Genomic DNA, 115,343 nt, shown 5'->3' with positions numbered 1-115,343 from the left:
TTCTATAAAATTGTGTGGTAAAATTTTGGTAGACAGACCTACAGCAATACCTTCACCGCCTTGCGCTAATAGTAAGGGGAACATTACCGGTAAATTAACCGGTTCCTTTCTCCTTCCATCGTAACTCGCTTGCCACTCGGTAATTTTAGGATTAAAAACAACATCTAAGCCAAACTTAGATATACGGGCCTCAATATAACGTGAAGCCGCCGCACGATCGCCTGTTAAAATATTACCCCAGTTTCCTTGAGTATCAATCAACAAATCTTTTTGACCAATTTGAACCATAGCATCGGCTATACTAGCATCTCCGTGAGGGTGATACTGCATGGTATGCCCAACAATGTTCGCTACTTTATTGTATCGACCATCATCTAAATCTTTCATGGAATGCATGATTCTGCGCTGTACGGGTTTAAAACCGTCTTCAATTGCAGGTACAGCACGCTCCAGAATTACATAAGATGCGTAATCTAAAAACCAATCTTTATACATACCCGTAACTCGGGTAATGGTTTCTTGGGGTTCTTCTTCTTGGTTGTTAATTAAATCGTCGTTTTCGTCTTCTGCCATTAAAAATTATTACTCTTTTGGTTTACCGCTAAGGGAAACTCTCCCTTTTTGTCTACGCTTATTTAACTTTTCACTTACAAGTGCTGCATGTAAATAATCGTAAGAACGCTTTTTTGTTGTTTTTCTTTCTTTTGTATATAACATCATGATAAAGGTTTTTTATTCTTGCTTTCAGATTTCAATCTAAATATGCTGAAAACAAGATAATTATGTTTTAATTTCAATTTTTCGCTACAAAATTACGAAATATTTAAATTTAAATACATAAAATTCTTTATTTGATAATACAAATTTGTTATTCGTCGATTAAATCTAACTCTACCTTTAAGTTATCAATAATAAATTCTTGCCGTGTTGGTGTGTTTTTCCCCATATAAAAGGATAATAAATCTTCAATAGACATGTTATCATCTAGCATAATTGGGTCTAAACGAATATCTTCACCTATAAAATATTTAAACTCATCTGGAGAAATCTCACCTAAACCTTTAAATCGGGTAATTTCTGGTTTTGGTTTTAACTTATCTATTGCGTTACGACGTTCATCTTCAGAGTAGCAATAGATTGTTTCTTTCTTATTTCGCACACGAAACAATGGTGTTTGTAATATATAAAGGTGTCCTTCTTTTATAACTTCCGGAAAAAATTGAAGAAAGAATGTAATTAGCAATAATCGAATGTGCATACCATCGACATCGGCATCTGTTGCTATAACTACATTGTTATAACGTAAATCTTCTAAGCTTTCTTCTATATTTAATGCGGCTTGCAGTAAATTAAACTCTTCGTTTTCGTAAACTATTTTTTTTGTTAAACCATAGCAATTTAAAGGCTTTCCTTTTAAACTGAAAACGGCTTGGGTATTTACATCTCGTGATTTAGTTATACTACCCGATGCAGAATCTCCCTCGGTAATAAACAGTGTACTTTCTAAATTTCTTACATTTTTAGTGTCGCCAAAATGCACACGACAGTCACGTAGTTTTTTATTATGAAGGCTGGCTTTTTTAGCACGATCTTTAGCCAGTTTACGAATACCCGATAACTCTTTACGTTCACGTTCTGCTTGCAGAATTTTACGTTGAATTTTATCGGCTGTATCTGTGTTTTTGTGTAAATAGTTATCTAAATATTTTTTTAGAAAATCATTAATATAAGTTCGAACGGTTGGCAACTCGCCTCCCATATCTGTTGAACCTAGTTTAGTTTTGGTCTGACTTTCGAAAACAGGCTCCATGACCTTGATGGCAATTGCTGAGACTACAGATTTTCTAATATCTGAAGCATCATAATTCTTGCCATAAAACTCACGAATAGTTTTTACTAAAGCTTCACGAAATGCTGTTAAATGCGTTCCACCTTGTGTGGTATTCTGGCCATTTACAAAACTATTATACTCCTCACTGTATTGCGTTTTACTGTGCGTAAGCGCTACCTCAATATCATCACCACGAAGATGAATAATAGGATACAATAAATCTGATTCGTTTATTTTTTCAGCTAATAAATCTTTCAATCCGTTTTCACTGAAATATTTTTCGCCATTAAAAACAATGGTTAAACCTGGGTTTAAGTACACATAGTTTTTAAGCATTTTAACGATATATTCGTTACGATACTTATATTTTTTAAAGATAATTTCATCGGGAACAAAGGATACTTTAGTTCCTTTACGGCGAGACGTTTCATCTAAAAACTCCTCGTTTGTCAGGTTTCCCTGAGAAAATTCCGCGGAAGCACTTTTATTATCACGTGTAGATTCTACTCTAAAAAAGGATGACAATGCATTTACCGCCTTGGTACCTACACCATTTAAACCTACCGATTTTTTAAAGGCTTTAGAATCATATTTACCACCGGTATTCATTTTAGAAACCACATCAACTACTTTCCCTAAAGGAATTCCACGACCATAATCGCGAACCGTAATTTTCACTCCTTGTATAGAAATTTCTATCGTTTTACCTGCGCCCATTACAAACTCATCGATAGAGTTGTCTAAAACTTCTTTTAAAAGAATGTAAACACCATCGTCTGGCGAACTACCATCACCGAGTTTTCCAATATACATACCCGGACGCATTCTAATATGTTCCTTCCAGTCGAGTGAGCGTATATTATCTTCGGTATAGTTAGATTCTTCTGCCATTAAGATTTCGTGATTTAGGTATATAAAAAGCTAAGATAGCACAAGTAAATAAAAAATAAAATAGCAAGCAAACAAAGTAATGAACAATAAGTTGTTTTTATTATCTAAAACCCCAATTTAAGCCTTTTTCTTGCTTTTTACCGACATAAATACAATACCTCCAATAACAATTAGGGCGCCAAAAAACTGGAGAAAAGTGAGCGATTCATTTAAAAAAATGGATGCTAATATTATGGTTGAAATGGGACCAATACCAGCCACAATTGCAAAATTAGACGAACTTATCATTTTAATAGACAGAGATACTAAAAACGAAGGGATTACCGTTGCAAAAACGGCAATTAAAAAGCCCAAAGTATAGACTTGCCATGCAAACCCAAATAAATCCATTTTTCCGATAAACCCATAATGAATAAAAACACAAAAACAAGACACCAACATAGCATAAGCCGTAAACTTAATAACACCAAATTTAGGGATTAACCACCCACTGCCCACCAAATATGATGCATAAGTTATAGCACTTAGTAAGATGAAAAAACCTCCTAAATACGCATCGGTTCCCGAAACACTAACTTCATCTGAAAAAGCAATAATAATACCGACATAAGTTAAGCCAATAGCTATGGCTTGAATTTTGGAGATTGCCTGCCTTAAAAAGACACGATTTAAAATAATTACGATGGTTGGATATAAAAATAGAATAATACGTTCTAAGCTTGCTTTTATATACGTTAAACCAACAAAATCGAAATAACTCGCTAAATAATAACCTACAAAACCAAAGAAAACAACCCAAACATAATCTTTATTTTTTATCGCAATTGCCTCTGCTTTATTTCTGTAAATAAAAGCAATAACAACATAAAACGGGAAAGAGAATAACATGCGTAACAATAAAACACTTATAGCATCAACTTTATAATTATAAGCTAATTTTACCATAACGGCTTTAGAGGAAAATAGAACAATCCCTAAGACTCCAATAGCGATTCCCGACCAAAACTTTTTTGTTGTTTGCATAGCACGAATTTAGAATTCTTTTATTGTTAATAATTCAAAAAAAGATATAATTACGACGTTCAGATTTAATTTTTCGCAAGATATTTAGCATCCTGAATTAAAAATAAAATTGTTTTAGTATGTTTTAATTCGAAATTCATAACACTATATTGTTGAAAATACAACGTTTTAAACTCCGACTAAAGCCGTGAAAATTTCGCAAAAAAAAACGTCATTCCTGTATTTAGGAATGACGTTTTAAGATGTACTTTAATATGTTCTATACGTTGAATAAGAAATGCATAACATCGCCATCTTTAACAATGTAATTCTTACCTTCAACACGCATTTTACCTGCTTCTTTTACTTTTGCTTCACTACCGTAACTTGCAAAATCCTCATAACCTATAACTTCAGCACGAATAAATCCTTTTTCAAAATCGGTATGAATAACACCTGCTGCTTGTGGAGCCGTAGCACCTATATCAACCGTCCAAGCACGAACTTCCTTTACACCTGCTGTAAAATATGTTTGTTGGTTTAGTAACTTATAAGCCGAACGTATTAATTTAGCCGCTCCAGCTTCTTCTAAACCAATATCCGCTAAAAACATTTGGCGCTCTTCGTAATCATCTAACTCATTAATATCAGCCTCTGTACCAACAGCTAAAACCAAAACTTCTGCATTTTCATCTTTTACTGCCTCACGTACCAACTCTACATAAGCATTTCCAGAAACTGCCGCTCCTTCATCTACATTACAAACATACATTACAGGCTTATCTGTAATAAATTGAGATGGTTTTACAAAATCGGCATTATCTTCATCTGAAAACTCTAAAGCACGAACAGAAACTCCTGCTTCTAAAGCGGCCTTAATTTTCAATAAAACAGCTTCTTCTTTTTGAGCGTCTTTATTCCCTGTTTTAGCAGCACGCTTTACTTTATCAAGTTTTTTATCAACCGTCTCTAAATCTTTAAGTTGAAGCTCCATATCGATAGTTTCCTTATCGCGAATAGGATTTACATTACCATCAACATGTATAATATTATCGTTATCAAAACAACGCAAAACATGAAGAATAGCATCTGTTTCGCGGATATTAGCCAAAAACTGATTTCCTAAACCTTCTCCTTTACTAGCCCCTTTTACTAAACCTGCAATATCCACAATTTCTACAGTTGCCGGTTGTACACGCTCAGGGTTTACCAATTCTTCTAACTTCTCTAAACGCGGATCTGGTACATTTACCACACCAATATTAGGTTCGATTGTACAAAACGGAAAGTTTGCACTTTGCGCTTTTGCATTAGATAAACAATTAAATAAAGTCGATTTCCCTACGTTTGGTAATCCTACGATGCCTGCTTTCATTGAACTATGTATTTTATTATTCCCATAAAGCTGGGAACCTATATTTTTCGAGTGCAAATATAGGGTATATTGATAGTATTTCTATATTTATTTTTCATGACATCGGATTACACATAATTTAACAAAAACAGTATTTAACAGACTATTCGCTATATTTTTAAGCTCAAATGAAATGTTTTTAATATATTTTTAACATATCTTAGCTTTAAATAACTCAAAAACAAAATTAATTAAATTATGAAAAAACTTTACACGTTAATCCTATGCTTAGGGAGCTTTATGTTTTCGTATGCACAACAAGTCGTCAAAGGTAATATTTCCGATGCATCGGGAATTCCAATTGCTGGAGTAAACGTTGTGGAAAAAGGCACGACAAATGGAGCTATTTCCGATTTTGATGGTAATTTCAGTATTGCAGCAAATGGCAACGCAACATTGGTTTTTAGCTATGTTGGTTACGATTCTAAAGAAATTGAAATAAACAATCGCACAAATATTAAGGTAACACTAGACGATGGTGTAAGCCTAGACGAAGTGATGCTCGTAGGCTCTCGTAGTCCAAAACGAACAGCCATAGATACAGCTGTGCCGGTAGATGTTATTAATGTTGCAGATATTGCTTCTAACACCGGAAAAGTTGAAGTAAACGAAATTTTACAATATGCAGCGCCTTCTTTCAATGCTAGTAAACAATCGGGTTCTGATGGTGCCGACCACATTGTTCCTGCATCTTTACGTGGTTTAGGTCCAGATCAAACTTTAGTTTTAATTAACGGAAAACGAAGACACCAATCGAGTTTAGTCAATATTTTTGGAACACGTGGACGTGGAAATTCTGGAACGGATTTAAATGCCATTCCTGCAAATGCCATTAAACGTATTGAAGTTTTAAGAGATGGAGCTTCGGCACAATACGGATCGGATGCGATTGCTGGTGTGATAAATATTGTATTAAAAGATAATACCGATGGTTTTACCGGCGGAATCACTTACGGTGCATACAGCACAGCAATTGGTGAAGGTTGGGAAGACGCAACGGGCGAAACCTTAAGTAATGTTGAAGGTAAAAATCGTTTAGATGGTAAAAGTAAAAGTTGGGATGGTGAAACTGTTAAAATTGATGCTAATTATGGTGTGTCTTTAAATGATGCCGGTGGTTATATGAATTTTACAACAGAATTTTTATCTAGACAAAATACGCTAAGACCAGGATTTTCTTGGAGACAAGGTTACGGAAGCGCTGGTGTTGATGGTTTTAATTTCATGATAAACTCGGCTTTACCAATTAACGATAACACCGAAATTTATGCTTTTGGTGGTAGAAATTATAGAGATACCGATGCTTATGCCTTTTCTAGAGATAGTTTTGAAAATGGAGATAACAGATCGGTACCTAGCTTATACCCTAACGGATTTACGCCTAGAATTACTTCTAATATAACAGATGTTTCTGTTTCGGTTGGTGTAAGACATGAAATGGAAAATGGTTGGAATGTAGATTTTAATAACACCTTCGGAAGAAACTTTTTTCACTATTATATAAAGGACAGTAACAATGCTTCTATGCAAGATTTATCGCCTACCGATTTTGATGCCGGTGGACATTACTTATCTCAAAACACCACAGGTTTAGATTTCAATAAATATTTAGATGATGTAGCTTCTGGCCTAAGTTTAGCTTTTGGTTTTGAATATAGAACTGAAAATTTTGGGATTTTTGCAGGTGAAGAAGCATCTTATGGGCTTTATGATGAAAATGGTGTAATCATTACAAACCCAGCTTTACAAACCGTTGCAACAGATTCTAACGACGATGTTTTATCGGGAAGTTCGCAAGGTTTCCCTGGTTATAGCCCTGATAATGAAGTAGACCGAAGTAGAACTAATTATGGTATTTATTTTGATACAGAACTTAATGTATCTGAACAACTAATGTTTGCTGGTGCTTTACGTTTTGAACAGTACAGTGACTTCGGAAGTACATTTAACGGAAAATTAGCGAGTAGATTAAAAGTAACTGATAATTTTACTTTAAGAGGTTCTATTTCTACAGGTTTTAGAGCACCATCTTTAGCGCAATTGTATTACAACCTAAAGTTTACCAATATTGTTGCAGGAACTTCAGTACCATCTTTACTTTCAGCTAATAATAGTACAGTAACCAAAGCTTTTGGCATTGGGCAATTAAATGAAGAAAAAGCTTTTAACGCAAGTATTGGGTTTACTTATAAGAAAGGTGGTTTTACAGCAACTATTGATGCATACTCTATTTCGGTTGACGATCGTATTATTTTAACAGATAATTTTACAGACCAAACCGTTTTAGGACCTTTAAATGTAGATGCTGCACAATTTTTCGCTAATGGTGTAGATACCAGAACTAATGGTTTAGACATTGTTTTAGGTTACGGAACTAGTATAGGTGACGAGGGTAAAATTCAAGTAGATTTAATTGGTAACTTAAATGATTTAAAGATAAAAGAAATTCACAACGGTGATTTAAATGAATTTACGTTTTTCGGGCCATTTTCTCAGGCTTATTTAAAAGCGGCTGCTCCAGATTATAAATTTGGTTTAAATCTTGGATATACCAACAAAAAATTCAATGCTACCGTAGCTTTAACACAGTTTAGTGAAGTAACCCTTCAAGATTTTCAATGGGTAGATTCTCCTCCAACAACGCAAGCTGAAGCAGATGCTCTTTTCCCTGTAGCCACCGATGTTTATGAGGCTGCTTTAATTGTAGATTTAAGCTTAGGTTACCAAATTTCTGAAAAACTAAAATTAAGCATTGGTGCAAACAATTTATTTAACACCTACCCGACTCCGCAGTTTGATGGTTGGACGGATCAAGGTGGTTTAGCTGATTCTGTTCAAATGGGATCGGATGGAACTTATGCTTTTGCTAGATTAAACTTTAAGCTATAAAACGTTCTAAATATATTAAAGTAAAAAGCCGAGCAAAATTGCTCGGCTTTTTTTATACCTAGATTATTATCTGTTTATTAATGTGCTTTTGATAAGTTTATTAGAGCATCTACAGCTGTTTTAGCATCTTTTTTGTCAACAAAAATGTGGTCATGGTAATAGCCCGCAATAACATTACAACTGATATTGTATTTTGCTAATTCTGAAGAAAATACTGCCGTAAGCCCAACAGCTTCTAATGATGAATGTACTTGCAGCGTAATCCAACTTGCTTCATAATTATACTTTAAATTCAAGCGGTCTGCTTTATCTTTTTCAATAATGATCGTTAATCCCTCTGCTTCTTTAAACTCGGCGATAGTATCTGTTCTATCTACCAAATTATAATCTTGAAGGGTAACAAAAACGTAAACACCATCATTAAGCTTTGGTGTCATGTTTTTAATTAATTCCGATAAATTCTTCTGTGCATCCATTTATTTAATATTCAATTTAAAAATATTAATCGTTTATAAACAAAAATAAACTTCCTGTTTCAAAAGTAACAGAAATAGTATTTTTCACAGCCTTATTTCGTGTTCCTATTCTTTCACCAAAAGCCAAAGTTTCATTATCTAAAGCATATTGCAAGCCTACAGTAGTAATACCTGTTGCTTCGGGTAACGGAATTAATGATACCGTTTTATCCATACAATTTTCAATTTTTATCATTTTATCAGCTAAAAAATAATAGCCATGATTATCGAAAAATGTTAAATCGAGCTTTGTTTTCCATTGTAGTGCAGTATGTAGATTTCCCAAAAAATGGTCTTGCTCCTTCCCGCTTGCTCCATAAACATGAACCGTTTTAAAGCCTTTATCATAAAGAATCTGTAAAACTTTATCAAAATCTGTAAAATCTTGATTTGGTGTATGAATCACTTCAATACTTTCCGGAATATTTTCAATAGAATCAAAATCGCCACTAATAAAATGCGGAACAATTTGTTTTGTTTTTAAAAATTGGTACGCACCATCTGTAGCGCAGACTATTTTATAGCGTTTTAAGTCGGGAATAGACTTTGGTTGTTCGCCATTTAAAAACAAACATACTTTTTCTGTATTCATATAAACAAAAATAGGAAAGTTATAGAAATAAATTTCTATTTAATAATTCTGTACCTAAGCCATTGGATTCCTAAGAAAATCTTTATATAAACAGCATTATTATAGTTAAAACCACTCCAAAAGCGGTAAAATACATACCTTTTTTAAAGATTTTAGTTTTAGGCATAAACATCCAAAACGATGAAATTGCAAAAAAGAAAAGCGATACACCAGAAAACACGTTTAACCAAAATAATGGTTCTGCAGATGTGGCTTTATGTAAATGTGTCATTCTATCGAGTACATAAGGCAACTCCTTATTAGTATATTTAGCTAAACCGGTAGTTTTGTTGTATTCACCATTTTTAAACAAAACTAAATCGCCTTCTGTTTTTTCTGCTCTAAACCTTTTTATTTTTAAAGCACGCCCTAGCGCTTCTCCTTTTAAGTTTGGTTTTATTGTTTTTTCTACAATGGTTTCACTTTTTAAAAAGTCGGTATTTCTAAAAATTAAAACAATACCGCTCAATGAGTACACAATCATTACTCCAATTAAAAAAAATCCTAAATAACGATGTATTATACGCATCCATTTCTTGGTCATAACTATATTTTTTTTGGGGTTTGACTAAACTATTGTGTAAAGGTTTAATCGAAATAAAAAAGCGCCTAAATAAATTTTAGACGTTATAACTAAATATCACATAAAAAAAACCTAAGCGCAAACTTAGGAATTTAATTATTTTTAATACGCTTTCTTTTATTGAAAAGAAATACCTTTTTGATTACCACTGTAAGCAAAAGGTTGAAAAGAATTATCCACGACTTGACAATCTACAGTTACCGAAGTCCCTACCGCATTTCCGAAAATACTAGCAACCGCAGAATCTGCTGCATCTCTACCATTTGCTATTTTTACGAGTCCGTTTAAGGCTGCTAATTTTGTAGAATCGAATATAATCCAATCTCCATCGATATAAGCTTCAAAACAAGCGTGAAAATCGGGTGGATTTAATTGGTACGCATAACCCGTATAATATCTTGCAGGAATTGATAATGCTCTGCACAGTGCAATACCTAAATGAGCAAAATCTCGACAAACACCAACACGTTCAGTAATGGTATCTATAGCAGAGGTCTGAGAATCTGTACTACCACTAGTGTACTCAATATTACTGTAAATCCAGTCCGTTATAGCCAAAACCTTATCATATACTGACGCATAATGCCCAAATTTATTATAAGAAAATTTCATTAATTTATCAGATTGGCAATACCGACTTGGGTATAAAAAAGAGGCTATATAACTATCGATTTCTACAACAGATACTAATTTTTTTGAGTTACTTTCATCTATAATTTTATAGTTCATATCTACAAGTGCAGAGTATGACACGGAAAAATTACAAGGTTTATATATTTTTAGCCTCATAAACTTAGAGTTTCCATCGTGAGATGTAAAGACCTCATGATCTATATGGGGATCAATAATTAAATTCTCTTCTAAAACCGTTTGACTGGGAGTGTTTAGAGCATGAATATTAAAAATAAACGTTGTTGGACTATTTACAATATAAGATAATGAACTGTTTACGTTAAATTTCATTTGAAATGGTTTTATTAATTACATTATTAAAAGGCTCTTTAATCCAACTATCGGGCAGTGCTTCCAGTACCGATTTTAAATTTGTATCCCATTGTTCCGATATGTCTTTCATATCTTTTTGAGTATATCTATTTTCATTCATTTTAAACGAATTCTTTTCATAAAGCACAACGTCTATCGGAAATCCAACATCATTAGCACTTAACCGTGTGGCATCAAAAGAAAGAAATCCCGCTTTTAAGGCATACTCCATTGATGAATCACTCTTCAAAACCCTATTTAATAGCGTTTTACCATGTCCTGAATTTCCAATAATAACAAAAGGAGAGTCATCATTTAATTCTACCCAATTACCCTCAGAATAAATAAGGAATAATTTATGTTCATCGTCATCAATAAGTTGCCCACCAATAATAGTATTTAGGTTAAATTTTAAACCAGCTTTTCTAAGTGCTTCTTGATCTTCTTTTGCGACGCGTTTAACTTGTTCTCCAAAAGCATTTACAGCTTTATACATTTTATTATGCTCGGTTATACCTTCATTAAAAAGTTCTTGAAAGTATATTACGGCTTTATCTCTAACAGAACGTAATCCGCTGGTCATTATAAACAAAGAATGTTTATTTCTCTGTTCTACATATACTTTCTTTTTCGTCGATTTATTGGTGCCAGAAGTTATTCTAGTATCGGCAATAGCGACCAAGCCTTGCTTTGTTTTAATACCTAAACAATACGTCATTATTTTCTAAAATTTAAATTATTTAAAGTGATTTTTATAATACATAATTCACCTTAACTCGATATTAAAACCTTCTAGTTTCTAAAAAATTGAATTGCTACTCTATATTTTTTAGTTTAGAATAATGTTTTAAGATAAGCTTAAATCAAAAGTATATACAACAGAAACTTAATTTTAACTTAAATGCATTAATTTTTATAACAATTCAGTTTGTTTTTAACCCAATCACGTCGTTTTTTAATTTACCAATACGTTAAACTCATTGAAAGGCACTGTTTACGCATTTAAACATATACTATACTCATTATTCATTTTCGAACTCAAAATAACAAACTACTTTTAAGCTAAAATATAGATATTATGCATAAATTATTTTTCTTCCTAGTCTCATTCATCTCAATATTAAACTGCAAGAATATTAATAAAAAAGAATTGATCGAAAACGAAAAACCAATATTAGTCGCCGCAATTAATAAGGCTACTACTACTAATACTACTAGAAATGCTGAAATTGTATTCTGTCTTGACGCTACGGGAAGTATGAGTGGACTTATAGGTACTGCAAAGGAAAAAATTTGGGATATTGTTTCAGAGCTAGCACAAAGTAATGATATTGATACTTTAAAAATGGGAATGGTATTTTACAGAGATAGGGGCGATAATTTTATAACAAAACAAATTGCAATAACAGCAGACCTAGACGAAGCATATTCCGATTTATTAAAAATTACAGCTAGCGGTGGCGGTGACACACCAGAAAGTGTTAATCAAGCACTAAATGAATCCATAACCAGTATGTTGTGGTCTACAAACCCAAGAACTTATAAAACTATTTTCATCGTTGGAGATTGTCCGCCGCACATGGATTATAAAGACGATATTTTATATTCTGAAAGCTGTAAAAAAGCTGCTGAAAAAGGAATTATAATAACACTATTAAATTAGGTAACGGCTGTGAAGAAACCATTTACCACTTTAAAAAAATGGCAGAATGTACTAATGGAGAATTTCTTAAACTAGACCAGAATGCAAAAGATTATTCTATAGCCACGCCTTACGATTCTGAAATTAATAACATATCAAAAGATATTGATGCTTCTAGAATTTATTACGGAACCAATGAAGAGCGTGAAAAAAATTATAAAAAGAAAGCCAAATCTATGGAAGTTTATGAGAAAGGTTCTGTAACCGCAAACAGTTCTCGCGCAGAATACAAAAACAGTAAAGTTGGTAAAAAATCTGCTTTTGGATCACAAGAAATTATAAAAGATTATAAAGTAGGAAAATTAAAACTAGACACAGTTGAAGATGAAAGACTACCCGAAGAACTAAAGGGAAAAAGCACCACTGAAAAAGAAAACTTCATTAAGGATTTAATTATTAAAAGAGACAGCAACGATAAAAAACTTAAAGAATTAATTAAAAAGAAGAATGCTTACATAAAATCTCAGAAAAACAATCAAAAAGACACCACATCATTTAGTAAGGAAGTTTTTAAAATCATGGAGAAACAAGCTAAAACTTAAAAATAACTTATTTATCATTTAAACAAAAAAAATCCCAAGCTAAACACTTGGGATTCATTTTATAATTAAAAACCTATTAAAGTTTATCCTTCTGGATGCATAAATTTTTGCTTAGCCAAAAGCTCTTCTTCTGTTTCTACAACATCTTCATCTGGCACACAACAATCTACAGGGCAAACTGCAGCACACTGTGGCTCATCGTGAAAACCTTTACATTCTGTACATTTATCTGGTACAATATAGTAAAGCTCGTCGCTAATTGGTTCTTGCGCCTCATCAGCGTCTACTTCATGTCCGTTTGTTAAAACAACAGTACCATCTAAACTTGTACCATCTTTATAGCGCCAATCATCGGCACCTTCATATATTGCTGTATTTGGGCACTCAGGTTCACAAGCCCCACAATTTATACACTCGTCTGTTATTATAATTGCCATAGTAATTTTTATTTTTAAAATTTAAGAACTCTATTACAGTTTCCTTAAATTTGCAGTTGCAAAAATAAAGCCAAAACTATTCATAACCAAATTAAGAATGAATTTACAAGAAAGAATTAACGCTTTTGTAAAATTAGGAGAATTTTTAAGTCAATTTTCTAACGAAGTGATACAAAAGAAAGATAATATTGAACATAATGATGTGTTCTTCGATGGCTTTAAGCATCAACTAAAACTAGCCGAAGAGCACAACGGTTGGTTTACTAAAGAAAACATAGCTTTCGCGTTGCAAGGTTGGACAGAAAGTTTAACCATAGAGAAACTAAACACATGGATTAAAGCCTATAAATTTAATAGCGTAAACCCTAAAAATGTAGCTATTATTATGGCTGGAAATATTCCTTTAGTAGGTTTTCACGATTTTCTTTCGGTATTAATTTCTGGCCACAACGTTGTTGTAAAACAATCGAGTAATGACAAGCACCTACTACCCTATTTGTCAAAATATTTAGAATTTGTAGAGCCGCAGTTTAAAGGAACAATCACTTTTACAGAAGAAAAACTTACTAATTTTGATGCTGTTATTGCCACGGGAAGTGACAATACTGCTCGTTATTTTGAATATTATTTTAAAGGAAAACCTTCCATAATTAGAAATAACAGAAACTCTGTTGCTATTTTAACAGGACAAGAAACTGAAGCAGATTTTAAAAACTTATCGGAAGATATTTTTAGATATTACGGTCTTGGATGTAGAAATGTATCCAAACTATATGTACCAAAAGGTTATAAATTTGATGGCTTTTTTCAAGGTATTTACCATTGGCACGATATTGTTAACAAAGCGAAATACGCAAACAATTACGATTATAACAAAGCTGTATACTTAATGAGCGAATTCGATATGCTGGAAAATGGTTTCTTCATGATTAAAGAAGACGAAAGCTACGCATCTCCTATTGCAACCCTTTTTTATGAGTATTACGATTCTACAGATGCTTTAAAAGAGAAAATAGAGGCCGATTCGAGCAAAATACAATGCATAGTAGCAAAAGGTTTTGCAAAAAACGAAATCGCATTTGGTGCCACACAAAAACCAGAACTTTGGGATTATGCGGATAGTGTCGATTCTGTTGAATTTTTGTTAGCGATTTGACGAAAAAATTATCGAATTTTTAACACCAATTCAGCAATTAATTAGCAACTTTGTATCTTACATTTTTTGAAAATTTAAATGGAACATCCACATTTTTAAAGTATAACAAAATGTATAATTTGGATGATATTTAAAATCATAAAAAAACCATATAACTTTACAAATGAAAAAACATAACTTTAGTGCAGGACCAAGTATTTTACCTCAAAGTGTATTGTTAAAAGCTGCCGAGGCTATAGTTGATTACAACAATACGGGTTTATCTTTAATCGAAATATCACATAGAAGTAAGGAGTTTGTTGATATTATGGAAAATGCTAGAGCTTTAGCTTTAGAATTATTAGGTTTAGAAGGTAAAGGTTATAAAGCATTATTTTTACAAGGAGGCGCAAGTACTCAGTTTTTAATGGTAGCCATGAATCTTTTAGAAAAAAGAGCTGGTTATTTAAATACTGGGGCATGGAGTGCAAAGGCAATTAAAGAGGCCAAAAAATTAGACGATATTTACGAAGTAGCGTCTTCTGCCGATGCCAACTACAACTACATTCCAAAAGGATTTGATATTCCTTCGGATTACGACTATTTTCATTGCACATCAAACAACACTATTTTTGGAACGCAAATAAAACAGTTTCCAAAAACATCTGTTCCTATGGTTTGCGATATGAGTAGTGATATTTTTTCTCGAAATATAGATTATTCTCAATTCGATCTTTTATATGCTGGAGCACAAAAAAATATGGGTCCCGCAGGAACAACTTTAGTTGTTATTAAAGAAGATATTCTTGGAAAAGTATCTCGCGATATCCCTTCTATCATGGATTATAAATTACATATAAAAGCCGGTAGTATGTTTAATACACCTCCTGTTTTTGCTGTTTATACTTCTATGTTAACTCTAGAATGGTTAAAAGGATTAGGCGGAATTGCTGGTATTGAAAAAGAGAACGAAAAGAAATCGCGTTTAATGTATTCTGAAATTGATTTGAATCCATTATTTAAAGGTTTCGCAGCTAAGGAAGATCGTTCTATGATGAATGCAACCTTTAACCTAACAAACGATAACTTAAAAGAAACGTTTGAAACAATGTTGAAAGAAGCAGGAATTAGTGCAGTAAACGGACACCGTAGTGTTGGTGGTTACCGTGCTTCTATGTACAACGCTTTACCATTAGATAGTGTAAAAGCTCTTGTAGAAGTTATGAGCGAATTGGAAGCTAAAGCTTAAACCGCTTAGCAAAGGTTAAAGTAAATTAAGTTTACTCAACTAAAATAAATATAAATTAATAAAAATTTAAACTACTCAACTTTTAAATTTTTAAAACAAAAACATTCTCTCTTTGATGAGAATGACAAAAACAACTAGTAAATGAAAGTATTAGCAAACGATGGCGTTTCTCAAAGTGGAATTGATGCCTTAGAAAAAGCAGGTTACGAGGTTATTACAACAACTGTAGCTCAAGAACAATTAATAAACTATATCAACGAAAAAGATATCGCTGTTTTATTAGTGCGTAGTGCAACTACCGTACGTAAAGACTTAATCGATGCTTGCCCTGGACTAAAAATTATTGGTCGTGGTGGTGTTGGTATGGATAACATTGATGTAGAATATGCTCGCGAAAAAGGACTTTCTGTAATTAATACACCAGCAGCTTCTTCTCACTCAGTAGCAGAATTAGTATTTGGTCACTTCTACGGTTTAGCTCGTTTTTTACATAACTCAAACCGTGATATGCCTTTAGAAGGTGATAGCAACTTTAAAGGTTTAAAGAAAGCATATGCCAAAGGAACAGAACTTAAAGGAAAAACTTTAGGTGTTTTAGGTTTTGGACGTATTGGTCAAGCTACTGCTAAAGTGGCTTTGGGAGCTGGTATGAAAGTAGTTGCTTTCGATCCATTTTTAGAAAATGCTAACTTAGAATTAGATTTCTTTGATGGTCAAAAAGTAAACTTTGATATTAAAACAATTTCTAAGGACGACGTTTTAAAACAATCTGACTTTATTACCCTTCACGTACCTGCTCAAGATGATTACGTTATCGATGAGGCAGAATTTAAAATCATGAAAGATGGTGTTATTATTGCTAACGCAGCACGTGGTGGTGTAGTTAACGAAGTAGCACTTGTTAAAGCTATTGAAAGTGGAAAAGTAGCGGGAGCTGCATTAGATGTTTTTGAGAAAGAACCTAAACCAGAAATGCAGTTACTAATGAATTCTGCGTTATCGCTTACACCACATATTGGTGCAGCAACTAACCAAGCGCAAGATAGAATTGGTACAGAATTAGCAACTCAAATTATTTCTATTCTTGGATAAGAATTAGTAATAATTTCAAATTATAAAAAACCCTCATTGCTTTATGCTTTGAGGGTTTCTTTTTTTTAAATGTGACCCATCTATAAATTATGTGTCCTAATATTAGAAGTAAGGACTTTTTTTGTACCTTGAAATCCAATTTATAAACCCTAAATACCTTTTTCTTCTAAATAGGTATTATTAAAAAACAAAACAAATGTCAGGAATTTTAGACTTATTAAGCAGTGACTTAGGAAAATCAATCATTAGCGGTGTAGCTGGTTCTACCGGAAACGACGCAGACAAAACAGGTAGCGTATTAACAATGGCTTTACCCGTTTTAATGAAAGCTATGCAACGTAATGCAGCAACTCCAGAGGGTGCAGCAGGACTTATGGGAGCTATTCAAAGCAAACAAGACGGAAATATTTTAGATAATCTTGGTGGATTATTTAGTGGTGGTGTTGATGATTCTGTTAAAAACGATGGTGAAAAAATATTAGGTCACGTTTTAGGTGCTAAACAAAGTGGTGTAGAACAAGTTATTGGTCAGAAATCTGGTTTAGATGCTGGTTCTGTTGCTAATATATTAAAAGTTGCTGCTCCTATTTTAATGGGAGTTTTAGGTAACCAAGCAAAGCAACAAAACGTTAGTGATTCTAATGGAATTGGTAACTTATTAGGTGGTTTACTTGGTGGTAGCTCTGCAGATAAAGAACAAAGTTTCTTAGAGTCTATTTTAGATGCAGATGGTGACGGCAGCGTTGTGGATGATGTAGCTGGAATGGTACTTGGTGCTTCTGGTAAATCGTCTGGTGGTATTGGAGGTCTTCTAGGAGGTCTTTTTGGTAAATAAATTTCTGAATTATATACATATATAAAAAAGAGTCAAGTTTTAAAACTTGACTCTTTTTTTTGTTAAATCTATTTAGTTTATCTGTATTAAGGAATGGTTTTTGTAAATTTAAAATGAACTTAAAGCCGTTCGCTCAGTCAAAAACACGGTTTACTCATTCATCTTTTTTAAACAGAATAATGAAGCCTAAATTTGACTAAACAATATTTATTATGAAAAACTTTATATACCTTTTATTAGTTTGTGCTTTTTTTGCTAGTTGTAATACCGGAAGAACAGCTGTTCCAAACGAAGCAAAAAACGAACAAGTAGCCAACCAGAAACTAAGTGATACGGTCACTATTTCAAATAACGATTTGGAATACGAAATTATCATCATAGAACCTGGTTTTAATTATTGGTTAGTAAGCCAAGCCCGACCAGAAGGCTTTTATTCGCAACAATATTTAGAAACAAGAAATTATCAATACGTTATTGAGTGGAACCAACGCGTCAATCAGCCATCTCGATTTAACTCCAATTTATACGAGTTACAGATTGATTATCAAAGCCATATAGATTACGGGTACGAGGTAAACTATAAGCTGTACAATTATTTTATTTACTTCCAGAGAACATATAAACAAAGATTAGGTCCTTACAACCCTCGTATTTAAATCGCTTTACTTATTTTTGTATTTCTAAACTTATCATGTGCAAAAATTTAAAGATAACTGGCAAATAACTAAAAACTGGCAACTCATCTTTCCCTTAATAGGCTTAGTAGCCTTAGGTTATTCAGCTTTTAAACTAGCAGGTTTATTCGTGAATAAAGAACGTCTTGCTATTTTAATAGGTTTAGTAGCCGTAATATTCTTTGTTCTTCTAAAATTTATTCTTAAAATTTTCGAGAAATTAGAAAAAAAATGGGAAGTCAATTACCGATGGGAATTAATAAGTATTTTCTTAGTTTTTGCTTCTACGGGGTCTTCCTCGGTATTTGTAAGCCGTCCTTTAATTAAGCTTATGGGTATAAACAGAGATAATTTACCTGTATTTGCTTACTGGGTATTATACATTGTTATTGGCTTTATTTTTTACCAAGTCCTTCTTGTTTTAATTGGATGGATTTTTGGGCAATATGCGTTTTTCTGGAATTTCGAAAAGAAAATGCTTCGCAGAATTGGTTTAAAACGTTTTGTAGATTAATTGAACGCTATAAAAAAACATATCATTTTTAAATCACTAACAGCTTTGTTAGCACTTATGCTATTTCTTCCAGCGGGAGTTAAAATAGTCCACGTTTTTGTGCATCACCATCACAAAGTATGTGTTAGTGAAGGTAGCGTGCATATTCATCAAATCGATTTAGATTGTGACTTTCATAAGTTTCAAATCAATAACAACTTCTCTTTTTCAGATTATACTTTTACATTCTTTATTGAAAAAGAAACACCAATAGAACTTGTTTCTCAATACAGTTTTATTAGTGAATTTCAATGCTTACAGGCCTCTTTACGCGGCCCACCAGTATTAATTTAATTATATCTTACACCGATTTTCTTCGGTAACATTATTCATTAAATTAATACGTTTTCTTTTAATTCATTTTAACAAGAAAGCACAAACTCTCTCATTATGCGAATATTTTTAAGCGCGTTGCTATTTTTAGCAATCTCGAGTATATATGCTCAAAATACAATAAACGGTGTCATCTTAGACGCTTCAAACAATGATAAATTAGCCTTCGTAAATATCTATTTTCCAGATTTAGAAAAAGGTTCGACTACAGATAACGACGGGCATTTCTCCATAGACAATTTACCTTCGGGAAGCTACAATATTCTATTTTCTATGATTGGTTATGAAACACAGTCTCTAAAATTGACTATACCATCCACGAGCGATATTGAAATAAAATTAGCCCCATCTGCCATAGAAATGCAGAGTATCATTATATCAACGCCTTTCCATAAATTACAACGGGATAATGTGATGAAGGTTGAACAACAATCTATCAAAGATTTAAAAACAAAAGGCGCCATAACGCTTGCAGATGGTATTACCAATATTGCAGGAGTAGAAAGTGTAACAACAGGTGTAAGTATTGGTAAACCAGTAATTAGAGGCTTGAGCTCCAATCGTGTTTTGGTGTATGCACAAGGTGTCCGATTAGAAAACCAGCAATTTGGAGATGAACATGGTCTTGGCGTAAACGATGCCGGAATTGAAAGCGTAGAAGTTATAAAAGGTCCCGCTTCACTACTCTATGGTAGTGATGCGCTTGGTGGTGTTTTATACTTAAATCCAGAACGTTTTGCCCAAGAGGGTACCTCGTTTGGTGATTTTGGAGCTAACTATTTTAGTAACACGCAAGGTTTTAATACCAATTTAGGCTTTAAAACATCTGAGAATAATTGGAAATTTTTATTTAGAGGAAGCTTAGCCGAACATGCAGATTATAATACAGAAGATTACCGCGTTACAAACACAAGATTTAGAGAACAAGATTTTAAAGCTGGAATTGGTTATCAAATTTCCAAATTTAAAACTGAATTTAGATATAATGTAAATCATTCTAAATTAGGCATTCCTGAAGAAATAGGGGCACAAACTACTAATAAAACCCCACTACTACCCTATCAAGATATTACAAACCATATATTAAGCTCGAAATCTACTGTGTTTTTTAATGATTCAAGATTAGATATTAACTTAGGATATATCTATAACGATAGAAAAGAATTTGAAGAAGAACACGATCATGAAGATGAAGAACACGACGATGAGGCGCATGAAGAACATGAAGACGACGATCACGATGAGGACCATGATGACGAAATTCTAGAAGCTGCATTACACATGAAACTTAAAACAGCAAACTATGATGTAAAATACAGCCTACCACAGATTGGAAAATTTGAGACTATCGTTGGTGTTCAAGGTATGCACCAAACTAATTCCAATTATGGTGAAGAACAACTAATTCCAGATGCAACAACTAACGATTTTGGTATATTAGGTACTTCTCATATCCATTTCGATAAAGCAGATGTACAAATTGGCGCACGCTTTGACACGAGAAATATAGATGTTTTAAATGGTTTAAATAAAAATTTCGAGAGCTTTAATGGTGCCCTTGGTGTTAAAACAGATATTGCTAATAACTTAACAACACGTGTAAACTTTGCTACAGGATTTAGAGCTCCTAACCTGTCAGAATTAACCTCGGAAGGAAGCCACGAAGGCACCAATCGATACGAAATAGGAAATGAGAGTTTAAAAAGTGAACAAAATTTTCAAGTTGATTTATCTTTAGAATTTCAAAATGAACATTTAGAGCTTTTTGCTAATGGTTTTTATAACAATATAAACAACTACATTTTCTTATCTCCCGATGGAAATTTTGTGAATGATGATCCTGTTTTTCTTTATCTACAAGACGATGCTTACTTATATGGTGGCGAATTTGGCTTCCACCTACATCCACACCCTATAGATTGGTTGCACTTTGAATCTAGTTTTGAAATGGTAACGGGTAAATTAGATGACGATACTTATTTACCATTAATACCAGCAAATACATTAACCAATATGGTTAGAATAGAATTTGAGAAAAACTGGTTTCAAGATGGTTATGCCTTTATAAAACTATTAACAGCCTTTGACCAAAACAATAATGGAGAATTTGAAACACAAACTGATGGATATAGTTTATTAAGTGCTGGTTTTGGAGGTAGTTTTAAAGTTTTAAACAAGGAATTACAGGTTATTGTTTCTGGCAACAACTTAACAAACAAAGCTTATATAAATCATTTATCGAGATTAAAGCCTGATAACATATATAATATAGGTCGAAACATTAATTTAGGTTTTACTTATAAAATTTAAGTAAAACCTAATTATTTAAAAGCCTGCAAGATTAACAATAATCTTGCAGGCTTTTTTTATGCCTGCTTTTTTAATTTTATACATCTAAAAAACAAGTAGTTATACCTGATTTTAAATTCAAGTAAAAATCCCCTTACACAGTTAAGTTTACAATTTGTAATTTGTAAAATATTAACTAACCATTAAATTTTAAAACTTATGGAACAATTCTTAGGACAAATTATGATGTTTGCCGGAAATTTTGCACCACGTGGATGGGCCTTATGTAACGGACAATTATTAGACATTAATCAGTACACAGCGCTATACTCAATTTTAGGCACTACCTACGGTGGAGATGGTAGAAAAACATTTGCCTTACCCGATTTACAGGGGCGGGTGCCTGTACATTTTGGAAGAGGAGATGGTTTACAGAACATAACTCAAGGAGAAAAAGGAGGAGAAGCACAAGTTACGTTAAACGTATCACAAATGCCAACACACAAGCACAGTGCTATCATTCAAGCGGTTAATCCTTTACCTAGAGGTGTGGTTGCATCTCCAGAACCAAATAATGCATATAATTCACATGGCGGAGCTTACTCTACTGGTAAAAACATTGAAATGGCACCAGATGGTATTGCGGTTGGTGATGCTGGAGAAGGCCATTCACACAACAATATGCAACCTTTTCTAGGAATGAATTTTATAATTGCTATGAATGGTATGTATCCCGCAAGAGATTAATAAATAATTATAACCTAACATTAAAAACTATGAAACAAAATTACAAATTAAAAGCAACCCAAGCGCCATATACTATTTTAACCTGTGCTCTTATACTATTAAGTTACATAAGCACGGCACAAAATATAGTTTTCACCATCGATAATGCCGTAGATGCCGATGTTCTAGGAAATAGCAATCCACCACTTACTGAAACTATCATTGCTGGAGGTGACACTTATGTTTTATCTATTTTCCATATTAATGAATTAGAGCGAACCGACCCTGTGGCTTCCGGTAGTAGCGACTTAGTCTTCTATTTGGGTACATCAAATTCTAATGTAACACCATTTTTGTTGAGTATTACAAAAAACGGAGAGCCAAGCACTTTTAAACTTAATGGCATTGATTATGATGCTATAAACCCTGCAAGTGCTGGGCTAGCAAATCAAGACGACGACATAATATCTCCAATTAGTCTTTATTCGGGCTCTGGAGCATTAAACATTACCAACCCAACCAACGCCATGGGTATAACGCAAATTAAGATATTGGCATCAAATAATAACGATTTTACAAATATGGGATTTCATAACATTGATATCGATATTCTTGAAACACTTAGCATAGGAAATGATGTCGATTTAGATAAAGAACTGAGTTTATACCCAAATCCATCGCAAGGCATCATTAATATCGCAAATGGCACAAATGAAATAGAATCGGTTATAATTTCGGATATTAGTGGGAGATTAATTGAAACATTTCTTTTAAACGAAGCAACAACTTATACTTCTTTAGATTTAAGATCTAAGTTAACATCAGGAATTTACTTAGTATCTGTTATGTCGAAAAAAGCAACTGTTACTAAAAAGCTAATAATTAACTAATCACACATTTTATAGATAAAAAGCGTTTCTTTTTAAACAAAGAGGCGCTTTTTTTATGCTTCATATTATTCTTTAAGTTGAAAATTTTAAAATATTAGTCACCGATATAGATATTGAACCTAAAATTAGATTTGAATAACTAAAAACCTGCTTTACGCATTCAAAATCAGAACTAAGCGACTACTAATTAATTATAAATTTCATGTATTTATAATGCATAACAACATCTCGGACACATTGTTTGTCGAATCAAGAACCATATTATACAAAAAAAGCTGCCAGAGCAATTCCGACAGCTTTTTTTATAAATTATAAATTATTACTTATTTCTTTTTATTCTGGGCTTGCTTTTGTTGTTCCGCTTGCTCCATCATTTCAGCCATTTTTTTCTGAAATTTGTTTTGTTTCTTAGGCTGTTTTTTCTTCTCCTGAATTTGAGCATGAATTTTATCTTCGTCTAAAATAAAGTTCTTGATCACCAATATAATTCCAATACTAATTAAGTTCGAGATAAAGTAATATAAACTTAATCCAGACGCATAATTATTAAAGAAAAACAACATCATTATTGGGGAGAAATACATCATGTATTTCATCATTTTTGCCATATCTGGCATACCTTCTTGTTGTGGTTGCGATGCCGCTTGTTGACCTGTTGTTAACTGCATGTAAAAGAAAATAGCAATAGATGCTAACAAAGGAAATAAACTCACGTGATTTCCGTAAAACGGAATGTTAAATGGTAAATCGGCAATAACATCATAAGATGATAAATCGTCTGCCCAAAGGAAAGATTTTTGTCTTAAATCGAACGCAGAAGGAAAAAACTGAAATAAAGCATAAAACACAGGAAGCTGCACTAAAGCAGGCAAACAACCCGCCATTGGGCTTGCACCCGCTTTGGTTTGCAACGCCATAGTTTCTTGTTGCGCTTTCATTTTATTGTCTTTATGTTTTTCGCGAATAGCATCTAATTCTGGTTTCAGAATTTTCATTTTCGCTTGAGATAAAAACTGCTTGTATTGCACAAAAGATAATAATAATTTAATTAAAACCGTCATAGCTATAATAGCAATACCATATGGTAAAAAGCCTATTAAAAACCCAAATAACGGAGTAAAAATATAACGGTTAATCCAACCGAACAGCCCCCAGCCAAATGGTACTAATTCATCTAAATTACGATCATAAGCATTAACAACATCAAAATCGTTAGGACCAAAATATAAATCCATAGATTGATTAAGTTCGCCCGCTTGCAGTGCTAAAGGCATTTTAGAATCAAAATATTTGGTATAAACGGTATCTACAACTTCATCATCAACTAAGTTTTCCGATTTAATTTGTGCCGTTTTAAAAGCTGTATCTGTTAATAATACAGAAGAGAAGAAATGTTGCTTATACCCTATCCAGGTTACATCTTCCAACTCTTCATCAGCATCACGAGCGCCTGTATAATTGGCTTTACCATCTTCATACTCGTAATGAATATCTGTATATCTGTTTTCATAAGAAATACTTTTGGCATGTCTGTATCCTTTTAAATCCCAATCTAAATTAAGAACTTGCGAGCTATTAATAACATCGTTTAAACCTTGAGAACGCACGGTAAAATCGATCATGTAATCGTTAGGTTTTAACTCGTAACGGTATTCTAAAAATTTAGATTCTGATACTTTAAGTTTCATTGAAACTACTGTATTCTCTCCACTTTTAGTTACAGTTGGTGTAAAGTATAGATCTTTCGTATTTAATGTTCTGCTATCTGTAGTTCCAAAATTAATATTGAAATCTGAATTACGATCCTTTATTAAGTATATTGGAAGTGAATCGTAATTAACAAACTTTTTAAGTTGCACCTCTGAAAGGTAACCACCCTTATTGCTAAATTTTAAAGCAAAGACATCACTTTCAACAAGAGTTTCTTTATCCGATGCTATTGATGCAGCGTAAGCAAAAGCACCAAATTTACTTTTAAGACCAATTAATTGTAATGAATCTGAAACACCAGCAACTTTAAAATCGTTTGCCGTAATCACTTTAGTATCATCTTGCTTGGCACTATTTTCGGCAGCAATTTGTTCTTGCTTTGCTTTTTCTTGTGCTTCAAGCTCTTCTGGCGTTGGTTTATTCTGCCAAAGCATGTACGCTAATATCCCGAAAATAAGTACAAAACCAATAATCGAATTAACGTCTAATTTCTTTTCTTCCATGTATTCAAATTTTAGACCTGACAAATTAAAACATCTATCAGGCCTTATATCTATTATTTTTCTTAAATCAAAAAACTATCCACTATTCGTTTTGTGCCATCTTGGCACTTTTACGCTTTTTACTAAAGTTTAATCCTGCTTTTACAAAAGCTACAAATAAAGGATGTGGATTGGCAACTGTACTTTTATATTCTGGATGGTACTGAACACCAATAAACCAAGGATGCGAAGGAATTTCAACTATTTCAACTAAACCTGTATTTGGGTTTAATCCTGTTGCTTTCATTCCAGCTGCTTCAATTTGTTCTTTATAATCACTATTAAACTCATAACGATGTCTATGACGCTCGCTTATGCTTTCAGATTTATAAATATCACGAATGGTAGAACCTATTTTTAAATCGCAATCCCAAGCTCCTAAACGCATAGTACCTCCCATATCGGTAATATTTTTTTGTTCTTCCATTAAACTGATAACCGGATTTTTACAGTCAGGACTCATTTCTGTAGAATCAGCATCTTCTAATTTAAGCACGTTTCTAGCATACTCAATAACTGCCATTTGCATCCCTAAACAAATTCCGAAAAACGGCACATTGTTTTCACGTACATATTTTACAGCATCAATTTTACCTTCAATACCACGCTCACCAAATCCAGGAGCAACTAAAACACCATCTAAATGACCTAGTTTTAGTTTAGCATTATCTTCATTTATATATTCTGAGTGTACAGATTCAATATTAACCTTTACTTCATTTTCCGCTCCAGCGTGAATAAAAGCTTCTAATATAGACTTATAAGAATCTTGTAACTCTACATATTTACCAATTAAACCAATAGTAATTTCATACTTAGGGTTTTTATGACGATGTACAAATTTATTCCAATTAGAAATATCTGGAACGATACTTTCTAAGTTTAACTTTTTAAGAACAACCTTATCTAGCCCTTCTTCTAACATTAAATTAGGTACATCGTAAATAGTAGATGCATCTATAGATTGAATAACAGCTTCTTGCTTTACATTACAAAATAAAGCCAGTTTACGACGTAATTCTGTTGGCAATTGGTGCTCTGTTCTACAAACTAAAATATCGGCTTGTACACCACTTTCCATTAGTGTTTTTACACTGTGTTGGGTTGGTTTCGTTTTCAGCTCACCTGCTGCAGATAAAAATGGCACTAACGTTAAATGAATAACAATACCATTATCTTCACCTAAATCCCAGCGTAATTGACGCACAGCTTCTATGTACGGTAAAGATTCAATATCTCCAACAGTACCGCCTATTTCTGTAATTACAATATCATAATCGCCAGATTTACCAAGTATTTGTATACGTTCTTTAATTTCGTCGGTAATATGCGGAACTACCTGAACTGTTTTTCCTAGAAATTCACCACGACGTTCTTTTTCAATAACACTTTGGTAAATACGGCCAGTAGTTACATTATTAGCCTGACTTGTTGGCACGTTTAAAAAACGTTCGTAATGTCCTAAATCTAAATCGGTTTCGGCTCCATCCTCGGTAACATAGCATTCACCATGTTCATAAGGGTTTAAAGTTCCTGGATCGACATTGATATAAGGATCTAGTTTTTGAATTGTTACTCTATAGCCTTGTGCTTGTAGAAGTTTTGCGAGCGATGCCGCAATAATCCCTTTTCCTAGGGATGATGTAACCCCACCGGTTACGAAAATGTATTTTGCTGTAGTTGTCATGTTGCGCTTATAAACGCAGGCAAATTTACAAAATTTAAATAGTTATTTAGGAATTGTTTTAGGCTAATTTGAAAGTGATTGATTAATAATGAATTTGAAAAAATTGTAACCTTACATTTATTACCAAAAGAACTAACAAAAAAAAGAAATTCTTGTTAAGAAACAAACAACTTACAGTACTTCGAAATAATTTTAAATCTGTAATTTAAGCTAATAAAGCTTCTTTTAAAATAGTAATAGGATGCTTGGCAACACGATTTGTACCATCTTTAATTTGATGACGACAACTTGTGCCATTGGCAGAAATAACAGTACCTACAGCTGCTTTATTAATTGCAGGAAATAATGTTTGCTCACCTATTTGCATGCTTACATTATAATGCTCTTTCTCGTAACCAAAACTACCAGCCATACCACAACAACCACTCGGAATAATAGTTACTTTGTAATTTTCAGGTAAATTGAGAACAGCAAAACAAGATAACTGATTACTCTGTGATTTTTGATGGCAATGCCCATGAAATTTAATGGTTTTAGCTTCCGAAGTAAATTGCTCTTGTTTGATGTTCCCTAATAATACTTCCTTTTGAATGAATTCTTCAATTAAAAAGGTGTTTTTTGCAATGGACGCTGCTGAAATTTTATCATCTGCTAACTTTAAATATTCATCTTTAAAGGTTAAAATAGCCGACGGCTCAATACCTATTAGCGGTGTATCTTCGGTAATTATATTTTTAAATACTTCTATATTTTTATTTGCCGATTTTTTTGCTTGTTCGAGTAGACCTTTCGATAAAAATGTTCGTCCAGACTCCTCATTACTAACCATTTCAACCTTATAATTCAAAGCTTCTAAGAGCTCTAGAGCGTCTATTCCTATTTCTGTGTCTAAATAATTTGTAAACTCATCATTAAATAAATAAACCGTTTTGATATAGCTTTTAGAAGCTCTAATTTTAGAATGAATTTTATATTCTTGTTCTAAATTTCGTTTTGAAATTAATGGCAATGAGCGTTCGGGTGCAACACCAAATACATTTTTTAATATTGAAGATGTAAACTTATTTGAAAATATAAAATTGGTTACACTGGGCGTTATACTTCCTAATTTATTCAATTGATTATTGTAAGCAAAAAGTTTTGTTCTTAACGGTACACCATGTTCTTTTTGATATTGATATTGAAACTCTGCTTTTAAACTTGCTACATCAACACTACTCGGGCATTCCGAAGCGCAAGCTTTACAACTCAAACATAAATCGAAAACAGATTTCAACTCTTCATGATCAAATTTATTTTCTTTATCAGAATTTGTTAAAAACTCTCTTAACGCATTAGCACGGGCTCTAGTTGTGTCTTTTTCATTTCGTGTTGCACGATAACTCGGGCACATGGTTCCTCCAAATTCCGGTAATTTTCGACAATCTCCAGATCCATTACATTTTTCAGTTTCTCTTAAAATGCCCTGAGACTTGGAAAAATCGAGCATTGTTTTTATCTCAGGTTCTTTACGATCTACCTCGTAACGCAACGCTTTATCCATAGGAAAAGCATCTATAATTTTACCTTTGTTAAAAACATTATTTGGATCGAAAACCAATTTTATACGTTTTATTAATTGATAATTTTTGTCACCAATCATTAATGGAATAAATTCTGCACGTACTATACCATCTCCATGCTCGCCACTCATGGAACCTTTGTATTTTTTAACTAAATGAGCCACATCTGTTGTTATTTTTCTAAATAAAACAACATCTTCCGCTTTCTTTAAATTTAAAATTGGACGCAAATGCAATTCACCAGCTCCGGCATGCGCATAATATATAGCATCTTGGTTATAGCCCTTCATTAAAGCTGTAAACTCAGCTATATAACTTGCTAAATCTGGTAATGCAACGGCCGTATCTTCAATACACGCGGCCGATTTTTTGTCGCCAATCATGTTTCCCAACAAGCCTAACCCTGCACTACGTAAATTATTTGCTTTTTGAATATCATCTCCAAACATCACGGGATAAGCATAACTAAGTCCTGATGTTTTTATGGCTTCAACTAAAGCTAAACCTAGAGCTTCTACTTCGGCAACAGAATTACCTCTTACCTCGCACATTAGAATAGCTTTGGGATCGCCTTCTATAAATGCTCTGTTTTCTTCTTGGGTTTTATTTTGTTTTGTACAATCTAAAATGGTTTTATCCATCATTTCGCAATTGAACAAATTATGTTTCATAGTTAATTCTACAGCACTTAAACAGTTTTCTATACTATCAAAATGTGCCGCAACCATAATGGCTTCGCTCGGCGGAAGTTTATCTAATTTTAAAGTAATTTCAGTTGAAAAAGCCAATGTACCTTCACTACCAGAAAGCAGTTTACACATATTGAATTTCTCAGGAGTTTCCGAAAAAACATCCGATTTTATTAACTCATCAATAGCATAACCTGTGTTTCGTCTATGAATTTCTGGTTTAGGGAAGTTTTCAATAATTCGATTTTTTACTGTATCCTGCTTTAATTCTTCGTAAATCGATTTATAAATCTTTCCCTCTAAAGAGTTTTTTGTTGTTTTCTGAATAAAAATATCTTTGGTTAATTCGCCGAAAACAGCTTCACTGCCATCGCTTAAAATAGTTTCTAATTGTAACACTTTATCTCTAGTAACACCATATTGAATTGATGTTGTTCCAGATGAATTGTTACCAACCATACCACCAATCATACATCGGTTTGAAGTTGATGTATTAGGTCCAAAAAACAAACCATGAGGTTCTAAGAAATTATTAAGCGCATCGCGCACAACACCCGGTTGCACTTTTACAGTTTGCGCTTTTGCATCGAAATCTAAAATTTTGGTGAAATGTTTTGAAACATCAACTACAATACCAGTACCTACACATTGACCGGCAAGCGATGTTCCCGCCGTGCGCGGAATTAATGTAGTATTATTAAATTTAGCGAATCTAATAAGCTTTTTAATATCATCCTTATTTTTAGGATATGCCACCGCCATAGGCAACATTCTATATACAGAAGCATCGGTAGCGTAAATAGATTTTGACAAATTATCGAATAATAATTCTCCAGATAACTCCAGTTTTAAACTTGCTAAAGACATTTATTTTATAAAAAAAGATTAAATAACGACAGCGTGGCTTATAGAAAAAAAGCGCAAACTCATTAGAATAATTTATTGTTCTAATAATATCAAAGTTATAAGTTTTAATTAAAAACCGGCTTGCTAGTTGTGTTAATTTACATAAAATTCAAAAATGAAAATTTAAATTAATGGACATTATTTAAATAAGTATAAATTGTAACGTAATTATTTAGGATATTTACGTTGTATATTTCTAATTAAATCTTCCAAACCATTTAATTTAAGCTCATAAACTTGTTTTAGCATATCGCCTAGCTTTCCTTTGGGAAACCCCTTATTATGATACCAAACCACATAGTATTCTGGTAAATCGATTAAATATCGATCTTTATATTTACCAAAAGGCATTTTGGTATGAGCTAATGTTATCAGGAAGTGTTTATCTGGAACCACAGGTTTATTCTATAAGTTTATACTTGGAGAGCTTATTAAGTTCTACCTTAACATAAGACTGCCATTTTAGCTGCATGTCTCGATTTTTGGAATGGTCTGTTTCTTCATCGTAACGCCTTTGCATTATTCCTAATTCAGTGACATGCTGTTTATAAAGCGCTTTTAACTCCGCTTTAATTTGATTCGAAACTTTTAGCTCAGTAATTTCTTTTCTAAATTTTCTCGCAAACAACTCGGTTAAATCAAAATGTAATTGCTCGTGTTCTAAAATATAATCACTTGCCTTTTCTTTATGAAACCAAGATTTTTCGGTGCTAAAATAGGCATGAACTTCTGTTGTAAAACTTACAATATTAGAATTTAATTCTTTAAATGAAAAACCAAAGCGAATTCCAGATGCCGTTTCTGCAACTGCAACTGAATTCTGCTTTGGTTCTCCTTTAAAATCTAACCAAGACAACTTATAATCGTCTTGCCAAGAAATAACAGGTTCTATAGTTTGAAAACTTATAAAACAAAATAAAAAGGCTACTATTCTAATCATAATAAAAAAACAAACTTATTCAATATGATATAAAACCATTAGCTTATATCCTTAATTATTTCACTTCTATAATACGTAAATTTTGATGTTTTACTAAATAAATACTATCATTATAATATCCACCAGAGATATGCTTTTTGTAAGCGAATTTACTTTCAATATACTCTGTTAATGGCGACTCGTTAACAGATTCGTACAAACTGTTTGAAGATACTAAACGTAAAACCACATCCATCGTTAAATCGAAACCGCGAACAGCTCTTTTATTTGGTGTACTGTTATACAAACGTTCGTATTTTTTAACAAAACTATTTTCATTTTCATCAAACCATTTTGAAGTTGCTGCAAAATGAAAATTTAACTTAGATAAATGTTCGTTAGAAACCTGATCGTCTTCAAAAGCATCATTCATATTAGTTGTTACCAAAGTGATTTTCTTCTTATCTGTATTTTGTTGTCCAATTTCTACAGAATTATTAACCGAAGCCAATAAACTAGTAACGTTAGAAACAAAGCCTGGATTGGTAGTTTCTAAAAAAACGTAATTATTACCACTTTTTAACGAACCAACTATATCGTTAACAAGTACATAATTTTCATCTTGTCCTTTTTTATTTTTTCTCGAATAAACAATAGAAGCTTGATTAAAAGTACGTTTTAACTCATTTGCAACAGAGACTTGTTTGGAGTCTGCTACAATAATGACGTTATTACTTAAGCTATCTTTTTTTACAAAGTCTACTATTTTACTTTTTAGTAATCCCGTATTAGGTCTAGATTGAAAAACATTAGAGCGTAATTGTAAATCTGAACCAATTGGAGATACTACTGGTACATTATAAACTTGTAATGCCGAAGCAACTTTAGCAAATGTATTAGGCGTTAACGGGCCTATTACAGCATCTACATCACTAAAATCATTAGAACTTAAAATTCGAGACACTTCACTTACCTCGTATTTAGTATCATAAACATCTACTTTAAGTGAAATACCCAAAGCCTTTAAAGAATCTATAGCCATTAATACTCCTGATTGAAAATCCAAAGAAGCGTTTAAATACGGATCATTCTTTATACTTTTTTTGGTATCTGCAACCGTATCGAACTCAACACGATTTAATCTAAAAGGTAACATAACAGCAATATGTTTAGTGTTATAATCTTTTATTTTTACTTTCAAATCTGAAGCAACACCTTGATCAGTTGTGTTAACAGCGCCCGCTAAATTAGTATTTCCTTGTGGTGTTTTTAAAATCATTCCCACTTTTAATCCCGTTTCTTTCAATTCTGGATTTAAAGCTTCTAGCTCTTCTTGAGTTAAACCTAATTTTAATTTTAAGCGGTAAAAACCTTCTTTTGGTAAAACCTTATAATATCCATAAGTTTCGTCAACTTTCTTAATATCTTCTTTCTCTAAATTTGGAACATTAATTTGTTGTCCTTCTTGAAGTACATCTCCCATTTTAGGATTAAGCGCTTCTAACTCTTCTAAAGTAATCCCGAATTTATAAGCAATACGCCACTTACCTTCTTTAGCTTGCACCAAGTATGGCTTTGTATTCTTTACTTCTTCTACGACTTTAGTTTCTGTTAAAATAGGAATTTGAAGTTTATCTCCTTTACGAAGTGTATTAGCATACAGAAATTTATTGTACTTTTTAATATCATCTTCCGATACATCGTACTTTTTAGCTAAACTATATAGGGTCTCTTTACGTTTGGTTTTATGCGTTCTAAAACCTTTTAATTCCTTTACCGTGGTAACTGTTGGCTTATTGGCTTTAGAAATAGGAATAATTAAAATAGTATTTGCCTTTAATTCCTTTTTAGCGTCTGGATTTAAGGTGTAAATATCACTAGCTGTTACAAAATAACGCTGCGCAATACTCTCTACTGTTTCTCCTGCTTTTACTTGGTGTGTACTAAAATTTTGCGCATTTAATGTGCCGAAACTGCACACTAATGCTATTAAAATAATGGAAAAGAATTTACTCATTTATATTTTTTTAAAATGACCTAATTGATGCTTGTTTTTAAATCTATAGCACATAACATGCCAAAAAACGAACATCAATTAAGTATTAGTATTATTTGGATATACGTTCGGTTATAACAAAACAGCCAACTAATTCTCGAAAATTAAATCGATAAATTTTCTGCATGCTTCAACCAGACCCCAAAAAGATTAAATTTTATTTAACCTCCTATTCCCATTCAATGGTAGCCGGCGGTTTAGAACTAATATCGTAAACCACTCGGTTTACACCTTTTACTTTATTAATAATATCATTTGATGTTTTTTGTAAAAACTCGTAAGGTAGGTTTACCCAATCGGCCGTCATACCATCGGTGCTTTCTACAGCTCTAAGAGCAACACATTTCTCATATGTACGCTCATCGCCCATTACACCAACACTATTTACAGGTAATAACATAGCTCCCGCTTGCCAAACTTTATCGTACAGCCCCCACTCTTTTAAGCCATTTATAAAAATAGCATCTACTTCCTGAAGCATTTGTACTTTTTCGGCAGTAATATCACCTAAAATACGAATTCCTAAACCAGGTCCAGGGAAAGGGTGACGACCTAATAATTCTGGATCGATACCTAAAGTAGCGCCAACACGGCGAACTTCATCTTTAAAAATAGCACGAAGTGGCTCTACAATTTTGAGTTTCATGAAATCTGGTAATCCGCCAACGTTATGATGACTTTTTATAGTTGCCGATGGTCCGCCTGTGGCAGAAACACTCTCGATAACATCAGGATAGATAGTACCTTGAGCCAACCATTTTACATCGGTTAATTTGTGAGCTTCATCGTCAAAAACTTCTATAAAAGAATTACCAATCGCTTTACGTTTTTTCTCAGGATCTTCAAGACCTTTTAAAGCTTCTAAAAAACGCTCCGAAGCATCCACTCCTTTAACGTTAAGCCCCATACCTTCATACTGTTTTAACACCGAAGTAAATTCATTTTTACGTAACAATCCGTTATTTACAAAAATGCAATATAAGTTTTCACCAATCGCTTTATTAAGTAAAACAGCTGCTACGGTAGAATCTACACCTCCAGAAAGTCCTAAAACTACTTTATCGTTTCCTACTTTTTCACGAATGGCATCTACAGTTTCTTCAACAAAAGAATCTGGAGTCCAATCTTGTTTTAAACCAGCAATACCAACTAAAAAGTTTTCTAAAAGTTGTTTTCCGTCTGTAGAATGATAAACTTCTGGATGAAACTGAATAGCATAAGTTGTTTCTCCTTCTATTTTGTAAGCCGCATTTTCTACATCGTTTGTACTAGCGACTAAAACACCGTTTGTTGGTAATTTCTTAATAGTATCGGAGTGGCTCATCCAAACTTGACTACCTTCACTAATGTTTTTCACAAAAGGCTCATCGCTTTTTATAAAAGATAAATTGGCTCTACCATATTCTCTAGTATTGGATGGTGCCACTTCCCCACCCGAAAAATGGGCTAAATATTGCGCGCCATAGCATACGGCTAGCATAGGCTTTTTCCCTCTAATTTCTGATAAATCAGGATGCAGCGCATCTTCACCTCTTACAGAATTTGGACTTCCCGAAAGAATAACCGCCTTAAAAGAGTCTAAATTGTTTGGAATTTTGTTAAATGGATGTATTTCGGAGTAAATGTTGAGTTCCCTAACTCGACGAGCAATAAGTTGTGTGTATTGCGATCCGAAGTCTAAAATAAGTACCTTGTCATGTTGCATGCGCAAAAATAAGGATTGATTTTAAAATGACGAATTAGCACCGCAACTTTTTTAACTAAATTGTTAACAGTAAAAAATCGCCTTTTAAAGGTTGTAAATTTTCTATTAATATTGGTACCAATTGCTCGCCATATTCTAAGTAAAACTCAGAGAAATTAGTATTGCGCTCTTGTAAACTACCACCAGGAAAAAGTTCTGTTTGTAAATCTGTCATTCTCGAGACGGCATCTTTCAATTTCCGTTTTTGAGCTTTAAGCAAACGGTTTTCTAGATGCTCCAAGCCTTGTAACTGCTTTATTTCCTGAGCTTTTACTGCCCCTAAAAACGATTTATCAGTTTCTTCGGCAAGCTTATACATACCTTCAAACTGTTTTACTAAATGCTTTTTTTGTTCAGAAAAATCAATATCAATATTAGAAATTTCTCTAACTTTTTTATTAATGAAGGCACTGCGTTTTAAAAACACATCTTCTTTAGAAATATTTAATTTTCTAAGCTTTTTACTTTGACTTTCTGTTTGTATTAAAACGGAATTTCTTAATAACAAAACAGGAAAAGGCACATTTACGGTATTAAAATATTTTTTTAACTGAAACCAATACGCCAATTCTCCACCTCCGCCAATGTAACAAAGGTTTGGTAAAATCACTTCTTGGTATAAGGGGCGCATAATTACGTTTGGCGAAAAACGCTCGGGATAATTTTTTACTTCATCTAAAATCTCCTCTTTACTCCAGTTTATTTCTGTATTTAGAACTTTATATATATTGTTTTCAAAAACAATGCGTTCTCTTAAATTTTCATTTAAATAGAATAAGTTTATCTCTCTAGGGTTTACTTGCGCTTTATAACCTTCGGAATAGTTGTTTAAATCTTCTATAGTTTCCGTAACCGACTTAAACGATGTTTGGTTTAACAATTCGGTCTCTATAAAAGGGATAAACTCTTTTTTTAATTCTTTATGGTTAGCTTCAACTATTACTAAACCGTATTCTTGAAACACAGCGTTTGCCAAATATCTAGTCGCATCAGCTAGATTATCATGTTCTAAATAGGCTTTTTCAAAAAGGCCTTTTAAATACTCAGCATTTTTAGTATGTCCTATTTCATTAGAAAATACTTCAAAAACTTCCGCTAAACCATCTGTCGATAATTCTCCAACAGCTCCACTAGCATCCTTATTCCATTGTACTTTTTTTCCTCTGAAATTAAAATAGTTTATCTCTTCAAAATCATGATCTTCTGTTGCCATCCAATACATGGGCACAAAGTTCTCATTTGGATATTTTTCTTTTAATGCTTTAGAAAGATTAATAGCCGATACAATTTTATATAAAAAATAAAGAGGTCCAGTAAATAAGTTTAATTGGTGTCCCGTAGTAACTGTAAAGGTGTTTTCTAATTTTAATAAATCTATATTTTGAAGCGTTAACGCAGATGTTTCAACTTTTTTATACTGCTCTGTTAAAACATTATGCAATATATATCGAGATTCTGGAGTAAAACTGCCACCCTTTTCTTCTATTTGATTTTTGAAATTATCAAGATTTGGAAAACGGTTATAAAAAGGTTTTAACCCCTGATTTTCATCAAGGTAATCACAAATTAAACTAGAAAAATATCCTGTGTTTTTAAACGAAATACAGTCTGCTGGCATATTAAAATAAATAGAGTTTACAAATATAAGCTTATTCAATTTTGCAATTCTAAAAATTTCGTTAAGAATTAAAAAGGAAATTGAACTAGATAATATGTCGTATTAAATTTAAGAAACATTCAATTTATATTAAGTTAACATTTCTATACATTATTGTAAATACTATTAATCTTTAAATAACTTTTTTAACACTAAGGTTACTTAAAATTAAAACAAGCACAGCAGTTAGTTAACATGGTTCTTTAGTGGAAATTATAATTTTGAATCGAATTAATTAACCAATTTTATATATTAAATGATGAACAAGTACATTAAATTATTTTTATTCCTTTTTGTTGTAACATCAACAAGTACGGTATTAGTTAGCTGTGATGCCGAAGATGGAAAAGACGGTATTAACGGTGTAGACGGAAAAGATGGCGAAGATGGAAAAGACGGTGAGGATGGTGAAGATTTTACACCACCTGAAGATATGTTTTCAAACAAATCGTCTTTAGCGCCTTTAGTAAAAATGCATTCAGATTTTAGCACTGTTGAAGCCTTTTCTTTAATTAGTTCTACCGATGTTCTTTCTAACGGTTTTCGTTTAGTTGGAGCTCAAGATGGTGCAGGATTTTTAAAAGATGGTGAAGAATACATCTATATAGTAAATGCTGAAGATGACTACGCTGTTTCTAGAATCCGTTTTGATAAAAACCTTAATCCTATTCAAGGAGAGTGGTTATTAAATAGTGGTGTTGCCGATTACGCAAGACAATGTTCTGGTACTATGTGGGAAGCTGCTGTACATGGTGGTGATAAAGATATCTTTTTATCTGCTTCAGAAAGTTACGCTTACGATGTTAAAGGAATCGATCCTTGGATTGAGACGCCTACTCCTACTGCCGATTTCGGCTTAGATGCTTTAGGTGAATTTTCTTGGGAAAACGCTGTGCCTTTACCAAAAAGTACTTATGCTGGTAAAACCGTAATAATTGGTGGTGATGATGATTCTAGCGGATCTGAAGGTCAAGTAACAATGTACTTATCTGAAAATGGTGATGCAGATTTAGAAAACGGAAAAATTTATGTTTTGAGATTTAAGCAAGTTTCTGACGGAGCTGGTGGATTTATGGATGTTGCTCCAGATCAGGTTTATAATGAAGGTAGTTTAGATTTTCAAAAAACTTACGATATCGAATTTGTTGAAATAGTAGATGGTGCTGCTTTAACAAAAAACGAAATGGAAACAGCTTGTACAAATGTATTTGCTTCTCAATTTATGCGTGTTGAAGATGTTGATTATAGAAAAGGTAGCGATGCTAATGCAAGAGACGTATTTTTTGCTGTAACAGGAAGAGGTCCTGGAAGAGGAACTTACAACGATTGGGGAACTGTGTACAAAATTGAACTTAATGAAACTAACCCATTAGAAGGTAAATTAACTCAAATTATTAGTGGAAATACCGATACTAATAACCAAGACGGTAACGTATCTGAATTACAAAGTCCAGATAACATTTGTGTAACAGAAAACTACGTGTACACACAAGAAGATCCAAACTCTTTTTCTAGAAATCATGCTGCTCAAATTTACCAATCAGATTTAGACGGTAACAGTACAAAAGTGGTTTTAGAATTAAAAGTTGAAAATAACTTAGACCCAACAGGTTCTTCAGGATTTTCTGGTGAGTTTGGTGCTTTAACAGATATCTCTGATAAAGTGGGTGTGCCAGATACATTCATTTTAAACTTACAACCACATTACTGGGAAAGCGATGCTTTTGTTTCTAGCAGTTTACCACATAACCAAGGTGGACAAATTGTATTACTAAAAGGCTTAGCTAGATAGTAAACACTATATTTTTTTAATATTAAGAATCTTCATTTTCGCAATGAAGATTCTTTCATTTTTATAACTTTCACACATGTTTCGATATTTAAAATCGCTATTTTTCTTAATAACCTGCATTTTCGCAACATCATGCCAGCAAAACAAAAAAGAGACTATTTCTGTAATAAATTGGTCGGCCGCACAAAATTATTACTCACAAAACATAGATATAGCTCTAAATTATTTGGATAGCTTAGAAGCTGAAGGTATGCACGGTAAAAAAGCCAAAACGTATTTCGCATTATCGCGAGTTGCTTTCAAAAAAGCAGAGCCTTACGCTTCGTATTTAAATCCGGAGGTTGGGCACAGAGCAAACGGTCCTGCCCTACCTATTTATAAAGAAGACACTGGTAAGATTATAAAACCTGTTGGTTATCAAAAAATAGAAGAGAGCATTTACGATCATGAAACTACCGAAGCCGATTTTACTCAAGAGCTATACGTGCAAAAAGGCATGCTTTCTAACCTGAAAAAAGCAATTGAAAAGCGAGAGCTTAATCCGCAACGCTTCTTCATTGCTACACACCAACAACTACTGCGTATTGTAAGTTTGGCTATATCTGGTTTTGATACGCCTGTAAGCCATTTGGGGATTAACGAAACCATTGTTTCATTAGAAAGTTTACAAACGGTCTATAAGTCTACAATACAAAATAGTATTAAACTAAAGAATGAAAAATTAGATACCGATTTTAATACAAATATTGAGAAAGCCATTGCTTTTATTAACAAAAATCAAGATTTCGATACTTTTGATCGTTTTACTTTTACACGAGATTACGTAAACCCTATTACTAGGAATTGGGTTGATATTAGAAAATCTAGCGCACTTTGGGAACCAATAAACACAACACCTTTTAATTTTGATGCACCTACTTTTTTTGAAAGTGATAGTTTTAATTTAAACTATTTTACAGCTGCTATCAACCAAAACCCAACTGAGAAACAGATTACTTTAGGAAAAAAACTATTTTCAGATCCTAGACTATCTGAAAATGGAAAAATGGCTTGCATTACCTGTCATTTACCTAATAAAGGCTATGCCGATAATATCGCGCTAAATTTAGATAATCAAGGTAAACCATTGCTACGAAATACACCAACGCTTATAAATACAGCATTTCAGCAAAGTTTCTTTTTAGATGGACGCTCAAACACCTTGTTAGATCAAATTTCATCAGTGTTTACCAACGATAAAGAATTCAATTCTGATGTGCATAAATTCTCTAATGCTATTTTAAAAGATTCTACATACACCAAACTTTTTAAAGATGCCTTTGGTAAAATCTCATCAAATAACACCGATGTTATTAAGGCTATTTCGTCTTACATTTCAACATTGAATGGTTTCAATTCTAAATTTGATAAAAACATTAGAGGAGAAGAAAATAACTTTACGGATGAAGAAAAACTTGGGTATAATTTATTTATGGGAAAAGCCTTATGCGCTACTTGCCATTTTGTACCACTTACAAACGGGACCGTTCCACCATTTTTTACAGAAACAGAAAAAGAAGTTATTGGTGTTCCTGAAACAGCCGAAAACAAAGAATTAGATGACGATTTAGGTTTTTACTGGAGTTATAAAGAAGAACTACACAAAGGTATGTTTAAGACCCCTAGCATTCGTAACGTTGCCCTTACAGCGCCTTATATGCACAATGGTGTTTATGATAATCTAGAACAAGTGGTTGAATTTTACAACCTTGGTGGCGGTGGTGGATTAGGTTTCGATTTAGAACACCAAACCTTACCATTCGATGAACTTAATTTAACTTCTGAAGAACAAAATGCCTTAGTCGCTTTCATGAAAACCTTAACAGAAACCATAACGGATAACTACAACTAATATAAACAACTATATACTAGACAACTATATTCTCAAAAAGTTAAAAGGTTTTGAAATCATTCTACTTTTTTGTATCTTAAAACGGACTAAATCTTTTTAAATACAGAACGTTATGAAATTTCAAAACCTTTTAAAATTAATTGCGTTAAGTGTTTTAATTGTGCTAACCAATACGCTCACTGCACAAAGTAAAACGTTTATAAAGGAGATTAAAGGTCTTGTTGTAGATTATAAAACTAATAGTCCGTTAGTATATACAAATTTAGTCATCAGCGGTACAAATGTTAGTACGGTGTCAAATTCCGACGGCGAATTTATTCTAAAAGTTCCAAAACATTTAAACGATAGTACCATTACTATTTCACGATTGGGTTATGAAACGAAAGAATTAAAAATTTCTGACTTTAATAAAAAAATCAAATTAATACCTGCCATAACTACGTTAAATGAAATTAGCATAAAAATACATGCCGATGCCGAAGCTCTAGTAAAAGCCACATTAAGTAAAAAAAGCACGCTTTACAATAATAGTAATACTTTAATGACGGCTTTTTATAGAGAAACCATAAAGAAGCGAAGAAAAAACGCCTCGTTGTCTGAAGCCGTTGTACATATACATAAACAACCGTATAATACTTTAAGAAGAGACGCTATAGAACTTGTAAAAGCAAGAAAAAGTACCGATTACACAAAATTAGATACTCTTGCTTTAAAATTACAAGGTGGTCCTTTTTCTAATTTATATACAGATATTATTAAGTATCCTGAATATATTTTTACCGATGAAGATATGCCGCTTTATAATTTTAGTTTTGATAGTTCTACGCAAATAGATAATAAGCAAGTTTATGTAATAAACTTTAAACAAAAAACAAATATTATAACGCCACTTTATTACGGGAAGCTCTACATAGATTCCGAAACTTTAGCACTTACCAGCGCGGTTTACAACTTAAATGTTGAGAACAAAGAGCTATCGAGTAAAATGTATATACGTAAAAAACCTCGTAGGGTTGATGTCTATCCAACCCAAGCTACATATCGTGTTAATTATAGAACTCAAAATGGTAAATGGCATTATGCTTACAGCAATATTGCGCTAACTTTTAAAGTAAATTGGAAAGGCAAACTATTTAACAGCACTTATACATTAAATAGTGAAATGGCCGTTACAAACTGGAAAGAAAGCAACACAAAAACAATAAAATCTAGAGAAAAAGCCATTAGACCTACTACTATTTTAGCCGATGAAGCCTCTGGTTTTTCCGATCCTAAGTTTTGGGGTGAATACAATATTATTGAACCCGAAAAATCAATAGAATCGGCTATTAGAAAAATTCAAAAACAACTTAAACGCACTTAATATTTAGCATTTATTTAAATACTTACAATAGTTACACAGCGTAATTACAACAGTATATAAATAGACTTTAACACTTGGAAGCTTTAATTATAGCACTAAACATTTCGCTAAAGTTTTCTCGTAAATTTTTTCATATTGAGGTACAATTTCATGTAAATCAAACTTCAAAGCTTCTTTTCTTGCATTTTCTTTAAAGGTTTTTAAACGATTATCATCGCTCAAAATGTGTATGGCATTTTTGCTCATATCTTCAATATCACCTACTTCACTTAAATACCCAGAAACACCATGAACGTTTACTTCTGGAATTCCGCCTGTATTACTAGAAATTACAGGAACACCAGATGCCATAGCTTCTAAAGCTGCTAAACCAAAGCTTTCTGTTTGAGAAGGCAATAGAAATAAATCACTGAAGCATAGAATTTTATCTATTTCATTGCTTCTCCCGAAGAAAATTACTTTATCTGTAATCCCCAACTCAGCACATTGTATTTCCATTTTTTCCTTTTCTGGTCCTTCACCAATGAACATGAGTTTAGCTGGCATTGCTTTTTGAATATTATAAAACACACTAATAACATCTTCTATCCGTTTTACCGGACGTAAATTACTAATATGTGTTATTATTTTTTCGTTGTCTTTAGCCATCATACCACGCTGACAATCAGTAATGCCATGATGTTTATATTTTTCTAAATCTATAAAATTAGGAACAACCTCAATGTCGTTTTTTATATCAAATAAACGCAAAGTATCTTCTTTTAAACTAGCTGAAACTGCAGTTACAGCATCAGATTTATTGATGCTAAAGGTTACGGCTGGTTTATAAAACGGATGGCTACCAACCAGAGTAATATCTGTACCGTGCAGAGTTGTTACTATCGGTACGTAAATATCTTCTTCAATTAACATTTTCTTTGCCATATAAGCCGCGTATGCATGTGGAATAGCATAATGTACATGAAGTATTTCTATTTTGTGCAACTTCACCATATCCACCAACTTACTAGATAAAGCTAACTCGTATGGTTGATAATGAAATAAAGGGTATTCTGGAACATTTACTTCATGATAGTGAACGTTATTACCTAATAATTCCAATCGCACTGGTTGGTTATATGTAATAAAATGAATTTCGTGACCTCGCTTAGAAAGCTCTAAACCTAACTCTGTTGCTACAACACCACTACCTCCAAATGTTGGATAACATACTATACCTATTTTCATTCTCTTCAATTTAAAATTTTAATCTTCAATCGCTTCGTAAATTAAACGCTGAATTTCTGTTCTAATATTTTCTTTTAACAACAAGTTAGAACCCGCATTTGGATAGGTTCTATTAGCTAGAAATACGTAAACAATCTCTTCATCTGGATCTGCCCAAGCATAGGTTCCTGTAAAACCGGAATGCCCAAAACTTTTCATAGATAAACAACCACATGTTGGCCCTGCTTCTCCTAACTGAGGTTTATCAAAACCAATACCTCTCCTATTATTTTTATCTTCAAAATAACGTGTATTAAACTTATCTACGGTTTCTTCTTTTAAATAACGCTTACCACCGTAAAACCCTTTTTGCAAATACATTTGCATAATTTTAGCAACGTCATTGGCATTACTAAAAATACCGGCATGGCCACCTATACCATCTTGCATGGCGGCGCCCATATCGTGAACATACCCATGAACTTTTTGAAAACGATAATAATTATCCTCTTCTGTTGGTACTATTTTTTTACTGCTTATTTTATGATAAGGATTGTACATTGTATAATTTGCACCTAAAGACTCATAAAAATGTGCTTGAGTTAATTGTTCCAACGTTCTGTCGTAATACTCTTCAATAAATTTCTTTAAAATATAATAAGGAAAGTCACTATAGCGATACCTTAATCTATCTAACAACTCCGAGTCTTTAATAATCTTCGGTAAAGAATCTTGATAATCAGTTCTTAAGAATAAGTTTTTAGCCACTTCAACATTAAACTCTGGACTTCTAATTTTTCTATAATATTTTGTACTTGGGCGTTTGGTTACCGTATCTAGTGTATGATAATAAAAAGGTTCCCACGGACGTAATTGCGCATAATGCGACAACATTTTCTTAAAAGTAACATTCTCCTTATTCGAGCCTTTATATTCCGGTAAAACTTCTTCTAATTTAGTATCGAGCGTAATAACATTCTGCTCTTCTAATTCCATTACTAACGGCAGCGTTGCTAATATTTTAGTTAAAGATGCTACATCGTAAATATCATCAAAACCCACTTTTTCTTTTCCGTTATAGGTATGTTTTCCAAAGTTTTTGTTATAAATCACTTTTCCTTTTCTGGCAACTAAAAGTTGTATTCCAGGTGTCATTTTATTATTTACAGCATAATTCGCTATGGAATCTATTCTATTTAATTTTTTAGAACTCATTCCTACACGTTCTGGAACAGTATATCCCAAACGCTTTATCGCATCAATATCTATACCCTCGCCAGCATTATAAAATTGACCAATAGAAACTGGAAGCGTACCTTTTGAAGCAATAGCCCCAAATATAAGTTGAGCAGATTTTTGTTGTGCAATGGCGCTATTTTGATAACTAACAATAACACTCTCTATATTTGCCATAGTTCTTAAATCGGCAAGCGCATATGGCTTAACAAATACATCTAAGATTACATTGTGAGACCTAGAAATTTCGTGTAACCAACCAATCTCTTCTTGAGTAAATTTATAGCTTTTCCAAGGGTTAGCATTAGACCTATGCAAACCAATAATAACAGTATTATAAGGCTCTAACCTACCCATTAACTCCTCTAAGTTATTCCCTTTTACGGCATGTACTTTACCATACTTTTTAAGTTCATTAAAAAACACATCGCCAGAATCGTCACCTAAATTAACATAAGCTATCGATTTAATTTCTAACTTTTTTAAAGGAACTAAGCTATTCTCATTTTTAACTACAGTAATGGCATTTTCCAGGAGTTCTTCATATAAAATATCATCTTCTGGTCTATTTAAATCTCTTCTAAGGTTATTTAAACTAATGGGTTTATAATTTTGTAAACCAACTTTGTACTTAGCCATTAAAATCTTTTTAACCGAAAGTTCTAATCGCGCTTCTGTAATTTCACCTCTGTTATACGCTTCTTTTATTTTAGAAACGCCAATACCAACATTTTCCGACATGAGCATCACATCGTTTCCAGCCTTAAAAGCAGCTAAATCAATATCGCCCGTTTCATCAAAATCGGCAGCGCCTTTCATGGTTAATGCATCGGTAAAAATCAAACCTTTGAAACCTAATTTTTCTTTTAAAATATCGGTAACAATATGTTTTGATAAAGATGAAGGCACTCCAGAATTATCTAAACCTGGTACATTTAAATGTGCAACCATAACGCTAGAAAGCCCTTCCGTTATTAACTTTCTATATGGGTATAACTCTATTGAGTCTATTCGTTTTTCATTAAAACTAATGGTTGGCAAGGTTAAATGCGAATCTTGATCCGTATCTCCATGACCAGGAAAATGCTTTGCATTAGCCAAAACACCTGCACCTTGCATCCCTTTCATAAAAGCAGATGCTTTTCGCGTTACATTATCCCGATCTTCACCAAAAGAACGATTGCCAATTATTGGATTTTTAGGGTTGGTATTAATATCTACAACTGGTGCAAAATTAAAATGTACTCCTAAACGCTTACAATGCTCGCCAATATATCGACCGGCTTCTTCAACTAATTTATCGTCTTTTATAGCTCCCAACGTCATGTTCCATGGAAAAGCATATGTAGAATCTAGACGCATACTTAAACCCCATTCGGCATCCATACCAACTAAAAGTGGAATTTTAGATAATGCTTGCAATTGATTATTAAGCTTAGCCTGACGGTAAGGTCCGCCATTAGAATATATAACACCACCAATATGATTGTTCTTTACTAAATTTTCGACCTTAACTTTTGTTGCCGCACTTTGGTTAGACATAACTTGAACCATATACAGCTGTCCAATTTTTTGAGATAAAGATAACGAGGAATACACGCTATCGACCCATTTGTGTTGTGCTTGAGCATTGGCAGTTTCTAAGGGATTCTTAGAGGTTTGACCATAAATAGAAAGTGCAGAAAACAGACAGAGTATGGTAGATTTTATATGACGCATAAAAAGAATTAATTAAGAAAGTATTAGTAATTAAGTATAGTACTAATAATCATGCCAAAATAATACTTTTAAAAAGAAGATGAAAAGACTTTAAGATAGATTTATACAGAAGTTTGTAACAGCTTTAAAATCTTTATTCAAGTAAATTACAAATTATATACTTTTATCATTTTATATAAGAACAGCCTTTTAAGTAGAATTAACACATTTCAGTGGTATACACAAATTCAAAAATGAATCTGCCATTATATCCCCCATCATTTAGCATAAAACAAACATTAAAATCTTTTTTTTTCATCATTTAGAAGAGTCCCAATAAACTACAGATTTAGAGATATTTGTAAATAATAACATTTAACCAAATAATAAACATTATATAACATATCGCATTGTTTTAAAAGCGTTATTTACTCCCATTAAAAAAACAACCATACTAAAATTATCAATGGATTTTTCAATAGTAGTTATTTATCTTGGCTTCACTTTAGCCGCCTATTCTGTAATAGGTAATGATACCATTCAAACCTTAGGAACTTTTTTAAGTTCTAACGAGCGAAAAAAATGGTGGGTATTATGGCTTTATGCAGGTGGTATTTTAACCTTTACACTAATCTATGGTTACATTACCCATAGCGGAGATGTCTCTTACGGTCGTTTAGAAAAATACCCAATGCCTGATCCATTTTCATGGTATTATATATTACCTCCAATAATTTTAATGCTGCTTACGCGTACAGGAATTCCTGTAAGTACTTCATTTTTAATTCTTACGTTTTTTAACCAAAAGAATTTAACAGATATGGTACTAAAATCTATTTCTGGTTATGCTGTTTCATTTGTTGCGGCCATTATCTTGTATTTAGCAATATCCAAAATATTAGAGAAAAAATTTATAGAAAACCCAATAACCGATAGAGAAAACAAAATATGGACTGCTTTACAATGGGGTTCTACCGGTTTTTTATGGTCGCAATGGTTAATACAAGATTTCGCTAATATTTATGTCTATTTACCAAGGCAATTAAAATTATGGCAGCTTATTTTTTCGTTAATTATTATATTAGCAATGCTTGCTTTTATTATTGCAAAAAAGGGAGGTGCTATACAAGGTATTATTAAATCGAAAACTAACACCGTAGATATAAGATCGGCTACTTTAATAGATTTTACGTACGGTATAATTTTATTTTATTTTAAAGAATTGAACAATGTACCCATGAGCACAACTTGGGTATTTATAGGTATTTTGGCTGGACGAGAAATAGCTTTAAACTATATGCTTAGAAAAAATGAGGCTAGAAGATCTATGTTTAGTAACTTAGGTATGGATTTATTTAAAGTTTTTATAGGCCTTGTTGTTAGTGTTGTGCTAGTGTACGCTGTAAAATATCTAGCAACACTATAACCCCGATTTTATTTAAAATTAAAACATAACACTAATCGTTAAAAAGATGAAAAGCATATTATTTCCAACAGATTTCACCGAATTATCCTTAAATGCTTTTACATATGCCATGGAATATGCGCAAAAATCGAATTCAAAGCTAATTGTATATCACACGTATACCTCTGGAGATTCTTTAAATGAAGATGCTCAAGCTGTTTATAACAAAGTTGATATTCAGAATTTTAGAAGTAAAAAAGATAAATTCCCTCCTTTTGAAAAACTTATTAAAAACAGTAAAGTTGGAAACTTAAATGTAAAATATGTTGTTGATGAAGGTACTTTTGTTGAGTCTCTTAAAAAATACATTATAAAAAAAGAAGATAAAATAGACTTGATTATAATGGGTACGCAAAGTAGCCAAAATAGTCTGTTCAATATTTTTATGGAAACCAATACTATAAAAATATTAGAAGAAATTAGTAAACCGGTTATTGCTGTGCCAGAAAAAGCTGTTTTTGATGGTTACCTGGATAACATTGTTTTTCTTGTAGATTATAAAGAAGATGAAATTACACCGTTAGGAGATGTTATTGAAAAATCGCAAGAATTCAATTCAAATTTACATGTTATCCATTTCGATTTGGCTCATGTTGAATCTATTTCTCCACTAATGGAAACCTTTAAAAAGTCGTTAGATTCAGCTCATCTAAATAACGTAAAGTTTATTTCTATTGACTCTATTAACCTCAAGAAATCGTTAACAGAATACTGCAGTAACAATAAAATAGATATGGTTTGCTTAATAAACCATAAGCGAAATTTTTACCAACGCCTATTCTCTTTTAGCTTAACTGAAGATTTGTTAAACAACTTCGATATACCAATAATGGCCATTTATCGTGACTAAGAAAATGTAATCCATAAAAAAAAGCTCTAAAAATTTTTAGAGCTTTTTTTTATTCTATTAAAGAAATAATCTTTATTCAATTAAATCTATATGTCTATCGTGATACCCTAACAAGTATAAAACACCATCCAAACCAATACTAGATATAGAACTCTGCGCATTATCTTTTACTTTTGGTTTAGCATGGAAAGCAATACCTAAACCTGCTAAATTAAGCATCGGTAAATCGTTTGCACCATCACCAACGGCAATAGTTTGACTAATATCAATACCTTCTTTTTTAGCTATTTCTTTTAAGTATTCTGCCTTTTTATTTCCATCAACAATATCACCTAAATACCCACCAGTTAACTTACCATCTACAATTTCCAATTGGTTAGCATAAACATAGTCCATGCCTAATTCTTTCTTTAAATACTCACCAAAATAAGTAAATCCACCAGAAAGAATAGCCGTTTTAAAACCGTAACTTTTCAATGTATCAATTAAACGTCGAGCACCTTTAGTTATTGGTAAGTTCACAGCAACATCTTGTAAAACCTCTTCGCTTAAGCCTTTTAAAAGCTTCATGCGTTGTTTAAAACTTTCGTTGAAATCAATCTCCCCATGCATAGCAGATTCAGTAATCGCTTTAACTTCATCTCCAACACCAGCAAGTTCTGCTAGTTTATCGATAACTTCGGCTTGTATTAAAGTAGAATCCATATCGAAACAAACTAAACGACGGTTTCTACGGTAAATATTATCTTCCTGAAAAGCTATATCAATATCTAAATCGTTAGAAATTTGCATGAATTTAGCCGTAACTTCTGCTTTATCTTCTATTCTACCACGAATAGAAAGTTGAATAGAAGCACGAGGATATTCAGCATGTTTTTTTAAAGATAAACGCCCTGTTAAACGTTTAATAGAATCAATATTTAAATTCTTTTCTGAAATTACTTTCGTTACTTCAGATATTTGTTTAGCTGCTAATTTTTCACCTAAAAGTGTTACGATGTAACGATCTTTTCCTTGCAGAGTAACCCAATCTTCATATTTATCTAAAGAGATTGGAGTAAACTTAGCAGAAATACCAAGCTCATACGCTTTGAAAAGTAAATCTTTTAAAACAGCTGCAGATTTCTTTTTAGATTTTATTTCGAACAAAATACCGAGCGACAATGTATCATGAATATTGGCTTGACCAATATCTAAAACTTTTGCGCCATATTCGGCCAAAACGCCAGTTAAACTCGATGTTAAACCTGGTTTATCCTGTCCTGAAATATTTAATAAAACAATCTCTTTAGCCATAATTTAGTTTTTACTTTTTCAAAGATGTAAAAATCATTATTCTATTTGAATTATGAAAGTTTTTTAAAGAATAAAACACTTTATTCATTCTTGTAAAATATCACATGATTTCTTGAAAATAATCATAAAAAAACACCCACAAATTCTAATAATTTGTGGGTGCTTTAATTTTACTTTACAAATCTACTATGCCAGCTTTCACTTGCAGGAACCTCCCAGTTTTCTTTAAACTCACCAACATTAGCTACTAAGTTATTGAAAACAATGGTGTTTTTAGAAACTGCTTTGTCTTTTGCCATTTTACGGAAATCTGTTAACGTTTTATAAGCTACATATTCACCTTGCTTGTAAGATACATTCATCTTATCCATTAAATCGACATTGTAATCCTTTTCTAATTGTTGAATAAAATGCACCGAAGCATCTATGGAACAACCTGTAGCTTGGCTCATAGCTTGGTTAACACCAATCACAATAAAACGTTTGTACTCTATAGTGTAACCCGATTGTAAATCGCTACCGTGTGCCGTCCAGTTTTCGATAAAAACATTTAGTTTGTCCTTAATTTCTTCCAGTTCTTGCTCGTTAAACGAACGATTGGCTTGGTATATCCAAACGCGTGATTCTGGTGGTAATATATTAAAATCTACTAGCATTATTTTTTATTTATAATATGAATAATATTCTGGTTAATTAAAAACCCAAACAGTCTTCATTTATTAAATTGAATTATTTATAAACCTTGAGACTGCGCAATTAATTCTGCAATATCTAAAACGGTTATTTCACTCTCTTTTTCTTTCACTTTTACGCCATCGCTCATCATAGTCATACAATATGGACAAGCCGTTGCTATAATTTCTGGGTTAGTTTTAAGCGCATCTTCTGTACGAAGTTCGTTTATTTCCTTATTCCCTTTTTCTGCATCTTTAAACATTTGCGCACCTCCTGCTCCACAACATAATGCAGTCGATTTACTTCGTTTCATTTCGAGAAGGTTAGCATTTAACGTTGCTAACACATCTCGTGGTGCATCATACTCCGAGTTTGCACGACCTAAATAACAAGGGTCGTGAAATGTGATACGTTTTCCATTAAAAACACCATCTTTAATATCTAGCTTTTTAGTTTCAATTAACTCTTTTATAAATTGTGTATGGTGTAAAACATCATATTTACCACCTAAGCTTGGATATTCATTTTTTAAGCAATTAAAAGAATGTGGATCGCAAGTTACAATACGTTTAACCTCGTAAGCATTTAAAACCTCGATATTCATCATGGCTTGCATTTGAAACAAAAACTCGTTTCCGGCTCGCTTTGCAACATCGCCTGTACAAGTTTCTTCGGTGCCTAAAACAGCAAAATTAACGTTGGCTTTATTTAATATTTTAACAAAAGCACGTGTTATTTTCTTGGCTCTATCATCATAACTTCCAGCAGAACCTACCCAAAATAAAATATCGGGTTGTTTGCCTTGAGCCATGAGTTCTTCCATGGTTGGTACGTTTAGTTGTTCGCTCATTTTTATTCTTTTATAAATTAAAATGGTTTATTTTAATTCTTTGATTTTACTTCTTCCTCTTCTTCTACTTCAAAATTTTCTCTTTTTAAACCTGCTAAATCCTTTTTCGAAACTCTAATATATAAAGCATGTTTAAATGTGCCGTTTGTAAGTCGAACATTTTTATCATTACGAATTAAAAACGTTCTTCGGTAAGCCTCTTCTGATATTTTTTCTATTTGAAACTCTGAGCAATAATCACAAAATACTTTTTTAACCTTAATTTCTAAGGGGTGACTATCTACATAATCAATAGCAGCGTAGACCTTTATTTGTAATGAATCTTTTTGGTACCCAACCTGAGATTGAAGCTGATTAAAACAAATTAAAATTAATATGGTTAAAGCGTATCTCATTCATTATTTTTCATCTTTCCAATTCAAACGGTCCATTTGATTATATGGCCATGGTGCTCCGTTATTTTCAATATTGGTCATCATATTATTAAGCTCCGTTGGGGCCGCACTTTGCTCCATAACTAAATAACGACGCATTTCAATAATTATCGATAAAGGATCTATACTTACAGGGCAAGCCTCTACACACGCATTACAACTTGTACAAGCCCAAATTTCTTCGTTTGTTATATAATCACCAAGAAGCTGCTTACCGTCGTCTTTAAATTCACCATTGTTCGCATCGATGTTTTTACCAACTTCTTCTAGACGGTCACGAGTGTCCATCATTATTTTTCGAGGTGATAATTTTTTACCTGTTAAGTTTGCAGGGCATTCGCTAGTACAGCGTCCGCATTCCGTACACGTGTAAGCATTTAATAAACTCACCCAACTTAAATCTTGTACATCGCTAGCTCCAAATTTAGCAGGCACTTCATCGGCTGCACCTTCTGCAGGCGCTGCAAATGGATCGGCGTTTGGATCCATCATAAGTTTTACCTCATTGGTTACCGATTCTAAATTATTAAATTGTCCCTTTGGTGTTAATTTACCGTAGAAGGTATTAGGAAATGCTAATAATATGTGTAAATGCTTTGAAAAATATAGATAATTCAAAAATATTAAAATACCAACGATATGTATCCACCAAGCGCTACGCTCTATAAAATGTAAGGTTGTTTCTGGTAAACCTGAAAACATTGGTGCAATATATTGACTAATAACATTTCCTGAATTTAAGGCTTGAAAATGCAAATCGGTAGCATTCATAATTAAGAAAAGGCTCATTAAAACCATTTCAAAATATAGAATAAAATTTCCATCGTTTTTTGGCCAACCAGTCATTTCGCTTTTCAAAAAACGTTGAATCTTGATTACATTTCTACGTATCCAAAATATGATAACTGATACAAAAACTAAACATGCTAAAACTTCAAAAGTACCTATTAAAAATCCATAAACCGATGTTGGTAAAACACTTAAACCTATACGGTGTGTTCCAAAAAGACCATCGATTATAATTTCTAAAACTTCAATATTAATAATAACAAACCCTACATAAACTATAACGTGTAAAAATCCTGAAACAGGACGACGCACCATTTTACTTTGCCCAAGGGCAATACGTGCCATGTTTTTCCAACGTTCTGGTTTGTTATCACTAACATCAACATCTTGACCGAGGTTAATGTTACGAAATAGTTTTTTTACATTTTTTGCAAAATACCCAATGCCAAAAAATAAAATTATGGCGAATACAATGTTTGGTAAATATGTCATTTAAATCTTAGTTAGTTTCTGGTTCTTGGTATGGAATTTCTTTTTTAGAAAGAATTCTCGTGTAGCGGTTGGGGTGTAACTTAAAGTCTAATAATAGTGATTCCAACTCTTCGGTTGCACCTTCTAAATTATTATATAAGTCGTCGTCTTTTAATAGTTTGCCCATGGTACCTTCTCCCTTTTCTAGGTTTGCCATAATATTTTCAAAACTTGATAAAGTAGTTTCTAAATTCTTCATGGTAGCTGCTAGATCTGTTTTAGAAAGTTCTCCCGTCATTTTAGCCAAATCATTACTTGCACTTTCAGCGTTGGTTAAAACTGTAGTTATCTTAGACTGATTGGTTTGCATAATTCGGTTTAACGCTTTCGAGCTCCCTTGAAACGAATTCATAGTTTCACTCAAGCTAGCTAAACTCGATTTTAAGTTCGCCTTTCCTTTTTCGTCCAAAATATCATTTAAGTTCGAAATTAAAGCATCGGCACTAGTTAGCATCGCTTCAATTTTAGCTTGTAATGGCGTTAATTGGTTGGCTAATGCATCTGTTAACCCGGCTTTTACCGTTCCAATTAATGTCGCTTCATTTTCAGCATTACCTGCCTTATCAAAAGCTGGAATAATTGCGATAGCCTTTCCTCCTATTAAACCCGTATCATAAAGCTGCGCAGTACTGTTTTTTGAAAATTCAAAATCGTTATCAACCAATAATTCTACTAATAATTTACCAGAACCATCACCTTTAAATTTGATGCTAATAACTTTACCAACATTAAGACCATTAATGGTTACAGGGGTTGCAGGCGCTAAACCTTCAACATTTTCGTAAACTGCATAGTAAGTTTTAGAACTATCTAATAAGTTTTGCCCTTTAAGGTAATTAAACCCAAATATGAAAAGGATAATTCCTAATAATACTAATATGCCTGTTTTTACTTCTCTAGATATTTTCAAATTGTATTTTCTTTAAATAACAAAGACAAATTTAAGATAATTTTAAAAAGAATGCTCTTATTTTCGTAATTACCTTTTTAAAGCTTCGGTAAGACTTACTTTTTTTCCATTTTTAAAAGCAACAACAAAACTAGACTTATAGCCTTTACTTTTGGCATCGTTAACTAATCGCTTTGTTTCTGTGTAGTTTGATGTAGCACCATAATAATACTTATACAAATTGCCTGTTTTTTCTTTAGAAATAGTTGATAATCCTTTAAAATTATAAGGTTTTGTTGCTAAAGATTTTGAACTTGCTGCAATTTGAATTTTAAAAGTCACATCGTTATATATCTCATCACTTCCAGATGATGTTTCGATAACTTCATCTTCAAAAACAGTGTGTGCTACGTTTTGTTCTAACGAGGCTTTATATTGTAAAATGGCATCTGTAATAGCCTTAGACATATCTTGTTGGCCTTTTTTAGAGTTTAAATAAGCACCTTCTCTATTGTTTGTTAAAAACCCAAGTTCTACCAAAACACTTGGCATAACCGTTTGATGTAACACAATAAAACCGGCTTGTTTAACACTTCTATCTTTTCGTTTTAATTTTCCAACAAAATTCTTTTGAATTAAACTTGCAAGTTGAATACTTTGATCTAAATAATCTTCCATACCCATCATAATACTAATTGCAGACTCTGGAGAATTTGGATCGTATCCCGAGTAATTTTGATGGTAATTATCTTCTAATAAAATTACGGAGTTTTCCTTTTTAGCTACTTCAAAATTAGTATTATTTCTATGTAAACCTAAAACAAAAGTACCTGCACCATATGCTTGTGAGGTATGTGAATCGCAATGCACAGACACAAATAAATCGGCTTTAGCTTTGTTTGCAATTTTACCTCTTACAAATAAATCTATAAATTTATCTTCCTTACGTGTGTAAATCACTTCAATATTTGGGTTTTTCTCTAATGCACTCCCTATAGCTAAAACCACTTTTAATGCAATATCTTTTTCTTTATAGCCATTACCCATATTACCTGGGTCTTTCCCGCCATGTCCCGCATCTAGTACAACAACAAATTTATCTGCGTCGTTATTCCCATTATATGCATATGAAGAAAATGTTAATACTAATATAAAAGATACGAAAAGTAATAAGGTGTTCGTTTTCATGTGATAAATCAGATTGTGTTTTAAACCGCTGTATAAAAAACAGTACTATTTTTAAAATTAAAAGTATGCCAATTTTAAAATAGTAACGATTAAAATACTCGGTTTAGTTTAATTTAAAATTTTTCTAAGAATATAAAACATTCACAGAAAAATATATGTAATTTTGGCTTTTCAAAAACCGAGCCATACTTTTACAAAAATACATTTAAAAGCGTTGCAGACAAACAACTTTAATATACTTTTTACACTAAGTTTTACCATGTTTATCAACATGCTAAGCTTCGGGCAAGACATCAAAAAACCTACGGATTCTATAAAACCTGCTATTGAAGAACGGGTCACTATTAAAACCGATAGCGTTTTAGCACCAATACTTGATGAAAAAGTTACGGACTCCACACAAACCGATTCTATTAAACCTAAAAAAGGTCTTTTAGAAAATAAAGTGATTTACAGCGCCGTAGATTATACTACATTTAATCAAATTAAGCATAAGTTGTACCTATACAATCAGGCTAAAATTGATTATGGAGACATGAACATTACTGCAGGAAGTATTACTGTAGATTACACCACAAATACGGTTCATGCTCGAGGAATTATTGATACTACAGGAGAATACACGCAAAAACCTGTGTTTACTCAAGGAAGTAGTGTTGTAGAGCCAGACTCTATTATTTTTAACTCAAAATCTAAAAAAGCACTTATTTACAATTCTAAAACCGAGCAAGGTGAAGGTACTGTAATTGCTAGTATTACAAAAAAAGAAAACGATTCGGTTTACTATTTAAAAAATGCAAAATATACTACTGCAGAAAATTTAGATGATCCCGATTATTATATAAAACTAAGAAAAGCGAAAATTGTACCAGGTAAAAAAATTATTACTGGTTTGGCTAATCTATTTATATATGATGTGCCAACACCTATTGGTTTACCCTTTGGTTTTTTTCCACAGAGTGAAAAACATACTTCAGGCGTAATTTTACCAAGTTTTGGTGAGCAAAATTCTCGAGGATTCTTTTTACAAAATGGTGGTTACTACTTTGCGGTTAGTGATAACGTTGACTTAACTGTTTTAGGAGATTATTATACCAACGGAAGTTATGGATTAAGAGTAGAAAACACCTATGCTAAACGTTATAAATATAGAGGTAACTTGGCTTTTAGATACGAAAGCTTAATAACTAGTGAACTTGGTTTTTCTGATTATGCTAAAAACACGCTATACAATTTAAGATGGTCTCACAGTCAGGACGCTAAGGCCAATCCCAACTCACGTTTTTCAGCCTCTGTAAACCTTGGTAGTAGCAACTATTATAGCGGTTCCCTAAACCAAGTGAATTTAGCAAACCGATTTAATAATACCTTATCATCTTCGGTTTCTTACTCTAAAACTTTTCAAGGTGAGCCACAAGTTAACTTAAGTTTAACCGCTACACACTCACAAAATACACAAACAGAAACTATTAATATGACCTTGCCAACTTTGCAAGGTAGTATTGGTAGAATGTATCCTTTTGCTCCCAAAACAGGTTCTAAAAAAGGAATTATACAAAACATAAACTTACAATATAATTTACGTGGTGAAAATAGAATTGAAACCACGGATTCGTTATTCTTTAAAAAGGAAATGTTCGACGACGCCAAAGCAGGGTTTCAACATAGCATTCCATTAACCACAAACTTTAAATTATTTAAATATTTTAGCATGAGTGCGAGTACAAACTTTAATGAAGTTTGGACTTTTAAAACCATAGATAAAAGCTTTGACACCACCACAAGAGAAACCGTTACCGAAACTGTTAATGGTTTCGATTCTTTTAGAACTTATAATTTTAGTACAAGTTTAGGAACTACTATATACGGTATGTTTGATTTTGAAAAAGAGGGTAAAGACCCGAAAATTCAAAAAATAAGACATGTAATGCGTCCTTCTATTAGTTATAACATCAATCCTGCTTTCGATAAATATTACGACACTTACGAGGTAGTTAGTGCCGATGGAGAAACAAAAGAAGATGTTTCTTTCACCCGATTTGAAGAAAGTATTTTTGGTACACCAGGTCAAACATTTTCTAGCTCTATGGGCATTTCATTATCAAACAACATAGAAGCTAAAGTACGCGATAAAGATAGTACAGCAACAGAGCCTAAAAAAGTTGTTTTATTAAATAACTTAAACTTTTCTACCTCTTATAACTTTGCAGGAGACTCTTTACAATGGAGCCCAATAAGAATGAGTGGAGGTACACAGCTATTTGATAATAAATTAAGTTTAAACTTTGGAGCAACGCTAGATCCTTATGCTTTAGATAACAACAATAATAGAATTGACACTTTTAATGTTGATAATGGCGGAAGTTTATTTAGATTGACCAGTGCGAACATGACAGCAAGTTGGTCGCTATCTAGCGATAAAAAAGGAAAAAAGGACTCTAAAGACGACGATAGAAACCGAGATGAAAATCTACAAGGTGGTGGTCGTGATGATGATATGTTTGGTGTTTCGCAAGATTTCTCCAAACCCATTGAGAAAAAAGAAGATAAAGATAGTGATACTAAAAATGCCCTTTATCGATACAAGCTCCCTTGGAGTTTGCGTTTAGCTTATGCTGTAAATTACTCTAACTCTATAAGGCAAAACGAAATATCATCGCATTCCTTGATGTTTTCAGGAGATATCCAATTATCCGATAAATGGTCGGTTGGCGCATCATCAGGTTACGATGTTAAAAATAACGGCTTCACCTCTACACAACTGCGTTTTGAACGTGATTTAGAGAGTTGGAGAATGAATTTAAGTTGGGTGCCTTTTGGAACTTATACTTCATGGAATTTCTTTATTGGCATAAAATCAAGTCTTTTACAAGATCTTAAATACGAAAAACGTAAACAAGCCGACACCCAACTTTAAAAATAAGACTTATATTTTTGTTTACACAGAAGTATAAATTCGTTATTTTTAAGTCTTAATTAATCGGTTTCAAACTCATAATAAAACTACTAATGAAAAAAATAATAACAACTACTGAAGCACCAGCTCCTATTGGGCCTTACAATCAAGCTGTTTTAACAGGAAACACCCTTTATACCTCGGGACAAATAGCTATTAATCCAAAAACCAGTGAACTTGTTTTAGAAAATATAAAAGCTGAAACTACGCAGGTGATGAATAACCTAAAAGCCGTGCTAAAAGCTGCTGATATGACGTTTGAAAACGTTATTAAATCGACGATTTTTATTAGTAATATGGACGATTTTGTTAACATTAATGAAGTTTACGGAAGTTACTTTAACGATGCCACTGCTCCTGCTCGTGAAACTGTTCAAGTAGCTAAATTGCCTAAAAATGTAAATGTAGAAATTAGTGTTATTGCCATAAAGTAAATAACGCTAGTAGATTTTAAAGCGCGTATTTTTCAAGCAAAGCTTTTAGTTTAGGTAACTCTAGAGGTTTTGCTAAAAATTCGTTTGCTCCTGCACGCTTAGCACTTTCAATATCTTCTTCAAAAGCACTTGCAGACACCGCTATAATTGGTGTTTTATGTTGTTGATATTTTTTGGTTTTTAGAATTTCTCTAGTAGCCTCATAACCATCCATATCTGGCATATAGATATCCATAAAAATCATATCGAAATCTAAAATTTTATAAAGCTCTACGGCTTCCAATCCGTTTTTTGCAAACGTACAGTCTGCACCTTGTTTTTCAAGTAAAAACTTAATTACCTTTTGGTTCATTCTATTATCTTCAGCAACCAAAACATTAAATTTAGCATGAAACGTTTGCGTCGCTTCTTCAACGACTTTAATATTAAGAGTCTTCTTTAATTGAAGACTGAAATAAAAGGTAGAACCTTCATTCTCCTTACTTTCAAGTTTTAATGTTCCTCCCATTAACTTCACCAACTTACGCGAAATCGACAGACCTAAACCTGCACCGCGATAGTCCTTAATAATTGAAGCTGGAATATTTTTATCATCATCAAAAAAGCGTTTAACTTCATCTGAACGCATACCTACTCCTGTATCTTTTACATAAAACGTTACTATTTGTTCATGATCTATACCTACAGTTTGATCAATTATAATTGAAATTTTACCGGCATTAGTGAACTTAATAGCATTATTAATTAAATTAATTAAAACCTGCTGAATTCGAGATGAATCGCCATATACCAAAGATTTATCTTTTTCTTCAAACAAAAATTTAAAGTCGAATTCTAGACCTTTTTCCCATGCTTGATATTCGAACACTTTGAATAGGTTAACTAAATCTTGCTTTAAATCAATGGCTATAAAATTCAATTTTACATCGGCTGCATCAACTTCAGCATTATCGGTAACCATTTTAACCAATTGTAATAAATGCATAGACGAAAATTCGGCAATTTCAACCTGCGCAATTTGATCACCATCCAAGCTCGTTTGTTTAAGCATATTAAGCATTCCTAAAACCGTGTTAAGTGGTGTTCGTACCTCATAACTCATGTTTGCTAAATAAATAGATTTATGCTCTGCTAAATTTTCAGATTTATCTAAATTTCTTTTTAATTCCTTAATCCTAGAGGTTAAATTTTCTTTTACCACTTCATTCTTTAATAAACTCTTTAAAAAAAATTGTAAAGCAAAAACCTGAATTACAGCAACTACAAAGAGAAATAAGGCCGCGACTTCAGGATATATTTTATCATCCACAAAAAGGTAACCAATAATTAAAATAGCCGCAATAGATGCAAAAATTGAAAAAGACAACTTCTTCTTGATAGCTACGTACTTTACAGACTGCGGAAAAAAATTCATTTATAATTAATGGGTTAGCAAAACAAAGAATATGTTGATTAAAACACTAATATAATTAATTAGTCAATCATAATTCTATTCTTTTTGTTTAAATTTAAATTTTCTTTTAATAATTTTTAATAAAATACAATAGACAATAATGCGCATAGAAAACGAAATAAAATTAGGCTTTAAAGATGTTATGTTCCGACCTAAGAGATCTACTTTAAAAAGCCGATCGGAAGTTAGTTTAGAGCGTGAATTTAAATTTTTGCACAGTACTACGGTTTGGAACGGCATACCTATTATGGCGGCTAATATGGACACTGTGGGCACTTTCGAAATGGCCAAAGTACTCTCAAAAAAAGGACTTTTTTCTGCCATACATAAACATTATTCTATTTTACAATGGGAACACTTTTTATCGTCAATTTCAGAAAACGATCTAAACCATATTGCTGTTAGCACAGGAATTGGCAAACATGATTCCGAAAAACTTGCTGCTATATTTAAGCTAAAGCCAGAGTTAAAATTTATCTGTATCGATGTGGCCAATGGTTACTCGGAATATTTTGCAGATTTTGTAAAAAGTACTAGAAAACAATACCCAGATAAAGTTATTATTGCAGGTAATGTCGTTACGGGAGAAATGGTAGAAGAATTAATACTATCTGGTGCCGATATTGTAAAAGTTGGTATTGGCCCAGGCTCTGTTTGTACAACACGTGTAAAGACCGGTGTAGGCTACCCACAACTATCGGCCATTATTGAATGTGCAGATGCCGCTCATGGTTTAGGCGGACAAATAATAAGCGATGGAGGTTGCACAACCCCTGGTGATATTGCAAAAGCCTTTGGAGCGGGTGCAGATTTTGTAATGTTAGGCGGTATGCTCGCCGGACACGATGAAAGTGGTGGTGATATTATTGAAAAAAATGGTAAACAGTATCGTAAATTTTACGGTATGAGTTCTTCTACAGCTATGGATAAACATGTTGGTGGTGTAGCTGAGTATCGCGCCAGTGAAGGAAAAACAGTAGAAGTCCCGTATAAAGGAGCTGTTAACATCACTTTACAAGATATTTTGGGTGGTTTACGCAGCACTTGTACCTATGTAGGTGCTTCTCGATTAAAAGAACTCACCAAACGCACTACTTTTATTAGAGTTAATGAGCAAGAAAACAGGTTTTACAATCATTAATTTATTGCTAGCGAAACAAGTATCAATCATGATTATTTATTGAAAACAAGGTAAACAATCATAATATTAATCATATCATCATTTTTTATCATCGTAATTTTTAATATTTTAATACTTCGGGCTAAGCCACTAGTTTTATTAAAATCCTCTATTTTACAAGGAAAATTAATGTATTTTTATAAGAATCTTTTTTACTATTAAATTCATTCAAAATAAACCAAGAAATTTATGGCGTTAAAAATTGTAATCTCACACAAAACAAAGTACAAGTATGATAGACCAATAAATCTATCTCCACATATTTTCAGATTACGTCCTGCACCACACAGCAGAACACCTATAGAGGCATATTCAATAAAAATTAAACCCGAAAACCAATTTTTTAATTGGCAACAGGACGCCTTTGGTAATTATTTAGCCCGATTAATTTTTCCAGATAAAACAACAGAATTATCTATTGAAGTTGAAATTATTGCCGACTTAAAAACAATAAATCCATTCGACTTTTTTGTTGAAGAGGCTGCGGAAGAATACCCTTTTACTTATAATGAAACCATTAAAAAGGAACTACTACCCTATTTAGAAATTACAGATAATGGTCCTCTTATTCACGAATTCATTAAAACATTAGATTATACGCCAAGAAAAACAATCTACTTTTTAATTGATATCAACCAGAAGATATACGAGTATTTAAGCTACAACATTAGGCTAGACCCTGGTGTGCAAACTTGCGAAGAAACACTACTTCAAAAAAACGGATCTTGTAGAGATTATGCTTGGCTATTTGTTCAAGTATTAAGACATTTAGGATTTGGAGCACGGTTTGTTTCAGGATATTTAGTGCAACTAAAATCAGACGAAAAATCACTTGATGGACCTTCTGGACCAGAAGAAGATTTTACAGATTTACACGCATGGGCAGAAGTATATTTACCTGGTGCTGGTTGGATTGGATTTGATGCTACATCTGGACTATTAGCTGGAGAAGGTCATATTCCGTTGGCTTGTACACCTTCATTTGAAAGTGCTGCTCCCGTTTCTGGAATGTCTGATGTTTGTGAAACTGAATTTGAATTTGAAAATTCTGTAAAGCGTATTTTTGAATCACCTCGCGTAACAAAACCGTATACTGATAAGCAGTGGAACGACATCTATAAACTTGGTTTTAAGGTTGAAAAAGAACTTGAAAAAGGTGATGTGCGCTTAACTATGGGTGGTGAACCTACCTTTGTTTCTATAGACGATATGGAATCGCCAGAATGGAATACTGATGCCGACGGACCACATAAGAGACAACTAGCAGACGACTTAACAAAGCGCCTATTTAATAAATTTGCGAAAGGCGGTTTTTTACATCGTGCACAAGGTAAATGGTATCCTGGAGAACCTTTACCACGTTGGGGAACTGAGCTTTGCTGGCGTAAAGATGGTAGAGTAATTTGGCATAACGAAAAATTATTATCAACTTTTGCTGACAATAAAATTGTACCTGAAAATGCTGATATATTATTTTTAAAGACCTTAACCCAATATTTAGGTGTTACTGATAAAACCATAATGCCTGCTTTTGAAGATGCTTTTTATTTTCTTTGGGAAGAGGGTAATTTACCAACAGATATTGACCCAAGAACAGATAAAGATGGTTCGTTAATTCAGAAGAAACTAGGTGAAATACTAGAACAAGGAACCTCTAAGGTTGTTGGTTATTTAATGCCTCTAAACAATAGCTTTGGTCAGTGGCATACTTGTACTTGGCAGTTTAGACGTAACCATTTATTTTTAACGCCTGGTAATTCACCAGTTGGCTTACGTTTACCTTTATCATCGCTAGTGCATAAATCAGAATATGAAGAATTTCCTAAATTCGAACCCGATCAATTTACTAAGCGCGGTAGATTTCCTAGCTATAAAAAAGTAGCAAACAACAGGTATGCTTCTTTTATTAATGGGGAACTTGAAGAACCAAAAACTAATTATTTTATTAGAACTGCAATTTGCGCAGAAGTTAGAGACCAAAAACTATATTTATTCTTACCACCATTAGATTGTGCAGAATTTTATTTAGACTTACTCTCGTCTATTGAAGCTACAGCAAAAGCATTAAACATACCGGTAATATTAGAAGGTTACGCCGCACCTAAAGATAACAGGTTGGAATCTTTGAAAATAACTCCAGATCCTGGTGTTATCGAAATTAACGTACATCCAGCAAAAAACTGGGACGAGCTTACAAAAAACACCTTTACACTTTACGAGGAAGCAAAACAATCGCGTCTTGGTACCGAAAAGTTTATGCTTGACGGTAAACATACAGGAACTGGCGGTGGAAACCACGTTACACTTGGTGGTATATCACCTGCCGATAGTCCATTATTACGTAAACCAAGTTTATTACGTAGTTTACTAACATTTTGGCAACATCATCCAGGACTTTCTTATTTGTTTTCAGGATCTTTTATTGGAGCAACAAGTCAGGCTCCAAGAATTGATGAAGCACGTATGGAAAACCTATATGAACTTGAAATAGCCTTTAGTCAAATACCAAAAGATGGCGAGGTTCCTTTTTGGTTAACCGATAGATTATTTAGGCACTTACTAACCGATTTAACAGGTAATACTCACCGTGCAGAGTTTTGTATTGATAAACTATATTCACCAGATTCATCATCAGGACGTTTAGGTATTTTAGAGCTTCGTGCTTTCGATATGCCTCCACATCCCCAAATGAGTTTAATGCAAAATTTATTAGTCCGTACTTTAGTTGCTTGGTTCTGGAAAAAACCTTACGAACACGATTTGGTGCGTTGGGGTACAGAATTACATGATAAATTTTTAATTGAGCATTTTGTAAGAGAAGATATAAAAGATATAGTAAACTCTCTAAATAAAGCTGGTTACCGCTTTAAAGAAGAATGGTTTAATCCGTTTTTCGAGTTCAGATTCCCTTTACATGGCATGGTAACCATAAATAATATTCATATAGAACTTAGAGCGGCCATAGAACCATGGAATGTTTTAGGTGAAGAGATGACTGGTGGCGGAACAGCACGTTATGTAGATTCTTCTTTGGAACGAATCCAAATTAAAGTAACGAACTTTACGGAAGAAAGATATGTTGTAACTTGCAACGGTGTAAAAGTAAACCTTAAAGCAACCTCTGTAAAAGGAGAGTTTGTTGCAGGAATACGATATAAAGCATGGGATCCATATTCTGCGTTACACCCTACAATTGGTGTAGACTCTCCTCTTGTTTTCGATATTGTTGATACATGGAACAAGCGCTCTATTGGTGGCTGTACTTATTTTGTATCACATCCAGGTGGACGTTCTTACGACGTGCATCCGGTAAATAGTTATGAGGCAGAATCTAGACGAATTAATCGTTTTTGGGAGTCTGGGCATACGCAAGGAGAAATCGATCCGGTTAAAGAAACTATAACTGATGATAGCACGTCTAACATTACTGTTAAAAAGAAAGGCAGTTCTAAAAAATTCAATTACAAAGAATTACCTATTAACTTTGAGTTTCCTAACACAACAGATTTAAGAAAAAAGTAATTAAAAATTTAAATGACCATAGATTCAAACTCATTATTTCAAAATTATTTTACCAATCATAAAAATTATGATGAAGTATTGAAATCTAATATGAAAATTAACCCAGAATGGGATAATTTATTATCTAATTTAACTGATGCAGGTCCAGAAGAATTAATTTCAAGACAAAAGGAAATTGATTGGCTTATGGACGAGAACGGGGTAACTTACAATGTTTATAACGATCCCAAGGGCTTACATCGCTCTTGGGATTTAAGCGTTGTACCCTTTTTAATTCATGATAAAGAGTGGAAAACCATTGAAAAAGGTTTAAAACAACGCGCCGAGTTACTTAATTTAGTTTTAAAGGATATTTATGGTAAGCGGGAACTTATAAAAAACGGTATTGTACCTCATGAGGTTTTATTTGCTCATCGTGGTTTTTTACGTCAATGCGATCAAATACACTATAATACATCCAAAAATTTATTAATTCATGCTGCAGATTTGGCCAGAGGTCCTGACGGCCGAATGTGGGTAGTTAACGACCGTACACAAGCACCGTCTGGTTTAGGTTATGCACTAGAAAACAGGTTTGCCATGAATAAGGCCGCACCTGATCTATTTAGTAGTATTAATGTAAAACAACCAAGTGATTTTTTTCAGGATTATAATCAAATGCTTCTTGATGCAGCTCCAGAAGGTATTGCTCACCCAAATATTGTTATATTAACATCTGGACCACATAACGAAACTTATTTTGAGCACGCTTATATGTCTTCTTTTCTTGGTTACCCTTTGGTTAAAGGAAACGACTTAGTTGTTAGAAATGGAAAAGTATGGATGAAATCTTTAAAAGAATTAAAGCAAGTTCATGTTATTTTACGCCGTGTAGACGATGTTTATATGGATCCGTTAGAACTTCGTGAAGATTCTTATCTAGGTATTGCCGGTATTCTCGATGTAATAAGACAAAGAAATGTAAGTATCGTTAACCCAATTGGAAGCGGTGTTTTAGAAAACTCTGGTTTAATTCCGTTTATGAATGCTATTTCTAAGTATTTTCTAAACGAAGAATTATTACTCCCACAAATAGCCTCTTGGTGGTGTGGACAAGAAAAGGAAAGAAATCATGTTTTAAAAAACATAAAAAAATACGTTGTAAAACGAATTGATCGCTCAAATAGAGAAAGCATATACTTTTGCGAGTTTTTAAGTGAATCTAAATTAAATAAACTAAAAGAAGAAATATTAGCCAACCCTTATCGATTTGTTGCTCAAGATAAAATAAAGTTTTCTACTGCTCCAGATTTCATAGATGGTAAGTTAGAACCGCGCAAAATAATGTGTAGAACATTTGCTGTCGCTAAAAAAGATAGTTATAGCATTATGCCAGGTGGTTTGGTTCGCGTTGCCGCAGAACGAGAAAATTTAATAGTATCAAACCAAAGAGGAGGTATTAGTAAAGATTTTTGGATTGTTAGTGATACACCTCAAAATTATTTCCATAGTTATGCTTGGGATAACACCTTTAGAAATCCAGTATCAGACATTAACGATTTACCCAGTCATACGGCCGAAAATTTATTTTGGTCTGGACGTTATTTAGGTCGTGCTCTTGTTACCTCTCGCCTATTGCGTATGTGCTTAAACAGTATGCAAAGCTCTCAATATGAAAAAGGTAAAGATCCTTCAGAAAGTTTAAAAATAATTTTTGAAGCCATAACAGGAATTACTCATACATTACCAGGGTTTATTGGTAAAGGAAAAGAAGAAGTGCTTAAAAATCCTTTAAAAGAATTAAACGCACTTGTTTTAGACGATTATAAAGTAGGTTCTCTTGCTCAAACTTTAGGAAGCTTCAACAACTCATATTATACACTTAGAAATTTGTGGTCTAAAGATATGTGGCGCGTGTTCGATGGTATAAAAAAACTTTGGAATAAGCATGACAGAAGCAAAGAGCACTCTGTAGCCGCTTTACTCAAACTATTAGATAGCACCATTACGCGTTTAATCGCTTTTATGGGCTTAATTGAAGAAAGTATTCTAGTAGATCAAGGTTTATTACTCTATTTTATTGGCTTACAAACAGAACAAGCCAGTTTAACGATTGCCAAATGTAGATCATTAATTGTAGCGAGTTACAATGAAGATTTAGAATATGAAATGCTTGAGGCCCTATTGTCTAGTCACGAAAGTTTAAATATTTACCGCTACAGTTACCGCTCTTATTTAGACGTAGAAAATGTAGTAAAACTGGTTGTACTTAACGATAAATACAGCCGTTCGCTTACTTATCAACTTAGTCGTATTTTAAAAGATATCGGAAAATTACCCTTACCAACGGGTATTTCAGGAAATTCAAAATGTTATGATTTAATTTATGAAGCCAATCAAATTATTTCAAATGCCACTATAGACGACCTTTTGGAATTAGATAAAACAGAAGCGGTTAGAGAAAATTTGGAAGAGATGCTTTCTGAGCTTAGCGAATTACTGCATCAAACATCTTTATCTATTTCTGATACATATTTTAATCATTCTTATCAACAAAGTCAATTGGTTAATCAAAACTTCCCTATACTATAATGGTTTTTCAATTATCACATACTACGAGTTACAAATACGGAAATGGTGTTACATTTTGCCATAATATTGCCACTTTAAAGCCACGAGATTTTTTGGGACAAACTATTTTGAGTTACGATTTAGAGATTAGTCCTAAGCCAACTGAAATATCTGAACGTATTGACTTTTTTGGAAACACGATTACCAGGTTTTCCATTCAGCAATACCATAAAGAATTAAAAGTTATTGCAAAAAGTAAAGTACTTCGTGATTTTACTTTAGCACCAGATATAAAAGATTCTCCAGCGGGATTAGCCATTACATTAATTGAGGCCAAACAAGCATTAAAATCCATTTTACCTGAAATTTTAGAAGTAAAACAGTTTTTACTAGAATCTATTTTAATTGCTAAAATTTCAAAAAACATAAGAGATTACGCTCTAGTTTCTTTTAAACCAGATCGCTCTATATTTGAAGCTACAACAGAGTTAATGCAGCGTATTTTTACAGATTTTGAATTTAATTCCAACGCTACTAATGTGGCTACACCAATTGAAGAGGTCATGGAAAATAAAAAAGGAGTTTGCCAAGATTTTGCTCAAATAGGAATTGCATGTTTACGCTCTATTGGCTTGCCAGCGCGATATGTAAGTGGTTATATCGAAACTTTACCGCCTCCAGGTAAAGAAAAATTGATTGGAACCGATGCTTCTCATGCTTGGTTTTCAGTTTACATACCACAATTTGGATGGGTTGATTTCGACCCTACCAACAATCAAATACCAAAAAACCAACATATTATTGTAGCATATGGTCGTGATTACTATGATGTTCCTCCACTAAAAGGTGTTATATATAGTTCTGGTGAAAATAAAATGAAAGTTGCGGTAGATATTAGGCCTGCGGTAGATTAGTTTATTACATACCCTTCAGAACCATTTTCTGACGGAACTAATTGATAAATAAAATCCGGATCTAAATTAGCTTCTTTTCTGTGCGAAACGTATAAAATGGCCGTATTAGTTTCTGCTGATATTTTATTAATTAATTCACAAAATAAAGCAGCGTCGCTATCGTCTAAACCGTTTGTAGGTTCGTCTAAAATTAATAATGGTGGATTTTTAACCATAGCTCTCGCTATTAAAACTAAACGCTGGTGCCCCCTAGAAAGCGATAAAAAGCATTGCTTTCTAATATCAAACATATTTAAAACGCGTAACCACTGTTGTGCAATTTTAATTTGTGCATTTGTTGGTGTTTTATATAAACCAACGGTATCAAAAAAACCAGAAACAACCATATTTCCGATAGCATCACGACGCGTAAAACCACGTAGCATTTCCGAAGAAAAATAACCTATTTTCTGTTTAATATCCCAAATGCTTTCACCACTACCCTTTTTTACTCCAAACAATGTAATATCTTGTCCATAAGCTTTTGGATTATCTCCAAAAATCATACTTAACATTGTACTTTTTCCTGATCCATTTGGCCCCATTAATTGCCAAAATTCTCCAGATTTAATTTCCCAAGATATCTCTTTGAGAATAGGGCGTTCACGATAATGAATAGAGACCTTATTAAACCTAACTAAAGGATTCAAAATTTCGTTTTCGTTATGGCGCTCTAAAAATGGTAATGCTTCTACAAAATGAAAAGCTTCTACTTTATTTTCAGTATTCGAAAATTCTACAAGTTTGCCTTCTTTTAACTTATAAGTGTTTTTTATAAAACCAAGAAAATCGAATTTTCTATTGGCAATTTGAATAATTGAGATGGTTTTACTTAATGCCTCCAACTGCTTTTCGATATGCGCCTGAGTGGCAACATCTAAATTCCCAAAAACATTATCTATAACTAAATAATCTGGTTTTTGCGCTATGATGTGATCGAGAAGCGCTTTTTTTCTTTCTCCTTCAGAAGAATGAAGTAAGCTGTTTTTTGTTTCAGTGGCGACATCATTTTTTCCGTGACGTATTTCTTCATCTATAAATTTATTTAAAACTATTTCAGAAAAAAGCGCACCATTTAATTTAGAAAAACTCGGTAAAAGTTCTCCCAAAAAAATAGTTTTGATAAGGCTTTCCTTATCAAAACTATTTGATATATAAATTGCTAAATGCGTTTGCAACTATTTGTACTTTAAATTATAGATTTTTGGTATGAAACGGCACTAAACCATCAATTGGTCTACGCTCAAAATTACCAACTTTAAAGCCCATTTCCTCTCCAACTTCTTTAATTTCTTTTTGAGCAAAAAAGGCTATAGATCCTGCAAAATGTACAGGAACTGTTTTTAACTCTTCTTTAAATTGTAAAATCATATTATTTGCAAACAAACGAATACCATCTTTAATTAATTTAATGGTGTATTCTGAATCTTTGTGCAAGAACATAAATTCTGCAAATCCTGCTAAATAAGCATTAGGACTCGGTTGCTTATATAAATTATATTTAATAAAATCGGCCTCCATGTTAAATTTTGCACCAAAGGCTATTCTAACATTTTCTGGCATGTGATTAAAATAATAATCTCTAATTAACTGTTTTCCATAGTAATTACCAGAAGCATCATCCATTAAAGTATACCCAAGCGATTTAACACGTTGGTGTAAAACTTCGCCATCAAAATAACTACAGTTAGATCCTGTACCCATTATACAAACTACAGCAGCTTCTTTCGGATCATTAATCGTTGCGTAAACGGCTGCTAAAGTATCTTCGTTAACTTCGATATGAGCATTAGGAAATATCTCTTTTAAAACGGTGTCTAACAATTCTGTTGCATTATCAGTACCACAACCAGCACCATAAAAAAACACGTGTGTTACTTTATCGGCATTAGATTTTAATTCTTTACTTTTTTTAATTAATTTAATAAGCTTTTTCTCGCTTAAAATGGCTGGGTTTAATCCTTTAGTTCGGATTTTATCCATTAATTTATTTCCATCTTTATCTACAGCAAGCCAATCGGACTTAGTAGAACCACTATCTACAATTAAAATCATAAGTTCTTAGAATAAAAAAATCCACAGCATTATTCAAAATAAATAATACTGTGGAAATATATAAATTATTTATTATAGTGCTCCGATATGTTGAGCTAAATCGATTAATTTAGTTGAATAACCAAACTCATTATCATACCAAGATACTAATTTTACAAAACCATCATTTAATGCCATACTTGCGTTTGCATCGAATGTACTAGTTTTTGGCTCAGATACGAAATCTTGAGAAACTACACCTTCTTCAGTATAACCTAAAACACCTGCTAATTCACCTTCAGAAGCTTCTTTTAAAGCCGCTTTAACTTCAGCCCATGGAGCTGGACGCTCTAAACGACAAGTTAAATCTACTACAGATACATCTACAGTAGGGATTCTAAAAGCCATACCAGTTAATTTTCCGTTTAATTCAGGAATTACTTTTCCAACAGCTTTAGCAGCTCCAGTAGAAGCTGGTACAATGTTGTTTAAAGAAGCACGACCTAAACGGTAATCTTTTCTAGATACACCATCAACAGTAGATTGTGTAGCTGTTGCAGCGTGAACAGTTGTCATTAAACCTTCAGCAATTCCGAATTTATCGTTAATTACTTTAGCTAATGGCGCTAAACAGTTAGTAGTACAAGATGCGTTAGATACAATAGTATGAGCAGCAGTAATTTCTTTATGGTTTACTCCCATTACAAACATTGGTGCATCAGCAGAAGGTGCAGAAATTGCAACTTTCTTAGCTCCAGCAGTAATGTGTTTTTGAGCACCTTCTAAAGATGTGAAGATACCAGTACAATCTAAAACAACATCTGCTCCAACAGCATCCCATTTTAAATCTTCAGGGTTACGTTCTGCAGTAACTCTAATTGTGTTTCCGTTTACTACTAAGTTACCATCTTTAGTTTCGATAGTTCCATCGAACTGTCCGTGAACAGAATCAAATTTTAATAAGTAAGCTAAATGATCTACATCTAATAAATCATTAATTCCTACTACTTCAATATCATTAGATCTAGAAGCTGCTACTCTAAAAGCAATTCTACCTATTCTACCAAATCCGTTAATTCCAATTTTTAATTTTGACATAATCGTGTTTATAAATGTTAAGTGCTCATGATATCTGAGACACGCAATAATTCTAAGTTAATTTTTGTTTTTCCTTTTATGGCATTATCTAAAGGAGTAAGCTTCATTTTATTATTCATTAAACCTACCATATAGTTAGATTTACCTTCTAATAAAGAATCTACGGCTTTAACACCCATTCTACTCGCTAAAACACGATCGAAACAAGATGGCGAACCACCACGTTGCATGTGCCCTAACACAGATACTCGTACATCGTAACCTTCCATGTTTTCATCAACATAGTCCTTAAGTTCAAAAATATTTTTACCTATTTTATCACCTTCGGCAACCACTACAATACTAGACGATTTACCTGATTTCCTACTTTTATTTAAAGATTCTACTAATCTATCTAATCCTAAATCTTCCTCAGGAATTAAAATTTCTTCAGCACCACCAGCAATACCAACATTTAGAGCAATGTGCCCAACATCACGCCCCATAACCTCTATAAAAAACAAACGGTTATGTGAACTTGCTGTATCTCTAATTTTATCAATAGCTTCTACTACTGTGTTTTGAGCAGTATCAAAACCTAAAGTATGTGAAGTTCCTACAATATCGTTATCGATAGTTCCTGGAATACCCATTACTGGGAAATCAAACTCTTCGTTAAAAACCAAAGCTCCTGTAAAGGTACCATCACCACCAATAGCAACCAAAGCATCAATTCCTGCTTTGTTTAATTGATCGAAAGCTTTTTGGCGACCTTCTTTAGTTCTAAATTCTTTTGAACGAGCCGATTTTAATATCGTACCTCCTTTATTAATAATTCCTTTAACGCTACGAGCATCCATAGACTCAAAATCGCCTTCCATTAAACCTTCGTAACCTCTATATATACCAATACACTCTATATTATAGTAAGCACAAGACCTTACTACCGAACGTATGGCGGCATTCATACCTGGAGCATCTCCTCCTGATGTAAACACACCTATTTTCTTTATTTTATTTGGCATTTATTTCTTATAATTAAAACGTAAATTTAATAAAGAAAAAGAATATAATCATACTATTAGCACTGTTTTATTCGTAGTTTGATACTATAACGTTTTAGTAATAAATAATAAATAAGTTGCTATTTTAACCCCTAATTATTAGAAGAAAACCAATTTGAGGTAATATAATTGAGAATTATTGAAAGAGAATTATTTTTTTGAAGCTGGCTTTACAGAAATATAATCAGGCAGAGCACTTTCTGCTTCCTTTTCAGGCTGCTCTAACACATCATCTTCTTTATCGGACTTCTTAGTGAATATTTTTCTAAGCAATTCTTTAAACGTGTCGAAATCGACATTATAAGAAAGTCCTACACCTTGAGTATAACCAATATCTTCACCAAAATTACGAATACTGTTTTCACGGTTAAACACTTTCGCTGTTAGGGTGCCGTCTTCATTTAAAAGAAAAGAGACCTCTACATCGCCAGCGATTACCGTATCTGTAGCACCACCAACAGGCACACCAACCTTACCATTAATAAGGACACGATCGCTAATTTGTGTTTGTAAGGTTAAACCAACACGATCATCGGTTTGATAATCGGGAGTGTTCTGTCCGGCCTCATAATTTAAACCTAAACTAAGTTTACTGTTTCCATTGGTAAATACACTATTAATTATACCATTAAGTCGTTCGGCAATAGTCCCTGAAAAATTAAGTTCGTCTAAACCACCAGAGAAGGAACCAGTAGACACTAAATATAAGGCCTGATCTTGACGATCACTATCTGATTCTAAGCGGTAGTTTAACTCCGATTTTATCGTGGAATTAACATTAGGAAACTCAAAAGTAAATTCTGGAACTGGATGCTCTAAACTTCCTGTTAATGCTATATTCAATTCTACAGGTATGCTTCTATTAATTGGTGTATCTAATAACGGTGATGGGTTAGCCTGAGTTTTATAAATTGCATTCATGTTTATTTCAGCATCCAATGGTGAGCCCTCCCACGCCAGAGTTCCACCTGGTTGCACTGTAAACTGTTTTTGCACAAAACCTCCATATGCAAAATTATAGAGTCCTTCAAAAACTGCGAAATCTCCCCACATATTAAACTTACCGTTTGTATTAATTTCTACCAATAAACCACCACGGCCTCTACCCTTTAAAGAATGTCCTGTAGCTTTATCAATAATAATTTCTACTTCGGCATCCTCTGTTAAATCTAAATCAAAGTCGAGTTCTAAACCTTTAATTTCATCAAAAACAAGTTCTTCTCCCTTGTTACGAGCTTCTTTTTCTTCTTTTGTTATAAAATGGATAAAGGTATTATCTCCAAAAGATTCGGCATCATTCAATGGAATTTTAAATACCGTTCCTGGTTTAGTTTCTCCAATAACATTTATTCTTAACTCTTCGGTAGGGCCATAAATACTGGCTTCTCCACCTATAAAACCTGTTCCGTAATACAAAGCATCATCGGTTTCTTTGGTATCTAAAATCAATAAATTCTTAGTTGTTAAATCGAGGCCTAAACTCCATTTAGAAAAGTTAACATGACTTAAATTTCCTTTTAACAATCCTTTTGTTTTGTATTTTACATCGGTGAGATTGATACTATTAAATATAAAACTTTGGTTTTTTAAACTTACTGAAGCATTTTCTGCAAAATCGTAATTCACGTTTAAAAATGGAATACCCAATCCTGCTTTTGTCATTATCAATTCGCCGTTAAAATCAGGTTTACTCAAATCTCCAACAACATTTATTTTCCCTTCAGCCTGACCTCTAATATCGCTAAGTATATCCCGCAACAAAGGGTTTAATGGGTATAAATCGAAGCCATCAAAAACTAAATCGACATCAATTTTAGACTGTTTTCCTGCTACATAAATATCGCCTTGAGCGGTAAAAGAATTGGAGTCGTCGTTCTTTATAGTAGCATCAACTGTGTAGTTTGTTAACGATTCGTTACCGCTAATGTTAGCATCAAAAGAACCTAATAAAAAGTCGTTAACCCTAAAATTATTTATTATTATACTTGAGTTAGGTAAATAGCTTCCATTTTGCTGTAATAAATCGAGTTTACCATTCACGTTTCCAGATAAGCTTAAACTATCAATATCTGGCGTTATTTTAGCCAAATCTACATTGGTAAAATTAAGTTTTATATCTTTTTCAGTAGAATCCCGTAAAAAACCAGAAAGCTTAATTTCTTCGTTTAAGTGATTAATTCTAAACTTATCTATATTAAATTTTGTTAGCTTTTTATCAAATGAAATTTTATGGAATTTATCTTGCAACTCATTAATATTCCATTTATTATCCTTAATTGTAACATCCGATTGTTTAAAACCAATAACCGACTCATTTTCTTTATTTATAGTGTGGTAAAAACTTAAATTGAAATTATCTTTATTACGCTTTCCTCCATTAAACTCCGATCGCATAAACAGAGTATCATTAACCGTAACATTAATTAAATTGAAGTTAGAAACATTGTAATACTTTGTGTTCAAACTATCTATTTCTACATAAGTATTAAAAACAGGATTACTATTATCTACTTGTAGCTCGATATTGTTCGCAAAATAATTTAAAAGTTTAATTTTAGGTGATTTAAAAGTTAGCTTAAATTGGGTTTCATCACTCTCTACTTGACCACGTATAAAGGTGTTTTTAGCTAACTGAAGCTCTGGATAAATAACTTCTACAATTTTATTATATATGGTGAAATTAAAATCGATACTTTGGTTATCTTCAACTTCGTTTGGTATGTAATTAGTATAAATGTAACCTATAGAATTTTCGAATAGTTTTTTAAGTTCCTTAAACTTAAAACGGCCTTTAAAATCTCCTTCAATAATATCTGGTGAATTAATTTCTATATAACGTAAATCATCGCTAAAACGTGATGAAATATCAAATTCATCAAAATAATAAGTGTCGTTTTCGTTTTTATATTTTGTTTTTCTAAAAGAAATTTTACCATAAGCATCATCATAACTGCTGGCATTCATATTCATTTTTACGGTACTTTCGAAAATAGAAATACTATCTTTTTTTACAAAGTTTAAAGCGTTTAAATTAGCATAATCAACCTTGGCTTCAAAATCGTATTTATTAACTGTTTCAGAAAAATCTACCAATCCAGTAAAGTTTAGTTTCAGGTTTTTATCATTAGCAATAAGGTTTCCATCAAAAATATCATTTCTAACATTTCCGGCTACTTTTACACCTTGATACTTGTAGTTATTATACTCAACCTCAAATACATCTCCTTTTACTTTAGTGTTAATAGTTTTAGTAACAAACCCTTTTCCATCAACATCAAAATTTAAGGAAGCTTTACCAATAGCTGGAGACTCTAAAAAGGTTCCAAAATCAAATTCTGTAAAAATAATATTCCCTTTATAGGCCGCATTATCTATGTCGTTTATTTTACTGATTTTTAAATTAGAGTCCACAAACCCTAACTCTGTATCTATTTGAATATCGGCAACTACGGTAGACGAAGTGAATTGAGAATTACCAACCACTGTAAAATAGCCTAGACGATCGAAAGACGATGGTATAGCCTCACCCAAAACGTTCGGCAACAAAGCCTTTAAATCTTTATATGTGGACGATAAATTTTTAAAATTACCATTCATATAAAAATTACCTTCTTCTTTATTAAAAAGATTTTTAAAACTTATATCACCGTAAATACGCGTATTCCTATTAGTATTTAATTTTAAATTAGAGGTTTGTAAATTGTTTAAAGTTCCCGAAATATCGGTACTAAAAGTGGCTGTTTGGTTTACCCCAAATTCATTATAAAAGGTATTTAACTCGTCTAGCTGAACTTTAGAATCTTTAAAACTTGCGAAAACTAATACTTTATCGGTAAAATATTTAAAATCGGCACGATCGTAAGAAAATTTTAAATCGCCCTTAAGCTCTGAATTTGGAGTTTTAATGCTTAGGTTATCAAACGTCATATCAGTTAAAGTATAACTAAAATCGGTCATCATATTTTTAACCGTAACACCACGACTATCTCTAAAATTAAGCGTATTAATTCTAGCATTAACATCGCTTCCGTTAATTAAAAAATTGGTAGCGTTAATATTTAAATCTTCAAAATGAAGCATTTTTGTAGTCTCTCTATTCTCGTCAATAAGCTTAAATACACTATTATAGATAGAAACATCACTACTCGATAATAAAAAATTACTTTTTTCACTTCTTGGATTATCACTATCAAAACGGGCCACAAAAACATCCAAATTGGTTTCCGCTTCACCTTCATAAGTTTTGATATTAAAAATGAGATTTTCAATATCGATATCACCAAAAACCAACTGACCATTTATAAGGTTTCTAGCACCTAAAATAGAGGTGTTCAATTCTACAATACTAATTAATGTATCTTGCTTATAATCTTGAATATAAATATTTTTAAGCTCTACATCTCCATTAAATTGAAGACTAACTTTATCAACATTTATATTGGTTTTAAAATCGTTATTAATACGCTTGGTGACATAATTACCTAAACCCGTTTGTACGGCAGGAATAGAAAGAATTAACACCAAAATGATGAATAACATTAGCAGTATACCTGCAATTTTTAATAGTATTTTTAGAAATTTTTTGATACCCTTAACGTTATAATTTTATTTAGAATAAACTATTTTTGCAATCATGAGTAAAGAGAATGTTTTAATTCGTTTACTCGGATTCAAAATTAACAATTATTGTGCCTAATATTCACTAATGGAGGAACAAAATATTTATATACTCGGAATTGAGTCATCTTGCGATGATACAGCGGCTTCCGTAATACACAACGGTAAAATTTTAAGCAATGTTGTTGCTACCCAAAAAATACATGAAGAATTTGGTGGCGTTGTACCAGAATTAGCTTCTAGAGCACACCAACAAAACATTGTTCCCGTGGTTCACCAAGCCTTAAAAAAGGCCGACATAAGCAAAGAACAACTTCATGCTGTCGCTTTTACCCGTGGCCCCGGGTTAATGGGAAGCTTACTCGTTGGAACATCGTTTGCAAAATCTTTAGCATATGGATTAAATATTCCGTTAATTGATGTAAACCATATGCAAGCGCATATTTTGGCACATTTTATTGATGAAGAAGGTTTTAATAAACCACCTTTTCCGTTTTTAGCCATGACGATTTCTGGTGGGCATACACAAATTGTTCGTGTGGATTCTTATTTTGACATGACGGTTATAGGTGAAACTATTGATGATGCCGTAGGTGAAGCCTTTGATAAAAGTGGAAAAATTTTAGGTCTAGGTTATCCTGCCGGTCCAGAAATAGATAAACGTGCTAAATTAGGAAACCCGAAAGCTTATAAATTTACCAAACCAAAAGTAGATGGCTTAAATTTTAGTTTTTCTGGTTTTAAAACAGCTGTTCTTTATTTTATTCAGCGTGAAGTCAAGGCCAATCCTAACTTTATTGAAGAAAACTTAAACGACATCTGTGCCTCTATTCAATATACTATTATTGGTATTTTAATTGATAAATTAAAACTGGCAACCAAAGAAACAGGCATCAAGCATATTGCTATTGGTGGTGGTGTTTCTGCAAATTCAGGAATAAGACAAGCGTTGAAAGACGGTGAGCAAAAATTTGGTTGGACTACTTATGTGCCTAAATTTGAATTCACAACCGATAACGCTGCAATGATTGCCATTGTTGGTTATTTAAAATTCTTAGAAGAAGATTTTGCTGAGCAAGATGTAGTAGCTTCTGCGCGGTTAAAAATCTAATTTTTACTATTAATATTTTCAAAAAAAGCTACATAATTTATGTGGCTTTTTTGTTTATGTAGAAGTTTCAAATGCTTCGTTTTCTTCGGAACGGTCCATAGATTCATCATTTTTTACAGTTCTAAATTTAATAGCTCGTAATTTTATTTATTCAGCTTAAAGCTGAAAATGTATGCGTAACTTCAATAATCATCTTGTTATTCAATGTAGTCAAAGTAAAAAAACATAAATCAACGCGCTCAATTTAAAGCTATTAACAACATATTCTTAATAACTTATAGCCTCTACTTTCATATCACAAACATTAACTTTAAATTTGGCTCTGAAAATATACCCCAAATATTATGACCAAACTTTTATTTATTTCAGCCTTTATAGGCTTTTCATCTTTTTTGAACGCGCAAAAATCCATCGAAAAAGAATTAGAACTTGTTGAAACTCCAGAACAAATTGAAAAATTTCTAGAGTCTAAAAATTCTAAAAAAAACAAACTTATTACCTTTAACGAGGAAAAACACAAAACAAATTTAGCAAAAGAGCTTTTCGATATGCGCCTTGGAGGCACTAAGGTTAACGAAAACGAATATGAGAAAACCGTATACAAAGTTGTTAAAAAGAATAAGAAAACCTATTACAGAGTTGCGTATATTTATCTAGACGGCACGAAATACCAACGAGATGAAATTAATAACTTGCGTGATAAAATTATTGCAAAATACCATAACGGAGCACCGTTTGATTTTTTATCTAAACAATACTCCATGGACGAAAACGCCAATAAAGGAGGCGACTTAGGTTGGTTTTTATCAGGAGAAGTACATCCAGATTTTGAAAGCGAAATTGTAAGTAGCGAGCATCACTTAAATGATATTTTCACAGTGGATGTGACTGAAAAAAACTGGTATTATGTTGTTTTAAAAACACATGAACCAAAAGACATTGCCGAAATTGAAGTTTTAAAAATTGTTGAAGCCAAAAACTAATGCAACTATTCTATAATCCCGACATAAACGAAAACACAACACAATTTTCTTTTGAAAAAGAAGAAAGCAGACATATTGTAAAAGTGCTTCGTAAACAAGTTGGAGATACTTTGCATATTACAAATGGAAAAGGTTGGCTCTTTTCTGCCGAAATATCGATACCTAATATCAATAAATGTACAGCAGAAATTGTATCCAAAACATTACAACCTAAAAAAAACTATAATTTACACCTAGCGGTCGCTCCTACTAAAATGAACGATCGCTACGAGTGGTTTTTAGAGAAAGCCACAGAAATAGGTATCGACAGCATTACACCTATTATTTGCGACCATAGTGAACGTAAAATTATTAAACCTGAGCGTTTTTTGCGCATTATCCAGTCTGCTGCCAAGCAATCTTTAAGCTGTTATTTACCAACACTCAATGAAGCTGTAGCATTTAAAACCTTTATAAAACAAGACTTTTCTGGATATTTATTTATAGCACACTGCGAAGAAACCGATAAGAAATCGTTAAAAAATGAGCTTAAACCAAAAGAAGATATTACCATTTTAATTGGTCCCGAAGGTGATTTTTCGGTTAAAGAAATAGATCTAGCACTTCAAAATGAATTTATTCCTGTAACTTTGGGAGAAACACGTTTACGCACAGAAACTGCTGCCATTGTTGCTTGCCATTCCGTTGCGTTTATTAATGAAATGTAATACCACATGAAACACACTACATCCCTTTTATTTTGTCTGTTCTCCGTGGTTTGTATCGCGCAAGATTTGGCTATTTTAAAATACCAAGGCGGTGGAGATTGGTACGGAAACCCAACGGCTTTACCCAACTTAATTACGTTTTGTAACGAAAATATTAACACGAAAATAACGCCTAAAACAGAAACCGTTGAAGTGAGTAGTCCTGATATTTTTCAATATCCTTTTATTCACATGACAGGTCATGGCAATGTGTTTTTTAGTGAAACAGATTCTGAAAATTTACGTAACTATTTAATTTCTGGCGGATTTTTACATATCGATGATAATTATGGTATGCAGCCTTATATTACCAAAGAACTAAAAAAAGTATTCCCCAATAAAGATTTAATAGAATTACCTGCAAGTCATGAAATATTTAATTCCGCTTTTAGTTTTCCTAAAGGTTTACCAAAAATACATGAGCACGATGGGAAACGCCCACAGGCATTTGGGCTTTTTGAAAAAGACAGGTTAATCTTGCTTTTTACTTTCGAGAGCGATTTAGGTGATGGCTGGGAAGATCCTGAAATACACAACGATCCTGCCGATGTTAGAGAGAAAGCACTTCAAATGGGTGCTAATATCATAAAATATGCTTTTGAACATTAGAGATAAAATGTATGAAAAAATCATCAACTAAAATTAAAAGCTTAGCATTCATACTTATTGCATTGCTTATATTTCAATCTTTAAATAGCATTAATAACCACACATATTCTATTGGTTTTTCGAACTTTCATTATGATGAATGCCCTGAAGGCTTAACATGTTGCTTTGGATATAAAGACAGTCATTCTAGTTATATTTGTGGAAAGGCTTTTCATCTAAATTAATAATATACAACTAAGCTTAAACAAAAAAACTCCACATTGCAACTCACCCACTACACCTCCAATTTTAAAAAGCGTAAATTCCCAATAACTTTGGTTTGCGATAATGTTACAAATGCACCAAACATTGGTAGTTTGTTTAGAATGGCAGATGCCTTTGGTATTGAAAAACTAGTGCTTTGCGGCGAAAATATTAAATTAGGACGAAAAATATCAAAAACATCTCGAGCAACAGAAAAAGTAGTGAATTTCGATATTTGTGAAGACGCCTTAGGTCTTGTTAAGCAATTAAAAGAAAATAACCATTATATTATTTCATTAGAAATAACGGATAAAAGCACACCGATACATAATATAAAATTTCCCAAAGATATCGCAATTGTTTTGGTTATTGGTGATGAAAACTTTGGAGTTTCGGATGCTATTTTAAACCTTTCTGATGCGGTAATACATATTGATATGTTTGGTCAAAATAGTAGCATGAATGTAGTGCAAGCCACCAATATTGCGGTTTACGAAATAACTAAACAGCTTTTTTAAATAATTACTCACTGCCTTAGCTCACTTAAATAGCAAGATAAACAAGGCTACTTTTCAAAAAAAAGTTGGAGCTCAAAATTTACAAGTAAATAATATTATATTTACAAGATGAATTCTAACACCATATCAAACGGTATACTAAAAGCCATTGCTATTATTTTAGGCACAGCGCTCACTTTATATTTTTTATACCAAATACAATCGGTGATTGGTTATATAGCCATAGCAGCAGTAATATCGCTAATTGGACGCCCTATCGTTTTGTTTTTAGAGCGAAAATTAAAGTTTAAAAATACCATTGCCGTTATTGTAACTATGCTAGTTTTACTTGGCTTGTTTATCGGTTTGGTGGGTTTATTTATTCCGTTAGTTATTAAGCAAGGTCAAAATCTATCACTTTTAGATATTGATGAATTACAGGTCAATATTGAGAATTTATACATCGAAATCATGACCTATTTTGATTTACATAAGATAGATGTTGAACAATCTTTTAAAGACTCCAACATGCTTTCAAAAGTAAACTTCGCTATGATTCCTAATTTTTTAAATTCCGTTCTAAGCGGACTCGGAAGCTTTAGCATCGGGTTATTTTCAGTTTTGTTTATATCGTTTTTCTTCCTGAAAGATAGTCGTTTGTTCGAAAATGGACTTCTCACGTTTATACCAGAAGGTAAAGAATCGCGCTGGAAAAACTCTTCAACTAAAATAAAAGATTTATTATCGCGCTATTTTGTAGGACTTATTTTTCAAATACTAATTTTATTTATTATTTATACTATTGGGCTGTTAATTATTGGGGTAGAAAATCCTATTGTAATAGCCTTTTTATGTGCGCTATTAAACCTTATTCCTTATGTGGGCCCTTTAATTGGAGCTGGGCTTATGCTAACTTTAACCATGACGAGTAATTTAGGCGAAAGTTTCAGCGAGGTTATTCTACCAAAAACTTTATGGGTTTTTGTTGTATTCATGATTGGGCAATTAATAGATAATTTTGGAAGCCAACCTATTATATTTTCCAAAAGTGTAAAATCGCATCCGTTAGAAATATTTTTAGTTATTTTAATAACAGGAATCCTTTTCGGTATTATTGGTTTAATACTTGCCGTACCTGCCTACACTGTAATTAAAGTAATTTTAAAGGAGTTTTTGGCAGAAAACAAAATTGTAAAAAAACTAACTAAAGGTTTATAATTCTAAGTTGAATACCTCTATTTTAAATACTGAAATCCAAAAATATATTGATGCCAATTTACACGCAGACATCACCTCTATTTTATTAAAAGGCACCAACTTCCCTGATGTTGAAACGAGTGCCATTATAGAGCAAATTGAAGCAAAAAAACGAAGCGAGAAAAAATTACCTACTTGGTTTAATGCTCAAAATATCTATTTTCCTAATAAATTGAATGTTGAACAAACATCTTCAGAAATTACAGCGCAACACAAGGCCAATTTAATACAAGGCCAAACTGTAATAGACCTAACGGGTGGTTTTGGTGTAGATTGCTTATACTTTTCTAAACACTTTAAAAGCGTAACACATTGCGAAATAAACCCACAACTCTCGCAAATAGTAAATCACAATTACACACAACTTGGCATTGAGAATATTGAAACACCATGTGCAGATGGTATAGAGTTTTTAAAAAAAAGTACGTCTAACTTTGATTGGATTTATATCGATCCATCTAGGAGACACGACAGTAAAGGCAAAGTCTTTTTTTTAAACGACTGTTTGCCAAATGTCCCTGAGCATATAGATTTACTTTTTAAACATAGTAAAAACATCATGATAAAAACATCGCCACTACTCGATTTTTCGGTTGGTATTGGTGAATTAAAACATGTAAAAACAATACATGTCATTGCCGTAAATAATGAAGTAAAAGAATTGCTTTGGATATTAGAATCTAATTATAATGAAGAGATAAACATTGAAACTACTAACTTAAAAAAAGATAACGTAGAATCTTTTAGTTTTACTTTGAATGAAGAAAAAACATTAGATTCTACATATAGTAAACCACTCACCTACTTATATGAGCCTAATTCTGCCATTTTAAAATCTGGTGCTTTCGATTCTGTTTCTAATCAATTACAAGTTTCTAAACTTCACAAACATTCACATTTGTATACTAGTGATGCTTTAATAGATTTCCCAGGCAGGTTTTTTAAAATTGAAGACATTTTGCCGTATAACAAGAAAGAGATTAAAAAAAGAGGCTTGAATAAAGCTAATATCACCACTAGAAATTTCCCGGAAACGGTCCAAAATATTAGAAAGAAGTTTAATATTAAAGATGGTGGTGACCTATATTTATTTTTTACTACCGATTTAGATAATAAAAAATTAGTACTTATTACCAAACGGACAAATTTTTAAAACGAATTAAAAAAAATCTCAGACCATAAGTCTGAGATTTTCATATTACCAGTTTACATAAACTGACGCTTAGTTAATATACCCGAAATTTTGACTAATTTCATCGGTTACATCAATAGTAGCCTGCGGAATAGCATACACTCTTAAATATGGTTCTGTAGCAGATTTTGCAGTATAGGCATCATCAAAAGTTCCAAAACGTATCATTTGTTTTCTTCGGTACATTTCCCAATACATCTCAAAACCAATCTCGTTATATAGAGTTGTTTCATCTAAAGAAGTAATTGCAACACCTGGCGCATTTCCGAAGAGTGCTTCACGTGTTCTACTGGTTCTTAACATATTGATATCATCAAGAGCTAAAGCTGTTTCTCCTTTACGGAAATAAGCTTCGGCACGCATACAATACATACCTCCTAATCGATACAATGGCACATCTACTGCAGAGTTTCCATTGCCATAATTAGGGTCGAATTCCCATTTAAAATTACGAACACCGCGATTAATTTCATCTTGTGAAAACACAGCTTCTAATGGATTGTTAAAATCTAAATCGGGAGTATAATCCATAGGTGTAGTTGCATTTTTCTCCATGAATAATTTACTAATGGCAATACGCCCATCGGCTGTCATATTAAAACCACCTGAACCATCTAATGTTGGTCCATACTGTTGCCCTACTTGTAAACCACGGTTAAAATGCACACGCCACTTACCAGTATCGGTTCTAGTATCTTCAGCAGGCACACTTCCTGTTGTTCCATCGTTCATGAACCAAGTACCATCACTATATTGATAGTAACGGTGAAAACGAGGGTCGTCATGATTTCCATACCAAGTATAGTAAAACTCAGGTTCTACACAAGACCCGTTTGTTCCGCGGTTATCTGGTGTTTGCTTTTGCGCACGACCAGTAGACATGTACGCAAAATCGTTATCGCTAGATCTAATATTATCATTTTCTTGAGCTACAGCAAAAATAATTTCCGATCCGTTGGTGTTATCTATAGCAAAATTATCAAAATAGTTACTCTCTAAATTAAAATCTCCATCTATTAAAAGCGATGTGTAATAAATTACTTTATCCATATCGTTTCCATCACCATCCACCGCAGTTTCAGTAAAATTAAAACTAGAACCTGCATTATAGCGATCTTTAAAAACGGCTCTATTCAAATACATATCGGCCAATAACGCATAAGCCGCTTGCTTAGTAAAACGACCATTGTAAGTTTGGTTTTCGCCTAAATTAGCAAGGCTAGGAATAATAGCTTCAACATCAGAAATTAAATTATCAATTTCTGTTTCTCCTTGCAGAATTTCTAATGGAGCACCTACGGTAAATGGATCTCTGTATGGCGCTTGATTAAATAAATCTAAGGTATTGTACACATAAAGAGCTAATAAACCACGTGCTTCTGCTAAAAACAAATCGTAATTTGTATAATCTGGATTTTCCTCCAAAGACTCAATTGCTGTTAAGGTTTTTGTAATACCGCTTGTTAAATTATTCCAGGTTCCCGAAACAGCTGCATTATTAGTTCCCCAAGTAAACTCCGTTAAAGCACGCCATTTTCCACCATCGCCCCAGTCACTTCCTCGTGTTGGTAACATGCACTCATCGGTAGGGTATTCTTGTAAACCAAATACGTTTCCGTGATCTGTAAATGTTCTATTTGCTAATTGCCCATAAGCAGCTGCCATAGCACTTTCGGGATTAGAGCTTGCGCCTCCAATCACTTCATCTATCACTTCTTCATTTAAATCTGTACAGCTAAAAACAAGTGTACTAAGCATAAAAATAGAAGCTGTTTTTGATATTATATTTGAAATTTTCATAAATTATAGTTTTAAAGTTGCTCCTAATAAAAATGATCTTGACGACGGATATGTTGTATAATCAATTCCAATGGATTGATTTCCGCCTGATGCTCTTGGACTGTTTACCAAGGGATCAAAACCTGAGTAGTTTGTAATAGTAAAAATGTTTTGACCGCTAACATACAGGTTCAACCCTTGTAACCAATCTAATTTTAAACCTTCTGTATTTACAGAATACCCAATTCGAGCATTATTCAGACGGATAAAATCTGATTTTTCCATATATAAAGTTGATAATTGAGGTTGATTAGTAAAACTAGCGCCATCGTTGTAAAACTGAGACAATACATTTCTATCAGACACGATATTATTAATATTTAAAGCCAAGTTCGTATTGTTTACTAATATTCCACCTGTTTGACCAATAAAGGCTAAACTTAAATCCCAACGCTTATAATTTAAGTTTGTATTTAATCCAAAAGTGAAGTTTGGAAGCGCTCCTTCAAATATTTGACGATCGTCACTATTTATAACACTATCGTCATTAAAATCTTCAAAAATATCGTTTCCGTCTGCATCAAAACCTAAATGCTTAAGCATAAAAAAGGATCCTGCCTCATAGCCACTTTTATAGATATTCGCAGAAACTCCAGATAAACCAGGTCCTGCTACACTACCAGAATATAATTCTGAAACAGGCAAATCTTGAATCTCATTGTTTAAAGTTGCTCCATTAACATCTACATTCCAAGAAAAATCTTCTGTGGTTACTAAATTAGTTCCTAAAGAAAACTCGAAACCTTTGTTTACAATTTTTCCATCTATATTTTTCCAAACTGTTGTAGTTGGACTCAATGGCTCAGATGGTATATTTAAAATAGCATCGGTTGTTGTTTTGTTATAATAATCTAAAGATCCGTAAAGTTTATTGTTCCATAAACTAAAATCCACACCAACGTTAAGCTGCGTTACAACTTCCCACTTTAAATCCGGGTTCGCGGTACGGTTAACTACAATACCATTAATTAAGTTATAATCATCATACAAATAATAGCCTCCAGAAGCCGATTGCGAGTAACTCGCTTGGGTAATTTTATTTTGAACTTCTTGATTACCCGTTTGTCCCCAGCTCATTCTTAATTTTAATTGGTCGATGTCTTCTACTTCAGTAATAAAGTTTTCGTTATCCAAATTCCAACCTAATGCAAAAGAAGGGAAATAACCGTATTTATTATTTTCACCAAAACGTGTAGAACCATCGGCTCTTAAAGATGCTGTTAATAAATATTTATCGTCAAAATTGTAGTTTAATCTTCCAAAATAAGACTGTAACTCGTTTACTTGTGCATATCCGCCAACACCAGATTGTTCTCCAGAATATCCCGGATCGTATTCTGGTGCAACACCAGTACCTTGCTCATCTATTCCTGTTAAAGAAAAGTTTGTTCCTGAGAAATCAAATTCTTGATAAGAAAATCCTCCTAAAACTTCAAATTTGCTTTTATTTAAATCAAAACGGTAGGTTAAATAATGCTCCATTAAAGTACTTTGTGAATCTAAATTATTCTGAACATAAGCACCATCCGGAGTTCTATCGGTTGCGTTTGGATAAATAGTAGAATTTCTTTCGGAAACTGAACGATCTATGCCGTAGTTAAATTTATATTCTAAACCATCAATAATTCTAAACGTTGTTTCTATGTTACCAAGAACACGTAACGTTTGTGTATGATCATCGTAAATATCCAACAAATACATGGGATTGTAATTCTGGTTTAAGTTGAAGTTGGTAAAACCGCCATCTTCAGTAAAAACAGGTTGCGTTGGGTTAGCCATTAGAGCATGAATAATTAGCTGTCCGTCAGAACCCGCATTAGCTCCGTTAGGAACTCCTGTTTCGTTAATTTGACTCGCTGTTAAATTCACTTTAACCTTTAGTCGTTTATTATCCAGAAAAGATTCTTCTGCATTTAAACGTGCCGTAGTTCGTTTAAACCCACTAGTTTCAACAATTCCCTCCTGATCCATAAAAGATAGAGAAGTGTAGTAATTTCCGGTTTCCGTTTTCTTTGCAAACGAAAAATTATTGTTTTGCGTTACTGCACTACGTAACAACTCATCTTGCCAATCTGTATTTCCACCATGATCGTAAGCTGGTTCCGTAATAGCGTTTCTGTATTCACTAGCCGATAAAACATCTGTTTTCTTAATAACGGAAGCCACACTTAAATAAGAATCTACTGTTATGGTAACATCGCCAGTTTTTCCTTTTTTGGTTGTAATAATTACAACACCGTTAGAACCTCTTGCTCCATAAATAGCAGCCGCTGAAGCATCTTTTAAAACCGTAATAGAAGCAATATCGCTTGTATTTAAAAAGTTTAATGGGTTTTTAGCACTAGAACTCCCCAAGCCAACATTTGGGCTCGCTGCACTCACATTGTTGTTACTTAACGGTACGCCATCTACAACAAATAATGGGGAACTACCACTACGAATAGATCCCACACCACGAATAGATACATTAACACCAGCGCCTGGTTCTCCACTAGATTGTACTACACGAACACCAGCCACTTTGCCTTGCAATAAATTGTCTGGAGATACGTTTACTCCCTTTTTAAAATCCTCCGTAGAAAGTTGTGTTACTGCTCCGGTTAAATCTTTTTTTGTTTGTTGACCATAACCAACAATTAGAACCTCGTCCAACATGGCATTTAATGGATCAAGAGAAACTTTTAACACGGCAGATTTGATAACAACATCTTTACTTTCATAACCTACAAACGAGATATGCAAGATTTGCCCGATAGCGGCTTGTAGGGAAAATTTACCGTCAAAATCGGTAGAAGCTCCTGTAGAAGTTCCTTTTAAAATAACAGTAGCTCCTGGTAATGGCACCCCAGATTCGTCTACAACAACACCATTGATTGTTTTCTGGACAACTGGTTTTGAAAAATTTATTGATCTTGTTGGTATACTGTTTGAATATCCGCTTTGATATAATAGTATAGATAAAACTAAAAAAGCTATATTTTTTAGTGTAAAAAAATTATTTTTAGTGTACATTTTTAAGTGATTGGTTTTACAATGCTTAATGATTTAGCCGTAGTTGTTCCAGCAGCTACGGTTTTAATTTGTAAATTAGGGTTGCTTTTAATCTTTACATAAAGTTGACGGTTTAAATATTTAACATGTATTGCGAGCTTAGAGAGTGCAAAAAAATAAAATTTTAAACGGTTTTATTTTACCCTACTGTTATGGCATTATTAAATATATCATAACTCCAAATTGAAACCAAATAGAGTTAAAACATAAAAAACCAATACATTAAAGGTTTTTAACAGATTAATATGAAAGTAAATATTTATATTTTGTTTTCAATTTATTAACACAATATTAAACTGAACATTATACTTTTGTTGCCCTTAAACCAATCTTATTTTATGAAATATTTTAGCGCCTTACTCATTACATTTTTTTGTTTAAATCTATCTGCACAACATGATGATTTACGCATTAATCAAATACAAGTTATTGGATCGCACAACAGTTATAAAAAAGCCATAGAAGATGATTTATATTCATTTTTATCAACGCAAAGTGATAAAATGGCATCTTTACAATACGACCACATTTCCATTCATGAACAATTAGAACTCGGTTTAAGAAATTTAGAAATTGATATTTACAGTGATATTTATGGCGGAAAATTCGCTACACCTAAAGGTTTACAGTTTGCTAAGCCCAAAGAAGTTTACGATGCTAATAAAGAAATGCTGAAACCAGGTTTTAAGATTTTACATATTCCAGATATCGATTTTAGAACACATTATTACACGCTCAATACTTGCTTAGATGCGATAAGAATCTGGTCGGAAACCAATCCAACGCACGAACCCATTTTTATTACTCTAGAAGCTAAAGACGGTGGTGAAAACAAATTTGGTACTAAACCAGACCAAGTTACAGATCAATTTTTTAAAGATTTAGACCAGGCACTTATTAATGGCTTAGGAAAAGATAAGCTTATTACGCCAGATGATGTTAGAGGTTCCTTTTTAACCTTAGAAGAAGCAGTTTTAAACAACAACTGGCCAAAACTAAAAGATGCACGTGGCAAGTTTTTATTCATATTGGATGATACTAAAGACAAAAGAAGTTTATATATAAAAAGTCATCCTTCTTTACAAAACCGTGTATTATTTGTAAATGCTGAACCTGGAACACCTGAAGCGGCAGCATTAATAAGAAATAATCCAGAAGATTCTACTATATCAAACCTCGTTTCTAAAGGCTATATTATTAGAACACGTGCTGATGCTGGAACTAAAGAAGCAAGAGCAAACGATTATACTCATTTTGAAGATGCAAAAAAATCTGGTGCACAAATAATTACTACCGATTATTACTTACCTAGCCGATTTTTTGAAAGTGATTATCATATTTCGTTTAAAGGAAAAACCTATGTTAGAGAAAACCCTGTTTCTACGAAAAAACATTAAGGCTACATAAAAAATAGATATATCAAGAATTTTTTCAAAACAATTACTCCTTTCTTAGCTTGAAAAAACACTCAATTTATACAGTTTATATTTTAAACTAATAAGGTTGAATTTCTAGAATTGCCATAAATATGACCATTTCAAAAAATTCAACCTTACTATTTCGTTTAAATATTTTTGTTTACAAACCTAAAAGTTGTGGCAAATACATTGAAATTGCAGGGATATATGTAATTAAAAGTAATACAACGACCATTATTACTAAAAACGGAATCAACGGTTTTATAACTTGCGAAACTGAAACATTAGCAACACCACTACCTACAAAAAGAATAGTTCCAACGGGGGGCGTGCATAGGCCAATACAGAGGTTAAGTACTAAAACAATTCCGAAGTGTACTGGATCCATACCTAATGCAACTACTACAGGTAAAAATATTGGTGTAAAAATTAGAACTGCGGGCGTCATGTCCATAAATGTCCCGATAATTAGAAGCACCAAATTAATAACTAAAAATATTACTATTTTATTACTAAACTGCTCCAATAAAAAACTACTTATAAGTTCTGGAATGCCCTCAAAAGAAAACAGCCAAGACATGGCCATAGACGTACAAATTAAAAACATAACTACTGCTGTAGTTTTTGCACTTGTTAATAAAATAGCAGGAAAATCTTTAGCTTTTACATCTCCATAAACTAATGCTAAAACACCAGCATAAAGCACTGCAATAGCAGAAGCTTCGGTAGCTGTAAAAATACCCGCTACAATACCACCAACCACAATTACTAAAAGCAACAAACTAAAAAAGGCTTTTCTAAAATAAGTCCATATTAAAGATAAAGGTGCGCGATGTCCTTTGGTAAATTTACGTGTAATAGCAACAAAAGCAATATAAGCCATAATAGCTACGCCTAATAAAATTCCAGGTAAATAACCTGCGATAAACAATGCTGCAACTGATGCTGTACCACCACTTGCTAAAGCATATACAATTAAAATATTACTTGGCGGAATTAATAAACCTGTAGTTGCCGAGGTAATATTTACAGAGGCACTAAATTCTCTTGGATAACCTTCCTCCTCCATTCTATCTGTCATTATACTTCCAATGGCCGATGTTGCTGCAATAGCCGAACCAGAAATAGCACCAAATAACATAGATGCTAATACATTTACATAAGCTAAACCTCCCGGTAAACTCGCTACTAAAGATTTCGCAAAATTTATTAACCTATTGGCTATACCACCTTGCTTCATAATTTCACCTGCCAATACAAAAAACGGAATGGCTAAAAGCGCAAAACTATCAATACCAGTAGTCATTCGTTGCGCAATGGTTGTTAAACCTGGTAACTTGTCAATATTCAACAATAAACTTATAGTTGTGGAGATACCAATACTATAAGCTACTGGTACTCTTAACATCAATAATGTAAAGAAACTTACAAATAAAACGATAATACTTATTACTTCAATACTCATAATTATTCGGTTATTTTGTTAGCATTAATTTTCCCTAAATGGTATACAGAAAAACACATAATAAAGAGACCACTTATTGGTAGAATAGCATATATATATCCTAATGGGATACGCAATGTACCAGACAACTGCCCTAAATGTAATGTGGTATAAACTAAATTAAAACCACCAATAACCATAACAACTAAGGCAAATAATAAAATGCATATTTCGATAAATATGAGTGCTTTTTTCTTGGTTTTACCCGAAAACTTTTGATACAAGAAATCCATAGATAAGTGCTCTCTTTTTCCACTTAAGTAAGCTGCACCAAGTATGGATAACCATATTAATGAGAAACGTGCTAACTCTTCGGTAAATGCAAAAGATGTGTTTAATACATATCTTGAAAACACCTGACTTAAAACATCAATAACCAATAAACCGAATATGAAAACTAAAATGATTTCCATAATCCGACATACTTTTTCAAAAAGAATATCTGCTTTTTTCATGCTTATTGATTTTTAATTTTGTTGATAATTTCTGTCATCTCTGGATGTTCTTTCATGAAAGTTTCGAGCACAGATTTAGATTGTTCCTGAAATAAAAACTTATCAGGAATTATAATTTCTACACCAGCTTTTTCTGCTGTAGCCATAGATTCTTCAACTGAATTTTGCCAAAATACCTTTTCGGCTTGCGACGATTCATCTGCCGCTTCTTGCACCCATTGTTTTTCTTCTTCGGTTAATTTCTCCCAAAACTTGGTTCCAATTAACAGCACATCAGGCACTGAAGAGTGTTGATCTAAAGTATAATATTTACTGACTTCATAATGGTTTGACGATACAAATGATGGCGGATTATTCTCTGCTCCATCTACTACGCCTTGTTGTATAGCTGTGTATAACTCACCATAAGCCATTGGTGTTGGCGAACCTCCAAGAGCTTCTACCATATTAATAGCCATTTGGTTATTCATCACCCTAATTTTAAGACCTTTTAAATCTTCAGGCTTCCGTATGGCTTTATTAGAAGTATAAAAACTACGGCTACCGGCATCGTAATAACAAAGACCTCGTAACCAAAATTTACTACCTTTTTCTAAGATAGATTTCCCTACTTCGCCTTCTAAAACATCGTACTGATGTTGCTTGTCTTTAAATAAATATGGAATACCCAAAATATGATATTCTGGCACGAAATTAGACAAGGTTGCAGCACTTACCTTAGTTACGGCAACACTACCAATTTGAAGTAATTCTAAAGCTTCACGCTCGGAACCTAATTGGCCATCGGGAAAAATTTTAATTTGTATTTTTCCATCAGATTTTTGGTTTAAAGCCTTTTGAAATTCTAAAATCCCCTTGTGAACGGGGTGTGTTTGCGGTAATGTATGTGCCAAATACATCATTTTAATATCGTCGTTTTTCTTGCAACTCTGCATAACGAACAAAATTAAAAAGGCACATATTATTTTATTCATCATTCTTTTTTGGTTTAGTTTAGTGGTAATCTTTATTTTTTAAAGTTAAAATATCTAACAGCGTTAAAATAACAAATATCTTGAATTATTTTACCTACAAATTCAATATCGTGCGGCACTAATCCTTGATTAATATCTTCGGCCATTACGTTGCATAAAATGCGTCTAAAATACTCATGTCTTGGAAACGATAAAAAGCTACGGCTATCCGTTAACATACCAACAAAACGGCTTAATAGCCCCATATTAGAGAGCGTATTTAATTGTTTTTCCATACCATCTTTTTGATCTAAAAACCACCAACCTGAACCCCATTGCATTTTACCTGGAGTATCGCCATTTTGGAAATTTCCCATCATGGTAGCAAATACTTCATTTTGAGCTGGATTTAAATTGTAAGTAATGGTTTTGGCTAATTGATTTGTAGACTCTAAGGTCTTAAATAAAGCCGACATAAATTCTGCTGCAGGAAAATCGCCTATAGAATCGCAACCAGCATCTAAGCCTATTTGCGCTTCTAATCGTGTATTATTATTTCGGAGTGATCCTAAATGATATTGCTGTGCCCAATCAAATTCGTGATATTTTTTTCCTAAATACACAAATAAAAACGATCGGTAAATTGTTATTTCTGAAGTTGAAAGTATTTCCCCTGCTAATTTCTTATTAAAAATTGATGCGACATCTTCCATAGTGTATTCTACTATTTCCAAGTATTCTCCCAATCCAAAATCAGATAGACGACATCCTAAATTGTTAAAATAAACGATACGCTGGTCTATAGCTTTTAAAAAGGCCTCAAATGAATCTATGTTAACTCCTGAAGCCTTACTCAACTTTATAATATAATTTGAAAAACTTGATTTCCCAATCCAAAATAAATTATCAGATCTAAACGTTGGTAATACCTTTACATGAAAATCACCCTCAGCTATTTCTTTATGATAAAGTAAATCATCTGCCGGGTCATCTGTAGTACAAACCACTTCCACCTTCATATCTTCTAAAAGTTGTGCAGGTGTTTTATGTTCTAAAATACTATTGGCTTTCTCATAAATAGCATCTGCCGTGCTAGGCTGCAGAATATCGTCGATATCAAAATATCGCTTCAATTCTAGCTGCGTCCAATGAAAAAGCGGATTTCTTAATGTGTAAGGTACCGTTTCTGCCCAGCTCAAAAACTTATCTTTTAAGGAAGCTGCTCCGGTAATATTAAACTCCTTAATACCATTAGCTCGCATACCTCGCCATTTATAGTGATCTCCTTTCAACCAAACCTCCGTTATATTATTAACAGGTTTATTCTCTGCTATTTGCTTAGCAGATAAATGGTTGTGATAATCTATAATTGGTAAATCTTTAGCATACTCATGGTATAACTTTACAGCTACATCAGACTGTAACAAAAAATTATCGTTTATAAAGTTTTTTGAATTTATTGTACTCATATCTTACAAACTTTTTGAAATACCAAACTCTAATCCTCGCAATTCTGCTAAACCACGTAATCTTCCAATTCCAGAATATCCTGGGTTTGTTTTCTTATGTAAATCATCTAACATCTGGTGTCCATGATCGGGACGTACAGGAATTAAGGCATCTTTCATACCTGCTGCTTTTCGTCTTCTTTCTTCAAAAACAACTGCTTTTACTACGCTATACATATCAACATCACCTTCTAAATGGTTAGCTTCATAAAAGTTTCCTTTTTCATCGCGTTGTGTACTTCTAAAATGTAAAAAGTGTACACGATTCGCAAAACGCTCGAATATTTTAACCAAATTATTATCTGCACGAACTCCTAAAGAGCCGGTACAAAACGTAATACCGTTAGATCGATCTGGCACTTGGGCAAACAAGTAAGCATAATCTTCTTCGGTACTCACTACTCGTGGTAATCCTAAAATGGCATAAGGAGGATCGTCTGGATGAATACACATTAACACCTCATTTTGAGATGCAACAGGGATAATTTCTCTTAAAAACGCAGCTAAATTTTCTCTTAATTTTTGTGCATCAATATCAGCATAAGTGTCTAATATGGTTTGAAATTGCTCTAAGGTGTACCCTTCTTCTGCACCTGGTAAGCCCGCAATAATATTATTGATTAATTGCGTTTTATCAGCTTCGGAAAGTTTTTCGGCGTATGCTTTAGCCTCTGCTTGTAACTCTGAAGAGTAATCGTTCTCTGCGCCTGGACGTTTTAATAAAAATAATTCGAAAGCAGCAAATGCTACCACATCAAATCGGAGAGCTTTAGAGCCATCTTCTACTTCAAAACTTAAATCGGTACGCGTCCAATCTAAAACAGGCATAAAGTTATAGCATACAATATGGATACCACAACTCGCTAAGTTTTTAATACTTGTTTTGTAATTTTCGATATATTCTTGAAAATTCCCTGAACGTGTTTTTATAGTTTCATGTACAGGTACACTTTCCACAACACTCCAAGTAAGACCGGTTTTTTCAATGGTCTCTTTTCTTTTTTGAATTTCTTCTAATGTCCAAACTTGTCCGTTTGGAATATGATGCAAAGCAGAAACGATACCTGTTGCTCCTGCTTGTTTTATATCGGATAAGGCTACGGGATCATTCGGTCCGTACCAACGCCATGTTTGTTCCATAATTTTTCTAATATTTTATTATAAATCTATAAGGCTATAAAACCTTATATAATTTCTATATTTTTTAAACGCCGCTATAAGCACTAAATCCACCATCGATAGGTATTACTACACCGGTTACAAATGATGCGCCTTCACCACATAACCATAACGTTGTACCCACTAAATCTTCTGGCTCACCAAACTTACCCATTGGTGTTTGATCTATAATTTGGTTACCACGTGGTGTTAAACTACCATCACTTTCGGTAAGTAAGCTTCTGTTCTGGTCGGTTAAAAAGAAACCTGGTGCCAATGCATTTACGCGTATACCTACTTTAGAAAAGTGTACTGCTAACCATTGTGTAAAGTTTGATACGGCTGCTTTTGCTCCGCTATATGCTGGTATTTTTGTTAATGGAGTAAAAGCATTCATTGATGAAATATTTAGGATACTACATCCTTTTTTGCCTACCATATCTTTTGCAAAAACCTGAGTTGGTAATAAGGTTCCAAGAAAGTTTAAATCGAATACAAACTTAATTCCTGTAGGGTCTAAATCGAAAAAAGATTTAAAACCTTCTGTTTTATTATCTAAATCAGATTCTGAAAAATGCGGATTAGACGTTGTTCCTAGCGGATGGTTTCCTCCTGCTCCATTAATCAAAATATCGCAAGCTCCTAATTTACTATTCACTTCCGCCTTTGCAGCTTCTAAAGATGGCTTTTCTAAAACATTAGCAGCAACACCAATAGCTGTACCTCCGTCGGCATTAATTTGATCTGCTATAATATCTGCAGCTTCTTTACGTAAATCTAGAACCGCTATTTTATGACCTTCTTTGGCTAATGCTTTGGCTAATGCGCCACAAATAACGCCTCCTGCTCCTGTTAAAACAATTACTTTACTCATAGTTTTGATAGTTGAATTTTTCTTTAATTGTGCATTTTTCGTGTACGCACACACAAATATAGCAAAAAAATAGTGTGCGCACACACAGATTCAATAATTTTAACTAAATTGCTTAAAATTTCAGGCTATAGATTTCAAAATAATACAATTTTATATAAGCCTAGGTTTGACCTATTTAATATGATTACGATAAAAGATATAGCAAAAGAAGCTCAAGTTTCTGAAGGTACCGTAGACCGTGTTATCCATAACAGAGGTGGTGTATCTAAAAAAACCGAAGCCAAGATTAGAGAAATTCTTGATCACCATAATTTTAGCGTAAACCCTATTGCTAGTGCACTTGCCATGAAAAACAAGTACACCATTGCAACCTTAATGCCAACTCATCATGCGGACGATTTATTTTGGAAATCACCACATTTGGGTATTCTAAAGGCAGTTGATGAAATGAAAACCTTTGGTATCCAGGTAAGCCATTTCGACTTTAATCAATACGATCCACATTCCTATTCTCAAGCCTTTAATACGCTTATAGAATCGGAGCCATCGGCTGTTATAATGGTACCTAACTTCTCTAAAGAAACAAAAAAAATTGTAGCGCTTTTAGAATACAAAAATATACCCTATTTATTTTTGAATATTGATATTGATGGATTTAATAATATGGCTTTTGTTGGTCAGGACTCTTACACCGCAGGTTATATTGCTGGCAAATTAATGCATTCTAAAAAAGAAGAAAATAGTGCTTTTTTAATTATTCAGGCCCGGCACAACATTACGAAAAACAACGCGGTATCGAACAGAATAAAGGGATTTAATGATTATTTTCTGAAGAATAATATAAAATCAGAAAGCCACACCTTAAAACTGGATAGCTTAAATAATTCCTTAGAAACCAAAGAAAAAATAAATAGTTATTTAAAAGAAAATCCTGAAATTAAAGGCATATTTGTGCCTTCGAGTAGAATTTATATTATTGTAGAATGTATTGAAACTTCAATTCTTAATAATATTGAACTTATTGGTTTTGATAATACACCGCAAAATATTGAATGCTTACTAAACGATTCGGTAGCCTTTTTAATCTCCCAAAAACCATTTGACCAAGGCTATGAATCTGTACGAATATTAACCGATTATTTAGTTCAGAATAGAACTCCAAACTCAAAAACATTTTTACCCATCGATATTCTTATCAAGGAAAATGTTAAGTACAACGAGCGCAACGAATTTATGTTTGAAAAGAGCAAGAATTAAAATTACTTCTTCTCCTCTTTAGAACGCTTAATAATTTCTTTTAATCGCTCCTTTCGCAATGTCGCTTCGGCTTTTTTCTTATTCTTTTTTTGAGCCATAAGCTTAGAGTGCTTCGCCTTATTTTTTGTGTTTTTATCTTGTCCTGCGTGAGCCATAATATTTATTTTGATTTTAATAATCTATTTTGCTCTTCCATCAAACTTGTAAGTTTTGATAATAGCTCGATATCTTTAGGAGTTGTTACTGTTTTATCTGTAGAGTCTTGCGCTTTATTACGAAGTCTATTCATAAATTTTACTACAATAAAAATAGTAAAACCAATAATTAAAAAATCTATTAAAGCTTCACCCAAAGCGCCATAACCTATAGCAACCTCATCGGTTAATATTTTCCCTGAAGCATCAAGTACAGGATCTTTTAAAATAAGCCGTTTATCCTTAAAATTTACACCGCTAGTTAGCAAAGTTAAAGGTGGTAAAATCACTTTTTTAGCTAAAACATCTATTACTTTATTGAAAGATGCTCCTATTATTATACCAACTGCCATGTCCATCATGTTACCTTTTACGGCAAACTCTTTAAACTCTTTAAATAACTTCATATGTATATTAATTTAGTCTACAAATATATTAGTTTGAAATTTTAATTCTTTGTGCTTTCCATAATTAAAGCTTATAAATAGTAGCTAATTGATATATATAATAAATTATACCATAAAAGAGTGATATTATAAAATATTACCTTTTAAAGGAATAAAATTAAATATTCTATTTTAAAGGAATATATTTTGCTATGAACAGGAAAAGTAATACATTTGATAAAGAAGCTTAAACTACAATGATTAGCATAATAACCGGAGATATTATTAATTCGAAATCGAGCGAGCCAAAAAAATGGCTAAACATGCTCAAGGAAGTTTTAAACCAATATGGTAGCCAACCCAAACAATGGGATGTTTTTAGAGGCGATAGCTTTCAGCTAGAAACAAAGCCAGAAGACGCACTAAAAGCTGCTGTTTTAATAAAGGCGAGTATAAAACAATATAAAAATATTGATGTTAGAATCGCTATTGGTATTGGGGAAAAAACATATGAATCTGATAAAATAACAGAATCTAACGGTACTGCTTTTATAAATTCTGGAGAATGTTTTGATGATTTAAAAAAAACCACATTAGCACTTAAATCCCCTTTTGAAAACTTCGATTTACAGATTAATATTATGTTCGAGTTAGCCTTATTAACCATAAACAGCTGGACTACAACCTCAGCAAAATTGATAAAAACGGCCATAGAAAAACCAGAATTCACCCAAGTTGAACTTGCCAAGCATTTTGATACCACGCAAAGCAACATTAGTAAAGGCTTAAAACGCGGCGGATTTGATGAAATTTCTAGACTATTACACTACTACAACGCACAAGTAAAAACGCTATGATTATACTTTTTATAAAACTTATATTAGCCCACTTTATTGGTGATTTTCTATTACAACCAGAAAAATGGGTAACCCATAAAGAGAGATATAAACACAAATCTAAATATCTATATTATCATGTTTTAGTTCATTTTGCTGCTCTACTTGTGATTTTGCAATTTAACTTCGAGTATTGGCTTGGTTTTCTAATTATTATCTTATCGCATTATATAATCGATTTGTTAAAACTTAAACTAAAAACCAAATCGAATGCCAGATTATTATTTGGGCTAGATCAACTCGCTCATTTAATAATAATTGCTATAGTAGTTAGTGTTTATGAGCCGTATGCATTAAATATAAACTCGCTTTACCATCCTAAATTTTTACTATTAATTACTGCTATTTTAGGTGTTACTGTGGTTTCATCTATTATCATGAAAATTGTAATCTCTAAATGGTACTTTAAGGAAAATAATAGTAACCTTTCTCTTGAGAATGCTGGTGCTTTTATTGGTATTCTAGAGCGACTTTTTGTTTTTGCTCTAATAATTTCTCAACATTGGGAAGGCATTGGGTTTTTGATAGCCGCAAAATCGGTACTTCGATTTAGCGATTTATCTAAAGCCAAAGACCGTAAACTAACAGAATACATCCTTATTGGAACCTTATTAAGTTACGGCTTAGCCGTAGTTTTTGGATTAACCTACGAATATGTTTTAAGACTTATTTAATGAACTTATTTACTATTCTATAATTTTAATATCTATAGAAGTTCTAGCTTGCCAACCAGTTAAATCTGTCACCGAGTAAGCGCAGTGGTAATCGCCTGTATCAATATCTTCTGGAATTGTAATACTAATATTTATTTCATAAGACGTTAAACCTTCTTCTATAGAAAAATTCTCTATATAAATAAATGGATTTACAGACTCTTTTACTACACCTAAATCGCAGGTTGCGCCTTGGTCGTCGTGCGTATGGTGATCAAAATTATGGTGAATATCTAAACTGTACGCTGCTAACGCTTTATTATCTGTAACCAATGCTTTAAAAGTATAGGTTTCTCCTTTTGTAAGTTCCTCACAACCTTGTGGAAAACCATCAGTATAATTTACACTTATTGTTGGCTTTTCTTCATCCTTATTAGTACTATCATCATTAGAACATGATGCTAATATTAAAACAAGTAATACTATAAGGTAATTATATTTTGCTATTAATTTCATTTTATTTGTTTTAATAGCCGCATAGCATACATTACATGCTACACGGCATAATTATATTTATTATTCTGTAATATCTATATGAGTTTCATATGTTTTTGTGTTTCCATCTTCATCTTCAACTGTAAACATTAAGTGGTATTCTCCAGCTGGTGCCGTCGCAGGCACATCAAAATGCTCATGGAATTCAATAGAAGTTTCTTCGTGGTAACCCTCTAAAAATTCTTCTTCGTAATCCCATTCTACTTCACCTTCACCTACAGTAACGCCATCGGCATGAAAATCAACTGTAATATTATGGATACCGTTTACTGCATCAATCATAAATTCTACATGAAAATCACTACCACGTGCTACTGTAGAATCGATAGAAACCTCACTTATTGCAATTTTATCTAAAATTTGAAGATATCCTTCTATTTCTGTACTGTTACCATTCTCATCAACCACTGTTAACTCAATATGATATTCTCCAGAAGGAATATTAGCAGGCACATCTACATGTTCATGAAACGTAGGGTTAATCACTAAATAATCGGCATCTGTATATACTTGCTCAAAATCCCAATCTACCTCATCGTCTCCAACTGTTAAATCGTGAGCATGAATAGAAAGTGTAATACTGCTTACTACGGCCTCTGCATAAATTTCTGCTTCTAAATGAATATCTGAACCTTTATAAGCAACTAAATCTGTAGAATGTGTAGAACCTTCGCCATATTCAAATTCAGAAATAACAGGAGCGTCTAGCACATCGCCATCATCATCGCTACTACAAGAGTTTAATAAGAGTCCGAAAATAGCAGTAAATGCTAATACTTTAAAATTTGCTTTCATAATAATTGTTTTCATTTGTTTGATTTTAATAATTAATTGTATTGATTTAAAAAGGTATTGTTAAAGAGATTGATACATTTCTTCCTGCCTCGGGAACATCTATTAATCTATAGAAACTCGTGTGGTCGAAATATTTTGTATTGAATGCATTATTTAATTTTAAACGCATTTCTACAGGTTCATTTTTATTAAACATGTATATGTTTGATGTAAAAGCCATGTTTAACAATTGGTAACCACTTGTTACTTCTTCTGGCGGTACAATTTCATTTTGATCTGCCGTTACTTTATAATCGGCGCTTAACTGTGGTTTACATAAAAAGAAAATATCCTTAAACTGATAACTTGCAGAAAACAGACCTGATAATGGCGGAGAAAAAGGCAGTGTAAAGTTCTTTTTAGGTCCGGTAGTTTGTCGAGAATACACATATTCTGCCGATGCATTTAACGTTAGGTTTTTAAATGCCGTCGTGCTCGCGCTCACCTCGCCCCCAATTCTAAAAACCTTAGCTTGGGTATATTCATAAATCTGTAAAGTTTCGTAATAATTAGATGTTGGATTTAAATAGATATAATTCTCGAAAAAATTAATAAAAGGGCTAATACCCAAACTATACTGTTTTGCCGCATGGTTTATTTCTAAATCCAATTGATACGATTCTTCCGGATCTAAATCTAAATTACCCCTCTCGTAACGATACATATGGTAGTTAACACCATCTGATGCCAACTCATTAGATAAAGGCATTCTGAAGCTCTTCCCTATATTGATTTTATAAGTTGTGTGGTTGTGCAAATAACTTAACCCAACCGATGCACTTACATTACTAAAGTTTAAATTTTTATCTTGAGAACGTTGTAAAAAAACATTAGATACTGTATTATCATCATTGTTTCTAATAGAAGGAAACCAATCTACATAAGACTGCGTATTGACTTGACCAAAATCGTATCGTACACCCGTTAACAAATGTAAATCGGGATTAATTTCAAATTGATCGTAACCAAAGGCGCCTACAGTAAAACGCGTATATTCAGGAATTAAAAACCCCCATCCACCAATATTGTTATTTTGATACTCGGTGTTTATTCCAAAAACTATATCATGTCTTTCATTTGTTTTAAAAGCATCTTTTACATTTAAAGCGTACGTGTTTTTATTAAACTCACGCTCTTTAGTATCTGGAGGTGCAGGCATATAACCATGTGGCACAGGCTCCGAGTGTTCTTCTCTGTTATTGTTTTGGTAACCAAGATCTAATAGCAATTTGTGGTTACCGAGATCTATAGATGTATTATTAGTGATTTTAAAATGATTTACGGTATGATAAGGCAAATCGACATCCCTACTAGAAGCATCGTAATCTATACTAGAGGTTCTTACTTCTAAACCATGGGCGTTAGCAAAAAAACCGTTTTTTGCATTCACATTACTAAACGATGTTTCCGATTTTATACCATCAGCAACATAACCTATGTTAAAACTAGCATTAGCCTCTCTACCTGCAGTATTTCTTAAATGATTGTCATGAAGCTCAAAAACATAATTTTCATAATTAATTTTATCGGTAGGCACCTTGTAATCGCCGTAATCTCTATAAGTTAACCTACTTCTGTAATACCAGTTTTTCTTTCTCGCTTTTACACCTGCCGATACACCAAGTAAATTATTATTACTTTCTCCCAAAAGGTTAACCTCTCCGCTAAACGAGTTTAAATTTGGTATTTTGTTCGGCTGTATATCTACAACACCAGCTATAGCATCCGATCCGTAAACTAAAGATGCTGGTCCTTTTATAATTTGTATATTCTCTATACCATATTGGTCTATTTCTAACCCGTGATCGTTACCCCATTGCTGCGCTTCGTGCTTTATTCCATTTTGTACAACGGCTACCCTATTAAAACCTAATCCCCTAATTACAGGTTTAGATTGCCCAGAACCAATACTAATAGTAGTTACACCTGGTATTTTACTCAGGGTTTGCATTAAGCTATTTTCTCTGTTCTGTTCTAAAAACTCTTTTGATACATTATACGTTATTGTAGAAAATTCTTTAGCTAGCCTATGTTTAGTTTTTCCATTCACCTCTATCTCGTCTAAGCTTGTTATAGCTTCATCTAGCTTAATAGAAATATCCTTCATTTGTAGTTCTACATGTACAATAACGGTTTTTGGAGTATAACCAATACAGGATACATTTAAAGCATAATGACCCTTAGCGACATTTTTTATACTGAATAGTCCTTTATCAGTAGAAACTGAAAATAAGCCATCACCTATAATATTAACACCACCTATAGGCTGTAACGTTTGTGCATTTACTACAGAACCTTTTATGTTAAAAGAATTTTGAGAAAAAGCTATAGTGCATAGGCTAAAATATAGCCATATACTGAGAGTTTTATGAAACATGATAAAATGCTGTAAGATTTCAAAAATTATACTTTAAAAAGAATAAAGGAAAAACCTAAACGAGAAAGTTATTTGTATCCTTACTGAACCAAGCACTTGGTTTATTGAAAGAAAACGAAATATTTTAAGCAATGCTTTAGTAATTAATTACAAAATTACATAGCTCTACTATTAAACGCTTAAACGAAAAGGTAACTTATAGCAAAAAAGGTGGAGGTCTAGAAAAGAGCTGATCTTTAGAGTTTATGCCCACAACAATAAAGTCGTAAGTATTGCTTACCTCATTGTTCTGAATAAATTCGATATACTCTAAGTCAAAATCAGAAAAAACAGGCGTAAGTGCAGGTGTTAAATTATTTGTTATTACATGATCACAAATATCGCAATGTATAGCATGATCGCCATCGTCGGAATGAGACAGTGCATGAAACCCCGCCATTTTCATTGAGAAGAAAATAACAAGTAAAAAATAAGTTATACTATTTTTTATGCGATTGGTTTTCATTTATTTATAATAACACGACCTTTAAACGATATCTATTAAAAAAATTAATGTTTCTAATTTTCTTTAATTTGTTGTAATAACTTCCAATTAAAATAGTGAGCTAGCGAAACTAAAGTAGCACCTAAAACGGTATTGCTAACTTCCCACAATTCATTTAAATCAAACCTCCCTAATGCAATAAATAAAAAGCCAAATAAGGCATAAAGCAAAGGCATTAATTTATTATGTGCGTTTTTATAACTCGGCCAAAGCGAGATTAAAACAAATACAACACCAAAACTTATAAAAGTCCACTCTATTAATGGATTTTCTAAAAATTGTAAACTACCTAAGGAAGAAAATGAAACTATAAGCGGTATAGCAGCACAGTGAACAGCGCAAACTAACGAACTAGAAAAAGCAATAATATCAACTGTGTTATTTTTAATCTTCATTTAAAATTTATAAAAACATGATTAAGGAGCCATTAAACTTTGTATTTGCTAACTTCCTACAATTATATCAACACCCCTTAATGCAACATTGTCGCATTAGTTAGATTTGCAAATATATCATGTTTTTACAATAATGCAACACAATTGCAATAATTTATTGCAATTGTGTTGCATTATTAAACAAAAAAAACCAAATCACCCAACGAACAACACTGTGCAAAATGTTTTAAAGCGAATATATAGAAGGCTATTGAAAAATAGTACTAGATATTGAAATCTCTAGTGCCTGAAACTACAGGGTATTTACACTACTCACCAAACACCTATATTACAACTACTTACACCGATAAAAACAGAAATTAGATTGAAACTAGCACTTGTAAAAACCACCTTTATAAAATTACTTATAGAAAAATTAAAATAGTTAAATAATTCTTTACACAAAAAAAACCGCCCAAAAGGCGGTTTTTAAATATTTATAAAATGGGTTAAAAGAACCTATTCGAAATCACAATCTTTACCTAAGTGTTCAAACTTAGCTAATTCTTCAATTAATCCATTATTTACTTTTCCGAAAACCTCATAAGCAATTTTACCTAAAGGTAAATGCACAGGAGCCTCTTCTAACTGAGCTAATTTATAAATAGCATCTGCCGCTTTTTCTGGATCTCCTGGCTGGTTTCCACTTAAGCCTTGTAAACCTCTTATACGCTCACCTACTGTGCTTTCGTAATCTTCAATTTTTGTGTTATCGTAAGCTGCTGAACTTCCTGCCCATTCTGTTCTAAATGGTCCAGGCTCAACGTTTGTTACTTTAATATTTAAAGGCTTTAATTCTGCTGCTAAAGCTTCACCAATACCTTCTAAAGCAAATTTAGAACCATTGTAAATCCCTAATCCTTGAGAACCTATACGTCCTGCTATAGAAGTTATATTTATAATATGACCAGAACGTTGCTTGCGCATTTGTGGTAATATTTCTCTAATGGTTGTTAAAACACCAAAAACGTTTACTTCAAACTGTCTTCTTACTTCTTCATCAGAAATCTCTTCAACACTTCCCATAATACCATAACCAGCATTATTTACAACAACATCAATCTTCCCTAATTTATCATAAATAGTTTTAATACCATCAATAATCATTTGGGTTGAAGCCACATCTATAAGTACACCAAAAGAATTCCCTGGACTTTCATTGTTAAACGCCTCTACTTGGTCTTGCTTTCTAAAAGTCCCAACCACAATTTGTCCTTGAGATAAAACCTCTTTAGCCAACTGTTTACCTAATCCTGATGATACACCAGTAATAAACCATACTTTTTTTTCTGTACTCATTTTTATTTTATTGAAAATAATGTAAAAGAAACTTCAATGTTTCGGCTGCAAAACTACTAAAAATTTATTTACCTTTCTTTTATCATTTTTTATACTATAGTTAAATCTATTTAAAAAGATCACTTTTACAACTCCCCTCCTTCGCAGTTCAAACTACAACAATGAATTACTTCACTAATTTGGCAGCTATTAACCTGAGCTCTTTCTATGGGATTGACAACTGCTAACGATACTTTAAAAATACGGTATAAAATACAAGTCGATAAATTTGAAAGTACAATTCTATTTACAGAATTATTAAAATGCCGAAGTAAATGCAAAAAATATCAAAATCTTAAAAATAGAATTTACTAAATTTGAAGTAATACATGTAAAATATGTTATAGTTTTGCATTTAATACATAACAGGCGCTTTTACCTATGGTACAATACAACCCAAAAGATTGGATTACCTTTATTTTTAGATTTCATAAATCGGATACGTTTAGAAAGCTATTCCCTTTAATGATTTTTATTGGAATTTATACTTATGGAGTTGGTTATTTGGAACTTGAATACTGGAAACTTTCAGAAAAAAGTCATTTATCAAACATTACCGTAATGCACGGTATGCTAGGTTTCGTTATTTCCCTATTGTTGGTTTTTAGAACTAATACTGCGTACGATCGTTGGTGGGAAGGTAGAAAGCTTTGGGGAGCACTAGTTAATAATAGTCGGAATTTAGCCATAAAACTACATGTTATTTTAAAAGACGAACATGATAGAACCTATTTTAAAAAGTTAATACCGAGTTATGCTTCTATTTTAGTAAAACATTTAAACAATAAAGAAACGAGTTTGCAACTTTTTGATCATGATGATTTAAAAATAGACCAACACAAACACCACCCGAACCAAGTCGCTAAAATGATTTTCCAGAAGGTAAACGATTTGCACGAACAGAAAAAAATTACAGGCGATCAACTTATTATTATAAATGCCGAAATACAATCGTTTACGGATATTTGTGGGGCTTGCGAACGTATCAAAAACACACCTATTCCTTATTCTTACAGTGCTTTTCTTAAAAAATTCATCTTTTTTTATATCATGACTTTACCTTTTGGCTATGTGTTTAGTCTAGGCTATTATGCAGTACCTGTGGTTGTTTTTGTGTTTTACGTATTGGCGAGTTTAGAATTAATTGCCGAAGAAATTGAAGACCCTTTTGGATTTGACGCTAATGATTTACCTATCGATAAAATTGCAATCAATATCAAAAAACATGTGGAGGAAATCTTTTAATAACTCTAACCATGATTTCTGATGACTAACACTAAAGGTTGATATTAAGAAAAACTGATTCCTGCCTTTGCAGAAACTCTATCCTAGCCAACCCTCTCTATCCAAACTGCGGTATTGAATGGCTTCACTTATATGTGAACCGTTAACATCAGTACTTCCTTCTAGATCAGCTATTGTTCTTGATACTTTCAAAATACGATCGTAAGCGCGAGCCGATAAGTTTAAACGTTCCATAGCGGTTTTTAATAATACTTTTGAGGCATCATCTAGCACGCAATATTTCCGAATTTGTTTCACATTCATTTGTGCGTTATAATGCACTTTATCCGATTCTTCAAAACGCTTGGTTTGTATTTGTCTCGCCTTAGTAACACGCTTTCTAATATCTACAGAGCTTTCACCTTTTCTATCATCCGATAATTTCTCAAAAGGCACTGGAGTAACTTCTATATGAATATCAATTCTATCCAAAAGCGGCCCAGAAACTTTACTTAAATACCGCTGCATTTCTGCAGGACTCGATGTTACGGGTGCATCTGGATCGTTAAAATAACCACTCGGACTCGGATTCATACTCGCCACCAACATAAACGATGATGGATACGTAACTGTAAACTTAGCTCTAGAAATAGTAACTTCCCGATCTTCTAGCGGTTGGCGCATAACTTCGAGAACTTCGCGTTTAAACTCTGGTAATTCATCTAAAAATAAAACTCCGTTATGAGACATTGATATTTCGCCTGGTTGTGGGTAACTTCCGCCGCCTACCAATGCTACGTTAGAAATTGTGTGATGTGGATTTCTAAAAGGTCGTTGTGCCATTAGACCAGAATCTTTTACTCTACCAACAACAGAATGTATTTTTGTTGTTTCCAAGGCTTCATGCAAAGTCATAGGAGGCAAAATACTCGGTAAGCGCTTAGCTAGCATGGTCTTTCCCGCGCCAGGTGGACCTATTAAAATAATATTATGTCCACCAGCAGCAGCAATTTCCATACAGCGCTTAATGCCTTCTTGTCCTTTTACATCAGCAAAATCGAACTCAGGAAAATCTAAATTCTGTTCAAATTCTTTACGTGTATCTATTACTGTTTGCTCTAAGGGTATATCTTTATCAAAAAAGTCGATAACTTGTTTAATATTATCAACACCATAAACTTCTAAGTTATCCACTATGGCAGCCTCCTTAGCATTTACCTTTGGAAGAATAAAACCCTTGTATCCTTCTTCCCTAGCCTTTACAGCAATAGGTAAGGCTCCCTTTATGGGTTGCAAAGTACCGTCTAAAGAAAGCTCGCCCATTATTAAGTACTTGTCTAATCCTTCTGCTTTAATTTGGTCTGTAGACGCTAGAATCCCTATAGCTAAAGTTAAATCGTAAGCCGAACCTTCTTTACGTAAATCGGCAGGCGACATATTAATTATAATTTTTTTTCCAGGGATTTTATATCCGTTATTTTGAAGTGCCGCCGCTATACGAAAGTTACTTTCCTTAATAGCGTTATCTGGCAAACCTACAAGATGATAGCCTACACCTTTATCTACATTAACTTCTACAGTAATTGTTGTAGCCTCAACACCAAAAACGGCGCTTCCAAAAACTTTTTTAAGCATATATTAAATTTGTTTTGATGCTTAAATGTAATAAATGTATCTCAGATTTTATAATTAATTAAAAATGAACATTAATTTAGATACTATTTTTACGAGATTGATACAGTCTGTACATAATTTGTAATTAATAGTAATAAAAGTATTACTATATTAGTGCGCATATAATAGATATATAGTTAGTACTAACTATATACAATTGTTGTGTACAATTTAAACCAAACTAAATGAAAGAAAAAGAAACTAACTACTTTGTGCGAACTTTAATAGTATTATTATGCATTGGAATATCTTTCTTAATAGCTTATAAATTTTTCTACACTTGTCCCAAAGGTGAAATTACTGGAGGATTAATCACACTAATAATATTTTTACTTGTATTAGTTCTTGCTGAATCTTTTGATAATTTTTCTGTTGGCAAACTCTTGTCCATAAAAAGAGAAATAGCTGAAAAAGTTGAAGAAAACACAAAATTAGAAAGAAAAAACGAAGAGTTATTAAAACAGATTTTTAATATATCTACTAGTCAAAAACAATCTACAACTAGTGTTTTTGGAGACTACTATTCTGACAAAAAGAAAGGGAATCAGAATAAAGAAATTGATGCGAATGTTGTTCAAGAGTTATTAGATGCGATTGGAAATTCAATAGTTATAACTGAAATGGAAAATAATATCAAATCTGATTTAGAAGCTAGGAACCTACCATTTGATACACCTACGGACACAATTTTAATAAGACATTTAGCCGGAACACAATTAGCATTAAATTTAGAGACTATACATAATTCAATTTTTGGAAGTCAAATAATACTTTTAAAAGAACTTAACAGATATGCGCCACAAGGAATGTCTGAAAAAGAAATTTCGGATTATATTTCAAAAGTTTATTTACAATTTCCAAACACATTTAATGATTGGAATGAGGATAAATATTTGAACTATTTATATTCAACTTCACTAATAACACAAAAAGAAGATAAATCCATACATATAACTAATAAAGGTCTTGATTATTTATCTTGGATTGTGAGATATGGAAAAAGAGAAGATAATCCTTTTTAAAAAAAACTGTACACAACACCGTATAAAAATAATTGCGGTTTAGTGCTTAATCAAAGGTCGTTGCGTGTTTGTAACGTCTGATTTTCCTTCGGAAAATCCTCGCATACAAACCCGCAACTATCCTTATACATAAACGTTAGGCACAATATGACAAAACCGACAAACTAAATGGCAATATTTGACTTATTTTCTAAAAGACAAAAAAGATTGAGAGGAGAATTTCCTGAAATCTACACTTATGATAGTATACCTGAACATTTGAGAGTTCAAATCGTTCACATAATAAAAGATGCTATTGGAGTTGTGAAACATGGACATAAAAATGAACCTGAAGAAGCATATGAATTCATTCACCAAACTCTTTGTCGTGAGTACGGAATCTTTAGTTTAGGAGACAGATATTCAAAAAATGATGAAGACCATGTTTTAAACTTCCTTTTATCCACTAAAGATACTGAAAGGGTAATTGACGTAATTGAACTTTCATTTAAATTTATAGATAGAATTATAAAACCATCATATGATGAATACGCGTGGAATACAGAAGTTAAAATAAAACCAGACGAAGCAATTGAAGAATTAAATGAAAGGTTCAAAGAACATGGAATTGGTTATTCATTTGACGGAAGTGAAATTATAAGAGTCGATTCAACTTACGCACATGCTGAAATCACTAAGCCAACAATTTCCTTATTATGGAACACTAAATTTGATGGAGCTAATGAGGAATATTTAAAAGCACATGAACATTATAGGCATGGAAGAAACAAAGAGTGTTTAACAGAGTGTCTGAAAGCTCTTGAAAGCACAATGAAAATAATTTGCTCTGAAAAAGGATGGAATTATAAACAAACTGACACAGCAAAAACTTTAATTCAAATTTGTTTTCAAAATCAATTAGTACCGACTTTTACCCAAAATCAATTTACCTCTTTAAAGAGTTTGCTTGAAAGTGGAATTCCTACAATTAGGAATAAATTAGGAGGACATGGACAAGGCCAAACACCGCAGATAGTAGATGACGAAATGACTCGCTATGGTTTGAATTTAACTGGAACAAATATTATTTTTTTAATTGAACAAAGCGGAATAAAATAAATACTGTGCCTAACACCGTATAAAAATAATTGCGGTTTAGTGCTTAATCAAAGGTCGTTGCGTGTTTGTAACGTCTGAATTTCCTTCGGAAATTCCTCGCATACAAACCCGCAACTATTCTTATACATAAACGTTAGCAAACATTAAATAAAAATAGAATGAAAAAAAAATTACTCTTAAACATAATGCTTTTAATAGGCATTTCAACATTTTCACAAACAAATGTAAGTGGTGGAATATTCTCAAATACAACTTATAGTTTGAGTAACAGTCCTTATATTGTTACAGATAACTTAGTTTTATTTCCAAACGTAACGTTAACTATCGAACCTGGGGTAGAAATTAAATTCGATTCGGGCAAGTACTTTGAAGTCAGAGGGGAAATTATTTCTATTGGTACTGAAACTTCAAGAATAATATTTACATCCAATTCCAATACTCCTGCAAAAAATGATTGGGCTGGAATTAAAATAAAAAATTCTCTTGGAGCCAAAGCGAGTTTTGAATATAGTGATTTTAAATATGCCTCCTCATCAAATAATTCGGAATGCTGTTACCAAGGAGGGCCGATATATTACAGCCATTGTAGATTTGAGGAGAATTCTTTTGCAATGACCGGCTACACAGGTTATGATATTAATATCAACGACTCAGAATTTATTAATAATACTTATGGTATTACGAGTGCGGATAAAGTAATAAACAATTCTTCATTTACCGGCAATGATTATGGATTGTATCAGACAGAGAGAATAGATGTGAATAATTCAACATTCACCAATAATGGAACTGCTTTAGATGGAGGAAGAGGTTTGTTGCAGAATTCAACAATTACCAATAACACCATTGGCGTAGATAGTTTCTTCGAAGGATTTGAAATAAGAAACAATATTATCTCAAACAACGGAACGGGAATAAAAACTTCAAATTATAGTGGGTTTACTCCTGCAATTAAAAACAATGAAATATGCAACAATACTAGCTATAATGTTGAAAACAAAGATAATATTAATAAAGATTTAACGGATAATTGCTGGTGTACGGAGGTAGAAAGTGATATAGAAAATAAACTTAAGGACGGATATGATGATGTTAATTTAGGGTTATTTAACTACTCTATTTATGATAGTACTTGTTCTTCTATTATTGATGAGGTAATTAAAGATTCAAGTCTATCGGTGGATGATTTTATTAGTATTCTTGAAAAAACTATGGTTTATCCTAACCCTGTTTCCTCAGAATTGCATCTTGACATTCGCAAAAATGTTGAAGAATTGACTATTGAATTGTATGATATTACAGGCAAACTAATGCTTAGGAATGATTATAGAAATGTGGATCTTATAAAAGTTAAGCTTAATAGCCTTAATAGTGGTAATTACATATTAAATATTATTTCTTCAGGAAAAAGAGTAGTAAAAAAGATAATAAAGAAGTAACGTTTGCTAACACGGTGTATAAGCAATAGCGGTTTAAGTGATTAAACGAAAGTATAAACTTAAAACAAAGGTCGGTGCTAAACTGAAAAATTAGTGAGTAGAAATCCGCTACTACTCATACACTATACCGTTGTGTGTAATTTGAGAAAGACAAGTAATAAACTATGAATTTTAAGTCTTTATTAGATATTAATGAAAACATCAAATTGGTGGTTGAACCAAAAAAAGGAATAATGCTTCACGCAAATGACATTTTTAAAATTATTTTTGGACTATTTTTTCTGACTATTGCCTTTTCAATTGGACTTGCTGCTCATATAGGTTTTCTGATTTTCGGAATTATAGGTTTATCATTTATGATATATGCTATTTATGTTAGATATAATAATACAAATGGAATGGAATACGTAATTAGTAATAAACGAATACTTTTCATAAAAAACGGAATTATTAAAAAACAGAAAAACATAAATGATATTGACGAGGTTACTTATGAAAACTCTGGAAATGACAAAGGATATATTATTTTAGGAAAAGTTGAACCATTATTTGCAGGACGAGGAGTTAGTTTTAGCGAAGACGAATACGTTTTAGACAATTTGACTAATTATAAACAAGTATCTGATTTAATAAAAAATCTGACCAAAACGGAAAACATAAAAACTACACACAACATTGTATAAAAATAATGCTAAATTAGGTGCTTAATCAAAGGTTAGTGCACTTTTGTTACGTCTGATTTTCCTGCGGAAAATCCTCGCATACAAAACCGCACTATTCTTATACGTAACCGTTGGCATTCATGTCTCACTCAGCTCGAAAAAATATATAAACGAGCTTAAAAGTGGCTAAAAAACTCACTCAACCGACTTCTGACCATTTAAAGCGCAACTGTTGTGTGCGACTGACTTTACTCTTGCGCAAAACATCTGACTTTTGACAAACGAAACGCAAAGATTACGCGCGACTGACTTTACTCGTGCTTAAAAAAACTCTCACTTTTCTAAATTCAAACGCATATTTGTCGTAAAATAAGTCCGACAAAAAAACACGCATGCCAACATTGTATAAAAATAATGCTTAGTTTAGTGCCTAATCAAGAGTAAATGCTCGTTTGCTTGCATCTGATTTTCCTTCGGAAAATCCTCGCACACAAACTACGCACTATTCTTATACGTAACCGTTGTGGTTAATTTATGAAACGAATAATAACAATATTAATATTTTCAATTAGCATCAATATTGCCTATGCACAATTTGATGAAAATAATGCTATTTATTCAACCAGCGAGATGAATTTAGGTAATTATATTGGAATTGACATTAACTTAAATTATGTCTACAAAGAAAAATATTCGTTCAAAATTGGATACACAGGAAATATAAGAAAACCTAAATCACAACCTGAAAATTATGCTTCTGGTTTTACGGGACTATTTAGCTTTGGATTGGCTAATCCTTATGACCAATTTGAAAATTATCAAATAGGTTTTGGGAAAATATACAATCTCAATAAAAGTGGAACTATCAGAGCAAACTTATCGCTCGGATTAGGATATACAACATTAAGAGAGCCTGAAAATTGGGAACTTATTAATGACGCTTTTTTGACAGAGAATTATACTTGGAATTATAAAAAACACAATACAGTAAGCATAATAATAAATCCTAAAATTGAGTTTCCTTTTACAAGATTTTACGGATTGACAATTTCGCCAATGTTACAAATAAATAAGGATCGAACATATTTTGGTATTGGAATTGGACAAATGATTGGGCTATTAAGAAAAAGAAAAAACTAACCACAACACCGTATAAAAAACATAGGGCGTTTGTGTTTAACCGAGTGTTCTGTGCATATTAAAAAAGTCCGCTAAATATAAAATATGACGTTTATAGTAGAAAAGATAAAAGTAATATTTTATATTTAGCTAAGTAATAAACCGAAACGAAAGTGCTTATCAACTGCCCTACGTTTCTTATACATAAACGTTGGCAACAATTTAAACTCACTCAAAATTGAAACAAATTCAAACTGACTTTATTAACAAATTAGGAATTGGAGCATTTGCCTATATTTCAATTAGTGAATTTTGTGGATTATTCGAATATGTATTTGAGAACATTTTAATTATTATTAAAACGGAACCAAAAATAATTATTTGGCTACCAGGAATAATGAGTCTGATTCTTTTTACAGTAATTGTAATTTGGGGAATAAAGAAGTTTAACAAACCGATTGAAATTGATACGCGGAAAGCATTGAATTCATTAATCTATCTATATTTTGGAATTCTAATTGCACAATACCTATTCATATATTTCGGAACGGACTTTTTAACGGAAAAATATTCTGCCGAATTTGATTTTTATAATAAGGCAAATAAAGGAAGTTTAATGTTACGAGGCTATCTTGCAAATATTCCGATTTTACAATTTGTCGTTTTCGGAATTATATTACTGAAAAATAGAAAAACTGTTGCCAACAATGTATAAAAATAATGCTAAATTAGGTGCTTAATCAAAGGTTAGTGCAATTTTGTTACGTCTGATTTTCCTTCGGAAAATCCTCGCACACAAAACCGCACTATTCTTATACTAGACCGTTACCATACATTTAAAAACAGCCGATGAACGAAACAAAATTATTAACTAAACCGAATATTGGAAAACGGATTTTAGCTGGAATTGTGGACTACTTAATTATTTATATTTTCTTTTTTATTTTTCTCTTTGCATTTGGAGAACCGGACTCTGAAGGAGAAATGGCTGTAAGTGGATTGCCTGCATTAGGACCAATTTTATTTTGGGGAGTAATGACAGTTGGACTTGAACAATGGTTCGGAGCAACACTTGGAAATTCTTTAGTCGGACTAAAACCTGTATCAATCCGAAAATCAACCGATAACTCAACTTTCAGCGGAACGGATGAAAAACTGACTTTTGGACAATCTTTAAAAAGACATTTACTTGACCCAATCGATATGTTCTTTTTTGGATTAATCGGAATTATAACAATAAAAAACACAGATAAAAATCAGCGACTAGGAGATATTTGGGGAAATACAATTGTTGTAAAAACATCTGAATTAAAAAAAACGGAATAAAAAACGTATGGTAACATTGTATATAAAAAATTGCTGTTTTGTGCTTAACCAATGTAAGTTGCTTTGTTTGCTTGCATCTGATTTTCCTTCGGAAAATCCTCGCACACAAACACGCAACATTTCATATACGTAACCGTTGTAAACAATATGAAACAAACGATATTCTTAATACTTTCATTTTTGATTTTCCAAGTTGGAATTTCTCAAAACTTAACCGAATCTGATTTAATTGGAGAATGGGAGTTTATAGA

General features: G+C 32.8%; 95 protein-coding genes (1 of these 95 running past the window's edge). 44 read left to right on the top strand and 51 right to left on the bottom strand.

Features of this window, described 5'->3' with window-relative positions:
• The 5 genes from ACJJV4_RS07000 to ychF form a co-directional block, all read right to left on the bottom strand.
• Positions 1-573: the 5' end (the start) of a DNA gyrase/topoisomerase IV subunit A gene (locus tag ACJJV4_RS07000; protein WP_405292829.1), read on the bottom strand. The gene continues 2,058 nt to the left of window position 1, outside the view; only the first 573 of its 2,631 coding nucleotides appear in the window; the start codon lies at positions 571-573; its stop codon lies off the left edge, out of view.
• A gap of 9 nt (positions 574-582) precedes the next feature.
• Complete coding sequence (locus tag ACJJV4_RS06995) at positions 583-720, bottom strand: hypothetical protein (protein WP_159020194.1); 138 nt, start codon at positions 718-720, stop codon at positions 583-585.
• Positions 721-868: 148 nt separating this feature from the next.
• Positions 869-2,722 carry a DNA topoisomerase IV subunit B gene (locus ACJJV4_RS06990; RefSeq protein ID WP_405292826.1) on the bottom strand — a complete coding sequence of 618 codons (1,854 nt, stop codon included), beginning with the start codon at positions 2,720-2,722 and terminating at the stop codon, positions 869-871.
• Positions 2,723-2,839: 117 nt separating this feature from the next.
• Entirely contained in the window at positions 2,840-3,745 is a 906-nt protein-coding gene (locus ACJJV4_RS06985) for a DMT family transporter (protein WP_405292824.1), read from the bottom strand.
• A 259-nt stretch (positions 3,746-4,004) separates the two neighbouring features.
• Entirely contained in the window at positions 4,005-5,099 is a 1,095-nt protein-coding gene (ychF, locus tag ACJJV4_RS06980) for a redox-regulated ATPase YchF (RefSeq protein WP_405292822.1), read from the bottom strand.
• Positions 5,100-5,336: 237 nt separating this feature from the next.
• Between ychF and ACJJV4_RS06975 the strand changes: the two genes are divergently transcribed.
• Complete coding sequence (locus ACJJV4_RS06975; RefSeq protein ID WP_405292820.1) at positions 5,337-8,027, top strand: TonB-dependent receptor; 2,691 nt, start codon at positions 5,337-5,339, stop codon at positions 8,025-8,027.
• 77 nt (positions 8,028-8,104) lie between these two features.
• Here the strand turns inward: ACJJV4_RS06975 and ACJJV4_RS06970 are convergent, their stop codons facing one another.
• From ACJJV4_RS06970 to ACJJV4_RS06950, 5 genes are all read right to left on the bottom strand, one after another.
• Positions 8,105-8,503 carry an ACT domain-containing protein gene (locus ACJJV4_RS06970; protein ID WP_405292818.1) on the bottom strand — a complete coding sequence of 133 codons (399 nt, stop codon included), beginning with the start codon at positions 8,501-8,503 and terminating at the stop codon, positions 8,105-8,107.
• A gap of 25 nt (positions 8,504-8,528) precedes the next feature.
• Positions 8,529-9,134 (bottom strand): thiamine diphosphokinase, encoded by a 606-nt coding sequence (locus ACJJV4_RS06965; protein WP_405292816.1) that lies wholly within the window; start codon positions 9,132-9,134, stop codon positions 8,529-8,531.
• 82 nt (positions 9,135-9,216) lie between these two features.
• Entirely contained in the window at positions 9,217-9,717 is a 501-nt protein-coding gene (locus ACJJV4_RS06960; RefSeq protein WP_405292814.1) for a hypothetical protein, read from the bottom strand.
• 156 nt (positions 9,718-9,873) lie between these two features.
• Entirely contained in the window at positions 9,874-10,719 is an 846-nt protein-coding gene (locus tag ACJJV4_RS06955; RefSeq protein WP_405292811.1) for a transglutaminase family protein, read from the bottom strand.
• Positions 10,709-11,458 (bottom strand): hypothetical protein, encoded by a 750-nt coding sequence (locus tag ACJJV4_RS06950; RefSeq protein WP_405292809.1) that lies wholly within the window; start codon positions 11,456-11,458, stop codon positions 10,709-10,711. Before ACJJV4_RS06950 ends, ACJJV4_RS06955 begins: the two co-directional genes overlap by 11 nt.
• 360 nt (positions 11,459-11,818) lie before the next feature.
• On the opposite strand from ACJJV4_RS06950, the gene ACJJV4_RS06945 reads away from it, so the two are divergent.
• Complete coding sequence (locus tag ACJJV4_RS06945; protein WP_405292807.1) at positions 11,819-12,403, top strand: vWA domain-containing protein; 585 nt, start codon at positions 11,819-11,821, stop codon at positions 12,401-12,403.
• Positions 12,404-12,441: 38 nt separating this feature from the next.
• Positions 12,442-12,984, top strand: a complete 543-nt coding sequence (locus tag ACJJV4_RS06940; protein WP_405292805.1) for a hypothetical protein — start codon at positions 12,442-12,444, stop codon at positions 12,982-12,984.
• Between the two features lie 83 nt (positions 12,985-13,067).
• On the opposite strand, the gene ACJJV4_RS06935 is transcribed toward ACJJV4_RS06940, so the two are convergent.
• Positions 13,068-13,421 carry a 4Fe-4S dicluster domain-containing protein gene (locus ACJJV4_RS06935; protein ID WP_405292803.1) on the bottom strand — a complete coding sequence of 118 codons (354 nt, stop codon included), beginning with the start codon at positions 13,419-13,421 and terminating at the stop codon, positions 13,068-13,070.
• A gap of 97 nt (positions 13,422-13,518) precedes the next feature.
• Between ACJJV4_RS06935 and ACJJV4_RS06930 the strand changes: the two genes are divergently transcribed.
• From ACJJV4_RS06930 to ACJJV4_RS06885, 10 genes are all read left to right on the top strand, one after another.
• Positions 13,519-14,577 (top strand): acyl-CoA reductase, encoded by a 1,059-nt coding sequence (locus ACJJV4_RS06930; protein ID WP_405292801.1) that lies wholly within the window; start codon positions 13,519-13,521, stop codon positions 14,575-14,577.
• Positions 14,578-14,740: 163 nt separating this feature from the next.
• A complete protein-coding gene (gene serC / locus ACJJV4_RS06925) occupies positions 14,741-15,805 on the top strand; it encodes a 3-phosphoserine/phosphohydroxythreonine transaminase (RefSeq protein WP_405292799.1) in 1,065 nt (354 codons plus the stop codon).
• A 141-nt stretch (positions 15,806-15,946) separates the two neighbouring features.
• The gene (locus ACJJV4_RS06920; RefSeq protein ID WP_405292797.1) at positions 15,947-16,897 is read left to right on the top strand and encodes a D-2-hydroxyacid dehydrogenase; all 951 of its coding nucleotides are present in this window, start codon (positions 15,947-15,949) and stop codon (positions 16,895-16,897) included.
• A gap of 196 nt (positions 16,898-17,093) precedes the next feature.
• Entirely contained in the window at positions 17,094-17,732 is a 639-nt protein-coding gene (locus ACJJV4_RS06915) for a DUF937 domain-containing protein (protein WP_405292795.1), read from the top strand.
• Between the two features lie 212 nt (positions 17,733-17,944).
• The gene (locus ACJJV4_RS06910; RefSeq protein WP_405292793.1) at positions 17,945-18,388 is read left to right on the top strand and encodes a DUF6146 family protein; all 444 of its coding nucleotides are present in this window, start codon (positions 17,945-17,947) and stop codon (positions 18,386-18,388) included.
• Positions 18,389-18,425: 37 nt separating this feature from the next.
• A complete protein-coding gene (locus tag ACJJV4_RS06905; protein ID WP_405292791.1) occupies positions 18,426-18,920 on the top strand; it encodes a DUF6787 family protein in 495 nt (164 codons plus the stop codon).
• Positions 18,921-19,253: a hypothetical protein gene (locus ACJJV4_RS06900; protein WP_405292789.1), complete on the top strand. Its 333-nt coding sequence runs from the start codon at positions 18,921-18,923 to the stop codon at positions 19,251-19,253.
• 96 nt (positions 19,254-19,349) lie between these two features.
• Entirely contained in the window at positions 19,350-21,602 is a 2,253-nt protein-coding gene (locus ACJJV4_RS06895; RefSeq protein WP_405292787.1) for a TonB-dependent receptor, read from the top strand.
• Positions 21,603-21,800: 198 nt separating this feature from the next.
• Positions 21,801-22,328 carry a phage tail protein gene (locus ACJJV4_RS06890; RefSeq protein WP_405292785.1) on the top strand — a complete coding sequence of 176 codons (528 nt, stop codon included), beginning with the start codon at positions 21,801-21,803 and terminating at the stop codon, positions 22,326-22,328.
• 29 nt (positions 22,329-22,357) lie between these two features.
• A complete protein-coding gene (locus tag ACJJV4_RS06885) occupies positions 22,358-23,197 on the top strand; it encodes a T9SS type A sorting domain-containing protein (protein WP_405292783.1) in 840 nt (279 codons plus the stop codon).
• Between the two features lie 323 nt (positions 23,198-23,520).
• Here ACJJV4_RS06885 and yidC read toward each other — a convergent pair whose 3' ends face one another.
• The 8 genes from yidC to bshC all read right to left on the bottom strand — a co-directional run bounded on the left by yidC (position 23,521) and on the right by bshC (position 36,630).
• Positions 23,521-25,410 (bottom strand): membrane protein insertase YidC, encoded by a 1,890-nt coding sequence (gene yidC, locus ACJJV4_RS06880; protein ID WP_405292781.1) that lies wholly within the window; start codon positions 25,408-25,410, stop codon positions 23,521-23,523.
• 82 nt (positions 25,411-25,492) lie between these two features.
• Positions 25,493-27,136, bottom strand: a complete 1,644-nt coding sequence (locus tag ACJJV4_RS06875; RefSeq protein ID WP_405292779.1) for a CTP synthase — start codon at positions 27,134-27,136, stop codon at positions 25,493-25,495.
• 205 nt (positions 27,137-27,341) lie between these two features.
• A complete protein-coding gene (locus tag ACJJV4_RS06870) occupies positions 27,342-30,254 on the bottom strand; it encodes an FAD-binding and (Fe-S)-binding domain-containing protein (RefSeq protein WP_405292777.1) in 2,913 nt (970 codons plus the stop codon).
• 207 nt (positions 30,255-30,461) lie between these two features.
• On the bottom strand, positions 30,462-30,689 hold the full coding sequence (locus tag ACJJV4_RS06865) for a DUF3820 family protein (protein WP_074936106.1): 228 nt from the start codon (positions 30,687-30,689) through the stop codon (positions 30,462-30,464).
• Positions 30,690-30,693: 4 nt separating this feature from the next.
• The gene (locus ACJJV4_RS06860) at positions 30,694-31,233 is read right to left on the bottom strand and encodes a DUF922 domain-containing protein (RefSeq protein WP_405292775.1); all 540 of its coding nucleotides are present in this window, start codon (positions 31,231-31,233) and stop codon (positions 30,694-30,696) included.
• Positions 31,234-31,288: 55 nt separating this feature from the next.
• The gene (locus tag ACJJV4_RS06855; RefSeq protein ID WP_405292773.1) at positions 31,289-33,229 is read right to left on the bottom strand and encodes a LysM peptidoglycan-binding domain-containing protein; all 1,941 of its coding nucleotides are present in this window, start codon (positions 33,227-33,229) and stop codon (positions 31,289-31,291) included.
• A 208-nt stretch (positions 33,230-33,437) separates the two neighbouring features.
• On the bottom strand, positions 33,438-34,973 hold the full coding sequence (gene guaA, locus ACJJV4_RS06850; RefSeq protein ID WP_405292771.1) for a glutamine-hydrolyzing GMP synthase: 1,536 nt from the start codon (positions 34,971-34,973) through the stop codon (positions 33,438-33,440).
• Positions 34,974-35,028: 55 nt separating this feature from the next.
• Positions 35,029-36,630 carry a bacillithiol biosynthesis cysteine-adding enzyme BshC gene (gene bshC, locus ACJJV4_RS06845; protein ID WP_405293028.1) on the bottom strand — a complete coding sequence of 534 codons (1,602 nt, stop codon included), beginning with the start codon at positions 36,628-36,630 and terminating at the stop codon, positions 35,029-35,031.
• A gap of 295 nt (positions 36,631-36,925) precedes the next feature.
• Here bshC and ACJJV4_RS06840 point away from each other — a divergent pair, with 295 nt between their 5' ends.
• From ACJJV4_RS06840 to ACJJV4_RS06830, 3 genes are all read left to right on the top strand, one after another.
• The gene (locus tag ACJJV4_RS06840) at positions 36,926-38,461 is read left to right on the top strand and encodes a hypothetical protein (protein WP_405292769.1); all 1,536 of its coding nucleotides are present in this window, start codon (positions 36,926-36,928) and stop codon (positions 38,459-38,461) included.
• Positions 38,462-38,537: 76 nt separating this feature from the next.
• Entirely contained in the window at positions 38,538-40,352 is a 1,815-nt protein-coding gene (locus ACJJV4_RS06835; RefSeq protein ID WP_405292767.1) for a cytochrome-c peroxidase, read from the top strand.
• Positions 40,353-40,464: 112 nt separating this feature from the next.
• Positions 40,465-41,715: a carboxypeptidase-like regulatory domain-containing protein gene (locus ACJJV4_RS06830; RefSeq protein ID WP_405292765.1), complete on the top strand. Its 1,251-nt coding sequence runs from the start codon at positions 40,465-40,467 to the stop codon at positions 41,713-41,715.
• A gap of 87 nt (positions 41,716-41,802) precedes the next feature.
• Here ACJJV4_RS06830 and bshA read toward each other — a convergent pair whose 3' ends face one another.
• Together bshA and ACJJV4_RS06820 are read right to left on the bottom strand one after the other, a co-directional pair.
• Complete coding sequence (bshA, locus tag ACJJV4_RS06825) at positions 41,803-42,942, bottom strand: N-acetyl-alpha-D-glucosaminyl L-malate synthase BshA (protein WP_405292763.1); 1,140 nt, start codon at positions 42,940-42,942, stop codon at positions 41,803-41,805.
• An 18-nt stretch (positions 42,943-42,960) separates the two neighbouring features.
• The gene (locus ACJJV4_RS06820; RefSeq protein ID WP_405292761.1) at positions 42,961-45,876 is read right to left on the bottom strand and encodes a glycoside hydrolase family 3 N-terminal domain-containing protein; all 2,916 of its coding nucleotides are present in this window, start codon (positions 45,874-45,876) and stop codon (positions 42,961-42,963) included.
• 445 nt (positions 45,877-46,321) lie between these two features.
• On the opposite strand from ACJJV4_RS06820, the gene ACJJV4_RS06815 reads away from it, so the two are divergent.
• Both ACJJV4_RS06815 and ACJJV4_RS06810 read left to right on the top strand, forming a co-directional pair.
• Positions 46,322-47,281, top strand: coding sequence for a hypothetical protein (locus ACJJV4_RS06815; RefSeq protein ID WP_405292759.1), 960 nt, complete (start codon positions 46,322-46,324; stop codon positions 47,279-47,281).
• Between the two features lie 46 nt (positions 47,282-47,327).
• Entirely contained in the window at positions 47,328-48,170 is an 843-nt protein-coding gene (locus ACJJV4_RS06810; protein ID WP_405292757.1) for a universal stress protein, read from the top strand.
• Between the two features lie 72 nt (positions 48,171-48,242).
• Here the strand turns inward: ACJJV4_RS06810 and serB are convergent, their stop codons facing one another.
• From serB to ACJJV4_RS06775, 7 genes are all read right to left on the bottom strand, one after another.
• Entirely contained in the window at positions 48,243-49,466 is a 1,224-nt protein-coding gene (gene serB, locus ACJJV4_RS06805; RefSeq protein WP_405292755.1) for a phosphoserine phosphatase SerB, read from the bottom strand.
• 170 nt (positions 49,467-49,636) lie between these two features.
• Positions 49,637-50,122 (bottom strand): ABC transporter ATPase, encoded by a 486-nt coding sequence (locus tag ACJJV4_RS06800; protein ID WP_405292753.1) that lies wholly within the window; start codon positions 50,120-50,122, stop codon positions 49,637-49,639.
• 77 nt (positions 50,123-50,199) lie between these two features.
• A complete protein-coding gene (locus ACJJV4_RS06795) occupies positions 50,200-50,991 on the bottom strand; it encodes a (Fe-S)-binding protein (RefSeq protein ID WP_405292751.1) in 792 nt (263 codons plus the stop codon).
• Between the two features lie 32 nt (positions 50,992-51,023).
• Positions 51,024-51,386: a hypothetical protein gene (locus ACJJV4_RS06790; protein ID WP_405292749.1), complete on the bottom strand. Its 363-nt coding sequence runs from the start codon at positions 51,384-51,386 to the stop codon at positions 51,024-51,026.
• Positions 51,387-51,389: 3 nt separating this feature from the next.
• Entirely contained in the window at positions 51,390-52,706 is a 1,317-nt protein-coding gene (locus ACJJV4_RS06785) for a 4Fe-4S dicluster domain-containing protein (protein ID WP_405292747.1), read from the bottom strand.
• A gap of 7 nt (positions 52,707-52,713) precedes the next feature.
• Positions 52,714-53,655 carry an MlaD family protein gene (locus tag ACJJV4_RS06780; protein ID WP_405292745.1) on the bottom strand — a complete coding sequence of 314 codons (942 nt, stop codon included), beginning with the start codon at positions 53,653-53,655 and terminating at the stop codon, positions 52,714-52,716.
• Between the two features lie 69 nt (positions 53,656-53,724).
• Positions 53,725-54,822 carry an N-acetylmuramoyl-L-alanine amidase gene (locus ACJJV4_RS06775; RefSeq protein ID WP_405292743.1) on the bottom strand — a complete coding sequence of 366 codons (1,098 nt, stop codon included), beginning with the start codon at positions 54,820-54,822 and terminating at the stop codon, positions 53,725-53,727.
• A gap of 163 nt (positions 54,823-54,985) precedes the next feature.
• On the opposite strand from ACJJV4_RS06775, the gene ACJJV4_RS06770 reads away from it, so the two are divergent.
• Positions 54,986-57,739 (top strand): putative LPS assembly protein LptD, encoded by a 2,754-nt coding sequence (locus ACJJV4_RS06770; RefSeq protein ID WP_405292741.1) that lies wholly within the window; start codon positions 54,986-54,988, stop codon positions 57,737-57,739.
• Positions 57,740-57,831: 92 nt separating this feature from the next.
• Positions 57,832-58,212 (top strand): Rid family detoxifying hydrolase, encoded by a 381-nt coding sequence (locus tag ACJJV4_RS06765; protein WP_405292739.1) that lies wholly within the window; start codon positions 57,832-57,834, stop codon positions 58,210-58,212.
• A gap of 16 nt (positions 58,213-58,228) precedes the next feature.
• On the opposite strand, the gene ACJJV4_RS06760 is transcribed toward ACJJV4_RS06765, so the two are convergent.
• The gene (locus ACJJV4_RS06760) at positions 58,229-59,626 is read right to left on the bottom strand and encodes a response regulator (protein WP_405292737.1); all 1,398 of its coding nucleotides are present in this window, start codon (positions 59,624-59,626) and stop codon (positions 58,229-58,231) included.
• A gap of 139 nt (positions 59,627-59,765) precedes the next feature.
• Between ACJJV4_RS06760 and ACJJV4_RS06755 the strand changes: the two genes are divergently transcribed.
• From ACJJV4_RS06755 to ACJJV4_RS06740, 4 genes are all read left to right on the top strand, one after another.
• Positions 59,766-60,806 (top strand): GMP reductase, encoded by a 1,041-nt coding sequence (locus ACJJV4_RS06755; RefSeq protein WP_405292735.1) that lies wholly within the window; start codon positions 59,766-59,768, stop codon positions 60,804-60,806.
• Positions 60,807-61,034: 228 nt separating this feature from the next.
• Entirely contained in the window at positions 61,035-64,367 is a 3,333-nt protein-coding gene (locus ACJJV4_RS06750; RefSeq protein ID WP_405292733.1) for a DUF2126 domain-containing protein, read from the top strand.
• 12 nt (positions 64,368-64,379) lie between these two features.
• Positions 64,380-66,938: a circularly permuted type 2 ATP-grasp protein gene (locus ACJJV4_RS06745; RefSeq protein WP_405292731.1), complete on the top strand. Its 2,559-nt coding sequence runs from the start codon at positions 64,380-64,382 to the stop codon at positions 66,936-66,938.
• The gene (locus ACJJV4_RS06740) at positions 66,938-67,831 is read left to right on the top strand and encodes a transglutaminase N-terminal domain-containing protein (RefSeq protein ID WP_405292729.1); all 894 of its coding nucleotides are present in this window, start codon (positions 66,938-66,940) and stop codon (positions 67,829-67,831) included. The genes ACJJV4_RS06745 and ACJJV4_RS06740 overlap by 1 nt, the downstream gene beginning before the upstream one ends.
• Here ACJJV4_RS06740 and ACJJV4_RS06735 read toward each other — a convergent pair.
• From ACJJV4_RS06735 to ACJJV4_RS06715, 5 genes are all read right to left on the bottom strand, one after another.
• Positions 67,828-68,979 carry an ATP-binding cassette domain-containing protein gene (locus ACJJV4_RS06735; protein ID WP_405292727.1) on the bottom strand — a complete coding sequence of 384 codons (1,152 nt, stop codon included), beginning with the start codon at positions 68,977-68,979 and terminating at the stop codon, positions 67,828-67,830. The two genes, ACJJV4_RS06740 and ACJJV4_RS06735, sit on opposite strands and share 4 nt — an antisense overlap.
• 85 nt (positions 68,980-69,064) lie before the next feature.
• A complete protein-coding gene (locus ACJJV4_RS06730; protein WP_405292725.1) occupies positions 69,065-69,925 on the bottom strand; it encodes an N-acetylglucosamine kinase in 861 nt (286 codons plus the stop codon).
• A 72-nt stretch (positions 69,926-69,997) separates the two neighbouring features.
• Entirely contained in the window at positions 69,998-71,002 is a 1,005-nt protein-coding gene (gene gap, locus ACJJV4_RS06725) for a type I glyceraldehyde-3-phosphate dehydrogenase (protein ID WP_405292723.1), read from the bottom strand.
• A 17-nt stretch (positions 71,003-71,019) separates the two neighbouring features.
• On the bottom strand, positions 71,020-72,006 hold the full coding sequence (gene pfkA / locus ACJJV4_RS06720) for a 6-phosphofructokinase (RefSeq protein WP_405292721.1): 987 nt from the start codon (positions 72,004-72,006) through the stop codon (positions 71,020-71,022).
• A gap of 189 nt (positions 72,007-72,195) precedes the next feature.
• Positions 72,196-76,584: a translocation/assembly module TamB domain-containing protein gene (locus tag ACJJV4_RS06715; RefSeq protein ID WP_405292719.1), complete on the bottom strand. Its 4,389-nt coding sequence runs from the start codon at positions 76,582-76,584 to the stop codon at positions 72,196-72,198.
• Positions 76,585-76,750: 166 nt separating this feature from the next.
• Between ACJJV4_RS06715 and tsaD the strand changes: the two genes are divergently transcribed.
• The 8 genes from tsaD to ACJJV4_RS06675 all read left to right on the top strand — a co-directional run bounded on the left by tsaD (position 76,751) and on the right by ACJJV4_RS06675 (position 83,261).
• Positions 76,751-77,773 (top strand): tRNA (adenosine(37)-N6)-threonylcarbamoyltransferase complex transferase subunit TsaD, encoded by a 1,023-nt coding sequence (gene tsaD, locus ACJJV4_RS06710; RefSeq protein ID WP_405292717.1) that lies wholly within the window; start codon positions 76,751-76,753, stop codon positions 77,771-77,773.
• Between the two features lie 344 nt (positions 77,774-78,117).
• Positions 78,118-78,756 (top strand): peptidylprolyl isomerase, encoded by a 639-nt coding sequence (locus ACJJV4_RS06705; RefSeq protein WP_405292715.1) that lies wholly within the window; start codon positions 78,118-78,120, stop codon positions 78,754-78,756.
• The gene (locus ACJJV4_RS06700; protein WP_405292713.1) at positions 78,756-79,463 is read left to right on the top strand and encodes a 16S rRNA (uracil(1498)-N(3))-methyltransferase; all 708 of its coding nucleotides are present in this window, start codon (positions 78,756-78,758) and stop codon (positions 79,461-79,463) included. The genes ACJJV4_RS06705 and ACJJV4_RS06700 overlap by 1 nt, the downstream gene beginning before the upstream one ends.
• A 6-nt stretch (positions 79,464-79,469) precedes the next feature.
• Positions 79,470-80,111, top strand: a complete 642-nt coding sequence (locus tag ACJJV4_RS06695) for a DUF4159 domain-containing protein (protein WP_405292711.1) — start codon at positions 79,470-79,472, stop codon at positions 80,109-80,111.
• An 11-nt stretch (positions 80,112-80,122) separates the two neighbouring features.
• On the top strand, positions 80,123-80,335 hold the full coding sequence (locus tag ACJJV4_RS06690; protein ID WP_405292709.1) for a hypothetical protein: 213 nt from the start codon (positions 80,123-80,125) through the stop codon (positions 80,333-80,335).
• 36 nt (positions 80,336-80,371) lie between these two features.
• A complete protein-coding gene (locus ACJJV4_RS06685) occupies positions 80,372-80,872 on the top strand; it encodes a TrmH family RNA methyltransferase (RefSeq protein ID WP_405292707.1) in 501 nt (166 codons plus the stop codon).
• A gap of 108 nt (positions 80,873-80,980) precedes the next feature.
• Positions 80,981-82,069, top strand: a complete 1,089-nt coding sequence (locus tag ACJJV4_RS06680) for an AI-2E family transporter (protein WP_405292705.1) — start codon at positions 80,981-80,983, stop codon at positions 82,067-82,069.
• A gap of 7 nt (positions 82,070-82,076) precedes the next feature.
• The gene (locus ACJJV4_RS06675; RefSeq protein WP_405292703.1) at positions 82,077-83,261 is read left to right on the top strand and encodes a class I SAM-dependent methyltransferase; all 1,185 of its coding nucleotides are present in this window, start codon (positions 82,077-82,079) and stop codon (positions 83,259-83,261) included.
• A gap of 69 nt (positions 83,262-83,330) precedes the next feature.
• Here the strand turns inward: ACJJV4_RS06675 and ACJJV4_RS06670 are convergent, their stop codons facing one another.
• Both ACJJV4_RS06670 and ACJJV4_RS06665 read right to left on the bottom strand, forming a co-directional pair.
• Entirely contained in the window at positions 83,331-85,100 is a 1,770-nt protein-coding gene (locus ACJJV4_RS06670; protein ID WP_405292701.1) for a RagB/SusD family nutrient uptake outer membrane protein, read from the bottom strand.
• Between the two features lie 3 nt (positions 85,101-85,103).
• Entirely contained in the window at positions 85,104-88,151 is a 3,048-nt protein-coding gene (locus tag ACJJV4_RS06665; RefSeq protein WP_405292699.1) for a SusC/RagA family TonB-linked outer membrane protein, read from the bottom strand.
• A gap of 377 nt (positions 88,152-88,528) precedes the next feature.
• Between ACJJV4_RS06665 and ACJJV4_RS06660 the strand changes: the two genes are divergently transcribed.
• Complete coding sequence (locus ACJJV4_RS06660) at positions 88,529-89,587, top strand: phosphatidylinositol-specific phospholipase C1-like protein (RefSeq protein ID WP_405292697.1); 1,059 nt, start codon at positions 88,529-88,531, stop codon at positions 89,585-89,587.
• 181 nt (positions 89,588-89,768) lie between these two features.
• On the opposite strand, the gene ACJJV4_RS06655 is transcribed toward ACJJV4_RS06660, so the two are convergent.
• The 6 genes from ACJJV4_RS06655 to ACJJV4_RS06630 form a co-directional block, all read right to left on the bottom strand.
• Complete coding sequence (locus ACJJV4_RS06655) at positions 89,769-91,073, bottom strand: TRAP transporter large permease (protein ID WP_405292694.1); 1,305 nt, start codon at positions 91,071-91,073, stop codon at positions 89,769-89,771.
• Between the two features lie 2 nt (positions 91,074-91,075).
• On the bottom strand, positions 91,076-91,567 hold the full coding sequence (locus ACJJV4_RS06650; protein WP_405292692.1) for a TRAP transporter small permease: 492 nt from the start codon (positions 91,565-91,567) through the stop codon (positions 91,076-91,078).
• Positions 91,568-91,569: 2 nt separating this feature from the next.
• Entirely contained in the window at positions 91,570-92,544 is a 975-nt protein-coding gene (locus ACJJV4_RS06645; protein ID WP_405292690.1) for a TRAP transporter substrate-binding protein, read from the bottom strand.
• A 29-nt stretch (positions 92,545-92,573) separates the two neighbouring features.
• Complete coding sequence (gene uxaC / locus ACJJV4_RS06640) at positions 92,574-93,989, bottom strand: glucuronate isomerase (RefSeq protein WP_405292688.1); 1,416 nt, start codon at positions 93,987-93,989, stop codon at positions 92,574-92,576.
• Positions 93,990-93,992: 3 nt separating this feature from the next.
• Entirely contained in the window at positions 93,993-95,168 is a 1,176-nt protein-coding gene (gene uxuA / locus ACJJV4_RS06635; RefSeq protein WP_405292686.1) for a mannonate dehydratase, read from the bottom strand.
• Between the two features lie 64 nt (positions 95,169-95,232).
• On the bottom strand, positions 95,233-96,060 hold the full coding sequence (locus ACJJV4_RS06630) for an SDR family oxidoreductase (RefSeq protein ID WP_405292684.1): 828 nt from the start codon (positions 96,058-96,060) through the stop codon (positions 95,233-95,235).
• Positions 96,061-96,240: 180 nt separating this feature from the next.
• Between ACJJV4_RS06630 and ACJJV4_RS06625 the strand changes: the two genes are divergently transcribed.
• Positions 96,241-97,317 carry a substrate-binding domain-containing protein gene (locus ACJJV4_RS06625; RefSeq protein WP_405292682.1) on the top strand — a complete coding sequence of 359 codons (1,077 nt, stop codon included), beginning with the start codon at positions 96,241-96,243 and terminating at the stop codon, positions 97,315-97,317.
• A 2-nt stretch (positions 97,318-97,319) separates the two neighbouring features.
• Here the strand turns inward: ACJJV4_RS06625 and ACJJV4_RS06620 are convergent, their stop codons facing one another.
• Together ACJJV4_RS06620 and mscL are read right to left on the bottom strand one after the other, a co-directional pair.
• Complete coding sequence (locus ACJJV4_RS06620; protein ID WP_405292680.1) at positions 97,320-97,472, bottom strand: hypothetical protein; 153 nt, start codon at positions 97,470-97,472, stop codon at positions 97,320-97,322.
• A gap of 5 nt (positions 97,473-97,477) precedes the next feature.
• Positions 97,478-97,918, bottom strand: coding sequence for a large conductance mechanosensitive channel protein MscL (gene mscL / locus ACJJV4_RS06615; RefSeq protein WP_405292678.1), 441 nt, complete (start codon positions 97,916-97,918; stop codon positions 97,478-97,480).
• 236 nt (positions 97,919-98,154) lie between these two features.
• Between mscL and ACJJV4_RS06610 the strand changes: the two genes are divergently transcribed.
• Positions 98,155-98,754 carry a SatD family protein gene (locus tag ACJJV4_RS06610; protein ID WP_405292676.1) on the top strand — a complete coding sequence of 200 codons (600 nt, stop codon included), beginning with the start codon at positions 98,155-98,157 and terminating at the stop codon, positions 98,752-98,754.
• Positions 98,751-99,467, top strand: coding sequence for a DUF3307 domain-containing protein (locus ACJJV4_RS06605; RefSeq protein WP_405292674.1), 717 nt, complete (start codon positions 98,751-98,753; stop codon positions 99,465-99,467). The genes ACJJV4_RS06610 and ACJJV4_RS06605 overlap by 4 nt, the downstream gene beginning before the upstream one ends.
• Positions 99,468-99,479: 12 nt before the next feature.
• Here ACJJV4_RS06605 and ACJJV4_RS06600 read toward each other — a convergent pair whose 3' ends face one another.
• The 6 genes from ACJJV4_RS06600 to ACJJV4_RS06575 all read right to left on the bottom strand — a co-directional run bounded on the left by ACJJV4_RS06600 (position 99,480) and on the right by ACJJV4_RS06575 (position 105,489).
• Complete coding sequence (locus ACJJV4_RS06600) at positions 99,480-99,962, bottom strand: DUF4625 domain-containing protein (RefSeq protein WP_405292673.1); 483 nt, start codon at positions 99,960-99,962, stop codon at positions 99,480-99,482.
• A 60-nt stretch (positions 99,963-100,022) separates the two neighbouring features.
• On the bottom strand, positions 100,023-100,811 hold the full coding sequence (locus ACJJV4_RS06595) for a DUF4625 domain-containing protein (protein WP_405292672.1): 789 nt from the start codon (positions 100,809-100,811) through the stop codon (positions 100,023-100,025).
• A gap of 31 nt (positions 100,812-100,842) precedes the next feature.
• The gene (locus ACJJV4_RS06590; protein WP_405292671.1) at positions 100,843-103,212 is read right to left on the bottom strand and encodes a TonB-dependent receptor; all 2,370 of its coding nucleotides are present in this window, start codon (positions 103,210-103,212) and stop codon (positions 100,843-100,845) included.
• A gap of 196 nt (positions 103,213-103,408) precedes the next feature.
• Positions 103,409-103,717, bottom strand: coding sequence for a hypothetical protein (locus ACJJV4_RS06585; RefSeq protein ID WP_405292670.1), 309 nt, complete (start codon positions 103,715-103,717; stop codon positions 103,409-103,411).
• A gap of 53 nt (positions 103,718-103,770) precedes the next feature.
• Positions 103,771-104,151 carry a MerC domain-containing protein gene (locus tag ACJJV4_RS06580; RefSeq protein WP_405292669.1) on the bottom strand — a complete coding sequence of 127 codons (381 nt, stop codon included), beginning with the start codon at positions 104,149-104,151 and terminating at the stop codon, positions 103,771-103,773.
• Between the two features lie 498 nt (positions 104,152-104,649).
• A complete protein-coding gene (locus ACJJV4_RS06575) occupies positions 104,650-105,489 on the bottom strand; it encodes an oxidoreductase (protein WP_405292668.1) in 840 nt (279 codons plus the stop codon).
• A 420-nt stretch (positions 105,490-105,909) separates the two neighbouring features.
• On the opposite strand from ACJJV4_RS06575, the gene ACJJV4_RS06570 reads away from it, so the two are divergent.
• The gene (locus ACJJV4_RS06570) at positions 105,910-106,773 is read left to right on the top strand and encodes a bestrophin family protein (protein ID WP_405292667.1); all 864 of its coding nucleotides are present in this window, start codon (positions 105,910-105,912) and stop codon (positions 106,771-106,773) included.
• Positions 106,774-106,851: 78 nt separating this feature from the next.
• Here ACJJV4_RS06570 and ACJJV4_RS06565 read toward each other — a convergent pair whose 3' ends face one another.
• On the bottom strand, positions 106,852-108,387 hold the full coding sequence (locus tag ACJJV4_RS06565) for a YifB family Mg chelatase-like AAA ATPase (protein WP_405292666.1): 1,536 nt from the start codon (positions 108,385-108,387) through the stop codon (positions 106,852-106,854).
• A gap of 224 nt (positions 108,388-108,611) precedes the next feature.
• Here ACJJV4_RS06565 and ACJJV4_RS06560 point away from each other — a divergent pair, with 224 nt between their 5' ends.
• From ACJJV4_RS06560 to ACJJV4_RS06530, 7 genes are all read left to right on the top strand, one after another.
• Positions 108,612-109,448 (top strand): hypothetical protein, encoded by an 837-nt coding sequence (locus ACJJV4_RS06560; RefSeq protein WP_405292665.1) that lies wholly within the window; start codon positions 108,612-108,614, stop codon positions 109,446-109,448.
• Between the two features lie 168 nt (positions 109,449-109,616).
• Positions 109,617-110,546, top strand: a complete 930-nt coding sequence (locus ACJJV4_RS06555) for an STM4504/CBY_0614 family protein (RefSeq protein ID WP_179314792.1) — start codon at positions 109,617-109,619, stop codon at positions 110,544-110,546.
• A 158-nt stretch (positions 110,547-110,704) separates the two neighbouring features.
• Positions 110,705-111,985: a T9SS type A sorting domain-containing protein gene (locus ACJJV4_RS06550; protein ID WP_405292664.1), complete on the top strand. Its 1,281-nt coding sequence runs from the start codon at positions 110,705-110,707 to the stop codon at positions 111,983-111,985.
• A 164-nt stretch (positions 111,986-112,149) separates the two neighbouring features.
• Entirely contained in the window at positions 112,150-112,668 is a 519-nt protein-coding gene (locus tag ACJJV4_RS06545; protein WP_405292663.1) for a hypothetical protein, read from the top strand.
• A 513-nt stretch (positions 112,669-113,181) separates the two neighbouring features.
• Positions 113,182-113,787 carry a hypothetical protein gene (locus ACJJV4_RS06540; RefSeq protein ID WP_405292662.1) on the top strand — a complete coding sequence of 202 codons (606 nt, stop codon included), beginning with the start codon at positions 113,182-113,184 and terminating at the stop codon, positions 113,785-113,787.
• Between the two features lie 217 nt (positions 113,788-114,004).
• Positions 114,005-114,481 carry a hypothetical protein gene (locus ACJJV4_RS06535; protein ID WP_405292661.1) on the top strand — a complete coding sequence of 159 codons (477 nt, stop codon included), beginning with the start codon at positions 114,005-114,007 and terminating at the stop codon, positions 114,479-114,481.
• A 134-nt stretch (positions 114,482-114,615) separates the two neighbouring features.
• A complete protein-coding gene (locus ACJJV4_RS06530) occupies positions 114,616-115,092 on the top strand; it encodes an RDD family protein (RefSeq protein WP_405292660.1) in 477 nt (158 codons plus the stop codon).
• The last annotated feature ends 251 nt before the right edge of the window (positions 115,093-115,343 follow it).

The sequence above is a fragment of the Algibacter sp. Ld11 genome (assembly GCF_045066735.1).
In the GTDB taxonomy this organism is placed as follows: domain Bacteria; phylum Bacteroidota; class Bacteroidia; order Flavobacteriales; family Flavobacteriaceae; genus Algibacter.
Note: the sequence above shows the minus strand (reverse complement) of the source record. Positions and strands in the feature narration are given on the sequence as shown.

Excerpts from the sequence above, each read along its gene's own strand:
- ACJJV4_RS06995 (WP_159020194.1), bottom strand. The coding sequence starts at position 720 with ATGATGTTATATACAAAAGAAAGAAAAACAACAAAAAAGCGTTCTTAC.
- ACJJV4_RS06990 (WP_405292826.1), bottom strand. The coding sequence starts at position 2,722 with ATGGCAGAAGAATCTAACTATACCGAAGATAATATACGCTCACTCGAC.
- ACJJV4_RS06985 (WP_405292824.1), bottom strand. The coding sequence starts at position 3,745 with ATGCAAACAACAAAAAAGTTTTGGTCGGGAATCGCTATTGGAGTCTTA.
- ychF (WP_405292822.1), bottom strand. The coding sequence starts at position 5,099 with ATGAAAGCAGGCATCGTAGGATTACCAAACGTAGGGAAATCGACTTTA.
- ACJJV4_RS06975 (WP_405292820.1), top strand. The coding sequence starts at position 5,337 with ATGAAAAAACTTTACACGTTAATCCTATGCTTAGGGAGCTTTATGTTT.
- ACJJV4_RS06970 (WP_405292818.1), bottom strand. The coding sequence starts at position 8,503 with ATGGATGCACAGAAGAATTTATCGGAATTAATTAAAAACATGACACCA.
- ACJJV4_RS06965 (WP_405292816.1), bottom strand. The coding sequence starts at position 9,134 with ATGAATACAGAAAAAGTATGTTTGTTTTTAAATGGCGAACAACCAAAG.
- ACJJV4_RS06960 (WP_405292814.1), bottom strand. The coding sequence starts at position 9,717 with ATGACCAAGAAATGGATGCGTATAATACATCGTTATTTAGGATTTTTT.
- ACJJV4_RS06955 (WP_405292811.1), bottom strand. The coding sequence starts at position 10,719 with ATGAAATTTAACGTAAACAGTTCATTATCTTATATTGTAAATAGTCCA.
- ACJJV4_RS06950 (WP_405292809.1), bottom strand. The coding sequence starts at position 11,458 with ATGACGTATTGTTTAGGTATTAAAACAAAGCAAGGCTTGGTCGCTATT.
- ACJJV4_RS06945 (WP_405292807.1), top strand. The coding sequence starts at position 11,819 with ATGCATAAATTATTTTTCTTCCTAGTCTCATTCATCTCAATATTAAAC.
- ACJJV4_RS06940 (WP_405292805.1), top strand. The coding sequence starts at position 12,442 with ATGGCAGAATGTACTAATGGAGAATTTCTTAAACTAGACCAGAATGCA.
- ACJJV4_RS06935 (WP_405292803.1), bottom strand. The coding sequence starts at position 13,421 with ATGGCAATTATAATAACAGACGAGTGTATAAATTGTGGGGCTTGTGAA.
- ACJJV4_RS06930 (WP_405292801.1), top strand. The coding sequence starts at position 13,519 with ATGAATTTACAAGAAAGAATTAACGCTTTTGTAAAATTAGGAGAATTT.
- serC (WP_405292799.1), top strand. The coding sequence starts at position 14,741 with ATGAAAAAACATAACTTTAGTGCAGGACCAAGTATTTTACCTCAAAGT.
- ACJJV4_RS06920 (WP_405292797.1), top strand. The coding sequence starts at position 15,947 with ATGAAAGTATTAGCAAACGATGGCGTTTCTCAAAGTGGAATTGATGCC.
- ACJJV4_RS06915 (WP_405292795.1), top strand. The coding sequence starts at position 17,094 with ATGTCAGGAATTTTAGACTTATTAAGCAGTGACTTAGGAAAATCAATC.
- ACJJV4_RS06910 (WP_405292793.1), top strand. The coding sequence starts at position 17,945 with ATGAAAAACTTTATATACCTTTTATTAGTTTGTGCTTTTTTTGCTAGT.
- ACJJV4_RS06895 (WP_405292787.1), top strand. The coding sequence starts at position 19,350 with ATGCGAATATTTTTAAGCGCGTTGCTATTTTTAGCAATCTCGAGTATA.
- ACJJV4_RS06890 (WP_405292785.1), top strand. The coding sequence starts at position 21,801 with ATGGAACAATTCTTAGGACAAATTATGATGTTTGCCGGAAATTTTGCA.
- ACJJV4_RS06885 (WP_405292783.1), top strand. The coding sequence starts at position 22,358 with ATGAAACAAAATTACAAATTAAAAGCAACCCAAGCGCCATATACTATT.
- yidC (WP_405292781.1), bottom strand. The coding sequence starts at position 25,410 with ATGGAAGAAAAGAAATTAGACGTTAATTCGATTATTGGTTTTGTACTT.
- ACJJV4_RS06875 (WP_405292779.1), bottom strand. The coding sequence starts at position 27,136 with ATGACAACTACAGCAAAATACATTTTCGTAACCGGTGGGGTTACATCA.
- ACJJV4_RS06870 (WP_405292777.1), bottom strand. The coding sequence starts at position 30,254 with ATGTCTTTAGCAAGTTTAAAACTGGAGTTATCTGGAGAATTATTATTC.
- ACJJV4_RS06860 (WP_405292775.1), bottom strand. The coding sequence starts at position 31,233 with ATGATTAGAATAGTAGCCTTTTTATTTTGTTTTATAAGTTTTCAAACT.
- ACJJV4_RS06855 (WP_405292773.1), bottom strand. The coding sequence starts at position 33,229 with ATGAGTAAATTCTTTTCCATTATTTTAATAGCATTAGTGTGCAGTTTC.
- guaA (WP_405292771.1), bottom strand. The coding sequence starts at position 34,973 with ATGCAACATGACAAGGTACTTATTTTAGACTTCGGATCGCAATACACA.
- bshC (WP_405293028.1), bottom strand. The coding sequence starts at position 36,630 with ATGCCAGCAGACTGTATTTCGTTTAAAAACACAGGATATTTTTCTAGT.
- ACJJV4_RS06840 (WP_405292769.1), top strand. The coding sequence starts at position 36,926 with ATGATGAACAAGTACATTAAATTATTTTTATTCCTTTTTGTTGTAACA.
- ACJJV4_RS06835 (WP_405292767.1), top strand. The coding sequence starts at position 38,538 with ATGTTTCGATATTTAAAATCGCTATTTTTCTTAATAACCTGCATTTTC.
- ACJJV4_RS06830 (WP_405292765.1), top strand. The coding sequence starts at position 40,465 with ATGAAATTTCAAAACCTTTTAAAATTAATTGCGTTAAGTGTTTTAATT.
- bshA (WP_405292763.1), bottom strand. The coding sequence starts at position 42,942 with ATGAAAATAGGTATAGTATGTTATCCAACATTTGGAGGTAGTGGTGTT.
- ACJJV4_RS06820 (WP_405292761.1), bottom strand. The coding sequence starts at position 45,876 with ATGCGTCATATAAAATCTACCATACTCTGTCTGTTTTCTGCACTTTCT.
- ACJJV4_RS06815 (WP_405292759.1), top strand. The coding sequence starts at position 46,322 with ATGGATTTTTCAATAGTAGTTATTTATCTTGGCTTCACTTTAGCCGCC.
- ACJJV4_RS06810 (WP_405292757.1), top strand. The coding sequence starts at position 47,328 with ATGAAAAGCATATTATTTCCAACAGATTTCACCGAATTATCCTTAAAT.
- serB (WP_405292755.1), bottom strand. The coding sequence starts at position 49,466 with ATGGCTAAAGAGATTGTTTTATTAAATATTTCAGGACAGGATAAACCA.
- ACJJV4_RS06800 (WP_405292753.1), bottom strand. The coding sequence starts at position 50,122 with ATGCTAGTAGATTTTAATATATTACCACCAGAATCACGCGTTTGGATA.
- ACJJV4_RS06795 (WP_405292751.1), bottom strand. The coding sequence starts at position 50,991 with ATGAGCGAACAACTAAACGTACCAACCATGGAAGAACTCATGGCTCAA.
- ACJJV4_RS06790 (WP_405292749.1), bottom strand. The coding sequence starts at position 51,386 with ATGAGATACGCTTTAACCATATTAATTTTAATTTGTTTTAATCAGCTT.
- ACJJV4_RS06785 (WP_405292747.1), bottom strand. The coding sequence starts at position 52,706 with ATGACATATTTACCAAACATTGTATTCGCCATAATTTTATTTTTTGGC.
- ACJJV4_RS06775 (WP_405292743.1), bottom strand. The coding sequence starts at position 54,822 with ATGAAAACGAACACCTTATTACTTTTCGTATCTTTTATATTAGTATTA.
- ACJJV4_RS06765 (WP_405292739.1), top strand. The coding sequence starts at position 57,832 with ATGAAAAAAATAATAACAACTACTGAAGCACCAGCTCCTATTGGGCCT.
- ACJJV4_RS06760 (WP_405292737.1), bottom strand. The coding sequence starts at position 59,626 with ATGAATTTTTTTCCGCAGTCTGTAAAGTACGTAGCTATCAAGAAGAAG.
- ACJJV4_RS06755 (WP_405292735.1), top strand. The coding sequence starts at position 59,766 with ATGCGCATAGAAAACGAAATAAAATTAGGCTTTAAAGATGTTATGTTC.
- ACJJV4_RS06750 (WP_405292733.1), top strand. The coding sequence starts at position 61,035 with ATGGCGTTAAAAATTGTAATCTCACACAAAACAAAGTACAAGTATGAT.
- ACJJV4_RS06745 (WP_405292731.1), top strand. The coding sequence starts at position 64,380 with ATGACCATAGATTCAAACTCATTATTTCAAAATTATTTTACCAATCAT.
- ACJJV4_RS06740 (WP_405292729.1), top strand. The coding sequence starts at position 66,938 with ATGGTTTTTCAATTATCACATACTACGAGTTACAAATACGGAAATGGT.
- ACJJV4_RS06730 (WP_405292725.1), bottom strand. The coding sequence starts at position 69,925 with ATGATTTTAATTGTAGATAGTGGTTCTACTAAGTCCGATTGGCTTGCT.
- gap (WP_405292723.1), bottom strand. The coding sequence starts at position 71,002 with ATGTCAAAATTAAAAATTGGAATTAACGGATTTGGTAGAATAGGTAGA.
- pfkA (WP_405292721.1), bottom strand. The coding sequence starts at position 72,006 with ATGCCAAATAAAATAAAGAAAATAGGTGTGTTTACATCAGGAGGAGAT.
- ACJJV4_RS06715 (WP_405292719.1), bottom strand. The coding sequence starts at position 76,584 with ATGTTATTCATCATTTTGGTGTTAATTCTTTCTATTCCTGCCGTACAA.
- tsaD (WP_405292717.1), top strand. The coding sequence starts at position 76,751 with ATGGAGGAACAAAATATTTATATACTCGGAATTGAGTCATCTTGCGAT.
- ACJJV4_RS06705 (WP_405292715.1), top strand. The coding sequence starts at position 78,118 with ATGACCAAACTTTTATTTATTTCAGCCTTTATAGGCTTTTCATCTTTT.
- ACJJV4_RS06700 (WP_405292713.1), top strand. The coding sequence starts at position 78,756 with ATGCAACTATTCTATAATCCCGACATAAACGAAAACACAACACAATTT.
- ACJJV4_RS06695 (WP_405292711.1), top strand. The coding sequence starts at position 79,470 with ATGAAACACACTACATCCCTTTTATTTTGTCTGTTCTCCGTGGTTTGT.
- ACJJV4_RS06690 (WP_405292709.1), top strand. The coding sequence starts at position 80,123 with ATGAAAAAATCATCAACTAAAATTAAAAGCTTAGCATTCATACTTATT.
- ACJJV4_RS06680 (WP_405292705.1), top strand. The coding sequence starts at position 80,981 with ATGAATTCTAACACCATATCAAACGGTATACTAAAAGCCATTGCTATT.
- ACJJV4_RS06670 (WP_405292701.1), bottom strand. The coding sequence starts at position 85,100 with ATGAAAATTTCAAATATAATATCAAAAACAGCTTCTATTTTTATGCTT.
- ACJJV4_RS06665 (WP_405292699.1), bottom strand. The coding sequence starts at position 88,151 with ATGTACACTAAAAATAATTTTTTTACACTAAAAAATATAGCTTTTTTA.
- ACJJV4_RS06660 (WP_405292697.1), top strand. The coding sequence starts at position 88,529 with ATGAAATATTTTAGCGCCTTACTCATTACATTTTTTTGTTTAAATCTA.
- ACJJV4_RS06655 (WP_405292694.1), bottom strand. The coding sequence starts at position 91,073 with ATGAGTATTGAAGTAATAAGTATTATCGTTTTATTTGTAAGTTTCTTT.
- ACJJV4_RS06650 (WP_405292692.1), bottom strand. The coding sequence starts at position 91,567 with ATGAAAAAAGCAGATATTCTTTTTGAAAAAGTATGTCGGATTATGGAA.
- ACJJV4_RS06645 (WP_405292690.1), bottom strand. The coding sequence starts at position 92,544 with ATGATGAATAAAATAATATGTGCCTTTTTAATTTTGTTCGTTATGCAG.
- uxaC (WP_405292688.1), bottom strand. The coding sequence starts at position 93,989 with ATGAGTACAATAAATTCAAAAAACTTTATAAACGATAATTTTTTGTTA.
- uxuA (WP_405292686.1), bottom strand. The coding sequence starts at position 95,168 with ATGGAACAAACATGGCGTTGGTACGGACCGAATGATCCCGTAGCCTTA.
- ACJJV4_RS06630 (WP_405292684.1), bottom strand. The coding sequence starts at position 96,060 with ATGAGTAAAGTAATTGTTTTAACAGGAGCAGGAGGCGTTATTTGTGGC.
- ACJJV4_RS06625 (WP_405292682.1), top strand. The coding sequence starts at position 96,241 with ATGATTACGATAAAAGATATAGCAAAAGAAGCTCAAGTTTCTGAAGGT.
- ACJJV4_RS06620 (WP_405292680.1), bottom strand. The coding sequence starts at position 97,472 with ATGGCTCACGCAGGACAAGATAAAAACACAAAAAATAAGGCGAAGCAC.
- mscL (WP_405292678.1), bottom strand. The coding sequence starts at position 97,918 with ATGAAGTTATTTAAAGAGTTTAAAGAGTTTGCCGTAAAAGGTAACATG.
- ACJJV4_RS06610 (WP_405292676.1), top strand. The coding sequence starts at position 98,155 with ATGATTAGCATAATAACCGGAGATATTATTAATTCGAAATCGAGCGAG.
- ACJJV4_RS06605 (WP_405292674.1), top strand. The coding sequence starts at position 98,751 with ATGATTATACTTTTTATAAAACTTATATTAGCCCACTTTATTGGTGAT.
- ACJJV4_RS06600 (WP_405292673.1), bottom strand. The coding sequence starts at position 99,962 with ATGAAATTAATAGCAAAATATAATTACCTTATAGTATTACTTGTTTTA.
- ACJJV4_RS06595 (WP_405292672.1), bottom strand. The coding sequence starts at position 100,811 with ATGAAAACAATTATTATGAAAGCAAATTTTAAAGTATTAGCATTTACT.
- ACJJV4_RS06590 (WP_405292671.1), bottom strand. The coding sequence starts at position 103,212 with ATGTTTCATAAAACTCTCAGTATATGGCTATATTTTAGCCTATGCACT.
- ACJJV4_RS06585 (WP_405292670.1), bottom strand. The coding sequence starts at position 103,717 with ATGAAAACCAATCGCATAAAAAATAGTATAACTTATTTTTTACTTGTT.
- ACJJV4_RS06580 (WP_405292669.1), bottom strand. The coding sequence starts at position 104,151 with ATGAAGATTAAAAATAACACAGTTGATATTATTGCTTTTTCTAGTTCG.
- ACJJV4_RS06575 (WP_405292668.1), bottom strand. The coding sequence starts at position 105,489 with ATGAGTACAGAAAAAAAAGTATGGTTTATTACTGGTGTATCATCAGGA.
- ACJJV4_RS06570 (WP_405292667.1), top strand. The coding sequence starts at position 105,910 with ATGGTACAATACAACCCAAAAGATTGGATTACCTTTATTTTTAGATTT.
- ACJJV4_RS06565 (WP_405292666.1), bottom strand. The coding sequence starts at position 108,387 with ATGCTTAAAAAAGTTTTTGGAAGCGCCGTTTTTGGTGTTGAGGCTACA.
- ACJJV4_RS06560 (WP_405292665.1), top strand. The coding sequence starts at position 108,612 with ATGAAAGAAAAAGAAACTAACTACTTTGTGCGAACTTTAATAGTATTA.
- ACJJV4_RS06555 (WP_179314792.1), top strand. The coding sequence starts at position 109,617 with ATGGCAATATTTGACTTATTTTCTAAAAGACAAAAAAGATTGAGAGGA.
- ACJJV4_RS06550 (WP_405292664.1), top strand. The coding sequence starts at position 110,705 with ATGAAAAAAAAATTACTCTTAAACATAATGCTTTTAATAGGCATTTCA.
- ACJJV4_RS06545 (WP_405292663.1), top strand. The coding sequence starts at position 112,150 with ATGAATTTTAAGTCTTTATTAGATATTAATGAAAACATCAAATTGGTG.
- ACJJV4_RS06540 (WP_405292662.1), top strand. The coding sequence starts at position 113,182 with ATGAAACGAATAATAACAATATTAATATTTTCAATTAGCATCAATATT.
- ACJJV4_RS06530 (WP_405292660.1), top strand. The coding sequence starts at position 114,616 with ATGAACGAAACAAAATTATTAACTAAACCGAATATTGGAAAACGGATT.